This window comes from Polaribacter sp. HaHaR_3_91, assembly GCF_019278525.1.
In the GTDB taxonomy this organism is placed as follows: Bacteria; Bacteroidota; Bacteroidia; order Flavobacteriales; family Flavobacteriaceae; genus Polaribacter.
This window is the reverse complement of sequence record NZ_CP058986.1, coordinates 1,460,001-1,575,343: the sequence shown is the minus strand read 5'-3', so window position 1 is coordinate 1,575,343 and position 115,343 is coordinate 1,460,001. Positions and strand designations below refer to the sequence as shown.

The 115,343-nt window shown below is 30.5% G+C and carries 96 protein-coding genes, 2 rRNA genes and 1 other RNA gene (2 of these 99 cut by a window edge); 55 read left to right on the top strand and 44 right to left on the bottom strand.

Translation table 11 applies throughout. From position 1 onward, the window contains the following. From menD to ffs, 4 genes are all read right to left on the bottom strand, one after another. Nucleotides 1–168, bottom strand: partial view of a 2-succinyl-5-enolpyruvyl-6-hydroxy-3-cyclohexene-1-carboxylic-acid synthase gene (gene menD / locus H0I27_RS06525; RefSeq protein ID WP_218733034.1) — the 5' end (the start) only. It extends 1,491 nt beyond the left edge of the window; the window shows 168 of its 1,659 coding nt (coding positions 1–168); it begins with the start codon at nt 166–168; the stop codon falls past the left edge of the window. A gap of 119 nt (nt 169–287) precedes the next feature. Then, complete coding sequence (gene fsa, locus H0I27_RS06520) at nt 288–941, bottom strand: fructose-6-phosphate aldolase (RefSeq protein WP_158838605.1); 654 nt, start codon at nt 939–941, stop codon at nt 288–290. A 202-nt stretch (nt 942–1,143) separates the two neighbouring features. Beyond that, nucleotides 1,144–1,947, bottom strand: a complete 804-nt coding sequence (locus H0I27_RS06515; protein WP_218733033.1) for an SDR family oxidoreductase — start codon at nt 1,945–1,947, stop codon at nt 1,144–1,146. 157 nt (nt 1,948–2,104) lie between these two features. After that, an RNA gene (gene ffs / locus H0I27_RS06510) (signal recognition particle sRNA small type) lies at nt 2,105–2,203 on the bottom strand. 175 nt (nt 2,204–2,378) lie between these two features. Between ffs and H0I27_RS06505 the strand changes: the two genes are divergently transcribed. The 4 genes from H0I27_RS06505 (at nt 2,379) to H0I27_RS06490 (ending at nt 7,500) form a co-directional block, all read left to right on the top strand. After that, nucleotides 2,379–2,900, top strand: a complete 522-nt coding sequence (locus tag H0I27_RS06505; RefSeq protein ID WP_218733032.1) for a DUF4199 domain-containing protein — start codon at nt 2,379–2,381, stop codon at nt 2,898–2,900. 64 nt (nt 2,901–2,964) lie between these two features. Further along, the gene (locus H0I27_RS06500; protein WP_218733031.1) at nt 2,965–3,921 is read left to right on the top strand and encodes a glycosyltransferase family 2 protein; all 957 of its coding nucleotides are present in this window, start codon (nt 2,965–2,967) and stop codon (nt 3,919–3,921) included. A 34-nt stretch (nt 3,922–3,955) separates the two neighbouring features. Then, complete coding sequence (locus H0I27_RS06495) at nt 3,956–5,671, top strand: phospho-sugar mutase (protein WP_218733030.1); 1,716 nt, start codon at nt 3,956–3,958, stop codon at nt 5,669–5,671. Then, complete coding sequence (locus H0I27_RS06490) at nt 5,671–7,500, top strand: ABC transporter ATP-binding protein (protein WP_218733029.1); 1,830 nt, start codon at nt 5,671–5,673, stop codon at nt 7,498–7,500. Before H0I27_RS06495 ends, H0I27_RS06490 begins: the two co-directional genes overlap by 1 nt. 6 nt (nt 7,501–7,506) lie before the next feature. On the opposite strand, the gene H0I27_RS06485 is transcribed toward H0I27_RS06490, so the two are convergent. Both H0I27_RS06485 and H0I27_RS06480 read right to left on the bottom strand, forming a co-directional pair. Then, complete coding sequence (locus tag H0I27_RS06485; RefSeq protein WP_218733028.1) at nt 7,507–8,304, bottom strand: glycosyltransferase; 798 nt, start codon at nt 8,302–8,304, stop codon at nt 7,507–7,509. 7 nt (nt 8,305–8,311) lie between these two features. Then, on the bottom strand, nt 8,312–9,730 hold the full coding sequence (locus H0I27_RS06480) for a CCA tRNA nucleotidyltransferase (RefSeq protein WP_218733027.1): 1,419 nt from the start codon (nt 9,728–9,730) through the stop codon (nt 8,312–8,314). 494 nt (nt 9,731–10,224) lie between these two features. Between H0I27_RS06480 and H0I27_RS06475 the strand changes: the two genes are divergently transcribed. Beyond that, complete coding sequence (locus H0I27_RS06475; protein WP_254713151.1) at nt 10,225–12,111, top strand: LTA synthase family protein; 1,887 nt, start codon at nt 10,225–10,227, stop codon at nt 12,109–12,111. 32 nt (nt 12,112–12,143) lie between these two features. Here H0I27_RS06475 and H0I27_RS06470 read toward each other — a convergent pair whose 3' ends face one another. Genes H0I27_RS06470 through H0I27_RS06460 form a run of 3 tightly spaced genes read right to left on the bottom strand, consistent with a single transcriptional unit; the run spans nt 12,144 to nt 14,685 of the window. After that, nucleotides 12,144–13,106 carry a stealth family protein gene (locus tag H0I27_RS06470; protein WP_218733025.1) on the bottom strand — a complete coding sequence of 321 codons (963 nt, stop codon included), beginning with the start codon at nt 13,104–13,106 and terminating at the stop codon, nt 12,144–12,146. Beyond that, nucleotides 13,093–13,857, bottom strand: coding sequence for a glycosyltransferase family 2 protein (locus H0I27_RS06465; RefSeq protein WP_218733024.1), 765 nt, complete (start codon nt 13,855–13,857; stop codon nt 13,093–13,095). The genes H0I27_RS06470 and H0I27_RS06465 overlap by 14 nt, the downstream gene beginning before the upstream one ends. Nucleotides 13,858–13,869: 12 nt before the next feature. Beyond that, complete coding sequence (locus H0I27_RS06460) at nt 13,870–14,685, bottom strand: 2,3,4,5-tetrahydropyridine-2,6-dicarboxylate N-succinyltransferase (protein ID WP_218733023.1); 816 nt, start codon at nt 14,683–14,685, stop codon at nt 13,870–13,872. A 381-nt stretch (nt 14,686–15,066) separates the two neighbouring features. Between H0I27_RS06460 and ruvX the strand changes: the two genes are divergently transcribed. The 4 genes from ruvX to mazG all read left to right on the top strand — a co-directional run bounded on the left by ruvX (nt 15,067) and on the right by mazG (nt 17,666). Then, nucleotides 15,067–15,477 (top strand): Holliday junction resolvase RuvX, encoded by a 411-nt coding sequence (gene ruvX / locus H0I27_RS06455; protein ID WP_218733022.1) that lies wholly within the window; start codon nt 15,067–15,069, stop codon nt 15,475–15,477. Between the two features lie 251 nt (nt 15,478–15,728). Beyond that, nucleotides 15,729–16,319: a peptide deformylase gene (def, locus tag H0I27_RS06450; RefSeq protein ID WP_218733021.1), complete on the top strand. Its 591-nt coding sequence runs from the start codon at nt 15,729–15,731 to the stop codon at nt 16,317–16,319. 102 nt (nt 16,320–16,421) lie between these two features. Next, nucleotides 16,422–16,841, top strand: a complete 420-nt coding sequence (locus tag H0I27_RS06445; RefSeq protein WP_218733020.1) for a DUF5606 domain-containing protein — start codon at nt 16,422–16,424, stop codon at nt 16,839–16,841. A gap of 45 nt (nt 16,842–16,886) precedes the next feature. Then, nucleotides 16,887–17,666, top strand: coding sequence for a nucleoside triphosphate pyrophosphohydrolase (gene mazG, locus H0I27_RS06440; RefSeq protein ID WP_218733019.1), 780 nt, complete (start codon nt 16,887–16,889; stop codon nt 17,664–17,666). A 57-nt stretch (nt 17,667–17,723) separates the two neighbouring features. Here the strand turns inward: mazG and H0I27_RS06435 are convergent, their stop codons facing one another. Both H0I27_RS06435 and H0I27_RS06430 read right to left on the bottom strand, forming a co-directional pair. Beyond that, the gene (locus H0I27_RS06435; protein WP_218733018.1) at nt 17,724–18,686 is read right to left on the bottom strand and encodes a glycosyltransferase family 2 protein; all 963 of its coding nucleotides are present in this window, start codon (nt 18,684–18,686) and stop codon (nt 17,724–17,726) included. A gap of 110 nt (nt 18,687–18,796) precedes the next feature. Continuing rightward, a complete protein-coding gene (locus H0I27_RS06430; protein ID WP_254713150.1) occupies nt 18,797–19,039 on the bottom strand; it encodes a LysE family transporter in 243 nt (80 codons plus the stop codon). Nucleotides 19,040–19,370: 331 nt separating this feature from the next. On the opposite strand from H0I27_RS06430, the gene H0I27_RS06425 reads away from it, so the two are divergent. From H0I27_RS06425 to H0I27_RS06415, 3 genes are read left to right on the top strand one after another with little or no spacing between them, the layout of a single operon-like run. After that, nucleotides 19,371–19,907, top strand: a complete 537-nt coding sequence (locus H0I27_RS06425; RefSeq protein ID WP_218733017.1) for a YfiT family bacillithiol transferase — start codon at nt 19,371–19,373, stop codon at nt 19,905–19,907. 9 nt (nt 19,908–19,916) lie between these two features. Then, entirely contained in the window at nt 19,917–20,381 is a 465-nt protein-coding gene (locus tag H0I27_RS06420; RefSeq protein WP_218733016.1) for a DUF962 domain-containing protein, read from the top strand. A 3-nt stretch (nt 20,382–20,384) separates the two neighbouring features. After that, on the top strand, nt 20,385–20,723 hold the full coding sequence (locus H0I27_RS06415) for a tRNA-binding protein (RefSeq protein WP_218733015.1): 339 nt from the start codon (nt 20,385–20,387) through the stop codon (nt 20,721–20,723). 155 nt (nt 20,724–20,878) lie between these two features. On the opposite strand, the gene H0I27_RS06410 is transcribed toward H0I27_RS06415, so the two are convergent. Continuing rightward, complete coding sequence (locus H0I27_RS06410) at nt 20,879–21,037, bottom strand: YqaE/Pmp3 family membrane protein (protein ID WP_082864245.1); 159 nt, start codon at nt 21,035–21,037, stop codon at nt 20,879–20,881. Nucleotides 21,038–21,325: 288 nt separating this feature from the next. Between H0I27_RS06410 and H0I27_RS06405 the strand changes: the two genes are divergently transcribed. The 3 genes from H0I27_RS06405 to rlmD all read left to right on the top strand — a co-directional run bounded on the left by H0I27_RS06405 (nt 21,326) and on the right by rlmD (nt 24,069). After that, nucleotides 21,326–21,802, top strand: coding sequence for a lipocalin family protein (locus H0I27_RS06405; RefSeq protein WP_218733014.1), 477 nt, complete (start codon nt 21,326–21,328; stop codon nt 21,800–21,802). A gap of 16 nt (nt 21,803–21,818) precedes the next feature. Next, nucleotides 21,819–22,514, top strand: coding sequence for an OmpA family protein (locus H0I27_RS06400; RefSeq protein WP_218733013.1), 696 nt, complete (start codon nt 21,819–21,821; stop codon nt 22,512–22,514). 100 nt (nt 22,515–22,614) lie between these two features. After that, nucleotides 22,615–24,069, top strand: a complete 1,455-nt coding sequence (rlmD, locus tag H0I27_RS06395; RefSeq protein WP_218733800.1) for a 23S rRNA (uracil(1939)-C(5))-methyltransferase RlmD — start codon at nt 22,615–22,617, stop codon at nt 24,067–24,069. A gap of 87 nt (nt 24,070–24,156) precedes the next feature. Here rlmD and H0I27_RS06390 read toward each other — a convergent pair whose 3' ends face one another. Beyond that, nucleotides 24,157–24,618, bottom strand: coding sequence for a DUF6702 family protein (locus H0I27_RS06390; protein ID WP_218733012.1), 462 nt, complete (start codon nt 24,616–24,618; stop codon nt 24,157–24,159). Beyond that, nucleotides 24,615–27,197 (bottom strand): sulfatase-like hydrolase/transferase, encoded by a 2,583-nt coding sequence (locus H0I27_RS06385; protein ID WP_218733011.1) that lies wholly within the window; start codon nt 27,195–27,197, stop codon nt 24,615–24,617. Before H0I27_RS06385 ends, H0I27_RS06390 begins: the two co-directional genes overlap by 4 nt. Before the next feature lie 427 nt (nt 27,198–27,624). Here H0I27_RS06385 and H0I27_RS06380 point away from each other — a divergent pair, with 427 nt between their 5' ends. From H0I27_RS06380 to H0I27_RS06330, 11 genes are all read left to right on the top strand, one after another. Continuing rightward, nucleotides 27,625–27,915, top strand: coding sequence for a 4a-hydroxytetrahydrobiopterin dehydratase (locus H0I27_RS06380; RefSeq protein WP_068450203.1), 291 nt, complete (start codon nt 27,625–27,627; stop codon nt 27,913–27,915). Then, on the top strand, nt 27,905–28,378 hold the full coding sequence (locus H0I27_RS06375; RefSeq protein WP_254712623.1) for a DUF6452 family protein: 474 nt from the start codon (nt 27,905–27,907) through the stop codon (nt 28,376–28,378). Before H0I27_RS06380 ends, H0I27_RS06375 begins: the two co-directional genes overlap by 11 nt. Then, the gene (locus tag H0I27_RS06370; RefSeq protein ID WP_218733010.1) at nt 28,359–29,066 is read left to right on the top strand and encodes a DUF6048 family protein; all 708 of its coding nucleotides are present in this window, start codon (nt 28,359–28,361) and stop codon (nt 29,064–29,066) included. Before H0I27_RS06375 ends, H0I27_RS06370 begins: the two co-directional genes overlap by 20 nt. A 61-nt stretch (nt 29,067–29,127) precedes the next feature. Beyond that, a complete protein-coding gene (locus tag H0I27_RS06365) occupies nt 29,128–30,075 on the top strand; it encodes an isopenicillin N synthase family oxygenase (RefSeq protein ID WP_218733009.1) in 948 nt (315 codons plus the stop codon). Between the two features lie 76 nt (nt 30,076–30,151). Further along, nucleotides 30,152–30,475, top strand: coding sequence for a translation initiation factor (locus H0I27_RS06360; RefSeq protein ID WP_165730137.1), 324 nt, complete (start codon nt 30,152–30,154; stop codon nt 30,473–30,475). Nucleotides 30,476–30,525: 50 nt separating this feature from the next. Then, on the top strand, nt 30,526–31,470 hold the full coding sequence (locus tag H0I27_RS06355; protein ID WP_218733008.1) for a DUF1835 domain-containing protein: 945 nt from the start codon (nt 30,526–30,528) through the stop codon (nt 31,468–31,470). Continuing rightward, nucleotides 31,471–32,340: a nucleoside phosphorylase gene (locus tag H0I27_RS06350; protein WP_218733007.1), complete on the top strand. Its 870-nt coding sequence runs from the start codon at nt 31,471–31,473 to the stop codon at nt 32,338–32,340. It begins immediately after the preceding gene. Beyond that, nucleotides 32,341–33,201 (top strand): substrate-binding domain-containing protein, encoded by an 861-nt coding sequence (locus H0I27_RS06345; RefSeq protein WP_218733006.1) that lies wholly within the window; start codon nt 32,341–32,343, stop codon nt 33,199–33,201. It abuts the gene before it with no gap. 18 nt (nt 33,202–33,219) lie between these two features. Continuing rightward, a complete protein-coding gene (locus H0I27_RS06340; protein WP_218733005.1) occupies nt 33,220–33,360 on the top strand; it encodes a hypothetical protein in 141 nt (46 codons plus the stop codon). Nucleotides 33,361–33,643: 283 nt separating this feature from the next. After that, entirely contained in the window at nt 33,644–34,522 is an 879-nt protein-coding gene (locus H0I27_RS06335; RefSeq protein ID WP_218733004.1) for a UDP-2,3-diacylglucosamine diphosphatase, read from the top strand. A 6-nt stretch (nt 34,523–34,528) separates the two neighbouring features. Beyond that, a complete protein-coding gene (locus H0I27_RS06330; protein WP_218733003.1) occupies nt 34,529–35,542 on the top strand; it encodes a glycosyltransferase family protein in 1,014 nt (337 codons plus the stop codon). Here H0I27_RS06330 and H0I27_RS06325 read toward each other — a convergent pair. Beyond that, the gene (locus tag H0I27_RS06325) at nt 35,526–36,188 is read right to left on the bottom strand and encodes a uracil-DNA glycosylase (RefSeq protein WP_218733002.1); all 663 of its coding nucleotides are present in this window, start codon (nt 36,186–36,188) and stop codon (nt 35,526–35,528) included. The two genes, H0I27_RS06330 and H0I27_RS06325, sit on opposite strands and share 17 nt — an antisense overlap. A gap of 195 nt (nt 36,189–36,383) precedes the next feature. On the opposite strand from H0I27_RS06325, the gene H0I27_RS06320 reads away from it, so the two are divergent. The 7 genes from H0I27_RS06320 (at nt 36,384) to H0I27_RS06290 (ending at nt 48,322) form a co-directional block, all read left to right on the top strand. Further along, nucleotides 36,384–39,815: a T9SS type A sorting domain-containing protein gene (locus H0I27_RS06320; RefSeq protein ID WP_218733001.1), complete on the top strand. Its 3,432-nt coding sequence runs from the start codon at nt 36,384–36,386 to the stop codon at nt 39,813–39,815. A 249-nt stretch (nt 39,816–40,064) separates the two neighbouring features. Next, complete coding sequence (locus H0I27_RS06315) at nt 40,065–40,814, top strand: prolipoprotein diacylglyceryl transferase (RefSeq protein WP_218733000.1); 750 nt, start codon at nt 40,065–40,067, stop codon at nt 40,812–40,814. Nucleotides 40,815–40,824: 10 nt separating this feature from the next. Then, the gene (locus H0I27_RS06310) at nt 40,825–41,412 is read left to right on the top strand and encodes a hypothetical protein (protein WP_218732999.1); all 588 of its coding nucleotides are present in this window, start codon (nt 40,825–40,827) and stop codon (nt 41,410–41,412) included. Between the two features lie 59 nt (nt 41,413–41,471). Beyond that, complete coding sequence (locus H0I27_RS06305; RefSeq protein ID WP_218732998.1) at nt 41,472–42,401, top strand: CPBP family glutamic-type intramembrane protease; 930 nt, start codon at nt 41,472–41,474, stop codon at nt 42,399–42,401. A 103-nt stretch (nt 42,402–42,504) separates the two neighbouring features. Then, the gene (locus tag H0I27_RS06300) at nt 42,505–45,351 is read left to right on the top strand and encodes a histidine kinase (protein ID WP_218732997.1); all 2,847 of its coding nucleotides are present in this window, start codon (nt 42,505–42,507) and stop codon (nt 45,349–45,351) included. A 1-nt stretch (nt 45,352) separates the two neighbouring features. Beyond that, a complete protein-coding gene (locus tag H0I27_RS06295; protein ID WP_218732996.1) occupies nt 45,353–46,096 on the top strand; it encodes a LytTR family DNA-binding domain-containing protein in 744 nt (247 codons plus the stop codon). A 12-nt stretch (nt 46,097–46,108) separates the two neighbouring features. Then, the gene (locus tag H0I27_RS06290; protein WP_218732995.1) at nt 46,109–48,322 is read left to right on the top strand and encodes a DNA mismatch repair protein MutS; all 2,214 of its coding nucleotides are present in this window, start codon (nt 46,109–46,111) and stop codon (nt 48,320–48,322) included. A 152-nt stretch (nt 48,323–48,474) separates the two neighbouring features. Here H0I27_RS06290 and leuB read toward each other — a convergent pair whose 3' ends face one another. From leuB to leuC, 4 genes are all read right to left on the bottom strand, one after another. Then, the gene (gene leuB / locus H0I27_RS06285) at nt 48,475–49,530 is read right to left on the bottom strand and encodes a 3-isopropylmalate dehydrogenase (protein ID WP_218732994.1); all 1,056 of its coding nucleotides are present in this window, start codon (nt 49,528–49,530) and stop codon (nt 48,475–48,477) included. Between the two features lie 111 nt (nt 49,531–49,641). After that, nucleotides 49,642–51,162, bottom strand: coding sequence for an alpha-isopropylmalate synthase regulatory domain-containing protein (locus H0I27_RS06280; protein WP_218732993.1), 1,521 nt, complete (start codon nt 51,160–51,162; stop codon nt 49,642–49,644). Between the two features lie 20 nt (nt 51,163–51,182). Continuing rightward, nucleotides 51,183–51,782, bottom strand: a complete 600-nt coding sequence (gene leuD, locus H0I27_RS06275) for a 3-isopropylmalate dehydratase small subunit (RefSeq protein ID WP_218732992.1) — start codon at nt 51,780–51,782, stop codon at nt 51,183–51,185. A gap of 11 nt (nt 51,783–51,793) precedes the next feature. Further along, nucleotides 51,794–53,200, bottom strand: a complete 1,407-nt coding sequence (gene leuC, locus H0I27_RS06270) for a 3-isopropylmalate dehydratase large subunit (RefSeq protein WP_218732991.1) — start codon at nt 53,198–53,200, stop codon at nt 51,794–51,796. 549 nt (nt 53,201–53,749) lie between these two features. Here leuC and H0I27_RS06265 point away from each other — a divergent pair. Continuing rightward, nucleotides 53,750–56,068, top strand: coding sequence for a DUF1566 domain-containing protein (locus H0I27_RS06265; protein ID WP_218732990.1), 2,319 nt, complete (start codon nt 53,750–53,752; stop codon nt 56,066–56,068). A 244-nt stretch (nt 56,069–56,312) separates the two neighbouring features. On the opposite strand, the gene H0I27_RS06260 is transcribed toward H0I27_RS06265, so the two are convergent. The 12 genes from H0I27_RS06260 to H0I27_RS06205 form a co-directional block, all read right to left on the bottom strand. After that, nucleotides 56,313–57,119 (bottom strand): enoyl-ACP reductase, encoded by an 807-nt coding sequence (locus tag H0I27_RS06260; protein ID WP_218732989.1) that lies wholly within the window; start codon nt 57,117–57,119, stop codon nt 56,313–56,315. Nucleotides 57,120–57,205: 86 nt separating this feature from the next. Next, complete coding sequence (gene recN / locus H0I27_RS06255; RefSeq protein WP_218732988.1) at nt 57,206–58,858, bottom strand: DNA repair protein RecN; 1,653 nt, start codon at nt 58,856–58,858, stop codon at nt 57,206–57,208. Between the two features lie 71 nt (nt 58,859–58,929). Then, nucleotides 58,930–59,820, bottom strand: a complete 891-nt coding sequence (locus tag H0I27_RS06250; RefSeq protein ID WP_218732987.1) for a DUF4835 family protein — start codon at nt 59,818–59,820, stop codon at nt 58,930–58,932. A gap of 83 nt (nt 59,821–59,903) precedes the next feature. Beyond that, on the bottom strand, nt 59,904–61,115 hold the full coding sequence (gene coaBC / locus H0I27_RS06245) for a bifunctional phosphopantothenoylcysteine decarboxylase/phosphopantothenate--cysteine ligase CoaBC (RefSeq protein ID WP_218732986.1): 1,212 nt from the start codon (nt 61,113–61,115) through the stop codon (nt 59,904–59,906). Continuing rightward, the gene (locus tag H0I27_RS06240) at nt 61,115–61,435 is read right to left on the bottom strand and encodes a DNA-directed RNA polymerase subunit omega (RefSeq protein WP_218732985.1); all 321 of its coding nucleotides are present in this window, start codon (nt 61,433–61,435) and stop codon (nt 61,115–61,117) included. Before H0I27_RS06240 ends, coaBC begins: the two co-directional genes overlap by 1 nt. Nucleotides 61,436–61,444: 9 nt before the next feature. After that, entirely contained in the window at nt 61,445–62,305 is an 861-nt protein-coding gene (locus H0I27_RS06235; RefSeq protein ID WP_218732984.1) for an outer membrane protein assembly factor BamD, read from the bottom strand. A gap of 238 nt (nt 62,306–62,543) precedes the next feature. Then, on the bottom strand, nt 62,544–63,056 hold the full coding sequence (locus H0I27_RS06230) for a ferritin (RefSeq protein ID WP_165730085.1): 513 nt from the start codon (nt 63,054–63,056) through the stop codon (nt 62,544–62,546). A 5-nt stretch (nt 63,057–63,061) separates the two neighbouring features. After that, nucleotides 63,062–63,940, bottom strand: a complete 879-nt coding sequence (dapA, locus tag H0I27_RS06225) for a 4-hydroxy-tetrahydrodipicolinate synthase (RefSeq protein ID WP_218732983.1) — start codon at nt 63,938–63,940, stop codon at nt 63,062–63,064. Between the two features lie 99 nt (nt 63,941–64,039). Next, the gene (locus H0I27_RS06220) at nt 64,040–64,561 is read right to left on the bottom strand and encodes a hypothetical protein (RefSeq protein ID WP_218732982.1); all 522 of its coding nucleotides are present in this window, start codon (nt 64,559–64,561) and stop codon (nt 64,040–64,042) included. 37 nt (nt 64,562–64,598) lie between these two features. Beyond that, nucleotides 64,599–65,678, bottom strand: coding sequence for an esterase-like activity of phytase family protein (locus tag H0I27_RS06215; RefSeq protein ID WP_218732981.1), 1,080 nt, complete (start codon nt 65,676–65,678; stop codon nt 64,599–64,601). Between the two features lie 64 nt (nt 65,679–65,742). After that, nucleotides 65,743–69,399, bottom strand: a complete 3,657-nt coding sequence (locus H0I27_RS06210) for a M1 family aminopeptidase (protein ID WP_218732980.1) — start codon at nt 69,397–69,399, stop codon at nt 65,743–65,745. A 105-nt stretch (nt 69,400–69,504) separates the two neighbouring features. Beyond that, a complete protein-coding gene (locus H0I27_RS06205) occupies nt 69,505–70,395 on the bottom strand; it encodes an ABC transporter ATP-binding protein (protein WP_218732979.1) in 891 nt (296 codons plus the stop codon). Nucleotides 70,396–70,623: 228 nt separating this feature from the next. Here H0I27_RS06205 and H0I27_RS06200 point away from each other — a divergent pair, with 228 nt between their 5' ends. The 4 genes from H0I27_RS06200 (at nt 70,624) to H0I27_RS06185 (ending at nt 75,045) form a co-directional block, all read left to right on the top strand. After that, a complete protein-coding gene (locus H0I27_RS06200; protein WP_218732978.1) occupies nt 70,624–71,712 on the top strand; it encodes a M42 family metallopeptidase in 1,089 nt (362 codons plus the stop codon). Between the two features lie 197 nt (nt 71,713–71,909). Further along, on the top strand, nt 71,910–72,458 hold the full coding sequence (locus tag H0I27_RS06195) for an NUDIX domain-containing protein (RefSeq protein WP_218732977.1): 549 nt from the start codon (nt 71,910–71,912) through the stop codon (nt 72,456–72,458). After that, a complete protein-coding gene (locus H0I27_RS06190) occupies nt 72,455–74,371 on the top strand; it encodes a DUF294 nucleotidyltransferase-like domain-containing protein (protein WP_218732976.1) in 1,917 nt (638 codons plus the stop codon). The genes H0I27_RS06195 and H0I27_RS06190 overlap by 4 nt, the downstream gene beginning before the upstream one ends. Before the next feature lie 2 nt (nt 74,372–74,373). After that, nucleotides 74,374–75,045 (top strand): PolC-type DNA polymerase III, encoded by a 672-nt coding sequence (locus H0I27_RS06185; RefSeq protein ID WP_218732975.1) that lies wholly within the window; start codon nt 74,374–74,376, stop codon nt 75,043–75,045. 45 nt (nt 75,046–75,090) lie between these two features. On the opposite strand, the gene H0I27_RS06180 is transcribed toward H0I27_RS06185, so the two are convergent. The 3 genes from H0I27_RS06180 to H0I27_RS06170 form a co-directional block, all read right to left on the bottom strand. Beyond that, the gene (locus tag H0I27_RS06180; protein ID WP_218732974.1) at nt 75,091–76,062 is read right to left on the bottom strand and encodes a Gfo/Idh/MocA family protein; all 972 of its coding nucleotides are present in this window, start codon (nt 76,060–76,062) and stop codon (nt 75,091–75,093) included. 82 nt (nt 76,063–76,144) lie between these two features. After that, nucleotides 76,145–78,031 (bottom strand): sodium:solute symporter, encoded by a 1,887-nt coding sequence (locus H0I27_RS06175; RefSeq protein WP_218732973.1) that lies wholly within the window; start codon nt 78,029–78,031, stop codon nt 76,145–76,147. Between the two features lie 338 nt (nt 78,032–78,369). Beyond that, nucleotides 78,370–80,865 carry a PIG-L family deacetylase gene (locus H0I27_RS06170; protein ID WP_218732972.1) on the bottom strand — a complete coding sequence of 832 codons (2,496 nt, stop codon included), beginning with the start codon at nt 80,863–80,865 and terminating at the stop codon, nt 78,370–78,372. Between the two features lie 268 nt (nt 80,866–81,133). On the opposite strand from H0I27_RS06170, the gene dnaN reads away from it, so the two are divergent. The 10 genes from dnaN (at nt 81,134) to H0I27_RS06120 (ending at nt 92,374) form a co-directional block, all read left to right on the top strand. Then, a complete protein-coding gene (dnaN, locus tag H0I27_RS06165; protein ID WP_165730063.1) occupies nt 81,134–82,252 on the top strand; it encodes a DNA polymerase III subunit beta in 1,119 nt (372 codons plus the stop codon). 165 nt (nt 82,253–82,417) lie between these two features. Beyond that, nucleotides 82,418–82,987 (top strand): ACP phosphodiesterase, encoded by a 570-nt coding sequence (locus H0I27_RS06160; RefSeq protein WP_218733796.1) that lies wholly within the window; start codon nt 82,418–82,420, stop codon nt 82,985–82,987. Between the two features lie 95 nt (nt 82,988–83,082). Then, nucleotides 83,083–84,774 carry a gamma-glutamyltransferase gene (ggt, locus tag H0I27_RS06155; RefSeq protein WP_218732971.1) on the top strand — a complete coding sequence of 564 codons (1,692 nt, stop codon included), beginning with the start codon at nt 83,083–83,085 and terminating at the stop codon, nt 84,772–84,774. Nucleotides 84,775–84,805: 31 nt separating this feature from the next. Next, nucleotides 84,806–85,228, top strand: coding sequence for a VOC family protein (locus H0I27_RS06150; protein WP_218732970.1), 423 nt, complete (start codon nt 84,806–84,808; stop codon nt 85,226–85,228). Beyond that, complete coding sequence (locus tag H0I27_RS06145; protein WP_218732969.1) at nt 85,228–86,097, top strand: RluA family pseudouridine synthase; 870 nt, start codon at nt 85,228–85,230, stop codon at nt 86,095–86,097. The genes H0I27_RS06150 and H0I27_RS06145 overlap by 1 nt, the downstream gene beginning before the upstream one ends. A gap of 85 nt (nt 86,098–86,182) precedes the next feature. After that, nucleotides 86,183–87,466: a hypothetical protein gene (locus H0I27_RS06140; RefSeq protein ID WP_218732968.1), complete on the top strand. Its 1,284-nt coding sequence runs from the start codon at nt 86,183–86,185 to the stop codon at nt 87,464–87,466. After that, nucleotides 87,466–88,548 (top strand): AI-2E family transporter, encoded by a 1,083-nt coding sequence (locus H0I27_RS06135; RefSeq protein ID WP_218732967.1) that lies wholly within the window; start codon nt 87,466–87,468, stop codon nt 88,546–88,548. Before H0I27_RS06140 ends, H0I27_RS06135 begins: the two co-directional genes overlap by 1 nt. A gap of 6 nt (nt 88,549–88,554) precedes the next feature. Further along, complete coding sequence (locus H0I27_RS06130; protein ID WP_218732966.1) at nt 88,555–89,754, top strand: class I SAM-dependent methyltransferase; 1,200 nt, start codon at nt 88,555–88,557, stop codon at nt 89,752–89,754. Nucleotides 89,755–89,945: 191 nt separating this feature from the next. Further along, nucleotides 89,946–90,755: a formate dehydrogenase accessory sulfurtransferase FdhD gene (gene fdhD, locus H0I27_RS06125; protein WP_218732965.1), complete on the top strand. Its 810-nt coding sequence runs from the start codon at nt 89,946–89,948 to the stop codon at nt 90,753–90,755. Nucleotides 90,756–90,835: 80 nt separating this feature from the next. Next, on the top strand, nt 90,836–92,374 hold the full coding sequence (locus H0I27_RS06120) for a hypothetical protein (protein WP_218732964.1): 1,539 nt from the start codon (nt 90,836–90,838) through the stop codon (nt 92,372–92,374). A gap of 78 nt (nt 92,375–92,452) precedes the next feature. Here H0I27_RS06120 and H0I27_RS06115 read toward each other — a convergent pair whose 3' ends face one another. The 3 genes from H0I27_RS06115 to H0I27_RS06105 form a co-directional block, all read right to left on the bottom strand. Then, nucleotides 92,453–93,586 carry a cysteine desulfurase family protein gene (locus H0I27_RS06115; RefSeq protein ID WP_218732963.1) on the bottom strand — a complete coding sequence of 378 codons (1,134 nt, stop codon included), beginning with the start codon at nt 93,584–93,586 and terminating at the stop codon, nt 92,453–92,455. Nucleotides 93,587–93,595: 9 nt separating this feature from the next. Continuing rightward, nucleotides 93,596–94,141: a Smr/MutS family protein gene (locus H0I27_RS06110; RefSeq protein WP_218732962.1), complete on the bottom strand. Its 546-nt coding sequence runs from the start codon at nt 94,139–94,141 to the stop codon at nt 93,596–93,598. A gap of 179 nt (nt 94,142–94,320) precedes the next feature. Beyond that, nucleotides 94,321–94,977: a rhomboid family intramembrane serine protease gene (locus H0I27_RS06105; protein WP_218732961.1), complete on the bottom strand. Its 657-nt coding sequence runs from the start codon at nt 94,975–94,977 to the stop codon at nt 94,321–94,323. Between the two features lie 145 nt (nt 94,978–95,122). On the opposite strand from H0I27_RS06105, the gene H0I27_RS06100 reads away from it, so the two are divergent. Beyond that, a complete protein-coding gene (locus H0I27_RS06100; protein ID WP_254712622.1) occupies nt 95,123–95,956 on the top strand; it encodes a lysophospholipid acyltransferase family protein in 834 nt (277 codons plus the stop codon). Between the two features lie 11 nt (nt 95,957–95,967). After that, nucleotides 95,968–96,858: a lysophospholipid acyltransferase family protein gene (locus tag H0I27_RS06095; protein ID WP_218732959.1), complete on the top strand. Its 891-nt coding sequence runs from the start codon at nt 95,968–95,970 to the stop codon at nt 96,856–96,858. 50 nt (nt 96,859–96,908) lie between these two features. Here the strand turns inward: H0I27_RS06095 and H0I27_RS06090 are convergent, their stop codons facing one another. The 3 genes from H0I27_RS06090 to rpsA form a co-directional block, all read right to left on the bottom strand. Beyond that, nucleotides 96,909–97,769 (bottom strand): hypothetical protein, encoded by an 861-nt coding sequence (locus tag H0I27_RS06090; protein WP_254712621.1) that lies wholly within the window; start codon nt 97,767–97,769, stop codon nt 96,909–96,911. 4 nt (nt 97,770–97,773) lie between these two features. Continuing rightward, nucleotides 97,774–99,165 carry a phosphoglucosamine mutase gene (gene glmM / locus H0I27_RS06085; RefSeq protein ID WP_218732958.1) on the bottom strand — a complete coding sequence of 464 codons (1,392 nt, stop codon included), beginning with the start codon at nt 99,163–99,165 and terminating at the stop codon, nt 97,774–97,776. Nucleotides 99,166–99,474: 309 nt separating this feature from the next. Then, nucleotides 99,475–101,286: a 30S ribosomal protein S1 gene (gene rpsA / locus H0I27_RS06080; RefSeq protein ID WP_218732957.1), complete on the bottom strand. Its 1,812-nt coding sequence runs from the start codon at nt 101,284–101,286 to the stop codon at nt 99,475–99,477. A gap of 242 nt (nt 101,287–101,528) precedes the next feature. Here rpsA and H0I27_RS06075 point away from each other — a divergent pair, with 242 nt between their 5' ends. Continuing rightward, on the top strand, nt 101,529–102,158 hold the full coding sequence (locus tag H0I27_RS06075; RefSeq protein ID WP_208888786.1) for a 7-carboxy-7-deazaguanine synthase QueE: 630 nt from the start codon (nt 101,529–101,531) through the stop codon (nt 102,156–102,158). Nucleotides 102,159–102,359: 201 nt separating this feature from the next. Here the strand turns inward: H0I27_RS06075 and cmk are convergent, their stop codons facing one another. Together cmk and porQ are read right to left on the bottom strand one after the other, a co-directional pair. After that, a complete protein-coding gene (gene cmk / locus H0I27_RS06070) occupies nt 102,360–103,052 on the bottom strand; it encodes a (d)CMP kinase (RefSeq protein WP_218732956.1) in 693 nt (230 codons plus the stop codon). A 1-nt stretch (nt 103,053) separates the two neighbouring features. After that, nucleotides 103,054–104,076, bottom strand: a complete 1,023-nt coding sequence (porQ, locus tag H0I27_RS06065) for a type IX secretion system protein PorQ (protein ID WP_218732955.1) — start codon at nt 104,074–104,076, stop codon at nt 103,054–103,056. Between the two features lie 545 nt (nt 104,077–104,621). Here porQ and H0I27_RS06060 point away from each other — a divergent pair. From H0I27_RS06060 to H0I27_RS06045, 4 genes are all read left to right on the top strand, one after another. Then, nucleotides 104,622–106,625: a BCCT family transporter gene (locus H0I27_RS06060; RefSeq protein WP_218732954.1), complete on the top strand. Its 2,004-nt coding sequence runs from the start codon at nt 104,622–104,624 to the stop codon at nt 106,623–106,625. Nucleotides 106,626–107,514: 889 nt separating this feature from the next. Continuing rightward, complete coding sequence (locus H0I27_RS06055) at nt 107,515–110,517, top strand: SusC/RagA family TonB-linked outer membrane protein (protein WP_218732953.1); 3,003 nt, start codon at nt 107,515–107,517, stop codon at nt 110,515–110,517. Between the two features lie 6 nt (nt 110,518–110,523). Then, a complete protein-coding gene (locus H0I27_RS06050) occupies nt 110,524–112,395 on the top strand; it encodes a SusD/RagB family nutrient-binding outer membrane lipoprotein (protein WP_218732952.1) in 1,872 nt (623 codons plus the stop codon). A gap of 32 nt (nt 112,396–112,427) precedes the next feature. Further along, nucleotides 112,428–113,294, top strand: a complete 867-nt coding sequence (locus H0I27_RS06045) for a hypothetical protein (protein WP_218732951.1) — start codon at nt 112,428–112,430, stop codon at nt 113,292–113,294. A 941-nt stretch (nt 113,295–114,235) separates the two neighbouring features. On the opposite strand, the gene rrf is transcribed toward H0I27_RS06045, so the two are convergent. Both rrf and H0I27_RS06035 read right to left on the bottom strand, forming a co-directional pair. Beyond that, nucleotides 114,236–114,345 (bottom strand): 5S ribosomal RNA (rrf, locus tag H0I27_RS06040). A gap of 107 nt (nt 114,346–114,452) precedes the next feature. Further along, a 23S ribosomal RNA gene (locus tag H0I27_RS06035) occupies nt 114,453–115,343 on the bottom strand; it runs 1,994 nt beyond the window's last position.

Sequence of the window (115,343 nt, the reverse complement as noted above, 5' to 3'; positions counted from 1 at the left end):
AGCAGCACAACGCTCATCCACAATACTTAATGTTTCAATTTCTGGATGATTAGAAAAACCAACTGTTAAAGGAGCATTACGTGAGCCTGGAGAAATAACAACCGTATCAATATTAAATTGACTACATGCTGAAATTACAATTTGTGCGAGTTCTTTTTTTGGGTACATTACTATAAATTACAAGGTGGCAAAGTTACAAAGTCCAAAAGTTATTAAAGACAAAAAAGTCAGAAAGTAAAATATTTTTCTACTTTCTGACTTTATTATATAAAAACCAACTGTGTTGGCTAGTTTCCTTTTTTGTAATCTGCTAAAAATGTAGCCAAACCACTATCTGTTAAAGGGTGTTTTAACAAACCTTCAATTGCACTTAAAGGCCCAGTCATAACGTCAGATCCTAATTTTGCACAGTTAATAATGTGCATTGTATTACGTACAGATGCTGCTAAAATTTGAGTTTCGAAACCGTAATTGTCATAAATTAAACGAATTTCTTTAATCAAGTTCATTCCGTCTGTAGAAATATCATCTAAGCGACCAATAAATGGAGAAACATACGTTGCTCCTGCTTTAGCAGCCAATAAAGCCTGACCTGCAGAAAACACTAACGTTACGTTTGTTTTAATTCCTTTAGAAGAAAAATATTTACACGCTTTTACACCGTCTTTAATCATTGGTAATTTCACAACAATTTGAGGGTTTAAAGCAGCCAAAGCTTCACCTTCTTTTACCATTCCGTCAAAATCTGTAGAAATTACTTCTGCAGAAACATCACCTTCTACCAAATTACAAATTTCTTTGTAATGGTTAATAATGTTTACTTCGCCAGTAATACCTTCTTTAGCCATTAAAGATGGGTTTGTAGTAACTCCGTCTAAAATACCTAAAGCTTGCGCTTCTTTAATTTGCTCTAAATTTGCAGTGTCAATAAAAAATTTCATTTGTATATATTTAGTTGTAATTGTTCTATTTATTTTGGGCGTTCGAGCGGGCTTTACGCACTCGCTTTTTTTGTTAAAAAACAAAAAAGAGCTCAAACAATTGCTTCAATCCCTAACGCAAAGATAGTTACTTGTTTATAAAATTAAGAATTGAAATAAAACTATTTACTTACTACTTATAAACATTAAAAACTGCCTAAAACTATAATTTATAATGGTTCATTAATATTTTCTCGTAAGTTCTATCTGGCAAAATTCGCTTTAAAACAATGGAGAACTTTTCCATAAACCCACCAACTTTGTAATGAATCTTCGGGTTTTTAGTTTCTATAATCCTATGTACAGCCTTTGCCATTTCTATCGGATCCATTCCTCCACTTACATGCGCATCCATCAAATTTAAATTCATTTGATAATTCTCTATATAAGCAGAATCCTCAAAAACGGGTGTGTGATATCTTCCCGCAGCAATATTGGTTGCAAAATCTCCGGGTGCAACACAAGCAACTTTAATTCCGAATGGTTTTACCTCCATACTTGTTGCTTCCGTTATGGTTTCTAAAGCACCTTTTGTAGCAGAATACAATCCCCTGAAAGGTAAGCCCATATAACCAGCAATAGAAGTTACATTTATAATAGTACCCGATTTTTGTTTGCGCATTTGTGGCAATGCAGCTTTCATTACATCTACAGCACCAAAAAGATTGGTATTAAAAACAGCTCTCATTTCATCAGTCGGCGTATCTTCAATTGGACCCGTAATTCCCATTCCTGCATTATTAACCAAAACATCTAACCTTCCTTCTTTCTGAATGATTAAATCGACTGCTGCATTAATAGTATCAACCTTTAAGACATCCAAAGCAATTAATTCAAAAGAAAAATTGGCAGTGTTTTTAGGATTTCTACTTGTTCCATATACTTTATATCCTTTTTCAGATAAAAACGTAGCAATAGATTTCCCTATTCCGGATGAAGCTCCAGTAATTAATACAACTTTAGACATAAATAATAAATGCTTGAAAAATTAAAAATACTTAATAATTAAATGTTGCCACAAATATCTTAAAAGAAAACGAAGGAAACTAAAAAGGAGAAAGTTAATAATTGCTCTAAAAAAGAAAAATTCTGAAGAAATTCAGAATTAAATAGAGAGAAATAAAAAATGGCAAGCTACCTACATCACACCGCTACAACCTAATACCTTTGCTGCGTTCCCGCCCTGGAGGATTCAAAGGGAGCTAGTTGTGTAGGACTTGCCGCTGCAAATTTACACGCTTTTTTGATATTGACAATAAAAAAAGTGTAAATTTTATGTAACATTTTCAACACTCTGAATACTAATGAATTGTTGTGATAGTAAACAAACTTTTATAAATAATTAAAAACTATCAACAATGAAAACAATATATTTGTATAACTAACTAAATTAAAAAAATGGAAGATCAAGCAAACAGTAAAAGTCTAATTGTAAATTATGGTGTTATTTTAGCAGTAGCTGGAATATTATTGAGTGTTATTACCTACGCAATGGGTGAACACCTTAAACCTCACTGGTCAATTTCAGTTATATCTATTGGTTTAACCACAGCTTTAGTTGTTTTAGGTATAAAAAAATATAAAGAAATTAATAGTGGTTTTATCTCTTGGGGACAAGGTGTTAAAATTGGTGTTGGTATATGTATACTTTCTGCATTAATTACAGCCATTTATCAGTATATTTTTATGACTGTTATAGAGCCTGATTTTATGCAACAAGCTATGGAAATTCAAAATCAAGCATATTTAGATGGTGGAATGACAGAAGCGCAAATTGAAGGTGCTAATGAAATAGCACAGAAATTTCAATCTCCGGGCATTATAGCTGCTATTTCAATTATTGGTGCTGCAATATTAGGTTTTATTATTTCTGCAATTGCTTCTGCAATCATGAAAAAAACTGAAGAAGAAACATACTAAATTTTAATATTTGAGGTTTTTGTACAAATTAAACTTTGAATTATAAATATTGAATAAAACAAACATGGATATTTCGGTAGTAATACCACTTCTTAACGAAGATGAATCTTTACAAGAATTATACGATTGGATTGCAAAAGTTATGCAATCCAATCGTTATTTATATGAAATCATTTTTATAGATGATGGTAGTACAGATAATTCTTGGAGTGTAATTGAAAAACTCTCCGCTGCACATACCGAGGTAAAAGGAATTCAGTTTCAAAAAAATTACGGAAAATCGCAAGCTTTAGATGCTGGTTTTGACATGGCAAAAGGAGCTGTTGTAATTACCATGGATGCCGATTTACAAGACAATCCAGATGAAATTCCTGAATTATATGATCTAATCATTAAAGAAGATTTCGACCTAATTTCTGGTTGGAAAAAGAAGCGTTATGACAACGTTATCACTAAAAACATCCCTTCAAAATTATTTAATGCTGCCGCTAGAAAAACATCTGGTTTAAAACTAAACGATTTTAACTGCGGATTAAAAGCATACAAAAACGAGGTTATTAAAGCAGTAAAAGTAAGCGGAGAAATGCATCGATACATTCCTGTTTTAGCCAAAAACGAAGGCTATACTAAAATAGGAGAAAAAGTAGTACAACACCAAGCAAGAAAATACGGAGAAACTAAATTTGGAATGGACCGTTTTGTAAATGGTTTTTTAGATTTAATTACCATTTCTTTTTTATCAAAATTTGGTAAAAGACCCATGCACATTTTTGGTCTTTGGGGAACTTTAATGTTCTTATTTGGAACAACATCTGCATTTTATATTGGCGCCTATAAACTTTACAAACTTTTTAACGGTATTAAAACAATTTTAATAACAAACAATCCTTGGTTCTATATAGCATTAACTTCTATGATATTAGGAACACTATTATTTTTAGCAGGATTTATTGGAGAACTCATTATAAAAACAAAAAGTAACGAAAAACACTATACAATTAAAGAAAAACTCAATTTCTAAATAGTATATTTGTATTTCAACATAACTTTAAACGATGGATAATATTTTAGACAAAGCAAAACAATGGTTAACAGCTACTTTTGATGCTGAAACTCAAACTGAAATTCAAGAATTAATTAACAATAATCCTGATGCCTTAGCAGATAGATTCTACAAAGACATGGAATTTGGAACTGGAGGAATGCGTGGAGTTATGGGTGCTGGAACCAACAGAATTAACAAATATACATTAGGTAGAGCAACTCAAGGCTTGTCTAATTACTTAATAGAAAACGTAAAAAAAGAACAATTAAGCGTAGTAATTGCGTACGATTGTAGACATAACAGTAAAAAGTTTGCTAAAGTAGTCGCAGATGTTTTATCTGCAAATAATATAAAAGTATTTCTTTTTGAAGATTTACGTGCAACTCCAGAATTGTCTTTTGCCGTTCGTCACTTAGGTTGCGATGCTGGTATCGTTTTAACGGCTTCTCACAACCCGCCAGAATATAACGGTTACAAAGTATATTGGGCAGATGGAGGACAAATTGTTCCTCCACATGATGGTGGAATTATTGGAAAAGTAAATGCATTAGATTTTTCTGAAATTAAATTTGATGCAAACGAAAGTTTAATTGAAGTAATTGGTAAAGAAGTTGATGATGTTTTTATTGAAGCATCTGTAAAAAATGGTTCTTTATCTGATAAAGTAGATCGTAAAAATTTAAAAATTGTATTTACATCTTTACACGGAACTTCTATAGTTTCTGTGCCTGATGCATTAGCTAAAGCAGGATATACAGATGTACATATTGTTGAAGAACAAAGAGAACCAGATGGAGATTTCCCAACTGTAAAATCTCCAAACCCAGAAGAGCCAGAAGCTTTAAAAATGGCAACTGATTTAGCAAACAAAGTTGGTGCAGATATTGTTATTGGTACCGACCCAGACTGTGATAGGTTAGGTGTAGCTATTAGAGATACAAACGGAAACATGAAATTAATGAATGGGAACCAAACAATGGTTGTTATGACTGAATTCTTGTTGAAGAAGTGGAAAGAAGAAGGCAAAATGAACGGCAAACAATTTGTAGGATCAACTATTGTTTCTACAGAGTTGGTTAATGATGTTGCTGCAAGTTATGGTGTTGAAACCAAAGTTGGTTTAACTGGTTTTAAATGGATCGCTAAAATGGTTAGAGATTTTCCAGAGCTATACTTTATTGGTGGTGGTGAAGAAAGTTTTGGATACATGGTTGGTGGTTTTGTAAGAGATAAAGATGCAGTAACTGCAACACTTTTAGCTTGTGAAGTTGCCGCGTATGCTAAACAAAACGGAAGTTCTTTTTACGAAGAGTTATTAGCTATTTATGTTAAAAACAACTTCTATAAAGAGCATTTAATTTCAATTACTAAAAAAGGAATGGATGGTGCTGCAGAAATTCAGCAAATGTTAAGCGATATGCGTAACAATCCATTGACTGAAATTGATGGAGAAAAAGTAGAATCTCTTTCTGATTACGACGCATCAACTAGAAAAAACTTAATAACTGGTGAGGTAACAAACATCGATTTACCAAAATCTAATGTTTTAATTTATCAAACCGAATCTGGAACAAGAATTGCGGCGAGACCAAGTGGAACAGAACCAAAAATAAAGTTTTACTTTAGTGTGAATACATCTTTAGATACTAAAGAAAACGCTACTTCTATAGAAGCTGCTTTAGATGCAAAAATTCAAAGAATTATTAAAGAAATGAAATTGAATTAATGGGCTATTTTAAGGACATTCTAAAATATGAGAAAAAGTATCGAAAATTTACTATTTTAAATATTCTATTTAATATACTTTACGCAGTTTTTAATGTGCTTTCTGTATTGGCGTTTATTCCTGTTCTAAAAATTTTATTTGGAGAAGAAAGAGTAGCCGTTTCAAAGCCGATTTATGCGGGTATCGGAAATATTGGTAGTTATCTAGAAAATGAATTTAACTACTTTATTTCTCAAAAAATTATTAATGACGGCGAAATAAACGTGCTTTTATTTATTTGTTTATTATCACTGTCATTATTCTTTTTTAAAAATTTATTTAGATATCTAGCTTCTTATGCAATTGCTTTTTTAAGAACAGGAATTGTAAAAGATTTAAGAGATAATTTGTACAATAAAATTGTAGAACTCCCTATTGCCTATTTTTCAGAAAAAAGAAAAGGAGACATTATAGCTCGTATGACTGGAGATGTGCAAGAAGTAGAGAACTCAATAATAAGCTCTGTACAAACCATTGTTAGAGAACCTTTAACAGTTGTTATTTCTATAACAATTATGCTGTACATGAGTTTAAAACTAACATTGTTTGTTTTTGTTTTATTACCCGTTTCTGGTTTTATAATATCATCTATTAGTAAAAAGTTAAAATCTAAATCGGCAAAAGCACAAAAGGAAACTGGTAATTTCTTATCTTTTATTGAAGAAACATTAACTGGATTAAAAATTATTAAAGGCTTTAATGCAGAACATGTAATCGCAAAAAAATTCAATAACTCAACACTTCATTTTAAGCAATTAATGACAAGTGTATATCACAGGCAAACATTAGCTTCACCTATGAGTGAGTTTTTAGGATCGGCAACAATTATAGCGATTCTTTGGTATGGTGGTACAGAAGTTTTGTCTAATACAGGTAATTTAAAAGCGAGTCAGTTTTTAGGGTACATTGTACTTTTTTACACTGTTTTAAATCCTATAAAATTAATTACGACCACCTTTTATAACATTCAAAAAGGAGAGGCTTCTGCAGAAAGAATTATGACGGTTCTTAATACAGAAAACACCATTAAGGACAAGCCGAACGCAATTATAAAACAAGACTTTACAAATAAAATAGAATTTAAAAATATCTCTTTTAAGTATAAAGATGAATATGTTTTAAAAAACTTTTCTTTAACGATTAATAAAGGAGAAACCGTTGCTTTAGTGGGGCAATCTGGAAGTGGAAAATCTACCTTGGCAAATTTAATTACTCGTTTTTATGATGTTAATAAAGGGGATGTACTTATTGATGACAACAACATTAAAGACATCACTAAAAAGTCTTTAAGAAATTTAATGGGTATTGTTTCTCAAGATTCTATTCTATTTAATGATACGATTACCAATAATATTAAATTAGGAACACAGCAGGCAACTGATGATGCGGTTTTAGAAGCTGCAAAAATTGCTAATGCAGACGAGTTTATTCAGAATTTACCTGAAAAATACGATACAAATATTGGTGATAGTGGAAACACACTTTCTGGTGGACAAAAACAACGTTTGTCTATTGCAAGAGCAGTTTTAAAGAATCCTCCAATAATGGTTTTAGACGAGGCTACTTCTGCCCTAGACACAGAATCGGAACAATTGGTACAACTTGCTTTAGAAAAAATGATGAAAAACAGAACATCTTTAGTAATTGCACACAGACTATCTACCATACAAAAAGCAGATAAAATTGTAGTACTTAAAAAAGGTAAAATTGTAGAGCAAGGTAAACACGACGAATTACTTACTAAAAAAGGAGAGTACTTTAAGTTGGTTACTATGCAGAGTTTATCATAGTGCCAACTAAGTTACCTTATCTAATCCGTTTAAACAGTAATAGTTTTTTTTTAGTTTTTTATTCTTAAGAATCTGTTTATTAAATAATAAATCTTCTTTAGAATATTTTTCTTTATGAAATAAATGATAAACAATAGCTTTGTTTTTTACAGATTTACCTTTAACACCAATGGACTTAAGCCTCCATTCAATATCATTATCTTCACCTACTGCCGCTCTTTGATAATCTTCATCAAAACCATTTACTTTATAAATTGTCTTTTTAGAGATTCCCCAATTACATCCAAGTAGCCATTTTTTATCACTATTGTAAGACAAATTTAAAAATGGACTATAAACTCCAATTTTTTTCTTTTTGCTTTTTGAAAATAAAACATTAGGTAAATCTAACAGTTTTAAATTAAATGTTTTTTTAAGCTTTGATGTAAGTCTTTCTGAAAGCATTACCCTACGTCCTTTTAACATTACGTCTTCTTCAAAATTTTTTATGTAGGCTTTTATAAAATGTTTATGAGGAACACAATCTCCATCAATAAAAACCAATAAATAACCTTGAGCCAATTTAGTAGATTTATTTAGCATCATGTTTTTTCTAAACCCTACATCTTTATCTTGATTTGTGTGCTTTATTGGGAAATTATAGTCTTTTTTACAGTTTTCTAAAAAAGTAAATGTATCTTCATTATAATCATCTTCAGAAACAATGACCTCAAAATTAGTTTCACTTTGATTTTGTAAAGCTTTTAAAATTAAGTTTAGATTAATTTTATTTTTATAATAAGAAATAATTACAGATACTTTCATTTTTTATCTAAATTTTCAAACCCAATTCTTTTCCTTTTTCAATCATAAAATCATAAGATGCTTGCTTTTCATTTGGTATTTCTCCTTCTAAAATAGCCTCTTTAATAGCTTCTTTAATTTGACCTATTTCTCTACAAGGTCTTAAATTAAAAGCTTCCATAATTTCTTCACCAGTAACTGGTGGTTGAAAATTACGTACTTGATCTCTCTCCTCTACTTCTTTTATTTTAATTCTTACCAACTCAAAATTTTGGTGATAACGTTTAAATTTCTTGGGGTTTTTAGTTGTAATGTCTGCCTCACATAAAGTCATTAATGAATTAATATCATCTCCAGCATCAAAAACCAAACGTCTAACTGCAGAATCTGTAACTTCCGTTGCCAAAACAATAGGTCTAGAACTTAACATGACCATTTTCTGAACAAATTTCATTTTGTTATTCATAGGCATTTTTAAACGCTTGAATAACTTATACACCATTTTAGAACCTACAAATTCATGAGCATGAAAGGTCCAACCTACTTTTTTACTAAATTTTTTAGTTGGTGCTTTTCCGATATCATGCAATAATGCCGCCCATCTTAACCAAACATCTTCTGTATTTTCAGAAATATTATCAACCACTTCTAAAGTGTGGTAAAAATTATCTTTGTGCTTCTGCCCTTCTACTTCCTCCACTCCTTTTAGAGCCATTAACTCAGGTAATATTTGCTTTAACAAACCTGTTTGTTCTAACAATAAAAAACCAATTGATGGTTTTGGAGATGACAAAATTTTATTCAATTCGTCCACAATTCTTTCACGAGTGATAATTTTTAATCGATAAGCATTTCTAGAAATTGCATCTAAAGATTCTCTATCAATATTAAAATTTAATTGCGTTGTAAAACGAATGGCCCGCATCATTCTTAGAGGATCATCAGAATACGTAATATCTGGATTTAAAGGTGTTTTAATCACCTTACTTTTCAAGTCCTCTATTCCATTGAAAGGATCTAATAAAGCGCCAAAACTATCTTCATTTAAACTTAAAGCCAACGCATTAATCGTTAAATCTCTTCTATTTTGATCGTCTTGTAAATTACCTTCTGTAACATCAGGATTTCTACTATCTTCAGAATACGATTCTTTTCTAGCGCCAACAAATTCAATTTCTACATCATTATAACGTAACATTGCAGTTCCGTAGGTCTTAAAAACTTGTACCTTGGGTTTATTTGGCAACAGTTTAGATACTTTTTGAGCCAACTCAATACCACTACCAACCGCTACAACATCAATATCTTTAGAGTTTCCTCTTTTTAAAAAAAAATCACGTACATAACCGCCAATTACATAACTCTCTATTTGTAACTCTTTGGATGCTTTGGATATAACATTAAATATTTCTAGAGAAATGGCTTCTTTAAAGAATTGTTTTTGCATGAATTTATGCTCTTAAAGTTCGAATATAAGTCACCAATCTATAAGTAATTGGTCATTTTACATTCATGTTAATTTACCGCAAATTTACTATATAAAACATGCTACACAAAAAAATGAATTACTTTTTCTTAAAATGATTCTAAGGTAATAGTTAGCAATACAATTACCATAGTAATAATCTCTCGGATAAATAATAAGTAATAAAAACAACTTAGTGATTTGTATCTATAAGTACTTTGTTTTATTCAAGTCTTTAGCAATAAATATAAATTAAAACCGATGCTAGATTCTCTCAAATATTGAAATGAACTTTATAACTGTGTATTCTAAAAATACTATCTTTGCGCTCCTATATAATACCTATGTTTCAAAAAATTCCGAGTTACATAAAATACATTTTTACAAATGTATTTTTTCTATTTATTTTCGCAGTACTTTTTAGAGGAATCTTTTACCTTTTCTTTATACAAGTAGAAGATCTTGATCCGTTAAAATTGCAAAAAGCTATTTTCTTAGGGATACGTTTTGATTTAAAACTTGCCGTTATTGCTTTTTTCCCACTAGCGATATTACTTTTAATCACTAATTTTCGTTTTTTTGAAAGGAAAATTTATAAAAAGATAGCGAATACATATCTCGTTTTAACTTATTTGACCTTAACTTTATTTTACTTATTTGACCTTGGTTATTATGAGTATTTAGGAATTCGATTAGATGCTTCTTCACTTCGATTTTTAGGTAATTTAAAAATATCTAGTCAAGTTTTAGTTGAAAGTTACCCTATTTATAAAGGACTTATAGGGTTGATAATCTTATGTTTTATCATCTATAAATATGCTAATTTTGTATATAATATATTTTCAAAAGCACATCAAGAAATAACAAAAAAAGTAAAAGCAGTAATTATTATTCTAACCATACTCGTTTTATCTTTTGGTATCTATAACAGTATTACACACTATCCATTGCGCTGGAGTGAGGCTTTTTTCTCTAAAAACACTACCGTAAATCAATTTGCATTAAACCCTGTTTTATATTTCTTTGATAGTTTTTCATTTAGAAGTGAAGGTGCTAATATTGAAAAATTTAAAGTTTATTACCCTGTAATTGCAAAACACTTAAACTTACCAAAAGACACTATAAATTTTGCAAAGAAAGTAACTTTTAAAGAACCATATAAAGAGAAGCCAAATGTAATTTATGTAATGCTAGAATCTACAGGAACGGCAACATTGAGTCATTATGGTAATCCTTTAAACTCTAGCCCAAAAATGGATTCTATTATAAAGGAAAGTTTAAGCTTCTCTAAATTCTATGTTCATAAACCAGGTACAGCAGCAAGCGTTTTTGCTAGTGTTACGGGGTTACCAGATATAGAGGATGTAAAAACGGCTTCTAGAAACCCTATGATTATAGATCAACGTATTATTTTTGATCAGTATGAAGGGTATCAAAAACAATATTTTATAGGTGGCTCTGCAAATTGGGCGAATATAAGAGGCGTATTTCAATCGAATGTAAAAGATTTACAAATTTTTGAAGAAGGTAGTTTCGAAGAAGAAAACAGAGCTGATGTTTGGGGAATTGATGATTACGATTTATTTAAAGAGTCTGACAAAGAATTTAAAAAACTACATGAAAGCGGAAAACCTTTTGTTGCCTACATTCAAACAGCAACAAACCACATGCCTTTTACAGTACCTGACAAAAAAGAAAGTTTTAAACCTATTTTAGAGGACGAAATAGACGAAAAAACCTTGTCAAAAGGTGGTTTTAGATCTTTAGGACAATTAAACGCAATTAGATATTTAGATTTTAATGTTGCACGTTTTTTAGAAAGAGCTAAAGAAACTGGTTATTATAACAATACTATTTTTGTCTTTTTTGGCGATCATAGAGGAGGTATGAAAAAACTAAATTTCTTAAAAAATAATCAAGATGATTTAGGGATACAAGTGCATAATGTGCCGTTTTTTATTCATGCCCCAAAATATGTAAAACCTCAAGTAGTTGATAAATATGCTAAATTAATAGATGTGTTTCCTACGGCAACAAGCATCGCTAAAGTAGACTATACAAATTATACTTTAGGAAGAGACCTATTAGATAGTACCAACACAGATACTGCTGCTTTTGTCTACTTACAAAGTAAAGGAGAAAAAGGAGTTGGAATATTAAAAGATAATTTTTATTACGAGAAAACAAACATCTCTAAAAAAACGAGTTTGTACAGTTTAGATACAAATACAGTAAAAGATATTCAGTTAGAGAAGCCTGAGGTTGCGCAACAAATGGATAGCCTTTTATCCGCTTACTATTATACAACCAAATATTTATATTTTAACAACAAGAAAATACCTAAATCTACAACTGTAGACTAAATACTTAAAGCTATAATTGGACTTCAAAATAATTACTCGTATTTATTTTGAAGCCAATTTTTTATATAAATTAGTTTTTCTGAAGGACATTGGTCTAAACTCTGCATACATAAAAAGAGTTTATTTTGATTTTTCTCAGCTCTTTTAAGTTTATTCTTAATAAAAAAAAGAGGTTTTTTATAGCTCTGAAAATAAACCAAATTATAATTATTTTTTTTAATTGAGGTTTTATTCTTTATCTCTAAATGATTAGCTAAACTTTGAGCGATATACTGACTATCACTTCTAAATCTTGGTTTAATATTTAAAACCTCTAACGACTGATTACCTTTATAAAAATTCTCAAAAGTCGACTTTCTTAAAGGTTGAGGTGTATGATGAAATTTAAAGTATTTTTTTAAACCTAAGATTTGGGCTGCTTTTTGTTGTGCAATCTTATGCCCAACTCTTTTCTCTTTTTTTTGTTTCTTAAAAATATTTTTTATTTTTTTATATAAAACATCACTATCAAATCTTAACCAACTCCCCCTTAATACAGGTAAATCACCTATAAAAAAATCTTCTACTTTTGTTTTCTTAAGTAAAAAAAAATCATCATTAAAATAAATAAACCTTTCTGATAAACCGGGTATTTTATATAACCTTGTTTCTATTGACCTAGAATTGAACGTTGGTAAAAAGTTTTCATGATTTTTAAATATATCTTTATGATCTATAATCTTCACTTTGGAATAAAGTGATGAATTCTTTTTTAAAAATTGAGGTGTCTGATTATCTGTAACTATATAAATATGTCTTATAAATGTAGCATACTTTAAAATAGACTTTACACAAAATTCGATTTCACCGATTTGCCCATAACGCAGATTAATTCCCTTAGGAGATAGTATAATTTTATCATCTAAATATCTTCTCATTTTGGCTTTATGTAGGGGATCATTTCCATCTACCCAAGTAATAACAGCATCAATAACAATTCCTTTAGATTCTTCCATTTAAATGCTTCTTATTATTTAATAACCATAACTTAATATACCTCGTTAACACACCATAAGCTTGTGTTTTTGCAACTAAAAAACCAGTAAAACCATCTAAAAACCCAAGGCGGATAAAATAATGAATAAAAAACCTTGCAGAGGGTTTTATCATTACATGATAAATATTCACTTTAGCTCCTCTTTCATGTAATTCTTTGGCTCTAATTGCTGCATAATGATTCATTTTAGAAATATAATGATCATAATTTCTATATGAAAAATGGTCTATTTTATGTTTAAAAAAACCAATTTCTCCATTCGATGCAATTCTTTCATGAACAGCTCCTTTATAATTGCAATGTTCTTTTAAAAATAAACGAATTACTTTATCTCTCTGAAAACCAGAATAATTTACCTTTTTTTCGCAAAAATAGAAAGTCCTTCTTACATAAAAACCGACAAAACCATTCGGGTTTTTAACCGCTTCTAAAATTTCTTTTTTTACTTCTGGCGTAACTCTTTCATCTGCATCTAAAATATAAATCCAGTTATGTGCTGCTTGGTCAATTGCAAAGTTTTTTTGAGAAGAAAAATCATCAAACTTTCGCTTGATGATTTTTACATGTAGCTTTTCAGCTATTTCTAAAGTTTTATCTGTACTATAAGAATCTATAACAATAATTTCATCTGCAAAACTTACTGATTTAATAGCATCAGCAATATGAATTTCTTCATTTAATGTAGGTATAATTGCTGTGATTTTTGTCATAGTACCTAATTCTTAAACGGCTACATCATATTCACGTAGCGCATCGTTTAAAGAAGTCTTTTTATTGGTACTTTCTTTTCTCTTTCCTATAATTAAAGCACATGGCACATTGAAATCTCCTGCTGGAAATTTCTTTGTATAACTACCAGGAATCACTACAGAACGAGCAGGAACAACCCCTTTAGTTTCTACAGGTACATCACCAGTAACATCAATAATTTTAGTACTCATTGTTAATACAACATTTGCACCTAAAACTGCTTCTTTTTCTACCCTTACACCTTCTACAACAATACATCTAGAACCAACAAAAACTCCGTCTTCTATAATTACAGGTGCCGCTTGTAATGGTTCTAAAACACCACCAATACCTACTCCACCAGAAAGATGAACGTTTTTACCAATTTGTGCACAAGAACCAACCGTAGCCCAAGTATCTACCATAGTACCTTCATCTACATACGCACCAATATTTACATAACTTGGCATTAAAATAGTACCAGGTGAAAGATAAGATCCTTTACGAGCAGACGCTCCAGGAACTACACGAACTCCCTGTGCTGCGTAATCTGTTTTTAAAGGCATTTTATCGTGGTATTCGAAAATACCAGCTTCTAAAGTTTCCATTTTTTGAATAGGGAAATATAAAACTACCGCTTTTTTTACCCATTCATTTACTTGCCAACCATCCGTTGTTGGTTCAGCAACTCTTAATTCTCCTTTATCTAATAAATCAACAACTTTTCTAATTGTGTTAATTGTATTTTCTTCTTTTAACAACTCGCGGTTTTCCCAAGCTGACTCTATGATTTCTCTAATTTCTTTCATTCTAATATGTATATTTGCGCAAATATAAATCTATCCACAAAAACGTGGACGAATATACGTTTTTTAAACAGATTATTACATCTTGTTTAAAATACAATTATCATTTATCTTCGAGAAAACACATAAGACCACTTTGTATTTAGAATCAAGAACTAAGGCTTGATTGTAACTAGCTGACAAACAAATGTTTTTTTAAATGATTGACAATAAAATTGAATTGTTTCATGCCAATGTAAGTGTTAGGAGAATAAAATTGAATTTAACTAGACATTTTGGGTGTTTATACGGCATAAAACAAAAAAAACGTTAACTAATTGATAATATTTAAATTAAACAGTAGTTATTATATTATAACTTTTATTTTTGCAAAAAACATTTAATTTGGGTAAAATTCTCGCCATCGATTTTGGTAAAAAAAGAACAGGTATTGCAGTTACAGATGAACTACAAATTATTGCCTCTGGTTTAACAACCGTGAACACCGATGATTTAATTCCTTTTCTGAAAAAATATATTTCTGAAAATAAAGTAGATCTTTTTCTGGTAGGAAAACCGAAACAGATGAATAATACCGATAGTGAAAGTGAAGTTTTAATACTTGCGTTTCTAAAAAAACTAGAAAACCAAATACCTCAAATTCCATTGTTAAGAATTGATGAACGTTTTACTTCTAAAATGGCTTTTCAAACGATGATTGATGGAGGCTTAAATAAAAAGCAACGTAGAAATAAAGCTTTGGTTGATGAAATTAGTGCTACCATTATTTTACAGTCTTATTTATATAGTAAGTAATAAAACGCAAAATTGTTTGATTGTTTGCTAATGTTATTCTATTAGTTAAGCAACTTTTACAATTAAGTTTTTTCATGCGAAGAATGAGAAACTCACTTTAAACAATAGGTTCTTTTTAGATGTTTTAACCTTATTAGAGCAAAGACAAAACTGTTTAAAAAATAAAACTCAAAAAAAAATAAAATCCAATTTCAAAAAATTCGTAATTCGTAATTGTAAATTGTATTTTTGCCAATCTTAAAAATAAAGAAATGATATTACCAGTTGTAGCTTACGGAGATCCTGTTTTACGAAAAATGTCCGTAGAAATTGATGCAGATTATCCTAATTTAGAAAAATTGATTTCTAATATGAAAGAAACCATGTACAATGCTTCTGGTGTTGGTTTGGCAGCTCCTCAGATTGGTAAAGCAATCCGTTTATTTGTTATTGATGCTTCTCCTTTTGCTGAAGATGAGGATTTATCTGAAAAGGATAGAGCAGCTTTAAAGGATTTTAATAAAGTATTTATAAATGCTAAAATATTAAAGGAAGAAGGTGACGAATGGGCTTTTAACGAAGGATGTTTAAGCATTCCTGATGTTAGAGAAGATGTTTTTCGTCAGCCAGAAATTACTATTGAATATCAAGATGAAGATTTTAAAACTCATACAGAAACTTTAGACGGTTTAGCTGCAAGGGTTTTTCAACATGAATACGACCATATAGATGGAGTCTTGTTTACAGACAAACTCTCTTCCCTTAAAAAGAGGTTGATAAAAAAGAAATTAGAAAATATTTCTAAAGGGAAAGTTAATGCAGACTACAGAATGCGTTTCCCAAATGCAAAAAAAGGTAAATAACAAAAAACCATGTCTTTTTCTAGCTCAGTCACAAACTAATTGTTTTTGATTTAAGAAAACGTTTGTCTGTTCTGGAAATGACATTTAATAAAATATACAAAAATGGAATTTAACAAAATTATTGCCGTAACTGGTAAACCTGGATTATTTCAAGTAATCTCACAATCTAAAAATGCAGTAATCGCAGAATCTTTAGTAGAAAAAAAACGTGTAGCAATTAATGCTGCTCAAAACGTTAGCTTGTTAGAAAACATAGCAATTTACACGTATGAAGAAGATGTGCCTTTATTAAACATTTTTACTTCTACGTATGAAAAAACAGAAGGTAAAGAGGCTTTATCTCATAAAGAAAATAGCAAAAATTTAATTGCATTTTTCTCTGAGGTTTTACCTGGTTATGATGAAGAAAGAGTATATGCTTCTAACATAAAAAAAGTAATTCAGTGGTTTAATATTTTAGTAAAAGCTGGCATGGAATTTCCTAAAGTTGAAGAAGTATCTGCTGAAGAAACTGAAAAATAGTATTCAGTATTCAGTATTCAGTATTCAGTATTCAAAACTAAAAAAATGAATAGCAGAAAAGAACAATTAGCGGCTTTTAATAGATTGTTAGATATTATGGACGATCTTCGTGAGAAGTGTCCGTGGGATAAAAAACAAACTTTAGAAAGCTTACGTCATCTTACTATTGAAGAAACGTATGAATTGGCCGATGCTATTCTAGATAATGACTTACAAGAAATTAAAAAAGAATTAGGCGATGTGCTTCTGCACATCGTCTTTTATGCTAAAATTGGAAGCGAAAAAAAGGCTTTTGATATTGCTGATGTTGCCAATGCAATTTGCGACAAATTAGTACACAGACACCCACATATTTACGGAGATGTTGTTGCTGAAACAGAAGAAGAAGTAAAACGTAATTGGGAACAATTAAAATTAAAAGAAGGAAATAAATCTGTTCTAGAAGGTGTTCCTAAAAGTTTACCTGCGGTTGTAAAAGCAAGTAGAATTCAAGAAAAAGTAAAAGGTGTTGGTTTCGATTGGGAAAAACCCGAACAAGTTTGGGAAAAAGTACAAGAAGAACTTACAGAACTAAACGAAGAAGTAAAAGCAGGAAACCAAGAAAACACAGAAAAAGAGTTTGGTGATGTCTTATTTTCTATGATTAATTACGCTCGCTTTATTGGCGTAAATCCAGAAAATGCTTTAGAAAAAACGAATAAGAAGTTTATTAATCGTTTTCAATTTCTAGAACAAGAAGCTAAAAAAGAAGGCAAGGAACTTGCTGATATGTCTTTAACTGAAATGGATGTGTATTGGGAGAAATCTAAAGAATTTTTTAAGTAAAAAAATAAACTAGACTATTTTCTATATCAAGTTGATGATTACAGTCGAAACCTTAATTTACTTATTTTTCTTCGGATAAAATTGCGATTCTAAAAACCCTAATCCATATCCTAAAAACTGGGTTAAAGAAGTAAATACACTCAAAAAAGCGACCTTTAAATTCTTATTCTGCACTAAAGAATCTAAGAAAATTAACAAGAAATAAAATCCGTAGAAATACAACAATTGGTTATAGCCCAAAATGGCTAAAATAATACTCACATCAATTCCAATAATAAACAAAGAAGGAAACCAATAGGTCGGTTTTGCTGTTGTGGGATATTTTTTATTCAAAATAGGTCTAGCTGTTCCAAAACCAAAGGTCTGTTTAAAAAATTGCTGAATAGAGCTTCTTCTTTTATGATACACAAAAGCTTTTTCTATTAGCTGTGTTTCACAATCGTTTTCCCAAAGTCGGAATGTTAAATCGATATCTTCTCCGTTTTTCATTTTAGAAAAACCCTGTGTCTTTTTAAAAGCTATCTGAGACAACCCCAAGTTAAAACTTCTTGGTTGAAATTTACCGACAGCTTGTTTTTTACCTCTAATTCCACCTGTAGTTAACACAGAAGTCATCGAGTAATTAATTGCTTTCTGTAACGAAGTAAAACTTTTATGCGCTGCATCTGGCCCACCAAAAGCATCTGTAAAATTAGTTTCTAAGGCTTTTTGCACTTCGGATAAATACTGTACTGGAACAATAACATCAGAATCTAAAATAATAAAATAATTTCCTGAAGCATTTTGCATTCCGAAATTACGGCTCGCTCCTGCCCCACTGTTTTCTTTAAAAAAGTATTTTAAATCTAATTCAGTTTTATACTTCTCAACAATTAAATCACTTTTATCCGTAGAACCATCCTCTATAATTAAAACTTCAAAATCATCAGAAAAATCTTGTTTTGTAAGACTTTCTAACAACTCCTCTATTTCATTAGGACGATTGTAAACTGGAATTATTAAGGAAAAATTGAGACTCAAATTATAAATATTTTCAAAGTTTTAAATGTTAAACTAATTTAAAACAATCTTGTAAATGTAAAAAATTGAACGTTCATAAATCAGAAAAAAACAACAAAAAAAAGATAGCTTTAGCTTAGTATAATTGAAAACGCCATCAGAATAAAAATAAAACCACTAATTTTATTTAACCAAACATTAAAATTAGGATTACTCTGTAACTTTTGAGAAAAAAGACTCGCAAAAAAAGACAATCCTAAATACCAAACTGTACCAATAAGCGTAAATGTAAAACCTAATAAAAAAAAAGGCCCTGGATTTTCTATTTCTAAAGGATTAATAAACTGTGGTAAGAAGGTTAAAAAAAATATCAATTTTATATATCTAAAAACATACGATTTATTTAGTTAGGTGAGCAAATAGATCTGTTTATCAATTAGAGAAAAAACGATCAAAAAGATTATTGATATTTAGCAAATTGGTAAAATAAGAAGTAAAAGGATATTTTTTTATTTGAAAATCGTGCTTTTCAAAATAAACGCTATATTATACCCAAATAAATCAAACGTTTTTGATAGCATAGCAGAAGCTTATTTTTTGAAAAAAGATACTGTCAATGCAATTATCAACTTTAAAAAAGCGTTAGCTATTAACCCAGAAAACAAAAATTCTGAACGTTTTTTAAAGAAAATAACAAAGAAATAAATGACACTAGAAGAACTAAAATATCCGATAGGAAGAACAAATATTCCAAAAAACATCACAAATAAAAATATTGAAGATTGGGTTTCTATTTTGGAAAGATTTCCTCAAGAACTAGAATTCCTAACCAAAGACCTATCTGACAAACAATTAGACACACCGTACCGTGAGGGCGGCTGGACAATTAGACAGGTAATACATCATTGTTATGACAGTCATCATAATTCATATACGCGTTTTAAATGGGCTTTAACAGAAGACAAACCTGTTATAAAAGCCTATTATGAAGAACGTTGGGCAGAATTAGAAGATTCTAAATCTGACCCTGTATTTTTATCAATTGATGCTTTAAAAGCCTTACATTCTAAATGGGTGTATTTCTTACGTAAATTGACGGATGCACAGTTAAACAAAATATTTATTCATCCATCTGGAAATAAAGAAGTTAGTTTAAAAGAAAACATTTGTATCTATGCTTGGCACAGTAAGCACCATTTTGCACATATAGAAGAATTGATGATTCGTGAAGGTTGGAAATAAAAACAACTTATGAAAACAGCTAAAAAATATTTTGATGAATATGCAGTTAGTCATCAAAACGAAACAAACCAAGCGATACATTACATTTGTGTTCCTTTAATTTTTTTTAGTGTTATTGGTTTACTCATGAGTATACCAACCACATTTTTAGAAAACACATTAAACTTATCTAATCCTTTAATAGAAAATTGGGCTGTAATAGTTGGTCTTGTTATTTCTATTTTTTATTTGCGTTTAGGCTTTTGGTATTTTATAGAAATGTCTTTGATAATTTTAATAACAATTGCAGCCAATTTTTGGCTAAGTAATCAAGTAAACCTGCTTTTCGCTTCTTTAATTATTTTTATTTTAGCTTGGATTGGCCAGTTTTATGGACATAAAGTAGAAGGTGCAAAACCATCATTCTTAAAAGATTTAGAATTTTTATTGATTGGTCCTTTATGGGTAATACAAAAATTAGGAAAGAAAAAATAAGGAATGAAAGAAGAAATTACCTTTGAAGATTTTTTAAAAGTTGATATTAGAATAGGAACTATTATTGAAGTGAATGATTTTCCTAAGGCAAGAAAACCTGCCTATCAACTAAAAATTGATTTCGGCGCATTGGGTATTAAAAAGTCTAGTGCGCAAATAACTGATTTGTATACAAAAGATGATTTACTAAACAAACAAGTTTCTGTAATTGTAAATTTTAAACCTAGACAAATTGCCAACTTTATGAGTGAATGCTTAGTAATTGGTGTTTATAATACTGCAGGAGATGTGATTTTATTACAAGCCTCTAAAGAGATAAAAAACGGAGAGCAAGTTAATTAGTGGTTTAAGGTTTAAGGTTTAAGGTTTAAGGAATTTAAAGCACCTCCACATAGAAACATAGTAAACATAGGTTTATTTTACGCAAGAAGTACAATAGTTTCAGGTTTCAAGTTTCTTGAAATCTGTAAAACTAATTTATGTCAATGCCATAAAAATTAATTTTTCGGATTATTTAAAATGACTAAAGCTCCGATTACTCCAGGAATCCATCCGCAAAGCGTCAGTAAAAAAATAATAAAGAAAGAACCACAACCTTTATCTATCACAGAAAGTGGCGGAAAGAAAATAGCAAGTAATACCCTTATAAAACTCATTTTTATATTTAGTTGGTTACAGAAATAAGACGAACCAAAAATAAATTTGTTACAGAGAAATGCTAAAAAAATAAAGTTTAAATATGTTATTTTCTATTTATAACCTCAACAAAATCAACATTAAATAACAGAATAGACTTTATTTAAAATAAATTGTAAAAAAACTCAAAAAATATGTCAATAAAAGTGACTATCTTTATAAAAACGTGTCTTAAACTATAGCATATAAAAATAAAGAATATGCTAACTAGTATTCTTAACTTTGCAAAAAACTAATCTATATTACTTATGAAAAAAATTTTATGTATTGTTTTATTTATTTCAGTAGCTATTGCATGTAAATCTACCTCTGCAGTTAGTACCAAATTAGACAATAAAACCGAACGTATTTTAAAAGGAAATTTTACAATGACTGCTGTTGACTTTCCTGGATCAGACTTTTTAAATGTAACTTCTTTTTACATAGCAGACTCTAAATGTTTTGTTGGTAGTGACTGGAGTTTTGTTTCAAATAACAACAAAGGAGAAATGGCACTTACTAGTCTAAGCACCTCTTGTAAAGAATTTAGTTCTCCAATAACTTGGTACCTAAATAAAGATGGAAAATTTGTTTTAAAAATCATTAACGACTACAAAGCAAAAGAAGTAAATAATGGTTTTGTTTTAGATATTATAAATGTAACAGAATCAAGCTTCCAATTGGTAGACCAAATTAACGTTGCAGGACAAACAAAAGATATTACTTACTCTTTTCAAAGAAAATAATTAAAAAAGAAACACAATGAAAAAATCAATAATTTATAGTTTATCAGTATTATTTATAACAGCAAGCATGCTAACCTCTTGTGAAGCTGTTAAAAATGCAAACAACACACAAAAAGGTGCTGGTATTGGTACTGCAGCAGGTGCTATTTTAGGTGCCGTAATTGGAAACAATGTTGGAAATGGTAAAAATTCTGAATTAGGCGCTGTTTTAGGTGGTGTAATTGGAGGTGTTACCGGTGGTGTAATTGGTAATAAAATGGACAAACAAGCTCGTGAAATAGAAGAAGCAATACCTGGTGCAGAAGTAGAAAGAGTTGGTGAAGGTATTATGTTAACTTTAGGTGAAAATGCCGTTAGATTTGATACTAATAAAGCTACATTATCTGTAGGAGCAAAAGCAAATTTAGAAAAATTAGTTCCTATTTTTAATAGTTACGAAAATACTAATATTGTTATTTATGGTTACACAGACAGCACTGGTAGAGTTGAATACAACCAAACTTTATCTGCAAAAAGAGCGAATTCTGTAAAAGAGTATTTAACCACTAAAGGTCTTGAAAATGCAAGATTTGAAACCAAAGGTTTAGGTGTTAATGATCCTATTGCAACAAACGAAACTGCAGAAGGAAGAAGTAAAAACAGACGTGTAGAGTTTGCTATTGTTGCCAATGAACAAATGATTCAAGAAGCACAAAAAGAAGCAGGAAACTAAATATAATCTTACTTTAATAAAAAGGCTACTCAAATGAGTGGCCTTTTTTGTTTCATCAAACTATATTTTCCCTAATTTTGCACCACATAAACAATTAAGAATGCCACGTAGAGAACGAAATAAATTTGTAAAGAAGAAGCAAGTTTTAGAATTAAAAATTGAAGATTACGCTTTTGGCGGAAAAGGGATTGCAAGAATCCAGTCTGATGAAGGTAGTTTTGTTATTTTTGTTCCGAATACCTTGCCTGGTCAATTAGTAAAAGCACAAATAAGTAAGTCTAGTAAAAACTATGCAGAAGCAAAGTTGATAGATGTTTTAGAACCATCTGAAGATGAGGTAGAAGTTCCTTATCAAGACATTCCTGGTGCGCCTTATATTCAATTACCTATAGATTTACAACATCAATATAAAAAAGAAAGTACTTTAACCTTATTTAAAAAAATTGGAAAAGTAGCTAATATCGAAGATCTATTTGATGAATTTGTAACCTCGCCAAACGTATTTCATTATAGAAATAAAATGGAATATGGTTTTTCTGCTATTGGATATGATAGAGTTACAAAAAGAGATAAAGATGAGTTTACATTAGGTTTTAAAAGACGTGGTGTTTGGTGGATGGGAGATAATTTAGAAAAAGATTCTGGCTTATTTGACAAGCAATTAGAAGACAATTTAAAAAACATTCGTCAATATTGTATAGACACTGGTTTAGAGCCTTGGCATGGTCCAAAAAAGACCGGTTTCTTTAGATACTTTGTTGTAAGAAAATCTTTTAAAACAGACGAATTATTATGTAATTTGGTAACTACTTCTCCTGAATTAGAGAATTTTGATTTACAGAAATTTGCTTCTTTTCTAAAGGATATTTTTGGAGATCGTTTAGCAGGTTTATTACATACTATTAATGATGAGACGGGCGATAGAACTATTGCAACAGCGGGTAGTTTAGACTTAGTGTATGGTAAAGATAAAATTGTTGAAGAATTATTAGGTTTGAATTTTGAAATCAGCATGAAAAGCTTTTTTCAAACGAACCCTAAATGTGCCGAAAAGTTATACTCAAAAGTTGTTGAATATGTTTTAGAAGATAAAACGAAGGTAGACAATACTGTAGTAATGGATTTATTCTGTGGTACAGGAACCATCGGTCAGATTGTAGCTTCTAAAAGTGAAAACGCAAAAATTGTTGGTGTAGATATCGTGGCTTCCGCTATTGAAGATGCTGAAAAAAATGCCAAAAGAAATAATATTGATGGACTAAAATTTTATGCAGCAGATGTTGGTAAATTCTTAGTTGCACATCCAGAATATAAAGATAAAATAAAGACAATTATTTTAGATCCTGCAAGAGCAGGAATTGCGCCAAAAACATTACAAAAAATCATTAATCTAAATGCTGATAGAATGGTGTATGTTTCTTGTAACCCAGCAACTCAAGCTAGAGATACAGAACTGTTAGCAGAAGCTGGTTATTTTATTAAAAAGATTAGTTTGGTAGATCAATTCCCACATACTAGTCATATTGAAACAGTGGTTTTGTTTGAGAAGAAATAACTAAATTTCATAAACTATATATATTAAAAAATCTCAGGTTAATAATTAACCTGAGATTTTTTAGTCTACATCAACTTGAAGATAATTCTAATTATAATTCACCACAATTTCTTTTCTATCCTTATACATCCTAAAATCTTTGAAAGTTTCGTTTATATCTAACTCAACGATATTAGAATGCGTTTCAACATTTAATAAAAACTCATTTTTAATTTCAACTTTTTTTATGTTTTTTCTAGACTTTGCTAAAAAACAAATCACTTTTGTATGATGATTTTCCGATTTTATAGTTAAAACTTGAGGTGTTATTTTTTCTCCATCAAATTTCCAACTCGATGTTTTATTCAGGTATGCACTAAAATCATCTTTAGTTACTTTAATACTTTTTGAAGCATCCAACTTTAAAAAGTTGAAGGTATCAAAATCAATTTCAAGCATTAAAACATGTCCTCTTTCAACAACATTAAAAGTGGCTGAAACAGCATCATGAAAATCATTGGTATTGCCAAAGTTTAAAAAAAATAAAAATGTAATAATTAAAATTCTCATTTTACAATTATTTTAGAAGTCCCTACTAATTTTCCATCTATTGTAATTCTTAAAAGATAGATGCCTGAACTTATAATATTCTTAAATTCTATGACACCAATACCTGACTTTTGACTAATTAACTGCCCCTTCAAAGAAAACAATGCTGCCTTGTATTTTTCTACATGGGTGGATATAACAGAAAAACTGCCATTATTAGGATTTGAATTTACGTAGAAACCTAATTCATCTAACTCAGGTTTATCAATGCTTAAAGTAGACCCACAACTTTCATCTACACTCGTTGCTGGATCATCTATTGCAAAAGGGTTGATATTCGCATTGGTGTCATCACAATCATAAGCACTCACAAAGCCATCTGAATCTGCATCAACATCATTTAAAGCACCTGCACTGCTAATAAAACTATCATTAAAATTTCCTTTCATACATCTTGATATCTGCGGAAAATCTTGAGTTACTACATAATAATATTCAAAAGTTTCTTCACCTTGAGCGGTCGTTAACGTAACCGAAGCTTCAATTCCGTTACATTCATCTAAATCTCCTTTACCTGCTATATACCCAAAATCATTAGTGTATTTTCCTGAATAAGGCCCACAAGGAGCACTAATTCCATCTCCAGGTCTTAGACCACTTTTTAATTGAAAACTAGGAAACATTTCTTTGACATTTCCATCTTTATCAGGGCCAAATCGATATAAAATAGGAAAACCATCTGAAGCCCAACCTACTTGTAAAAGTTCTGTTGGAATTGTATTTGTTGAAGAAATACCTGGTTTTAGTACCTCTACATAGCCAAACATATTTCCATGATAATGATAACCTGAATTCGGGTTTACATGAGCAGAAGCACAATCTAAAGCAACAAAATCTCTTCCATCCCCAATATTGGTTGTAGGTTCAAATACCCAATCCCAATTATATTGCCCAGTATTTGTATTTTCAAAAATAAATGGTGTTGCAGGAGCTGGCATCATATAAACTCCATTTAAACTGATTCCAAAATAATTAACAGGTCTTCCGTTTGTTCTAGAGATACTAGTTGTTTCTCCAGATAACTTTGGTGCTAAATCAAAATTATACACTCTATAATAAGGTTCTGGAGTTCTAGGTGAAACATAAGAAAAATTATGATTTGGATAATTGTTAGAATACACAACTCTTTGGTCTCCTTCTACATATTCGTAATAAATACTAGGGCTTGTGGGGATATCAGTACAAGCAATATAGTCATAACTCAACACATCTGTAACACCACAAGTATCATTACAGTCGTCTAAAGTAGTTTCTGCTCCATTTTTAATTCCATCACTACAAGACCAATCAGTTCTTATTATTTGAGCCTCTTGTTGCAACATTGCTTTTATTGTTTCTTGCTCAGTTGTTAAGCTTCCTATTAAATTAGTTTCTTCTTTAAAATCATCAACAATATTATAAAACTCCTCACCTCCATTTTCATCTTCAATTAACTTATAAGTAGCATTTCTAGTAGCCCAAGATTCTGTACCATTACTTTCATAATCCGTATAATTTATCTGTCTTCCTATTTGGTTTTCAAATATCAATGCAGGTTTTAAACTTAAACTATTCTCAGTTCCTCCGTTTAATTGCACACCAGCTAACTCTAAAATTGTAGCATGTAAATCGGTTGCTTGCACAAGGCTTGCTTCTACTTCATTTACTCTTTCTACAGACTTCCCTGTAATAATCATAGGTACTCGAATTCCGCCTTCATATAAAGAAGACTTTACATGTCCATTGGGAAAATAATTATTTGCCTTCCCTGGAGTACCATTATCTCCAATAAAAATAATAACTGTATTTTCTAACGTCTCTTCATCCATACTTTTAAGAAGTCTATCAATTTCATAATCCAAAGACTCAACCATTGCTAAATAGGTAGTTCTATCATCTGTTGGCGAAGTTGTATACGTACCTTCCGGTGGTATTTGAAAAGGAATATGTGGAGCAATATGCGCTAACCATAAAAACCATGGTTTCGTTTGATTGTCTATCCAGGATATTGCACTATTGGTTAAATGCGTCGTAATATATTCGTCTACTTGCTCTTCTTGTCCGTCTGAATTTAATTTTGTCCAATTATAATAATCATCAACCTGACTCGTAAATACGCCTTCATAAAAAGGTACTCCAGAATCTTCTGGATGACTGTAATTAGCACTACTATTTCCACCAATATGCCATTTACCAATAAGCCCCATACTATAATCTGTACTACTTTGTTCTTTTATTTTGGTAAATAAAGAAGTATGGCTGGTATCTAAAATTAAAGGGGGACTCATCACTCCTGTTTTAATTCCAAATTTCCCACTCATAATTGCCGCACGAGTAGGCGAACATTGTGGTGCTGCCCAAACATTGGTAAAAGACACGCCTTTTTTTCTAAATGAGTCTAATGTTGGTGTAACAGGTAAGTCTTCACTAATTCCAAATCCAGAAACAGCATCTATTCCTAAATCATCTGCAATTATTAATAATATGTTTGGTGATTGTTGTTGACTATAAATTGTTGTTTTGAAAAAAAACACTAATAGAATGGTTTTTAATATTCTCATATATTAATTGTTGTAGTTGATTAGAAAGTTGTAGTTGATTAGAAATAGTAATTAAAACTTATAAAATCACATTTCTAAATTTTAGACCAATTATTTTGAAAATGGTTTAATTGATCTTTTTTTTAGAGTTTAATAATAATGTAACGTTTTTAAAAACATCAATCTCTAAATAAAAAAAAGAATCCAAAGTTCTTACAAGAGAAAAGGGACAAAAGAAAAAACTTGACTATCACAATTACCTCTAGTTTTACTACAAAAATGTTAAATCCGTTCATAATTTCTAAAGAATTAAAGCTTATTTATGAAAATCAAACTATTTTAGCACCTTATAAAATCACAAATAATTATCTTTTGTTTTAAAATTCATTTTTTATGTACAAAACGAAATTATAATGAACCTTTTTATTAACATAAATCCTTTTTCACTATGAAAAAACTAACAGATTTCGAAATCAATAGAAAATTAGAAAAATTACAAGATTGGGATTATTATGACGATGCTTTGCATACAGATTTTGAGTTCGATAACTTTAAAGATTGTATGTCTGCAATGAATAGAATTGCATTTGAGTGTGAAGCTTTAAACCATCATCCAGAATGGACAAACAACTATAATACTTTAGATATTAAGTTGACCACACATGATGTAGATGGTGTTACAAAACTAGACTTTAAATTGGCTAAAGCCATCAATAAAATTGTAGAAGTTGAAGAATAGTATCTATAAAATAACAGTTATTTTAGTAATTGGTTTGCTTATAAACACCTCTTGTACTAAAGATGATTTCTGTCTACAAAACCCTGTTACTCCTAATTTGGTATTGCGTTTTTATGATGACACGAATAAGGAGTCTACAAAAGATGTGAGTACTTTATATGTTTGGGCAGAAGGGAAAGATACCATCGCAGATTTTAATGGTACTAGTTTAGACTCTATTTATATTCCTTTAAATAGTTTAACAACAGAAACTGTTTATAAACTTTCTAACGGAACAGATGTAGATACTTTTACCATAACTTATACTCCAAAAGAAGAATATGTATCTCGTTCTTGTGGATATAAAATTACTTTTAATGATGTTACTTTTTTTTCTGATAATACTTGGATAAAAGAATTTACACCATCAACATTAACAACACTAGACAATCAAAACACAGCACATGTACAAATATTTCATTAGCATCTGTTTCCTTTTTGTTTTTGTTAATGGGCAATCTCAAGAACAGAAAAAGGACACACTTATAAATGCTGAAAAAGACTCTATTGTCTATAAATCTAAATACGGATTAAGAGTTGGTGTGGACATTAGCAAACCCATTTTGGCACAATTTAATAGTTCTTATTCTGGATTAGAAATTGTAGGAGACTATAGAATTAAAAAAAACTTATACCTTGCTGCAGAAGTTGGTTTTGAAGAAGAAACAACTACTGAAGACTACACAAACTCTACCGTAAAAGGGAGTTATATAAGACTTGGTGTTAACTATAATGTCTACCAAAATTGGTTAGACATGAACAATGAAATCTTTATAGGAGCTCGTTATGGTTTTAGTATTTTCGATCAAACTTTAAACACTTACACACCCAACGTTAATTCAGTATATTTCCCTGCAGACGAAATAACCTCATCTGTATCGGCTACAGATTTAAATGTACATTGGACAGAGTTTATAATAGGTTTAAAAGTAGAAACCTTTAAAAACTTCTTTGTTTCTTTTAGCGGTTCTTACAAGATTGCTCTGAGTGTAAAAGAACCAGATAATTTTGAAACTCTTTACGCACCCGGCTTTAATAGAGTCTTTGATAGTGGTACAGGTTTCGGTTTTAACTACACACTTACGTACTTAATTCCTTTTAAGAAAAAGTAATTTTATTACAACTTAGTATTTTTTAGTAACTTTATCATCCTTATTTTTTAAACAAAACATCATGAATAAAATTCCTAGTGTAAATTTAGCAGACTTTTTATCTTCGGATAAAAACAAAAAACAACAATTTATTGATGAAATTGGTCATGCTTACGAAAACATAGGTTTTGTAGCTTTAAAAGGTCATTTTTTAGATGACAAATTAGTAGAAAGCTTATATACAGAAATTAAAAACTTTTTTGATTTACCTATAGAAACCAAAGAAAAATATGAAATTCCAGGTATTGGAGGACAACGTGGTTATGTTTCTTTTGGAAAAGAATCTGCGAAAGGAAAAAAAGAAGGAGATTTAAAAGAATTTTGGCATTTTGGTCAGTATGTAGACGCAGCTTCTAAATACGCTAAAGAATATCCAGATAATGTAACTGTAAACGAATTGGCAAACTTTAACGCAGTTGGTAAAGAAACGTATCAAATGTTAGAAAAAACAGCTAAATATGTTTTACGTTCTTTAGCCTTGCATTTAGGTTTAGAAGAAACGTATTTTGACAATTATATTAAAGACGGAAACAGTATTCTACGCCCAATCCATTACCCACCAATACAAACAGAACCTAAAGGAGCAGAAAGAGCTGCAGCCCACGGAGATATTAATTTAATTACCTTATTAATGGGGGCACAAGGTAAAGGATTACAAGTGCAAAACCATAAAGGAGATTGGATTGATGCTATGGCCGAACCAGATGAAATAATGATTAATGTAGGAGACATGTTATCTCGTCATAGTAATAACAAACTAAAATCGACCATTCACAGAGTTGTAAATCCACCAAAAGAAATGTGGGGAACATCACGCTATTCAATTCCATTTTTTATGCATCCTGTTTCTGATATGAAATTAGATGTTTTAGAAAACTGTATCGATGAAAACAACCCTAAACAATTTGAAGATATCACTGCTGGTGAGTTTTTAGACGAAAGATTAAGAGAATTAGGATTAAAGAAATAATTTGCAGTTTTAGTCTTCAGTTAGCAGCAATAAGTTAACTGAAGACTGAAAACTAAAGACTGAAGACTGAGAAAACATGGATTTCAAAGATCAATTAAAAAATTTATTTCCAGAGCATAAGGAAACTGTAGAACCTGTAAAAGAAAAATCGGATATTTGGTTACAAGACGATCCGATTATTTGCAAATACGAAAAACGTAAAGGGAAGCCAATTACTATCTTAGAAGGCTATACTGGTGCAACATCAGACTTTAAAAAACTTGCAAAAGAGATTAAAACCAAACTATCTGTTGGCGGTAGTTTTAAAGATGATAAAATTATTATTCAAGGTGACTTTAGAGATCAAATAATGACCATGCTAAAAGATAAAGGCTTTAAAGTGAAGCGAGTTGGTGGATAAAATTTAGTACTCTTACAATAAATAATTCCTGTAAACGTTATTAATAAATTATGAACTCGTCTATACTACATATTACAAATGGAGATAGTACTACAAACTATCTAAAAAAACTTCATTTCTCTGGAAGTTTTATTACTTGGAGAGAAATGTTATGTGAAGGAAAAACAACTGTAGATGTTGGCAGTGAAACTTTTTGGAAAAACAGGTTCGACTTTTTAAAAACTTCCTACAATATTAGCAAAAGGAAATTTATAGACTTTACTTTAAAAGAGTATAGAACCCTTTGTAGTAAGAAGGAATCTAAAGAAATAGTCTTATGGTTTGATCACGACTTGTTCTGTCAAATTAATATGATTGCCGTTATTAGTTGGTTAAAAACCTATAGAAGTGGCTATCATATTTCTTTAGTAACTAATGGTAAAATAAAAGGAAATAAGAAACTAAAGAGTTTGTCTGAGCTTACTGAAAATCAAATTCAGCAACATTATAAAAACAGAATAGATTTATCTCAAGATGATATTGAGTACGCAGACTATATTTGGCAACTATACTGCTCAGACAGTCCACTTAGATTAGAAACGGTCTACAAATTCAATCCTATGTCTCCTTTTACTTATCTAGTAGAAGCTTTAGAAGCACACTTACAAAGATTTCCTTCCATTAAAAATGGATTAAATATAGTTGAAAATACTATTTTAGAAACTGCAAACACACAACAATTTTCTTCTAAAAATCAATTAGTACAGCAATTGCTAAAAACACAAACTGTTTATGGTTTGGGAGATTTACAGTACGAACATCATATAGAACAACTTCAAAAATTATTTACCTCTTTCGATCCGGTAAAATTATCTAGAAAAGGAAAAAAAGTATTAGAAAACCAGCTAAATTTTTATGGCGAACTTCGCAATGAAAATTCGTATCTTGGTGGAGCAAAAAAATATAGTTTTCTTTACAATCATCAATCAGAAAAACTATTACAAATTACATCTTAAATGTCTATAAAACAATCTGAACTTATCTTAAATCCGGATGGAAGTATTTATCATCTAAATTTAAGACCAGAACATATTGCCACAAATATAATTTTTGTTGGCGATCAAGATAGAGTCGATAAAATCTCAAAACATTTTGATTCTATCGAATTTACTACTCAAAAACGCGAATTTAAAACAACTACAGGTACTTACAAGAACAAACAATTTTCAGTTATCTCTACCGGAATCGGTCCAGATAATATAGATATTGTTTTAAATGAATTGGATGCACTTGTAAATATCGATCTTAAAACAAGAAAACCTAAAGAGAATTTAACTTCTTTAAATATTGTAAGAATAGGAACTTCAGGTTCTTTACAGGATGATATTCCAGTTGATTCTTTTGTAATTGGTTCTCACGGGTTAGATTTAAACGGGTTGCTTCACTCCTATCAAATTGATGCTATTTCTAATCCAGAAATTGAAGATGCTTTTGTAAAGCATACCAATTGGAGTGCTAAAAAGTCATATCCTATTGTTATTGAAAATAGTAAAGAATTAGAAGACAGGTTAAAATCTGATAAAACACATCAAGGTATTACAGCTACTGCTGGAGGTTTTTACGGGCCTCAGGGTAGAGTTTTACGTTTAGCGATACAAGACAATGAACTAAACCATAAAATTGATAGTTTTAGTTTTAACCAACATAGAATTACCAATTTAGAAATGGAAACCTCAGCTATTTATGGTTTATCTAAACTTTTAGGTCACAAAGCTTGTTCTATTAATGCAATTATAGCTAATAGAGCCAATGGATCTTTTAGTGAAAACCCAGGAAAAGTAGTTGCCGATTTAATAGAATATACACTTGAAAAATTAGTTAAGTAGATGACAAACCTTACAATTGGCGGAGTTCCAGAACATTTTAATTATCCTTGGTATTTAACTTTAAAAAACAAAGAATACAAAAAACACAACATCAATCTACGTTGGCAAGATTTCCCTGGCGGAACAGGTGCCATGTGTAAAGCTTTACGTGCTGGTGATGTAGATATTGCTATTGTTTTAACCGAAGGAATTATTAAAGATATTGCAGACGGAAACCCTTCTAAAATTGTACAGACATTTGTAAAATCTCCATTAATTTGGGGAATTCATGTAGGCGCAAAATCATCTTTTAAAAATATTGAAGACTTAGAGCATGCAACCATTGCCATTAGTAGATTTGGTTCTGGTTCTCATTTAATGGCTATCGTAAACGCATACAACCAAGGTTGGGATATTGCAAATTTAAAATTTAAAGTAATTGGTAATTTACAAGGTGGAATTGATGCTTTAACCAACGGAGAAGCAGACTATTTTATGTGGGAACATTTTACCACAAAACCCTTAGTAGACAATGGTACTTTTAGATTAATTGACGACTGCCCCACTCCTTGGCCATGTTTTGTAATTGCAGTTAGAGATGAAGTTTTAGAAAATAATTTTGAAGAAGTTAAAAAAGTTTTAGACATTATTAATGGCAAAACAAAAGACTTTAAAAAAATTGATGCTATTGATAAAATTCTGGCAGCTAGGTACGAGCAGCAATTAGAAGACATCCAGCAATGGTTAAAAATTACTGAATGGAATGACGGAAAACCTATTTCTAAAAATAAAATTACACGCATACAAAATAAAATGGTACAGTTTAACGTTATTGAAGAGAAGAAAAATTCGAGCAATTTCATAAAAAATATGTACATTTAGCACGAAAAACCATTATCTATGAAAAAAGTAATATTTATTGCAGTTTGTATTTTAGGAATCCTTTGTTTTTCTTCTTGTAGAAGTACCTCAAAATCTTGCGGTTTAGCAGATAACACCACAACTATTCAAACAACCTTAAAGCAAGTAGATTTAACTTAAAATCTAATTGTTTCTTAATTTCAAATTCAATGAATCCGCGTTTACTGCGGATTTTTTTTACTCTAAACCACTACGCCTCTTAATAGTTAGCTAACTATTCGTAAACTTTTTCATAAAGTTTATCTTACCTTTTTTTCATTTTTATTTTACGTTTACAACACATTCTCTTTTTATGTTTGAAAGAACTTAGAAATAAGATAATTGTTTACAATTATTTAGAAAATCATTTTCTTCATAAACTTGTTTACACAAGAAACAATTCTTTTTCTTTTTATGAAACAAAATGAAAAAACAAAAAAAACGAAAGTTAGATTATGTCGTAATTTCAGACGTACATTTAGGTACTTATGGTTGTAGAGCAAAAGAATTATTAAATTACTTAAAAACAATTCAGCCAAAAGTTCTTATTCTTAATGGTGACATTATAGACATATGGCAATTTAACAAACGTTATTTCCCAAAGTCTCATATGAATGTAATTAAACACATTACTTCTCTCCTTTCTAAAGGAACAACCATTTATTACATTACCGGAAACCATGATGAAATGCTTCGAAAATTTAAAGGTTTTCAATTAGGAAACTTTAAAATTTTAAACAAACTCGTTTTAAACATTGATGATAAAAAAGCATGGATTTTTCATGGAGATGTTTTTGATATCACCATGAAACATTCTAAATGGTTAGCAAAATTAGGCGGAAAAGGCTACGATTTTTTAATTCTAATAAACACCTTTATAAATTGGATTAGTAAACTCTTTGGTTACAGAAAGTTATCACTTTCTAAAAAGATAAAAAACAGTGTAAAAAGTGCCGTTAAGTTTATTGACAATTTTGAAAAAACAGCTTCAGACATTGCCATTGAAAATGAGTATAACTATGTAATATGCGGACATATTCATCAACCAGAAATTAGAGAAATTGAAAACCAAAAAGGAAAAACGACCTATCTAAACTCTGGAGATTGGATTGAAAATTTAACGGCTTTAGAATACAAAAATCGCAAATGGAGTTTATATGAATACACAAATGATGAAATAGCTCAAAACACTGACAAGAAACTTAGTAAAAATGAGCTAAAGAATGCAAATAAAGAAGAAAAGAACAATTTTCTTTTTGAAGAGTTACTGAAAGAATTTGATATTCAAAAACCCTTAAAATAATTAATCATGAAAATATTATATGCACTTCAGGGTACAGGAAACGGCCATATCACAAGAGCTAAAGAAATTATACCAATTCTTCAAGAAAAAGGAGATTTAGATATTTTAATTAGTGGAAATGAGAGTAATTTAGATATGGGTTTCGACATAAAATACAAACTTCATGGCTTAAATTTCACTTTCGGGAAAAAAGGAGGTATTGACTTTTGGGAAAGCTACAAAAAAATGAAATTAACTCGTTTTTATAATGAAATTAAAAACTTCCCCATAAAAAAGTACGACTTAATAGTTAACGATTTTGAGCCTGTTTCTGCTTGGGCCGCAAAGATAAATAATATAAACATTGTATCTTTAAGTCACCAAAACGCGGTTTTAGATATTGCTTCTCCAAAATATGGAAAACACAAAATAGAAAAACTAATTTTAAAACACTACGCACCTGCAAGTCTTCGGTTTGGTTTTCATTTTAAACCTTATAGTTCTGCTATTTTTACACCGATTATAAGAAAAAGTATTCGAGCTAAAAAAATAAGCAACAAAGGGCATATAACAGTTTATTTACCATCTTATAATGTGGCTAAAATTGTAGAGGTCTTATCTAAAATACCTATTATAAAATGGCATATTTTTTCTAAGGAAAATAAACGTTTAATCTTTAAAAAAAACATTACCATTTACCCAATTAACGAATTCGATTTTATAAAAAGTATGGCTTCTTCTGCAGGAGTTCTTTGTGGAGCAGGTTTTGAAACACCTTCTGAAGCTTTATTTTTAAAGAAAAAGTTAATGGTAATTCCTATGAAAAATCAATATGAACAACAATGTAATGCTTTAGCACTAAAAAAAATGGGGGTTTCTGTATTAAAAAAATTAAATAAAAAACAAGTTCTTAAAATAGCCAAATGGATTCAGAGTGATGTTTTTATCCCAGTAGATTACCCAGACACAACAGAAGACATTTTAGATGCTATTTTATTACCTTATGAAAACCAAACTGCTTTCCCTACCATTCTATCGTAGGTTTATCTAAGTTCTTTAAAATGGCATTAGTTTTAGAGAAATGTTTGCTACCAAACCAACCTCTCCAAGCACCTAAAGGAGACGGATGTGGAGCGGTAAAAATAGTATGTTTTTCTAAATTTATTAATTTCATTTTACTTTCTGAAAATTTACCCCAAAGTAAAAAAACAACGTTTTCTTTTTCTTCAGAAATGCTTTTAATAACAGCATCTGTAAAGTCTTCCCACCCTTTTTTCTGATGACTTCCGGCCTCATGTGCTCTTACCGTTAAAGTCGCATTTAATAATAAAACACCTTGTTTTGCCCATTTTTCTAGATTCCCACTTTGTGGAATTTCTTGGTCTAAATCTGTTGCAATTTCTTTAAAAATATTTTTTAATGAAGGTGGTTGTTTCATTCCGTCTTTTACAGAAAAACACAATCCGTTTGCCTGTCCTTCATCATGATAAGGATCTTGCCCAATAATAACTACTTTTAAATCATCTAAAGAACAAAAGTTAAACGCAGCAAAAATATCTTCTTGCTTCGGAAAACATTGGTAATTTTTATATTCTAATGTTACAAAATTTGTTAATTCTTTAAAGTAAGGTTTATCAAATTCTGATTCTAAAAGAGGTTGCCAACTTTTGGTAAGTATTGTATTCATAACAACAAAAATACTTCTTTTATTAGAATAAACTAAATAGACGCTTCCTTTAACCAAACCCTTATTTACTCTAATGCACTATCAGAAACAACTTAAAAACGCTTAGTTTTATACGTCTTTTAACTATTAAAAAACAATGTTTTACCTCTTTTACTCCGCTAAAAACAAGTCCTAACTTTAAAAAAATTCAACTTTATGAAACTAAAACTACTTTCTCTAACTTTTTTGTTTATTTCTAGTACAATTTTTAGCCAGATTGTAAATATCCCAGATACTGAATTTAAACAAGCTCTTCTAAACTACTCACCAAGTATAGATACTAATAATGATAATGAAATACAGGTATCCGAAGCCGCTGCTGTTACGGAATTAATTATTTCTGGCTATCAAGGTTTTGAAATTATGGGTTTTTTAGAAGGCGGTCTTTCAGATTTTACAGGAATAGAAGCTTTTGTTAATTTAACCTCTTTAACTTGTAGTAATAATGATTTAACTAGTTTAGACCTATCTGCATTATCTAATCTAACATATTTGGATTGTGCTTCAAATATTAATTATAATGATTTTAGTGGAATGTCCATAGGTATTTCAACACTTATACTTCCGAATACAGGAACATTAACAACATTAAATACTTCTTATAATAACTTATCTACCTTAGACCTTTCTAATCAAACGGCATTAACATCTGTAATCACAAATAATAATGTATTAACAAATTTAAACATAACAAATACACCTCTATTAGAAAGTTTAAAATGTGAATATAATCAACTTACATCATTAAACACCTCATCTTCTTTAGCCTTAACGAACCTAGAATGTTTTCAAAATCAGATTACAAGTTTAGATGCTACAAACAACACCTCCCTAATCACCTTAAAAAGTTATAACAATAACTTAACTAGTTTAACACTACCTTCTTCTAATACATTAACTCATTTACATTCTTGGAGTAATAGTATTACCAGTTTAAATGCTTCTATTTCCACAGGTTTAATAGAAATCTCTATATATTCTAATTCTTTAACTAATTTATCAGTACCTGCTAGTACTACTTTAACAAAACTGTCATGTAATCAAAATAACTTAACAACTTTAGATACATCCATGGCTACAGGCTTAGTTACTTTAAACACCTCTAACAACTCATTAACAAGTTTAACTTTACCAGTATCATCATCTTTAAAAACTTTAAACTGCAGCATTAATCAATTAGCAACTTTAGATACCTCCGTATCAACTGGACTAACCTCTATAAACGCTGCCAATAATTTATTAACAAGTTTAACCTTACCTTCTACAGCTACTTTAGTAACATTAATATGTAGCAATAACCAATTAACAACGTTAGACACAAGTTTAAACACAGGGTTAATTACTATAATTTGTAGTGATAACGCTATAAATTCTTTAGACGTAAGCTTAAATACAAGCTTGTCTAACCTTTCTTGTAGTAACAATAACTTAACAACCATAAATACATTATCTAACACTTCTTTATCTACCCTTGGTTGTAATGGAAATCAAATAACAAGTTTAGATACTACAACAAGTACAACATTAAATAATCTATATTGTACAGGTAACCTTTTAACAGATTTAGATTTATCAAGTTTTACAAATTTAAATGCTTTACACTGTAACTCTAATCCTAATTTAAGCAGTTTAAATCTTAAAAATGGAAATACATCTAGCATTTCTAGTAATAATTTAGTGGCAAATAACAATCCAAATTTATTTTCTATTTGTGTTGATGATGCTACCGTTTCTGCAGGAATCTATGCAAACATAGATTCGCAAACCAACTTTACGGAATATTGTTCTTTTGTGCCTGTAAATTCTAATACAATAACTGGTACAGTTTCTTTTGATTTTAATAATGATGGTTGCGATGCTGCAGATACAAAATCTGTAAATACTAGAATTAACAGTACAAGTACCAATGTTAGTGCGGCTGCTTTTAGTGCTGTAGATGGCACCTACACAATTTATATTAATGACACTTCTGTAACAACTGAATTAATACCAAACTTCCCTTCATATTTTACAGCAACTCCAACTACACAAACCACCAATTTTACGGGTTCTGGAAACACAGAAACTATCGATTTTTGTATTACAGCAAATACTCAAATAGACGACGTAGAAATATATTCTTTTACAACATCGGAATCTAGACCAGGTTTTGATACGCAGTTAAGAGTGTTTTACAGAAATAATGGTTCTACAATTATTCCGTCCGGAGCGGTTACTTTAAATTTTAATGAGAATCAAGAAACATTTAATAATGCAAGTACCACACCAGACATTCAAACAAGTAATTCTTTAACTTGGAATTATACAAACCTTCTACCTTTTCAAGAAAGTTATATTGACGTCTACTTTACAATAAATACACCTACAGACCCTATAAATCCGGTAAATGGAGGAGATACAATTACCTACACCACCTCTATTACACCTTTAACAGGTGATGCAACACCTACAGATAACACTCATATTTTTTCTGATATTATTGTAAATGCTTACGACCCCAATGATGTGGTTTGTTTTGAAGGTGATAAAATTAGTACCTCACAAGTACCAGATGATTTAACGTATAGAGTTCGTTTTCAAAATACAGGTACCGCATCTGCAATAAATATTGTAGTAAAAGACATTATTGATGCAGGTTTAGACATGGCTACTTTTCAACCAATTGCAGCTAGTCATTCTTACAGAACTGCAATTACCAACTCAAATAAAGTAGAATTTATTTTTGAAAACATACAATTGGCAGATAGTACCAGTAATGAACCTGCTAGTCATGGTTGGTTATTTTATAAAATAAAACCAAAAAGCACTGCAGTTATTGGTGATACTTTTAATACCACTGCAAATATTTATTTCGATTATAATGCGCCTGTAATAACAAATACATACAATACTACAGTTTCTCTAGAAACTACGATTCCTGATAACAATTTTGAAATGGCATTAATAAATGCTGGTTTAGATAAAGGAACTCCAGATAGCAAAGTGTTTACAGACAATATAAATATTATATCTAATTTAGATATTTCCAGTAAAAATATTTCAGACTTAACGGGTATAAACGATTTTACAGCCTTAACTACTTTAAATGTTAGCTATAATAACCTTACAAATTTAGATGTAAGTGCACATACTTTATTAACCTCTTTAGATATACAGTCTAATGCGCTAACTTCTTTAAATGTAAAAAACGGAAATAACGCTCTTTTTACACTCTTTAATGCAATTAACAATCCCAGTTTAACTTGTATAGAGGTTGATAATGCTACTTGGAGTGCAGACAATTGGACAAATATTGATACAACATCAAACTTTGTGAATAATCAGGCTGAATGTACTGCATTAAGTACTGATGTATATAATACTCTTGAGTTTTCTTTATATCCAAACCCAACTAACGGAAAAATGAATATTATCACTTTAGAGAAGTCTGAATTATTCATTTACTCGATTACTGGAAAAGAAATTAAAAAAAGAGACGTAAACATCGGTAAGAATATAATTTCTAATTTAAATTTATCAAAAGGGATTTACTTCTTTAAACTGATAAGCAAAGAAAAATCATCTACTAAAAAAGTGATTGTAAATTAATCACTCTCTAAAACATCCTTGAAAAAGAGAAATTAGATTTTCAATATTAAAACTCCATATTCTTTAAAAAATCATATGGAGTTTTTCTTTCCTTTAATGAAAACCAACTTATCTTAAATGAGCTCATCATTTATACAAATAACACCTTATAAAAGACTTAAAAATAAATACTTTGATGCATCTCTGGTCATGTTGTCGAATTATTAACTAAAGTAATTGGTAGAAATACTAGATTAAAAAAATGTAAAAATGTATCCAAAGCTATTAGAATATCAAAACATTACTATTTATACGTATGCAATTTGTATTGTTTTTGGTACACTATTAGCCATTTTATATACAAAATGGCAAACTAAAAAAAGACTAAATCTCGTTTTACCAAACATCTTTTTTTATTTAATTTTTATTGCTGGTTATGTTGGTGGAAAATTATTTTTATTCTTTGAAAGACCTATTTATTACATACAAAACCCAAAAAATATATTCAGTATTTTTTCTGGTGGATTTGTTTTTTATGGTTCTTTTATTTGCATAATATTATTTACTTTTTGGTATTTAAAAAAACATGAAATAACCATTTTACCTTTAATGGATATTCTAGCTATTACCACAACAATTGTACATGCAATTGGTAGAATGGGTTGCTTTTTTGCAGGTTGTTGTTATGGAAAACCAACAAATTCTATTCTCGGAATTAGTTTTCCAAGTACAAATTCGGTAACCGTCCATCCTACTCAATTATACGAAGTATTTTCTATTCTAATAATTATGAGCTTGCTTTTTATTATCAGAAAAAACAAGAAATTTGATGGACAAGTATTTCTTTCATACATCATATTATATGGAATTGCAAGAAGTCTGTTAGAGCTTTTTAGAGGAGATTCAAGAGGTTTTATTATACAAGATTACCTTTCACATTCTCAATTTATTGCATTTATTTTTATAAGCATAACAACTTATTTATATCTCAAATTAAAATCAAAAACAATAACACTTTAAAACTAAAATCATGAAAAAATTATTAAAAAACACATTACCTTTTGTATTATTAATTACTGCTGTACTTATCATTGGTGCTGGTTGTGGAGATGGACTTTCACCAACACCTTCAGGTGATATTTGTGATAATGCCGACACTACAATAGAAACTGCATTATCTGATTTAAGTAATAAATCTATGGATTTACAGGTACATGAATATGTATTTACAACTAGTGAGCCAGGTAGTATTTGTGCTATAGGTTATCAAAGTTTTGCACAAACTACACCATACGCCGTAGATAATAGTGCTGTGAGTTATGAAATAGAAATTGTAGGTGGACCAACCATTAGTAGTACCTTTTCTAATTCGAGTATAGAATATATTTCTCTTACAACTCCTTATGAAATTGTACCAGGTGTAAATTATACAATTAAAAGAACTGGTGGCGATGGTTTAAATACTTCTAATGGTCATACTGCAGCTGTTACATTTCCTTTTGCTAGTAGCAACTTTACTTTTGTGAGCTCTAATTTTGTAGATAGTGGAAGTAATGGAGGTGGTCCTGTTGCTAATAATGGTATACCTAAAATTTATTTCACCTTTACTACGGACTAATTTTTTTAATAAAATAAACGGGTGTTAATTCTAACACTCGTTTATTAGTACTATTATAAATGGCAACAATACTAACTTACCTAAAAAAACATTTTTCTGAAGATTATAAAATTACTACCTATTTACTATTTTTCTTATTTTTAGGAATTCTAATTTACCTAAATCATACCACAAATATTCCTACATTATTTTTTAGACAGCATCATGATTCAACTTATATATATGGGTATTACTTTTTATTTTTTGGTTTTGCATACTATTCAACAATTGTAATAATTGCAACCACAAAGACCGATTTTAGTTTTCTTAAAAAATCATCCTTTTGGATTACAAGTTTATTTGCAATTCTATTGGTTAGTATTCGGTTTGGATTTTTAGATCATTACAGTTGGATTCAAGAAAATATAGCGCCTAAAAAAGTAGGTTTTTATACAAAGGTAATTGCTAGAACTATTCGCTTTATAATGTTTTCAATCGGAATTATTGTTTTCTATAAATTGATTGAAAAACACAATGAAAATTTTTATGGTTTTTCATTTAAAAAAGTGAAATGGAAACCATATTTATTGTTACTATTAATTGCTTTTCCTTTTATTGTTTTTGCTTCTTATCAACCAAGTTTTTTAAGGCAATATCCTTCAATTGGAAATACAGGAACTTTTATAAATAAATGGTTTGCTTTAGTAATATACGAACCAATATATTTATTAGATTTTATTTCTATTGAATGGTTTTTTAGAGGTTTTTTAATATTAGGAATGGTAAAAAACTTAGGATCTAAAGCAATTCTACCAATGGTAGCCTTGTATGTTTTTTTTCATATAGGCAAACCTACCGGAGAAATTATAGGTTCTGCTTTTGGTGGTTATGTATTAGGCGTAATTTCTATGTATAGCAAATCTATAATAGGCGGAATCGTAATTCATATAGGTGTCGCAATTCTAATGGATGCAATGGCTATACTTCAAAACATTGATCGTTTTTTTTAATTATATTAAAAAGAATATTCTTTATAGAACATACTATAATGATAAGAAATCCCTTATAAATAACGAAAAGGATAATTGTATCTTTGATAAACAAAAATAAAACTTGAAATTCTTAAAACTACATATCACTTTATTTATAATTATGTTATGGAGTTTTTCCTATTCTCAACAGTACACAAATATTACTGTAAAGGATGGCTTACCTAGCAATCATATTTATAAAATTGTACAAGATGCTTATGGTTTTATTTGGTTTGCTACAGACAAAGGGTTAGTAAAATACAATGGTAACACCTTAAAAAATTTTACAACTAGAAATGGTTTGTCTACCAATGATATATGGGGAATTCATCCAACACCAGATGGTAATTTATGGTATTTATCTAAAACATCTAAATTAGGCTATATAAAAAATGATAGTGTTTATGCTTTTGAAAGTGAAGTCAAAAATGAAATATTCACTCCCAATTATACGAGTCAAATAGGCAACCAAATTATACTAACAAGTAATTCTAGAGCGCATGAATTAATCAATGATAAATGGAAATTAGTCTCAGAAAAGACTTCCTTAAAAAAGGGAACACCAGTTTATCTTAAACATCCGGCTATTACTTCTTATGTGACAAGTATTAATTTAGACACTATAAAATTAACCTACAAAAACGGAAATATAAAAAAGGTACCCAATCTTAAAAATATTCTAACCACTGTCCATTATAGAGGTCAAATAACAGATAGTTTATTTTATTGGACAGCAGATAAATATTATTCAATATTAAACTTAAATACGTTAAAACTATATAAACGCAATTTTGAAGATGAAGTAGGTATCAATAAATCTCAACACACCAGAATACATCTCATTAACAATCAAATTCAGATTACAGGAAGAGGATTTGTAGGTGTTTTAGATGCTAATTATCACATTACAAAAACAGTTTTAATTCCTAAAAAATTAGATGCACATTTTGCAATGATTGATAAAAAAGAAACGGTTTGGATTGCTACTTTTTTAAATGGTGTATACAAACTTAGTAAATCTAAAAGAAATATTAAATATGCTTTTCAACACGAAAAGATTCTTAAAACCAACAAAATAAACGATACCATAATTGCAAATATTTATAACAAAGGTTTTTTCAAATATCAAACTGACAAAAAAGATTTTATACCGTTTATTAAACAAAATAATTACATTTTTAGTTCTAATTATATAGACTCCTTACAAACAGCGTTCTATATTTCGGAAAACAAAATTATACGTAAAAAAAACACTAAAGACACCGAGGAGTTTAATTTTACAGAATTCCCTTATTATAAAAATCAAACTGCTAGAAACTTAATTTATTTTAACAAGTATTTATATGGCGATTTTACTGTAGGAATTAATAAAATTGATACAAACAACCTGAAAATTCTTAAAGTTTATCCCCAACTAGGAATTACCAATTTAATGGTTTTTAATGATCGATTATTGGTTGCAACCACAAATGGTTTAAAGCAAATTAAAAATGAAGAAATAAGTGAAGTTACTTTTAATAAACAAATATTTTCTAAATCTATTCTAAGTATTACAAAAGTATCTAAAACCCATATATTATTAAATACAGATGGCTTTGGATCCTTTATTACCGATTTGAATAACATATATCAATTACCAAAATCAGAATTTTTAATTGTGAATAATGCTTTTGTGGAGAATAAAAATATTTGGTTGGCAAGTAACTCCGGTATTTTTAAATATGTTTTAAATGATCATAACTATACTTTAGAAAAACAATTAACAATCGCCAACGGCATTCCTTCTCAACAAGTTAATGATATTTTTATTCATAAAAATGAGCTTATTGTAAGTACAAATAATGGAATTGCTATTTTGCCAAAAAAACAAGAAAACGTCAATCAGTTATTAGATATTTATATCGATAAATTAACGTACAACAACCAAACAATAACTGAAAATAATAATACTTTTAAATACTTAGAGAACAACAACATTAGTATTGCCGTTTCTAGGATAGATTTTTCTGAGAACAATACTCACTTTACTTATAATTACAAATTAGAACCACTGCAAAGCGATTGGAAAACAACAGAAACAACCAATATTAATTTTAATGATTTACAGCCCAATACCTATATTTTAAAAATTGAATCACAAGATTTTAAACAAAAAATTGAATTTACAATCACTCCTTTATGGCATCAAACATTTTGGTTTAAAGCCATCGTTCTTTTAACTTTAACAACTTTGTTTTTTAGAGCTGTTTGGTATTTAAGTAAACGAAACCAACAGCAAAAAAGTAAAAAGCTTTTTCAAGAAAAACAACTTTCTGAGATTCAATTAAAAGCACTTCGCTCGCAAATGAATCCGCATTTTGTTTTCAACTCTTTAGCAGCTATTCAATATTTTATTAATGAAAATAATTTTGAAGCCTCAGAAAAATATTTGGTTAAATTTTCGAAACTAATTAGACGTTTTTTCGAACTGTCTAAAGAAACGACTATCACATTAACAGAAGAAATAAAACTGCTCAGCAATTATTTAGAAATAGAAAAACTACGCTTTAGAGAAAAACTAGAATATCAAATTAATATTGATGATGCTATTGATCTCAGAAAAACCAAAATACCAACGATGTTGTTACAACCTATTGTAGAAAATGCTGTAAACCATGGAATTTTTAATAAATTTGATACAGGAACCGTTACCATCAACCTTAAAAAAGTAGATGCTTTTACTTATAAAGTTTTAATTATAGATGATGGTGTTGGATTTGTAAACACTAAATCGAAAAGTAAAAAAATAAAATCTTCTAGCGTTTTACAACAACGTTTAACGTATTTAAACAACTTAGAAGAATGGAAAATCTTGTATTTTACAGAAGAATTACACCCTAAAAACGACGAAAAAGGAAACATATCTACTTTTATAATTAAAAGCAAATAAGATGAATACAATCACTGCTATTATTGTTGATGATGAAATTTCTAACCTAAAAGGATTGGAGAAAAAGATGGCCAATTTGTTTCCAGATATAACCATCATTGGTACCTACCAAAAACCAGAAGAAGCAATTTCCAACATCAAAAAACAACAACCTGATATTTTATTTTTAGATGTAGAAATGCCCCGAATTGATGGTTTTGAATTGTTATCTAAATTAAGAGAAATCAATTTTCAAGTAATTTTTGTCACCGCTTTTAGCGAATATGCTATAGAAGCCTTTAAAAAATGTGCTATTGGTTATATCTTAAAACCAATAGATGATGATGATTTAATAAAAGCTGTTCATAAAGCAAAAGAAAGTATCACTTTAAAACACGAGAACGAAAAAAATGCAAACCTTTTACAGTTTATTGCAGAAACAAATTCTAACTCAAACAAGTTAATTATACCAACTATTAAAGGTGTTTCTTTTATTCCTCAAAAAGAAGTGATACATATAGAAGGATTTGACGGTTATACCAAGATTCATCTTATAGACAACACAGAAATCGTAAGCTCTTATAATATAGGGAAGTATGAAAAGATGATGAATAACTTCTTCTACAAATGCCATAAATCTCACATTATAAACCTAGAAAAAGTGCGTCATTTTGAGAATGAAGGATATATAATATTAGAGAACAAAAAAAGAGTGCCAGTTTCTAAAACCAAACGAAAAGAATTTATAGATTTGTGTTCGCAATAAAATCGACTTTTTTTGAACAATAATATATCATCCAAGACATTACAAGATTTAGAATTTTCTACAGTTTTACAACATGTTGCAGAACATTGTATTTCTGGTTTGGGTAAAGAACAGGTTACTGAAATTGAACCTATCATTAATAAAAGAGCACTTTTTAAAGAGTTGTATTTGGTAAACGAATACGTTTCTTCTTTTGAAAGTGAAAATAGAATTCCTAACCATAGTTTCGATAATATTACAGAAAATGTAAAACGTTTGGCTATAGAAAATAGCTTTGTAGAAACCGATGCATTTTTAAAAATTTCCACTACTTCTTTAACTGTAAACGAATTGATTAAGTTTTTCAAGAAATTTAATGTGCAATTCCCTACTTTTTTCGAACTTTCACAAGAAATTGAATTCACTACTTTTATAGATGATGAAATCAAAAAAATTATTGATATTTCTGGTGAAGTAAAAAATAATGCTTCAGACGCTTTAAGACAAATAAGAAAAGACATTAATAATGTACGTGGAAAAATTGGTGCGAGTTTTTCTAGTGCTTTATCTAGAGCTATTTCTGCGGGTCATTTAGATGATATAAAAGAAACCGTTGTAGACAATCAGCGAGTTTTAGCAGTTTCTGCTATGCACAGAAAAAAAGTTGCAGGTAGTTTATTAGGTTCTTCAAAATCTGGTAACATCGTTTATATTGCACCACAAGCAACACTTGCATACTCTAGAGAATATCAAAATTTAATTTATGATGAAAAGCAAGAAATTGTAAAGATTTTACGTGCATTATCTGCTACTGTTCGTCCTTATGTTTATTTATTAGAAGAATACCTTTCTTTTTTAATCCATATTGATGTAGTTGGAGCAAAAGCAAAATACGCCGTAGAAATGAATGCCGTTTTGCCTAAAATAACTAGAGAGAAAAAAATATTCTTCAAGAACGCATATCATCCCATATTATGGAGAAAAAATAAAAAACAAGATTTACCTACCATTTCTCAAAGTATAGAACTGAACGAAAAACAGCAAATTATTGTTATTTCGGGTCCTAATGCTGGTGGAAAAAGTATCACTTTAAAAACCATTGGTTTATTGCAAATAATGCTGCAAAGTGGTATTTTAATTCCTGTTGATGAGCGCAGTCAAACATATATTTTCGATACCGTTCTAACTGATATTGGAGATAATCAATCCATAGAAAATCAACTTAGTACGTATAGTTATCGTTTAAAAAACATGCGTAATTTTTTACGTAAATGTGGCGCAAACACCTTATTTTTAATTGATGAATTTGGTACGGGTTCAGATCCTGAATTAGGTGGTGCTTTGGCAGAGATTTTCTTAGAAGAATTTTATTATAAAAAAGCCTTCGGGATTATAACCACCCACTACTCCAACTTAAAGGTATTGGCAAACGAATTAGAGAATGTTACCAACGCAAACATGCAGTTTGATGAACGTACTTTAGAACCGCTTTATAGGTTATTTATAGGACAAGCAGGTAGTTCTTTTACGTTTGAAGTTGCTCAGAAAAACGGAATTCCGTTTAGTATTATCAATAAAGCTAAAAAACGTGTTGAGACAGAGAAAGTACGTTTAGATAAAACGATTTCTAAGCTTCAAAAAGAACGTAATAGATTGCAAAAACATTCTGATAATTTAGAACAACAAAAATTTAAAGGGCAAGAACATTTAGATAATTTACAGGAAAAAGAACAACGTGTTCAAGATAAATTATCTGGTTTTCAAGAACTGTATGATCAAAACCAAAGAATGCTTTCTTTAGGTAGAAAAACAAATGAACTGCTTAATAAATACTTTCAAACTAATAATAAAAAGGAATTAAATACTAATTTTAATAAATGGGTTGCAGATTTAAAGGTAAAACAAGTAATGAAAAAACCTTTGGCACCTAAAACCAAAGCGCAAAAACAAAAAGCTAAAGTTGCAGAAAAACAACAGCAAGAAATTATTAAAAAAGTAGAAAAAGAAGTATTACAAAAAGTTGTAGAAGTTAGAAAAGAAAAGAAAATAGAAGAAGCTAAAATAGCCAAAGAAAAATCTGAGTACATTTATCAAATTGATGATAGTGTAAAAGTTATTGGCTCGAACTCTGTAGGTACAATCGATAAAATTGATAAGAAAAAAGTAACTATTAATTATGGTTTCTTTACCACAAAAACAACTACAGACAAACTGGAGTTAGTAAAACGAGCTAAAAAAACAAAATAATAACATACATTTTAAAACTAAAAAAGGTTCGCAAATTGCGAACCTTTTTTTATATATGTACTTTTTGTCTCGTTGCGTAAAGAAGAATAACTTGTTTAAAGTTTTAAAACCTCAATAAGTTTTAAACTGAGCTCTAACGGATATAAATAATCCTAGATATTTTTAGCTAACCAGTCTCCTACTTCTTGTGTTCCGTAAGATTTTCCTCCGTCTGCTAAATCTTCTGTTACAAAACCTGCTTCTAAAGCTTTATTAACAGCCGCTCTAATTGCTTTTCCTTCTTCTTGTAAACCAAAATTTTCAAACATCATTGCTGCAGATAAAACAGTAGCCATTGGGTTTGCTATATTTAAACCTGTTGCTTGCGGATAAGAACCGTGTATTGGCTCAAATAAAGCATTCTCAGTTCCTACAGAAGCAGAAGGCATTAATCCCATAGAACCAGAAATTACAGAAGCTTCATCCGTTAAAATATCTCCAAATAAGTTTTCAGTAATTAGTACGTCATAACTATTTGGCCATTGTACCAAACGCATTGCAACTGCATCTACAAATTCATAAGAAACTTCAACTTCTGGATAATCTTTTTCCATAGCCTGTACCGTTTCTCTCCATAAACGAGATGTTTCTAAAACGTTTGCTTTATCTACACAACATAATTTCTTAGAACGAGTCATTGCCAATTCAAAACCTTTTACAGCCAATCTTTGAACCTCAGCTCTTGTGTATACACAATTGTCAAATGCAGTTTCTCCCTCGTCTCTTCTACCTTTTTCACCAAAGTAAATCCCTCCAGTTAATTCACGTAAAAAAACCAAATCAGTTCCTTCTATTCTTTCTCTTTTTAAAGGAGATTTATCTAACAAAGAAGGAAACGTAAACGTTGGTCTTACATTTGCAAACAAACCTAATTTTTTACGCATTTTTAACAAACCTTGTTCTGGACGAACCGTTGCAGAAGGATCATTATCATACTTAGGATGCCCAATTGCACCAAACAAAACAGCATCTGAAGCGACACAAATATCATGTGTTGCATCTGGATAAGGTTCTCCAACTGCATCAATAGCAGCAGCACCGGTTAAAGCTGGATTCCAAGTAATTTCGTGGTTAAATTTCTTAGCAATTGCATCAGATACTTTTACTGCTTGATCAATTACTTCAGGTCCTATTCCGTCTCCTGCTAATAATGCGATATTTAATTTCATGTGTTTAAGCTTTTAGCTGTTCGCTATTGGCCGTTGGCTCAATAAACAGCAGATAATTTAATTAATTTATTTTTTAGCTAATAGCAAACTGCTAATAGCAAATGACATTTTTTAAATAATATTCAACATTTTCTCAGTGGATTTAATTGCAGATACTGTTTGATCTGAATCTAATCCACGAGTAATAAATTCTTTTTCTTCTAATTTCCAAGTGATAATTGTTTCACACAAAGCATCAGAATTACTTCCCGGAGGAATTCTTACCGCATAATCAATTAAAGCCGGTAAATCCCTTTTACTATGTTTTTTATACAATTTACGCAAAGCATTCATAAAGGCATCAAACTGCCCGTCTCCTTGTGCATGTGCTTCATATTGTACGCCTTCTACTCTTAATTGTAAAGTGGTAGATGGTTTCATTCCTTTTGCATGTCCTAAAACATAATTTTCTACAACAACGCGCTTTTCTATAGCATTACTGTCTAAAACATCAGAAATAATATAAGGTAAATCTTCTTGAGAAACGACTTCTTTTTTGTCGCCTAATTCAATAATTCTTTGGGTAACTTTCCTTAGCTCTTCATCATTTAAACTCAGACCTAAATCTTGTAAATTCTTCTGAATATTTGCCTTTCCAGATGTTTTTCCTAATGCATATTTTCGTTTTCTACCAAAACGTTCTGGCATTAAATCATTAAAATACAGGTTGTTTTTATTGTCTCCATCTGCATGAATTCCGGCAGTTTGCGTAAAAACATTTGCACCTACAACAGGTTTGTTTACAGGAATACGAAAACCAGAAAAGGTTTCTACAAGCTTACTAACTTTATTTAATGCTTTTTCATTAACAGTGATTTTTACATCCTTTAAAAAATCATTAATTACAGCAATAACACTTGCCATTGGTGCATTTCCTGCACGTTCTCCCATCCCATTTATGGTTAAATGCAAACCATTTGCACCTGCTTTTATAGCTTCCATAACATTGGCAACTCCTAAATCATAATCATTATGACCATGAAAATCGAAATGAGTTGTTGGGTATTTTTCTCTAACTTCAGAAATGAATTTAAAAGTTTCATCGTGTGTTAAAACTCCTAAAGTATCTGGTAATAAAACACGTTCTATATTTTGAACTGTTAAGAAATCTAAATATTCAAAAACGTATTCTTTAGAAGTACGCATTCCGTTAGACCAATCTTCTAAATAGACATTGGTTTTAATGTTATGCGTAGCAGCCGCCTCAATATTTGCTTTAATATCTGCAAAATGTTGTGCTGGCGTTTTTTTAAGTTGATGTGTTAAGTGGTTTAAAGATCCTTTGGTTAATAAATTCTGAACTTTAGCTCCAGCATCTAGCATCCAATCGATAGATTTTCCTCCATCAACAAAAGTTAATACTTCTATTTTATCTAAACAATTTTGTTCAGAAGCCCAAGAAGTTATTTTTTTAACAGCTTCTAATTCTCCTTCAGAAACTCTTGCAGATGCTATTTCTAAACGATCTACTTTTAATTCTTCTAAAAGTAATTTTGCGATTGTTAATTTTTCGGAAACTGAAAACGACACTCCTGATGTTTGTTCTCCATCACGTAGTGTCGTATCCATTATTTCAATCTTTCTTTTAGCCATATTCAACCTAAAAAGTATTCTTAAAATGGTCTTGTTTCAGCAAAAGCAGAAATTTCGTTTTCGATGTTTTTTAAGTAATCAATATCATCAAAACCGTTTAACATATTGTCTTTTTTGTAGGTATTAATTACAAAAGATTCAGATTCACCTGTAGCAATTAAAGTTACTGTTTGGTTAGGTAAATCTACTTTAATTTCTGTTTTAGGATCTGCCATAATTGCAGCAAATAATGTATCTGCAAATGCTGCAGAAACTTGCACAGGTAAAACCCCTACATTTAAACAGTTGTTTTTAAAGATATCTGCAAATGCAGATGAAATTACACAACGTAAACCAAAATCGTACACAGACCAAGCTGCATGCTCTCTAGAAGAACCAGAACCAAAGTTTCTACCTCCTACTAATATTTTAGAACCGGCATAAATTTCTTTGTTTAAAGGAAAATCTGCTTTAGGTGTTCCGTCTTGTTCAAATCTCCAATCACGGAAAAAATTGACATCAAAATCTACACGCTCAGTTGCTTTTAAGAAACGAGCAGGAATTATTTGATCTGTATCTACATTTTCTGTAGGTAAAGGATATGCTGTACTTGTTAGTACGTCAAATTTATCGTAAGCCATGTTTTTCTTTATTAAGCGTTAGCGTTTAAAATTGTTCTTGGATCCGTTACAACTCCATTTACTGCAGATGCTGCAGCAACTAAAGGAGAGGCTAATAAAGTTCTAGATCCTGGTCCTTGTCTTCCTTCGAAGTTTCTGTTTGATGTTGAAACAGATAATTTTCCTGAAGGAACTTTATCATCATTCATTGCCAAACAAGCCGAACAACCTGGTTCTCTTAAAACAAAACCTGCGTCTGTAATAATTTTATCTAAACCTTCTGCTTTAATTTGATCTACTACTTTATGTGATCCTGGTACTAACCAAGCCGTAACATTAGGTGCTTTTTGTCTTCCTTTTACAATAGAACAGAATCCTCTAAAGTCTTCTATACGTCCGTTTGTACAAGAACCTAAAAATACAAAGTCAATTTCTTTACCAATCATAGAATCACCTTCGTTAAAAGACATATATCCTAATGATTTTTTATAAGTTTCTACACCACCTTCTAAACTTTCTGCAGTAGGAATTGATTTAGTAACGCCCATTCCCATTCCTGGGTTTGTACCATACGTAATCATTGGCTCAATATCAGCTGCATCGTAATTAAACTCAACATCAAATTCTGCTCCTTCTTCTGTATATAAAGTTTCCCAATATTTCATAGCCTTGTCCCAATCTGCTCCCTTAGGAGTTTGAGCACGCCCTTTTAAATACTCGTATGTTTTAGCATCCGGAGCAATCATACCTCCACGTGCTCCCATCTCAATAGATAAGTTACACACAGTCATACGACCTTCCATAGACATATCTTCAAAAACATCTCCTGCATATTCAACAAAATAACCTGTTGCACCAGAAGTAGTTTGTTTTGCAATAATGTATAAAGCAACATCTTTTGCAGTAACTCCTAAACCTAATTTACCGTTTACGTTAATACGCATCGCTTTAGGTTTTGGCTGCATAATACATTGTGTAGACAATACCATTTCTACTTCCGAAGTACCAATACCAAAGGCAATAGCACCAAAAGCACCATGTGTAGATGTATGAGAGTCTCCACAAACAATAGTTGCTCCAGGTAACGTAATTCCGTTTTCAGGACCTACAACGTGTACAATTCCGTTATTAAGATCTCCTAATCCCCAGTGAGAAATACCATGCTTTTTTGCATTTCTTTCTAAAGCATCTAACTGATTTGCAGATAAAGGATCTTCTACAGGTAAATGTTGATTTATGGTTGGGGTGTTGTGATCTGCCGTTGCGAATGTACGCTCAGGATATACAACACTGTTTCCTCTACTTTCTAATCCTAAGAAAGCTACAGGACTAGTAACTTCGTGAATAAAATGACGATCTATAAAAAACACATCTGGTCCGTCTTTAACTTGACGAACAACGTGTGAATCCCATACTTTGTCAAATAATGTATTTGCCATTTGTTTGTTCTTTAATTATTTAAATGATAATCAGCTACCAAAAATAAGAATATATTCTGCTTTAAGCTCTTGTTAATATTTTCAAACATTATACCCAACTGTTAAACCTTTTCTCACATCACTGATAAACAATCAATTAACCTATTTAAAAATACGATGTCTATTTATTTTATAGGGTATTCATTTTTTATAAAAACTCTTTAATTTTAATTCTATAAAAGTGCTAAAATGTTTATTAAAATCTTAAAATAAACCTCTACTCATGACTCTTTCAGCATAACAAACTACGCGTAAAATAAGACCTATTGTCATTTCGATAGAACAACGTATGAATGACGAGAAATCTTCTCTTTTACTATTTTCTTTATTCCATTGATGAAAAAATAAACAAAAAAATCTAGGCTTATTTTATTCTTCTATAAAGCTACTTTTTATTCCATTATCATGTTCAGACCGTAAAACCTCCGAATCATTTTAAATATCCCTATTTTTATTACTTTCAATTAAACCATTAAGAAAAGTACGTGTCAAAGAAACAAAAGGTATACAATGAAAAGACACTTCGCTTTCCTGCTATTTTTTATAGGAATACAACTATTCGCTCAAGAAAACAATGACCATTTAACGGCAACAATTATTGGCTCTGGATCGCCAAAATTTAATACAGAACGCTCTGGTCCTTCAGTATTAATCAGCTACAAAAACACACAGATCTTGGTAGATATGGGAAATGGAACCCAAGCCAATCTAAACAAGATAAATACAAAAATTAAGGACTTAGATGGCTTACTTTTCACACATCATCATTTAGACCATAATGAGGAATTTACCCCTATTTTTATACAATCGCTTCTTGGACGAAATAAAACCATTATTGCTGGTCCAAAACAAACCACTTTAACTATTGATAATATCTTAGAAAGTTATGAAGAAGATATTGCGTATCGATTATCAAAATCTGGAAGAATTCTAAGTGATGCCACTGCGAATTACACCGCTAAAAACTTAACAGGAAACAACACTTTTACTATTGGAGATATTAAAATTTCTTACACACCAGTAAAACATGCCATTGCTACACTCGCCTATCGTTTTGATGTTGGCAACGAATCCATTGTAATTTCTGGAGATTTAACCTATTCTAAAACCTTACCTATTTTGGCTAAAAATGCCGATTATTTAATAATGGATTCTGGTGGAGCCATTGCCTTAGGTTCAAAAAGAAAAACGGGTAAAAGTAACAACAACAGAAACCGTAAAACCAATAATACAAAAGAACACGCACACGTTAACTTGTCTGAAAGCTCACAAATGGCAAAAGAAGCGAACGTAAAAAATTTAGTCTTGACCCATTTTAACTTTACAGATGTAGATGAAGAAGCTACAACGGCAGCCATACGTGAAAACTATTCGGGCAACGTGCTCTACGGAAAAGACTTGATGGTTTTACCTTACACAGAAAACAGTACTGTAAACCAGCCTTCTAATTTAAAAGTAAGCTACCCAATTGTAGACACCGGTATAAAGGATTCTTATTCTGACAGTGCCGAAATTACTACACCTACAAAAGGAGTTTCTTTCTACGGACAAGATGCCAACTATAACGGCAATCAGCCTTCATATATTAATAACGGAGATGGTACGATAACAGATACTGTTACAGGATTAGTTTGGGAACAAGATATGGGAACTAAAATGACGCTTAACGAAGCTGTTTTAAAAGCGAAGAACTCTAAATTGGGTGGTTATAATGATTGGAGAGTTCCTACTCTTAAAGAGTTGTATTCGTTGATATTATTTACAGGAAAAGTAAAAGGAGCTACTGCTATAGAACTATTTATAGACACCAATTATTTTAAACAGCCTTTAGGAAACACTCAAAATAACGAGCGAGAAATTGATGCACAAACTTGGTCATCTACTGAATATGTTGGACGCACCATGAAAAATAATGAAACTATATTTGGTGTTAATTTTGTTGATGGTAGAATAAAAGGCTATCCGAAAGACCAACCTAGAACGGGTACTGATAACAAAATGTATTTTCGTTTGGTACGTGGAAATACCGATTATGGAAAAAATAATTTTATAGACAATAAAGATGGTACTGTAAGTGATTATGCTACGGGTTTAATGTGGCAAAAAGCCGATGATGGTATTGATAGAAATTGGGAAGATGCTTTAAGTTATGCGGAAAATTTAAACCTCACTAATTATGCTGATTGGCGTTTGCCCAATGCTAAAGAATTACAAAGTATTGTAGATTATAATCGTTCACCACAAACTACCAATTCTGCGGCTATTAACCCTCTTTTTGAAACTACCGAAATTAAAGACCCAAATGGTAAAAAACAATATCCTTATTTTTGGACAAGCACCACACATTTAGATGGTAAAAACCCCAATGCAGGAGCTGTGTATATTGCTTTTGGAGAATCTCAAGGAAAAATGAGAAATGAAATAATGGATGTACACGGTGCAGGTGCACAAAGAAGTGATCCTAAGAGCGGTTTTAAAGAAAATTACCCTGAATATTTTGGTCCTCAAGGTGATGTAAGATACGTTTATAATTACGTAAGAGCCGTTAGAGATATAACACCTACCACTAAAATAAATACCAAAATTACAACGCCACAAACAAAAAAAACTACCACACAAAATAGACAAAAACCTACTCAAAGAAACAATAACAGCAACAATACACCTCCATCTTTTTCTGAACTGTTAACAAAAATGGATTCGAATAAAGATCATAAACTAAGTAGGTCTGAAGTTAAAGGGAAATTGAAAGAAAATTTTGATCAAAGGGATAAAAACAACGATGGTTATCTTACTGAAGATGAAATGAGCAAAAGAGGAAATAGATAAAAACGATTCGCTCAAAAAAAAGACTATTTAACACTACGTTTTCTATGTATTGTCAAACAAGTTTAGCCCTGATTGTAGCAATTGTTTGAGCTCTTTTTTAGTTTGGAATCGAGTGAATTTTGAAGAATGAAAAATTTGCATCGAGAACAAACTAAAAAAAGCGAGTGCGGAAAGCAGGAAATAGCTTCAAATAAAAACACTTTATATACTGTCAATCTAGAGTACATTTAGATTGACAATATGTTTACTCAAATTTGTCCATAACAGCATCACTTACCCCCATGTTAGAAAATCCACCATCGTGAAATAAATTTTGCAACGTTACTTTCTTTGTTAAATCTGAAAATAGCGAAATGGTATAATCTGCACAATCGGCTGCAGAAGCATTTCCTAACGGACTCATTTTTTCTGAAAAATTGATAAATCCGTCGAAACCTTTTACGCCATTTCCGGCAGTTGTTGGTGTTGGAGATTGAGAAATGGTGTTTACTCGAACTTTAAAATCACGACCGAAATAGTAGCCAAAACTACGTGCAATAGACTCTAAATAAGCTTTATTATCTGCCATATCATTATAATCTGGAAAGACTCTTTGCGCTGCCATATAGGTTAAGGCAACGATAGAACCCCATTCTTTCATGGCTTTTTTATGATACAAAACATTTAAAACTTTGTGAAACGAAACCGCAGAAACATCCCACCCTTTTTGAGTGAAATCGTAATTTGGATCTGTGTACGCTTTCTTTTTTCTAACATTTACAGACATACCAATAGAGTGCAAAACAAAGTCTATTTTACCGCCTAGAATCTCCATAGATTTTTCTATCAAGTTTTCTAAATCTTCAATTGAAGTTGCATCTGCAGGAATAATTTGAGAATTTGTGTTCTTTGCTAAAACATCTAATTCACCCATTCTAATAGAAGCAGGTGCGTTCGTTAACACAAATTCTGCTCCTTCTTCATGTGCTCTTTGTGCTGTTTTCCAAGCGATAGAATTTTCGTTTAAAGCACCAAAAATGATTCCTTTTTTTCCTTTTAGTAAATTGTACATGCTATTATATTTTTGTTTTATGAAATTTCTGAATGGTTAAAAAACTCATTCTAAAATGACACTCTAACTTTTAAGTTTTAAATAAACTAATTCAATAATTCTTTTGCGTGGGTAAGAGCCGAGTCGGAAATATCTTTACCACTTAGCATTTCTGCAATTTCTTTAACTCTTTCATCAGTAGATAAAAGTTTTAAATTAGTTGTGGTTACTCCTTTTACTTCCTGTTTATACACTTTGTAATGATTCGCTCCTTTTGCAGCAATTTGTGGTAAATGCGTAATGGCAATTACTTGCATATTAGCACTCATTTTTTGCATAATTGCGGCTATTTTATTTGAAACTTCACCAGAAACTCCAGTATCAATTTCATCAAAAATTATGGTTGGTAATTGTGTGTTTTCTGATAAAATTGTTTTTACAGACAACATAATTCTAGATAATTCTCCACCAGAAGCTACTTTTTTTAATTCACCAAAACTACCTCCTTTGTTTGCTGAAAAAAGAAATTCTAATTCATCTTTTCCGTTTGCAAAATAATTTTTAGTTTGCTTTATTTTAATTGAAAAACGAGCGTTTTCCATACCTAAATCGGTTAATAAAGCTTGTAATTCTTTATTTAATTTAGGAATTGACTTTGTTCTTGCATTCGAAATTAAATCGGCTACTTTATCTAGTTTTATCGAAATTTCATCGATCTCCTTTTGCTTCTCAATAATTACTTCGTCTGCAGATTCTACTTGCGCCACTTTTTCTGAAAGTTCTTCGAAAACTTTAAGTAACTCCACATTATTACTTACTGTATGTTTCTTCTGTAAATTATATAGTAATTGTAATCTGTCATTAATTTCTTCGGCTTCATTCGGATTAAAATCTACATTTTCATTCGCATCTTCTAACTCAGAAACAATATCATCGATTTCAATCTTTACAGAAGTAACTCTTTCTGATAATACTTGATATTCTTTAGAGAATATTGCTATTTTAGACAACCGATTCTCTAAAGTATTTAGCAAATTCTGAATTCCAATTTCTTCATTCACCGTAATTTCTAACGATTCCGATAAATTACCTTTAATATCTTCAATATTATTCAGCTTTTCTAAACGTTCCTCTAAATCATCTTGTTCTTCTGCCTTAATTTTAGCTTCTTCTAATTCTTTAAAAAGATGTAGGTTATATTCGTATTGCTGATTCGCTTCTTTCTGTTCTTCTTTTAATTTAGAAAATTCTCTTTTTAATTTACTTAACTGAGAAAAACCGCGTTTGTAAGAGGCTATTTTTGCTGTATTCTGAGCTAAGGCATCTAAAATTGAAAACTGAAAAAGGTTATCAGACAATTCTATAGTTTGATGCTGAGAATGCACATCGATCAATTTTGTTCTTAACTTATTCAAAACAGACAACGTCACTGGTGTATCATTTACAAAAGCTCTCGACTTACCAGATGGTAAAATCTCTCTTCTAATAATAGTTTCTGCTTCGTAATCTAAGTCTACTTCGTTAAAAAAATCTTCTAAATTGTAATTCGCAATAGCAACCTTAGCTTCTACAACACATTTTGTGCTTGTATCTTTTAATGATGATAAATCTGCGCGGTTACCTAAAACTAAACCTAATGCACCTAAAAGTATGGATTTACCGGCTCCTGTTTCACCTGTAATAATAGATAAACCTGAAGAAAAATCAATAGATAAGTGATTGATTAATGCGTAGTTATTAATGGAAAGTTGTGTTAACAAATGCTCGAAATTTTAGAAGCTAAAATTAAGGAAAATTGTATCAAGAATAAACAATAATTATAAGGAATGTTTTACTTAATATTTTTCCACTTAGCATTGTTATTCGGAGATATTTTTTTCACTATTTCAACAAGTCTATTTTTATTTCTAGAAGTAGCATCATCTGTATACATATTTACAATTTCATCTGATTTTGCATCAAAAAATACACGAATTAAATAATTACCAACTGTTTTATTATAGATACTTTCTAAAGAGATTACCGCCTCTTCCATATTTTGTTTGGCAATACCTTTGTTTAAAGAAAACTCATCTAATCCTCTTCTATGATACGTATAAGTAGCTGTTCTGTATGCAGAAAGTTTTGGAGATAAAAAACTATCAATCAATAAAAACCTATTTTGTTTTCCTACTACATTTTGCCAAGAAGCAATTCCACTTTGCTGCGCTTGTAACATTACATTCTCTGCAACTCTAAAAGACGATTCTCCACCATTTCTTTTAAAAGTATCTGAATCTGCTCCTAAAACAATGTTTGCATAAAAAACAATGGTAGAAATTAAATTACTATCATAAGAGTTTTTATTGTAAACTAATGGGTCGAACTCATTGTATTTAAAATTGAAATCGTTGTCCTTTAAATTTAATACAGGTGAAGCGTAGGTAGATCCAAAAACGGGTCTTGTAGACTGAACTTGTATCGTTGCATTAAAATTATTTTCATCTCTAGAAGTAATTATTATTGTAAAAGCACAATCTATTCTCTCTTCTGGTTTTACCTCGTTATTTGTCCATTTAGTTTGATTTACAAACTCTGACAAAGATTTTTCTAGTGTTTTAAAAACCTGCGTATTTGAACCTTGAACCTGGTTGTAGTTTACAGTAACCAAGCAATTTAATTCTTGTGCTTTTAACACAGAAACTGAAAATATTAACAGAAAAAAAAATATAAGTTTACGCATTTATTTTGTTTTTTACTGTCTGGTCGAGCGCAGTCGGGACCTAAACCAAAACCTCTCGACTGCGCTCGAGGAGACAAAAAATATTAAGAAATATTTTTTACAATTTCATTCATAATATCTTTAGCTACTTCTACTTTAGATTTTAATTCGAATGATTTTTCAGTCAAATCTTTATCAATAATAGTAATTTTATTTGTGTCTGTAGCAAAACCGGCACCTTTATCTTGCAAAGAATTTAAAACGATAGCATCTAAATTCTTACGTTTTAGTTTCCCTTTTGCATTTTCTAGCTCATTATTGGTTTCTAATGCAAAACCAACTAAATATTGATTTTCTTTAATTTCACCTAAAGAAGCTAAAATATCTTTTGTTGGTTCTAACTCAATCTCTAACGCAGAAGTTGTCTTTTTTATTTTTTGAGTTGCTACATTTTTTGGCCTATAATCTGCAACTGCAGCAGAAAGAATAGCAACATCTACTTCTTTAAAATATTTGTGAGCTGCGTTGTACATTTCATCAGCAGAAATAACATTTACTCTATGTACTAGAGAATGTTGTATTTTTTGATGACTTGGACCAGAAACTAAAAAAACCTCAGCACCTAAATTAGCTGCCGCCTCTGCAATTGCAAACCCCATTTTACCAGAAGAGTGATTGCCTATAAAACGAACAGGATCTATAGCTTCATACGTTGGACCTGCAGTAAGTAATACTTTTTTACCTTTTAAAGGTAATTTAGATAAAATATCTTTTTCTATAAATGATACAATATCTTCAGGCTCAGCCATTCTTCCTTCACCAACTAAACCACTTGCCAACTCACCAGAGGTTGCAGGGATAATTGTATTTCCAAAAGATTTTAATTTTTGTAAACTTTCTTTGGTTGATGGATGGATGTACATATCTAAATCCATTGCAGGTGCAAAGTAGATTGGACATTTTGCAGATAAATAGACAGCCAATAATAAATTATCGCAAGTGCCATTTGTCATTTTAGACATGGTATTTGCTGTTGCCGGAGCAACTAACATATAATCTGCCCAAAGACCTAAATCTACATGATTATTCCAAAGCTCATTTTCTTCATCCTCCTTATTATAAAAAGTAGAATAAACAGGGTTCTTAGAAAGTGTGGAAAGTGTAAGAGGTGTTATAAAATCTTTAGACGCAGGAGTCATAATAACTTTGACCTCTGCGCCTAATTTTATAAATAAACGGACTAAACCAGCCGTTTTGTATGCAGCAATTCCAGCAGTAATTCCTAATAAAATTTTTTTACCACTTAAAACAGACATTATTCTGCTTCTGGAGTTCTAAAATAAACTTTACCGTTTAACCATTCTTCCATAGCCATAGCTGTTGGTTTTGGTAATCTTTCGTAAAATTTAGAAACTTCTATTTGCTCTTTATTTTCAAAAACTTCTTCTAAACTATCGTTATAAGTAGCAAACTCTTCTAATTTATCAACCAATTCTTTCTTTAAATCACCGTTGATTTGATTTGCTCTTTTGGCAATAATAGAAATAGCTTCATAAATATTTTCTGTAGGAGCTTCTACTTCATTCTTATTATAAGTAATAGTACTTAAAGGTGCCTTTGTATCTTTATAATCCATAATTAATTATTATTTCTTTTTTGAATTTTGAACTTCAACCTGTTTTGCTATCAATGCATCAATTCTTACTTGTTCTTTTTGTAAGGTCGCTAACATTATATTTGAATCTTCCATAAACTGAGATTCTGGGTAATTTCTTTTTAACTTATCGTATGCATCTATTGCATCTTTTATACGTTCTAGTTTTCTCCTGTCATAACTTTTTAACACAAAGTCATGTGCAGCTTTTAACCTGTAATATAATGCCTCTTCTTTAAACTCAGAACCTAAATAATCTGCTAATAAATTATCAAAAGCCTGTATTGCCGCTTTATAATTTCTTAAATCGTATTCAGCTGTTCTATAATACGTTTTAGCAATTTCGAAATATTTTTTCTGAAGCTTATACCTTAATTCTTTATAATGTTGGTTCGCTTCTTCTATTTTATCTGAATCTGGATACGTATTTATAAAACTTTGAAAAGCATCCAATGCTTTATTTGTATCCGTTGGGTCTAAACTAAAACTAGGAGAAGCCAATTTATAGCTATAAGCTGATAAAAAAGCTGCTTCCTCAAGCTTAGAACTTTTCGGATAATTCTTTGCAAAACGATCAAAATAATAACCAGACATACTATAATTCTTCTCGTTAAAATTAGATTGTGCTACCATAAATTGGATACGCTCCATTTGTGGTTTCCCTCTATAAGTTGGTGTTATTTTCTCAAACAAACGCAAAGCTTTACTAAACTTATTGCTTTCGTACAATTTTACAGCCATTTTATACTGCTCTTCCGTAGTACCTTTGTTTAAAACTTTTTGATATTCTCCACATGAAAATAATACAAGTGAGAACATCAATAAACACGCTAAATTTTTAATTTTTTGCATCGTGCAAAATTAGTGATTAAATATGGATAATAAAAGAATTTATTTTTTCTGAAATAATTCTTCCCTTTTAGCTCCCAAAACAACTTTAGGATAACTGTTTCAATGAAATTTCTAAATACACAGTATCAAGAATAACATATGAAACTAAAACGCTTTTTTTGACAATAAATTATGTCATATAATAACGACACAAAAGACGCAAAAAAAGCGATTAGTTGTTACTAAAAGTTTGTTAATATTATTGTTGCACAGGTGGTACTGCAGTAATTAATTGTTTAATATCATTATCAAACAGATAAAAACCACCTTTATCATCACCAATTAACTTTATTTTATCTAAGATATTTCTAGCCAATGCTTCTTCTTCTATTTGTTCAGAAACATACCATTGTAAGAAATTATGAGTAGCATAATCTTTTTCTTGTAGGCAAATATCTACTAAATCATTTATACATGCAGAAACATGAACTTCATGATTAAATAATTCTTGAAACATTTCTTTAAATTCACCAAATTCCACCGGAGGTGCATCTAATGCTGATACTATTGCATGCCCACCACGTTCATTTATAAATTTCACCAACTTTAACATGTGCATTCTTTCTTCGTCTGAATGTGCGTACATAAACTGTGCAACGCCTTCAAAACCTAAAACTTCTGCCCAAGAAGCCATTGACAAATATATTTGAGAAGACTGTGCTTCTACTCTAATTTGTTCGTTTAATGCTTTTTCAATAACTGGTGATAACATATTTTCTATTTAAAGTTCGCTACAAATTTAGCAATTTTAGATTGAAGTTCTGCACTTGCTTGCACTAAAGGCAAACGAACATCGTTTTTACAAAGACCTAACTCCTGTAAAACTGTTTTTATACCTGCAGGATTATTCTCTTCAAAAATATAATCTACAACATCCATCATTTTATAATGAATAGCATATCCTTCTTTATTATTACCTTGTAAACCATGATTTATCATTGTAGAAAATTCTTTAGGAAAGGCTTGTCCAATTACAGAAATCACACCAGAACCACCTGCCAAGGCAACTCCTAAAGCCATATCATCATCTCCAGAAATGATTAAAAAATCTGCTGGTTTATCTTTTAACAACGTATAATACTGTTGTTGGTTATTTCCTGCTTCTTTAATACCCACTATATTTTCAAATTCATTAGCCAAGCGTATTGTAGTTGCAGGCTCCATATTTTTTGCAGTTCTACCAGGAACATTATACAAAATAATTGGTAAATCTGTAGCTTGAGCAATTGCTTTAAAGTGCTGATAAAAACCCTCTTGTGTTGGCTTACTATAATAAGGCGCAACAGATAGTATACCGTCTAAACCTGTAAAATCTCTTGTTTGTAATTCTTCTATAACTAAAGCGGTATTATTACCTCCAACCCCTAAAACTAAAGGCAAACGCTTATTGTTTGTCTTAATAATAACGTTAATTATTTCTTGTTTTTCTTCTTTAGTAATAGTTGCACTTTCTGCTGTTGTACCATTAATTACTAAATAATCTGTTCCGTTCTCGATGTTAAAATTCACCAATTTTACAAGTGCATCAAAATCTACACTTAAATCTTCTTTAAAAGGTGTTATCAACGCAACTCCAGTTCCAATAAATCTCTGCATTATTATGTATTTTATAAGGCGTAAAATTACAATTTAATGCTGAACTTCATCACTAAAAAAACAATTCTTACCAAGAATAAACAACTTTATTATTAAAGTTTAATTTTTTAGTTTTTTAAGAATTTGAAGGTATTTCTTTAGTTCTGATGAAAATGCTTCTACATGCGCTGTATCCTCGGAAACTTCTAATTCGTACAATTTAGAATTTACTCCAGAAAAACCAGCTTTAAAGGTAGCATTAGATTGTAAAACAGCTGTTTCTAAATACAAATTAGCCTCACTAAAATAACCTATTAACAAATCGAAGGGTTCTTCTAAAAAACTTTTAAAACTAGGTTCAATATACACCCCTTTCCAATTAATATCTTTTTGTGTAAAGTATTTAAAGGAAGTGTCTTTTGTAGCATCACTTTTCTTAAAACTATATATTTTAACATTTTTAAGACCTAGAACAGTTTCTATTTTTGCTTGCAAATCTACCTCTAAAGAAATACTTGCCGTAGTTAAAATACCCACAGATTTAATTTCCTTTTGAGAAACAATTCTACTTTCCGATACTTGCTTGATGTTTTTATCAAACTTTTTTTTGATTCTGGTTTCTTTTAACTTTAAAAAATTCATTACTTAAAATACGTTAACTTGATAAAAACAGAAATTATTAATCAGTAATTTCTAATAAAATAAATTGATTTAATTGTTTTCCATAGACTTGAAAATTATCATCAGCAACTAGAAGCAAAGATTGGTTTCCATTGGCTAATTTTGGCCCCAATGTAATACCTTCTATGTTATCTATAATTCCTTCTGTTAATTGACCTTTAACCTCTTCAAAATTTAATAATAAACGCTTTTCAAGCGGAATAAAATCAGACTCTTTTAAAGCATCTATATTTAAAACATTAGTAGTTTTTTTATCGATAACTGCATCAAAAATTCTGACAATATTCCCATAAGAACCATAACCGCTTTGATACGTCCTTTCAATAATAAAAAAGTGATTTTCTTTATACTCTAAGATCGATGTTAATCCGTTTAAATTAATATTCCCTTTGGATGGTTTTGAAATATGTTCTAATTGATACGCAAACTGCTTTGTTACTTTTTTAGATGTTTTATCAAAATACGTGATTCTAATTGGTGATGATGCTTTTGTAAAAGAAGGATCTTCCCCATCCGTTTTTAAAGGACCTTCCATTGCTACCCAAAAACCTTTTCCATCAATACTTTTAGAAGAACCTTCAAAAACAGCATTGTGTTTTATATTTTTAATATCACTTAAGTTTTTAGGAAGCTCATAAGCTTCTATAAAATTTCCGTTTAAACCTGTTTTAAAAACAGTAGGACTTTTACCTTTATTAATAGATCCTTCACCAACAAAATAAACCTCTTCGGTTTCTGCTTCTACAAAAATGGATTCTAAATCTAAAGCGTTTTCTTTATAATAAGAAGTTGTCGTATCATTTAATAAAACAACCTTTTTAAAATCTACAGCCTTAATTTTATTTTGTTCGATGTTTATTGCTGCTTTTAAAAAACGAGGGTTTTTCGCATCATCCACCACAAAATAATAAGCATCGTTTGCATAATCTATACCAGACAATCCTCCAATAATTGAGTTTTGAAATGCTATGGAATCTGCTAAAACAAATTCATCAAGAAAATTTAATTCTATTGCTTTTTCTTGTTTACAAGAACAAAAAACAAGACAACCTAAAATACCTAAAACAATACTTTTCATAATTTTTATTTTGAAAAAAAGATCTTTCAAATTAAAAAAATGAAAGATCAATTATCATAAAACACTACAACTTTCTTCTATTATCTTCAGACTTCGTGTCTATTAATTTATTGTAAGGATCTACTCCTACTTCAACCGGTTTTTCATCAACAATAATTGTAATTTTATTATTGATCTCTGTAATCTTATGCTTCTTTAAATACAGCTCTTTTTCTTTCTTTTCCCCATCAACTTCTTCCTGCGCAAAAATACCAATATCAATATAATCTGCCAATGGAACTGATAAAATAGGTTTTTTCATTTCATCCGTTTGATACGTTAAAGTATCTCCCACTTTTTCACCATAATACCGTTTTCCCTTTTCATCATTTCTATATTTAGAAACTTCAAATTCTATTTCTACTTCGTATTTCCCGTTGTCTAATTCTGTAGATTTTACTTCTAAAATTTGGTTTCTGTACAACGTAATGGTTTCAAACATATCTTTAATTACATATTGTAAGGAATCTGGTGTTACTTCTCTAATATAATTCACCATTTCTACGGAAGTTGTATATGGAGCTTCTTGAAACTTTACTTTTTCTACATACTTTTTTAAAGCGCCATTTAATCTCTCTTCACCAATATAATCACTTAAAGCATAAAAAACTAAAGACCCTTTCTGATAACGGATATACCCTTGTCCGTCGTTATACATCAATGCATTTTCACGCTTTCTTTCCATGGTTCTTTGCATTAAATAATCATCTAAAGCTTTCTTTAAAAAGGTACGCATCTTCGGTTTTCCATTTTGATGCTCTAATACTTTTAAAGAAACATATTCCGACAAACTTTCTGACAACATGGTAGCACCCAAAACGTCTGCACCAATAACTTGATGTGCCCACCATTGATGTGCAACCTCGTGTACAGTAACTGCAAAAGGATAATCTACTCCATCATCATTTGTATCATCTACAGCAGCAATAAAACCAAAGCCTTCAGAAAACGGAATTGTATTTGCAAAAGATTGCGCAAAAGTACCTTGTGTTCTCGGAAACTCTACAATTCTTAACTGTTTATGTTGATAAGGGCTAAAGTTTTTCTCGTTATACGTAACAGATGCTTTCATCCCTTTTAGCATTCTATCTAAATTATAATTGTGTGGTTTGTGATAGTAAATTTCTAAACTAATACCATTCCACATTTCTTTTTTAACTTGATATCTTGCGGAATTAAACGCATAGAAATTCAACATTTTACTATCCATTTTATAATGGAAATATTTACGTCCAGCTTCTGTCCATTCTTTCTGTAAATAACCCGGTGCAATTGCAATTTGGTCTTCGGATGTAGAAACGGTTGCTTCAAAATCTATCCAATCAGAATCTTTAGAAATATATGTATTTCCTAAAGCGGTAGAATCTGTAGGTTCAGATTGTAAATTATTTGGAGGTAAACTGTACTTTTCTCTAATTTTATTGTCAGTCAATTCTCCTGCAGAAGAATATCCTAAACTAGGAAACATAGAGAAATTATTTAAAAATGTTCCGTTTGCTAAAACAGGTGATTTTCTTTGAAACATGGTATTTTCTTTACTTTTTACATGCATTGTAAGTTGTAAAGAATCGCCAGGTAGTATTTTTTTATCGAACTTATAAATATCAAAATTAAAAACCGTGTCCTCTAAGACCAAATTATTTGGTTTATTAAATTCGAAGGTGTTTTCTAATGAGTTATGATTTAAGAAAATACTATCAATTGCTTTATCCGTTTTATTTATCATTGTAAAAACAGCACTTGCTTTGTACGTTCTTTTCTTCGGATAAATAGCTACATCTGCATTTACAGCTACAATTCTTGGTTGCTTATAATCTTCGTATTTTTTATAACTTTTTTCCCATTTAACGGCATTTAATTCAGCTTGTTTAGAAGCTGAGTTTTCTTCTTCTGATTTTGTTTCTTGATAGATCGTAAACCCTAAAGTTAAAAAAGCAACCAAAACAACCGCTAAACCAATTTTTTGAGGTGTTTTAAATCTTGAGACAGCAATATCCATTCTTTCAGAAAAAGAATTTGGTAATCCTCTAACCCAAAATAAAACACTTACAAGAAGTAATACTGTTCCTCCTAAAATCCAATAGATTTTATACCATAAATAACGAGACAACGCAGAGCCATACCCATTCATATCCGAATAACTAAAACCTGGGCCTTCGTTATATTTAAAAATGGCTAACTCAATTCCTATTAAGTCTAAAAACGGAATCCCCATAGCAACGATTAACAAAACTAATAAACCTAAATATTGATTTTTAAACAACGTTTGTACAAATATTGCTAAGAAAGCCCAAATTGCATAGTTTAAAAATTTTAACCCAAACAACTCTTTTATATAATGACCAATTTCGAAATTATAATATCCTTGATACGCTTGAAAAAACATACCAGAAACCATAATTACTGCCAGTAAAACCAATTGCATTTTTAAAATAGCAATCAATTTAGAGAATAATAATGTCCAGTTTGGTATTGGTGTACTATCAACTAAATGACTAATTTTTGCAGTTCTTGCTCTTTGCACTAACATACCAGCGTATAAAAAAGTACAAATATTAATAACAAACAAACTAAAAATATTTCCACCACCTAACATTTGCCAAGTTACTGGTAATGTATCTGTTCCAAAAATTTCACTAGAAATAAATAAAGTTCCAAACAACATTAAAAGTCCAACGATAAGAATGCAGATAAAAGGTAAACTTTTAAAAATGTATTTAAAATCGATGTTAGACAAGTGCCACATAACTTTTAAATTCTGAATAAAAGAATAATCGTGAGACACTTTTGGTAACGTTATTCTTGTAACTCCGCTAAAATTAGATTTTGTAATTCTTTCTGCTTTTACTTTTCTAAAAGAAAGTGTAATTGCATTTTGTGTAAATTTAAAATATTTATAAACCAACCCAAAAATTAAAGAGGAAACTACCAACCACAATAAACGGTTATAAATTACCAATTCACCTATTGGAATTTGCATTTCATTTTGTTCAGAAACGGTCCAATATTTTGTATAATAAGAAGACGCGGAAGAACCATAAGGATCTAAAATAGCTAACAAAGTTGCTTGTTCTGGTTCTGATAAAATACTAGAAATAGCTCCCTGAACAAACATTAAAATAATTACCGTAATAAAACCAGCTGCAACACTTCTAGAAAATGTAACAATAGCAAAAACAACAGCTCCAAAAAACAATACATTTGGTAAAATATAAACCAAATACGTTGTTAAATAAGTCATAACATTAAAATCGCCAACAATATCTGAATTGGTTCCTGGAAAACGAAACCCAATAACCATTCCTAAAGCAACAACCAAAACAATAGCAGAAACCACTACAATTCCGCTAAAGAACTTTGCAAATAAATAATTGGCTTTTGTAAACGGATACGAAAATAAAATGGAGTGCATTTCACTTTTAAAATCTCTGTAAATAGAAACTCCAATAATTGATGGAAATAAAAAGAAGATTAAAATAGTAAATGCATTAAAGATACCTGTAACACCAATTGGCGAATTTACAATTCTGGAAGAACCAGTGGTACCAGAAACGCCATCCCAAATACCCGCAGATGTTGCAGATAAGAAGAAAGAGATTAATAAAAATATTGAAATATAAATATAAAAAACAGGTTTGTTAAACCAGTATTTTAATTCGTGTTTAAAAATAGTTGAAAACATAATTACAAAGTTATGAGTGATGAGTTTTGAGTGGTGAGTTAGATTCTCTTTATAAAATTTTTTGGCTAGAGCATGTTAGTACTCTTAACTTTTAACTAATAACTCTTAACTTGTTAAAACTGGTTCATCTTGTTTTAATGCAATAAAATACACATCGTCTAATTGCGGAGTTGCCGCCACAAAATCATCCGAAGGTTTTTCTTCTGCATGTACTCTTATATTTAACGTATTGTCTGTATTAAAATTTCTAGACAACACATTGTACAATTTCATATTTTCCTCTAAATCGTCTTTTTCTACAATTTTTGTCCAAATGGTGTTTTCTAATTCTTCTGTTGCTTTTTGTGGTGTAGAATGTTTTAAAATTCTACCTCCGTTTAAAATAGCCATTTCATTACACAATTCTTTAACATCTTCTACAATATGTGTAGAAAAAATAACCGTACAATTACTTCCAACTTCTCTTAAAACATTTAAAAAACGATGTCTCTCTGCAGGATCTAAACCAGCAGTAGGTTCATCAACAATAATTAGTTTTGGATTGTTTAAAAGCAATTGCGCAATACCAAAACGTTGTTTCATTCCGCCAGAATAACCCGCAACATATTTATGTCTTACTTCATATAAATTAGTAATATTTAAAACCTCTTTTACAATGGCTTTTCTTTCAGATTTTTCTGATATTCCTTTTAAAGTAGCAAAATAATCTAACAAATCTTCGGCAGACATTTTAGGATACACACCAAAAGATTGTGGCAAATACCCTAACACTTTACGTAAAGACATATTGTCTTCTAAAACATTAATATCACCAAAAGTAATTGAACCAGAATCTGGACTCTGTAATGTTGCAATGGTTCTCATTAAAGAAGATTTCCCTGCACCATTTGGTCCTAACAAACCAAACATTCCTGTACCTATTTCAATACTTAAATTATCAATAGGTTTTACGCCGTTTTTGTATGTTTTGGTTAAATTTTCAATTACTAACTTCATATTGTTGGTTTTAGTGATATTACTTTGGTGATTAGTGTAAAAGTAAGCACTTTTGTTACACTTTTTTGTGATTTTTTTAATGGAGTTCCTAAAAAATCGTATTATTTTTACCATTGGAAGTATAAAATGTACTCGATATTTTTTCTGATTACTTTTACAATAGAAAAAACAACCGAACTAACATTTAACTTTAGAACTTTTCATATTAAAACTTTATAAACTTTTATAATGGCAAAAAAATCAATTTTAAATAAAGCGTCACTTACATTTTTAGAAAAATACTTAAATAATGCTGCACCAACCGGATACGAATGGGAAGGTCAGAAAATTTGGATGGACTACCTAAAACCGTATGTAGACACATTTATTACAGATACCTATGGTTCTGCAGTAGGAGTTATAAACCCAGATGCAAAATACAAAGTAGTTATTGAAGGGCATGCAGATGAAATTTCTTGGTATGTAAATTATATTTCTGATAACGGATTGATTTACGTGATTAGAAACGGAGGATCAGATCATCAAATTGCACCAAGTAAAATTGTAAACATTCACACTAAAAACGGAATTGTAAAAGGTGTTTTTGGATGGCCTGCAATTCATACAAGAGACAAATCAAATGAGCAAGCTCCAAAACCAGACAACATTTTTATAGATACAGGTTGTGCTACCAAGAAAGAAGTAGAAGATTTAGGTGTTCATGTTGGTTGTGTAATTACATATCCAGATGAATTTCATATCTTAAACGGAGATAAATTTGTTTGTAGAGCTTTAGACAACAGAATGGGTGGTTTTATGATTGCCGAAGTAGCTCGTTTATTAAAAGAAAACAAAAAAGAATTGCCTTTCGGATTGTACATTACAAACTCAGTACAAGAAGAAATTGGTTTGCGTGGTGCAGAAATGATTACACAAACCATTAAACCAAATGTGGCAATTGTTACTGATGTAACACACGATACAACTACACCAATGATCGAGCAAAAAACTGCTGGTCTTTTAGAATTAGGTAAAGGTCCGGTTATTGCTTATGCACCAGCTGTTCAACAAAAATTACGTGATTTAATTACAGAAACTGCCGAAGCAAAAGAAATTCCTTTTCAGCGTTCTGCACTTTCTAGAGCAACAGGAACTGATACAGATGCTTTTGCTTATAGTAATGGTGGCGTTGCTTCTGCTCTAATTTCTTTACCGTTAAGATACATGCACACCACTGTAGAAATGGTACACAGAGATGATGTAGAAAATGTGATTAAAATGATTTATGAAACATTATTGAATATTAAAGGAGGAGAAACTTTTTCTTATTTTGAATAAATAAAATACAGACACGAATTTCACGGATTATGCTAATTATTTTGACTTTTATATCATTTTGAAATGAGCTTTTTTAAGCGATTGAGAAATCTCATGATTTTGTAATCTATATTATGAGATTTCTCCTATCGTCGAAATGACAAACTAACTAAAAAATATTATTTAGTGGTAATTAGTGAAATTCGTGTCTTTTAATTATGGACGAACTCATAGACATTTTAACTCCTGATGGAAAACTTACAGGAAAAACTGCTTTAAAATCTGAAGCTCATAAAAATGGTTGGTTTCATGCAACTGTTCATATTTGGCTTTTTACTTCGGATGAAAAAATATTACTTCAAAAAAGAGCATTAACCAAAAAAGTATTTCCTGGTTTGTGGGATATTTCTGTTGCAGGACATATTGCAGCCGGAGAAACTATTATTACCTCAGCAAAAAGAGAAGTCTTTGAAGAAATCGGACTTAAAATAGAAGAAAAAGACCTCATCAAAATAGGCACAAGGATTCATCAAGTTTCTCATGCAAACGGAATTCAAGATAACGAGCATCATCATGTTTTTATCGCTGAATTAAAAGTTCCGTTGTCAACATTAACCATTCAAGAAGAAGAAGTTGATGCCATCGAATTATTTGATTTATCAACTTTAAAAAGCACAGAAAACCTGAAGAATGTTTTACTTCCTAGATTTCATGAGTATTACTGTTCGGTTTATAACAAGATTCATCAACAAATACATAAAAGATGAAAAATTCAATTGCAGAACGCGTTTACGATTTTTTAAAAAACTATCCGCCTTTCAACTTATTAGCTACTAAAAAAATATTAGAAATAGCCTCTCAAGTTTCCATTATCTATTTAGAAAAAGGAAAAGTTATTTTTAACGAGAATGATGAAATTCACAAACAATTTTACATTGTAAGAAATGGAGGAATTAGTTTGTATAAAAATTCTAATGACAAAAAAGCGCTGATAGACATTTGTGATGGTGGTGATATTTTTGGTTTAAGACCGTTAATTAGTAAAGAAAACTATTTATTAGACGCCATCGCCAATGAAGAATCTATTGTCTATGCGATTCCTATTGAAATTTTTGAAGCAGTATCAGAAAGAAGTTTAAAAATTAATAAATATCTATTAACTTCTTTTGCTTCTAACTCTTTTGATCCTTATACAAACGAGCAAAACAGCAATGTTTTTACAGATTATATAGAAAATGATAATTTAGCTTATTCTAATTTACACTCTGTAAATTACACTAAAAAGCCATTAACCTGTACAGCTAATTCTACAGCTAAAGAAGCCGCTATAAAAATGAGCAATCAAAAAGTTGGCTGTATTATAGTGGTAGATGATGCCTGCGTTCCTTTAGGAATTATTACAAATAGCGATCTTAAAAACAAAATAGCTACAGGTCTATTTTCTATAGACATCTCTGTAACAGAAATCATGTCTTCCCCAGTAATTACACAATCTAAAAACCTTACTGTTTTAGACGCACAGTTACAAATGATAAAGCAAAAAGTAGGTCATTTGTGTATTACTGTAGATGGAACTAGTAATTCTAAGTTGATAGGAATTTTAACTAATCATGATGTTTTAGCTTCACTAGGAAACAACCCAACAGTAATTTTAAAAGAGATTAAACGAGCTAAAAAAACAAGAGAGATAAGAGAAATTAGAATCAAGGCCAATCAACTTTTAAAATCTTATTTAGAACAAAACATTCCATTATCGCATATTTCTAAAATTATATCCGAAATAAATGATAGTGTAACCATAAGAGTTATTGAGATTTCTTTAAAAAAAATGGCTACGCCACCGCCTGCTAAATTTACTTGGTTAGCATTAGGAAGTCAGGGTAGAAAAGAACAACTTTTATATACAGACCAAGACAATGCTATCATTTTCGAGGATGTTAGCAAAGAACAATATACAGAAACGAAAGAATATTTTTTACAATTAGCAGGTCATATTACAAAATCGCTACATAAAATTGGTTATGAATATTGCCCTGCAGAAATGATGGCAAGCAATCCTAAATGGTGTTTATCTTTATCTGAATGGAAAGATCAATTTAACGAGTGGATTTTTAATGTTGATGGAGAAGCCATTTTATTATCGTCTATTTTCTTTGATTTTAACGCAATTTATGGTGAAGTTTCCATGGCAAGAGAGCTAACCAAAAGCATTTTTAAAACACTTAATGAAAGGACTCTTTTATTTACTTTTTTAGCAAAAGAAGCCATTGCAAGTCCATCTCCTCTAGGATTTTTTAAACAATTTCTAGTAGAGAATAATGGTGACCATAAAGATTCTTTTAACATAAAACAAAGAGCTTTAATGCCCTTAATTAATGCAGCAAGACTTTTAACACTCTCTAATAATATCTTTGAAATTAACAATACTGCACACCGTTTTGAAAGATTAGCAGAAATAGAACCTCAAAATAAAGAACTGTACCAATCTTGCTCTTATGCTTTTAAAGCATTGTTAAAGTTTAAAACCAAACAAGGCATATTACACAACGATTCTGGTAAATTTATTAAATTAGAATCTTTAACAAAAGAAGAAAAGTTAAAACTTAAAAGGTGTTTTAAACCTATTAGAGAAATTCAAGAAGTGCTTACTATTAAATTTAACTTATCAAACATGAGATAATTATGAAGTTTAACTGGTTTAATAAGAAGGAAAATAAGGTACTTCCGGATTACTTTTTAGAGTATGAAGATAGTTTTTTAAACGCACCAAAACTCGCTATAAATGAAACTCGATTTGTTGTTTTTGACACAGAAACTACGGGATTTAATAGAATGAGAGATCGTGTATTGTCTATTGGTGCTGTTTCTTTAATCGACAACACTTTAAATGTAAATGATAGTTTTGAAGTCTATTTAAAACAAGAAATATTTAATCCAGAAACGGTACACATTCACGGAATTTTAAAAGAAGGTAGCATAACAAAAATCTCTGAATTAGAAGCGCTAAAAAGTTTTTTAAAATACATCGGTAATTCAATTTTAGTTGGGCATCATATAAACTTTGACATTATGATGATGAACCAAATTTTAGTAAGAAACCAACTACCAGAAATTAAAAATAAGACCTTAGATACAGAACATTTATATAGAACCTCTAAACATACTGTATATCAAAACACATTGCCAAAAGAACGTTATACTTTAGATCAATTATGTGATGAACTAAATGTATCTAAAAGTGATAGACATACCGCAAGTGGAGATGCTCTTATTACAGCTATATTGTTTTTAAAAATAATAGCTCGTTTAGATAAAAACAACGATTTAACCGTGAAAGACTTGCTAAATTCATAATAGCATTTTTCTTATTTAAAATTCCATATACTCAAAAAAGCATCTTTAATACGTTAGATTGATACTTTCTCTAACGGTGTCTAAAACACGAATTAGACTTCGAGAAAAATCATAGGTCATAATAGTACTTTCTTTTTTATTTTCTCTTAAAAGACTATTAAAATGTTCTGTTTCGAAACTATAACCAATGGTTTTATAATCGAAACTAATGGTTTCTTCTGTATCATTTTTTAAAATTGTTACAGAAGAAGGCGCATGAAATTGTGTGTTTATTTTTACAATTGCAGTGTCAAACGTAAAAACAGCTTCCGTAGGAGTATTCTCTAACAAGGTACTTTTTAAATTAGCAGTCGCATTTTTATAATTAAAAAGCATATTGCATTCTGCATCTGCACCATTTTTAAAGAAAGTAGCATCGGCTTCAATAGTAACTGGAGTTCCCAAAGTAGATAAAGCTGCAAAAATTGGATAAATACCAATATCTAATAAACTTCCTCCTCCCACTTCTTTTTTAAATAATCTTCGATCTGTATCATACTTATTATAAAAACCAAAATCTGCTTCTAGTTTTTTTAGTTCTCCATACTCCCTGTTCTTAACAAGATCTAAAACATACGTAAAATGTGGTAAAAAATACGTCCATAATGCTTCCATCAACAAAACATTATTTTCTTTTGCTACCGCAATCATTTCTTCTACTTCTTGCAAATTCATTGCAAAAGGCTTTTCACATAAAACTGCTTTTTTATTTTCTAAACAAAGTATAGCGTGTTCTTTATGAAAACTATGCGGAGTAGCCACATATACTGCATCTACCTCAGCATCTTTAGCCAAATCTTCGTATGATTTATATGCCTTTTTAGCACCAAATTTCTTTCCAAAATCAGTTGCTCTCCCCTCACTTCTAGAAGCAACAGCAACTAATTCTGCATTTTCTACAGTTGCTAAATCAGTAGCAAATTTTGTAGCTATTTTTCCAAGGCCAATAATTCCCCATTTTATTATTTTATTTTCCATAGTAACTTTTTTAATTATTTAAAGATAGAATCTAAAAAGGTATCAAATACTGTCTACACTTATTTATCTAAAGTATTCTCAATTAATTTTCTTTTTCATTTAAAATTGTTTTATCAATATTAAAGAACCCTAAAAAAGAAAATAGCACAATTAGAGAAACAACATGAGTTATGTTTAATGAAACATCGTTCAACACATCGTATGTAATTTTTAAAATAGCCAATAAACTAATTACTAACGCTATTTTACTTTGCCTATTTATCGCTTTAAAAACGAATAATAGTGAGAAAAATATCACTAAAACACATCCAATAAAATTCAGCCATAAATAACTAATTATCGGTTCTAAACCTTGTGATTCTAAGTTGTAAATTCCGAAATAATAAATAGAACAAATTAATATTTGCGTAATTAAAGCTGCTCTAAACACTGCATTTCCATTTACCTTTTTAAAGAAAAATGCCAACAAGAAAATACCCAAGACGTTTCCGTAGAAAATAGACCCAATAATATTTACAAGCTGAATTAAATTATCAAATAAATTGGCCACACACGCGACGGAAATGGCTATGATTCCCCAAAGCAATGTAAACCATTTAGAAGCCTTTACATAGTGCTCTTCATCTTTATCTTCTCTTACATTTCGCTTGTACAAATCTATAGCAGTTGTACTTGCCAATGCGTTTAATTCCGATGCAGTAGAAGACATTGCTGCAGATAAAATAACAGCTAATAAAAGTCCGATTAATCCTCTTGGTAAATTGTTTAAAATAAAATGAATAAACACATAATCCTTGTCGTTTGATTCTATTTTTTTAATGGATTTTTCATTTACTTTTTTAATAATTTCTTTAGCTGATTCCTTTAAGGCTAAATCTCTTTCATTTAATTCTTGAATTCGAGTAGCTTCTTCCTTCTGAAAACCATCAGAAAACAACAATCTTTTATCATTTTCTATAATGGTATGTTCTGCTTCTAATTTCTGATATTCACCAACAAATTCAGAGTTCTGAACCGCGTCATTTGCTGTAGGATTAAAGTTTAAAGGCGATGCATTAAATTGATAAAAAACAAAAACCATAACACCAATTAGCAGAATAAAAAACTGCATTGGCACTTTTAACAATCCGTTAAAAATTAAACCTAACTGACTTTCTCTAACCGATTTTCCTGACAAATAACGTTGCACCTGACTTTGGTCTGTTCCAAAATATGATAACATTAAAAATGTTCCCCCTAAAATCCCAGTCCAAACTGTGTACCTATTACTTAAATCGAAAGAAAAATCTAACACTTCCATTTTATTACTTGCCCCTGCAATTTCTAATGCATTGCTGAATGTAATGTTCTCAGGAAGCTGACTCATAATCATAAAAAATGCAATTAGCATTCCAATAAAAATGATAATCATCTGTTGTTTTTGCGTTACATTTACTGCTTTTGTACCTCCAGAAACCGTGTAAATAATCACTAAAAAACCGATGATAATATTCAATGTTAATAAATCCCAATCTAATACGGCACTTAAAATAATGGCAGGTGCAAAAATGGTAATTCCGGCAGCCAATCCACGTTGAATTAAAAACAAAATTGCCGCTAAACTCCTCGTTTTTAAATCGAATCTTCCTTCTAAAAATTCGTAAGCTGTGTAGACTTTTAATTTATGATAAATCGGTATAAAAACTACACAAATTATAATCATTGCAATAGGCAATCCGAAGTAAAACTGTACAAAGCCCATACCGCTATGAAACGCTTGTCCTGGTGTAGATAAAAACGTAATTGCACTCGCTTGTGTCGCCATTACAGACAGACCGATTGTCCACCATTTAGAGTCGCTCCCACCCTTAATATAATCGGTTACATTCTTATTTTTTCTAGTTACATATGTACCATACGCTACTATAAAAATTAAGGTTACAGAAAGAATAATCCAATCTATTGCATGTAATTTACTTTCAATTTCCATAAACTAAACTGTAAAATAATTTGTAATTAAATAAAACGCAATAATATAAATTACATTCGCTATTAAAACCAATGAATATTCTTTTTTCCAAGTATATTTTTCTTCTTTCATTCTATTTTTATTAGAAGCTATTTCCTGCTTTCGTTACTCGCTTTTTTTACTTCTGTTCTCGATACAAATTTGCTCATTCTTCTCAAATTCACTCGAACTGACAGTAAAAAAGAGCTCAAACAACTAACTCAATCAGGGCTAAACTTGTTTGCCACTTTTGTCCTTTTTAAACTTCACTTTAATATTCCAACTTGAAACCTCAAACTTGAAACCTTAAACCCTGAACCTTACTTTGAAACTTCTTTCCCTACAGACAACATATTTGCAAATAATCTATACGCACCAGAAACACCTGCAGGCAATTCTCTAAAGAAACTTAAACCTGTATAGATATAATTTCCTTTACCATATTTAGCTATTAACAAACTACCCAATTTCATGTGTTCTCCTTTGTCATTCATAGATAAAACAGGTGTGTAAGATTCATGCCAAATATTAGGAAAATACAAACCACGTTCTTGCACCCAACCATTAAAATCTTCGTTGGTAATTTTATTAGGAAAATTCATTAACGGATTGTCTTCTGCTAATATTAAAACATCTGCAGACTCATCTGTTACTCTATCTCTAGATAACTTTAAAGGAAAAGGTGCTGCAACATCTACATTTCTATTCGTGTTATATTGCACAATCATGTTTCCTCCTTTTGCTACATATTCTAACAAGAATTTTTGTTTGAATTTTAGCTCATCAACAACATTATAAGCTCTAATACCTAAAACGATTGCATCATACTTTAACAAGTTTTCTCCATTAATATTTATAGGTTCTATAATTTCTACGCGATAACCAATCTGACGTAAACTTTCTGGAACAGCATCGCCTGCTCCTTTTATATAACCAATTGTATTTCCTACTTTTTGAATATCTAAACGAACAACTTTTGCTTCAGAATTTAACAAAACACTTTGTTTAGGAATATGATTGTAATTAATCTCAACCAATTCTTTTGTATAACTTTCTCCTTTAGAAACGGCAATAACTTCTAATTTTCCTTCAGACGGATCTTTAGGTGGTGTTACTAAAAACGAAACATTTTGTACGTCTTCCTTTTGTTCAATATTAAAATTAATTTCTGCAGGAGTTACTCGCCAACCTTCAGGAACTTTTAAACTTACCTTTCCTTGCACAAAAGGAATACCGGCTCTAATTGCTACATTGATATTCTTAGAAATGCTATCAGAAAAAATAAGTACTTTGTTTTTAATTTTTGTGGTTACTTCTGGTAAAACCTCATAAGGTTCATAAATTTCTCCTTTATCTCTTTCAGCATATCGTCTAACAATATTCTTTGTTATGGTAATCGGAATAAAATCTATGATTAATTTATACGTTATTTTAGAAATACTAGGTGTTTCTGGCAACCCAATTAATGCTTGATCATCTACAGTATACATTCCTAAACTAGCCTCTTTACGCAACCAATAAGGATCTGTATAAGAATTTGTTTTTAAAGCAAATGTTTCTTTAAATGTAAATTTCTCATTCTTTGTTAAATTAAATCCTTTAAAAATTTCAATGCTATCTAATTCAGAAACAATAGAAGTTAGCTGCATATTTACATCACTTCTATTTAATACTTCAAAATTTATATCAATTTTAGAATTAGGTGTTCCAGAAGAACTGTTTGCAGAAGCCTCTATATACAAACCTGCACAAGCTTCAATAATTTCTTTAATCTGCTTTTCTTTAATTGTTTTCCAGTGGTTGTCTTCTAAATCGCTCATCATGCTATACGCTAACATTAATTTAGATAAGTGTTTAGACGGATTTACAAAATCAAAATTATCTTCAACATCCTTTAAAATTTTTCCTATTGAAGCTCCATTTTTTAAACGACTCCAAGTAGTATTAATTCCAGAAAAAACATCGTTTTCTACTATTAAAGAATCTCCTTTTAAAAACTCTACATATTCTTTTTGAGATCCTCTTGTACTCAAACGACCAAAACCTTGACTCAAATGTTGGCTACTTGCTATAGACGCAATCTCATTATTAGACAAACCTTTTAAAGCATAATACGCTCCAATATCAAAAGAAATTAAATCTTTTGCAGCTTCGTTAAATGCTTCTTGACTTTTAAAGGAACGAGAAGAAATATTATGAAACAAACGTTTTGGTTGCCAAGTTTTGGTATATTTAAGTTGATCAGAATATTTTGTAGAATCATTGGCAATATCAAAAGCTGCCACACTTAAAATAGCAGAAGCTGTATGATGACCATGCGTTGTGCCAGGAGTTCTATGATCGAACCTATTGATAATAACATCTGGCTTAAAATTTCTTATTGCCCAAACAACATCACTTAAAACAGCTTCTTCATTCCAAATGTCTAACGTTTCATCTGGATGTTTAGAATATCCAAAATCATTCGCTCTTGTAAACATTTGTTCACCACCATCAACACTTCTTGCGGCTAATAATTCTTGAGTTCTAATAACACCTAATAACTCTCTAAGTTCCGAACCTATTAAATTCTGACCTCCATCTCCTCTTGTTAAAGACAAATAAGCAGTTCTTGCTTTCACATTGTTAGATAAATAAGATATTAAGCGCGTATTTTCATCATCTGGATGCGCAGCAATATAAAGCGCAGTTCCTAAGAAATTCAGTTTTTGAATTTTCTCGTAAATCTGATTCGAGGTTAATTTTTGAGGTTTTTGAGCGAATACTGAAACAGAAATCAGTAAAAATGCTAGTGTAGAAAGTAAAAATTTCTTCATATGTATAAAATTGGTCTATTCTTTTAAGTCTTAGTGAGGTTAAAAAAAATTATAGAAACCTCATTGCAATGCTTAGTCTAACAATCTTTAAAAAATTACAGATTGTTATAAAAACAAATGTAGTTTTTTATGAGGGGTCTTGAAATTTGTTAACATAATTATAACGTTTCAAATTTCATTAACAAAATGCTCATAACCTGTTAATAAATTAATTTTCAGAATCACTTATTAAGGTTATATTTGTAAGACTAATAAAGATAAAAAATCAATGAAATTTATTGTATCGAGTTCGCAATTATTAAAACAATTACAAGTTTTAGGCGGCGTTATAAATAGCAACAATACCTTACCAATTTTAGATAACTTTTTGTTTGAATTATCTGAAAACCAATTAAAAGTTTCTGCATCAGATTTAGAAACAACAATGAGTTCTGTAATAGATGTAGAAAGTGATAGTTCTGGTTCTATAGCTGTTTCTGCACGTTTATTATTAGATACCTTAAAGACGTTTCCGGACCAACCTTTAACGTTTAAAACGGAAGGTGACAATGCAATTGAAATTAGTTCTGATCAAGGTAAATATGACATGGCTTATTTTGGTGGAGATGAATTCCCTAAAGCGGTTTCTTTACCATCACCAAGTAAAACAGTAGTACCTGCAAGTATTTTGGGAACTGCAATTTCTAAAACAATATTTGCTGCAGGAAATGATGATTTACGCCCAGTAATGAGTGGTGTATTTTTTCAGTTTAGCTCGCAAAGTTTGACTTTTGTTGCAACAGATGCTCACAAATTAGTGAAATATACAAGAACGGATGTTACTGCAGATCAAACTGCAGAATTTATTATGCCAAAAAAACCTTTAAACTTATTAAAAGGTATTTTAGGTGGTTCTGATAGTGATGTTACTATTGAATATAACGATGCAAATGCAAAATTTACGTTTGATAACGTAGTTTTAGTATGTCGTTTAATTGATGGTAAATATCCAAATTACGAAGCAGTAATTCCAAAAGAGAATCCAAATAAATTAACGGTAGACAGAGCTTCTTTCTTAAACTCTGTAAGACGTGTTTCTATTTTCTCTAGTAAAACAACACACCAAATCCGTTTAAAAATGGCGGGGACGGAATTAAATATTTCTGCCGAAGATTTAGATTTCTCAAACAAAGCAGACGAACGTTTAAGTTGTGATTACCAAGGTGATGATATGCAAATTGGATTTAACTCTCGTTTTTTAAGCGAAATGTTAAACAATTTAAGCTCTAACGATGTTTTAATTGAAATGTCTTTACCAAACAGAGCAGGAATTTTAACTCCTATTGATGGTACTGACGAAGGTGAACAAGTTACCATGTTAGTAATGCCAGTAATGTTAAATAGCTAATACACTTTATTTATTGCATTAAAATGATGTATCATTCCTGTAAAAACAGGAAATTATAATATTAAAAACCACAATTGATTAAAAATTAATTGTGGTTTTTTCTTTACATTTACCTTCATGAATTTCCTAGCCCATTTATATTTATCACAAAACAATACCAATATTATGATTGGTAATTTTATTGCCGACCATATTAGAGGTAATAATTATTTGAGCTTTTCTAAAGAAATTCAGCAAGGAATTTTCTTACACAGAGAAATTGACACGTTTACAGATGCTCACGAAGTTGTACGAAAAAGTAAAAGACGTTTGCACGAACGTTACAGACATTACGATGGCGTAATTATTGATATTTTTTATGATTATTTCTTAGCTAAGAATTGGGCAGATTATTCAGACGTTCCGCTAGAAACCTATACCAAAGATGTTTATGATTTATTTAGTAGCATATCTTCCGATTTACCTGTAAAATCTCAAAACTTCATTAAATATATGATTGAATATAATATTTTGTTCAATTATCAATATAAAGACGGAATTGCAAAGGTTTTAAACGGAATGAATACTAGAACAAAAGGAAAATCTCAAATGAATTTAGCTATTGAGGATTTACGTCTTTTAGAAGATGAGCTTCAAGAAGATTTTACCTTATTTTTTAAAGATTTAATAGCACATACAAATCAAAAGTTTAAAGAACTAACTAGCGCTTCTAACACAAATGAAATTCAAGAGTAATTTTTGTTGAATATATTTTGCATAACTAATAGGAAGAAGTTTTAAATTGAAGTATTACTCCTTCTAAACAAATTAAAGAACTTAACACCAACCTTATGAAAAAAATAATTTTACTTTTTAGTCTTTCACTTTTAATGATAAACTGTAAGACTGCAGAACAAAAAGAAAATACTACAGGTCTAATCACTCAAAAGGCTATGGTTGTTTCTGCAAGAATTGAAGCATCTAAAATTGGCTCTGACATTCTTAAAAAAGGTGGAAATGCTTTTGATGCAATGGCTGCTACAGATTTAGCTTTGGCAGTTGCATACCCATTTGCAGGAAACCTTGGTGGTGGTGGTTTTATGGTCTACCGAAAAGCAGATGGAGAAATTGGCGCGTTAGATTATAGAGAAAAAGCACCATTAGCCGCTAGCAGAGACATGTATTTAGACAATGAAGGCAATGTTGTAAAAGAAAAAAGTACTTTAGGAGCAATGGCAGTTGGAGTTCCAGGAACATTAGCAGGTATTTTTACTACTCATAAAAAATTTGGAACAATGCCGATGTCAGAAATTTTAAAGCCTGTTATCGCTTTAGCTAAACGAGGAGTTGTAGTAACTAAAAAGCAAGAAAATAGAATTAAAAATTATCAATCTTTATTTTTAAAAGCAAATAAAGATTCCATTCCTTTTAATAAAAACTGGAAAGAAAATGACACCATTAAATATCCTGCGTTAGCAGAAACATTAATCCGTATTCAACAAAATGGATTAGATGAATTTTACAAAGGAGAAACAGCTAAAAAAATAGTCAATTTTATTCAAGCAAATGGAGGAATCATCACTTTAGAAGATTTAGCAAAATACGAAGCTAAATGGAGAACTCCTGTTACTTTTACCTATGATGACTTAAAAGTAATTTCGATGTCTCCCCCATCTAGTGGAGGTGTTGCTTTGGCACAAATAATGAAAGCGATTGAGCCTTTTGATGTAGATAAATTTGGGCATAATACAACAAAATCTATTCAAGTTATTACAGAAGCAGAAAGACGTGCGTATGCAGATAGAAGTTTCTTTTTAGGAGATCCAGATTTTGTTACCGTACCACAACAAAAACTAATTTCTAAAGCATATGCTAAAGAAAGAATGGCAGATTTTTCTTTTGAAAGAGCAACAAAATCAGCCGATGTTTCTCATGGAAATATAGAAGTTATAGAAAGTAATGAAACTACCCATTATTCAATTGTAGATCAATTTGGAAATGCCGTTTCTGTAACCACAACTTTAAACGGTGCTTATGGTTCTAAATTATATTCACCTGAATTAGGTTTCTTTTTCAATAATGAAATGGACGATTTTAGCAGCAAACCTGGTGTGCCAAACATGTTTGGTTTAATTGGTGCAAAAGCCAATGAAATTCATCCAGAAAAAAGAATGTTGAGTTCTATGACACCAACTATTGTTGAAAAAAACGGCAAACTTTTTATGGTAGTCGGAACTCCTGGTGGATCTACCATAATAACATCTGTTTTACAAACTATCCTAAATGTTCATGAATATAAAATGGGAATGCAAGAAGCGGTAAATGCTGCGAGATTTCATCACCAATGGCTGCCAGATGTAGTTAAAATGGAGCCGAATAGTTTTGACAAACAAGTAATCTCAGAATTAAAAGACCTTGGATATACCATTGATGAAACTACTTCTAGAATTATTGGTAAAGTTTCTGCAATTTTAGTTTTACCCGACACAAGTTTAGAAGGTGGAGCAGATAAACGTGGAGATGATACAGCCGTAGGGTTTTAATGAATTTTAATAAAAATAAACTATAAAACGTATGCAAGTACAACCATTTCACTTAGCCATTCCAGTACAAGACTTAGAAAAATGCAGAACCTTTTACAGAGATATTTTAAACTGCGAAGAAGGCAGAAGTACAGAACAATGGGTAGATTTTAATTTCTTCGGACATCAATTGGTAATTCACCAAAAAGAAGAATATGTACCAACAAAAGCTGTTACAAATCCTGTTGATGGTCATGATGTTCCGGTTCCGCATTTTGGAGTTGTTTTAACTTGGGAAGATTGGCATTCTTTAGCAGAGCGTTTAATGTCTGTTAACACAAAATTTGAAATTGAACCTTGTATTCGTTTTAAAGGAAAAGTAGGTGAACAAGCAACCATGTTTTTTAAAGATCCAGAAAATAATGCTTTAGAGTTTAAAGCTTTTCAAGATATGAATCAATTATTTGCTAAATAATGCAATTAATAGAAACTCATATTGTTGAAAAGTTAGAAAAACCAATTCGTTTTCAAGAATATAGCGTTGGTATTTTTAACACAATCCCCACAAAATCTGGTATTAAAAAAGCTATTAAAAAAGGACTTATTTTTATTGAAGGAAGTTTAGCAACCACATCTAAATACATTTGTGGAGGAGAAAAAATAGAACTTTTTGAATCTGAAAACTCATCAACATTTGAAAGACTAAAACTAAATATTGAGGTTTTATTTGAAGACGAAACTTTAGCCGTTGTTTACAAACCTGCAGGTATATTAGTGAGTGGTAATAAGTTTGTAACCATTGCCAACGGATTGGCACAAAACCTTAAAAAAAGTACTTTAGCTGATGCAGTAAAACCACAACCAATTCATCGGTTAGATTATCCTACAAGCGGACTTTTATTAATAGGTAAAACAAGCACAGCAATTACAGCATTAGGGAAATTATTTAAAGAGAAAGAAATTCAGAAAACCTATTTTGCTGTTACTATTGGCAAAATGAACTCAGAAGGAACGATAAAACTTCCTATTGATAAAAAAGAATCTAAAACAAATTTTAAAGTTTTACATACTGTAATTTCAGAACGTTTTGAGTTTTTAAACTTGGTGAAATTATCACCAAAAACAGGAAGAAAACACCAACTTAGAAAACATTTATTTTCTTTAGGAAATCCTATTTTAGGTGACAAAGAGTACTTTTTAGAAGGTAAAGTTTTAAATGGAAAAGGCTTGTATTTACATGCAGCAACTTTAGATTTTGTACATCCTTTTACAAAAAAAACTATTTCTATATCAAAAGAACTTCCAAAGAAATTTAATAAAATATTTAATGAACTATCTTTTTAAAAACCTTATTAACTTTTAATAAAGCCAACACATAGTTTCTTCATTCTAAAAAGATTAATTTAGCCACTTATTATAAAATCACAAAATGAAGAAGCTTTTTAAAATTATTGGAATTATTTTATTACTAATAATTGTTTCTGCAGGAATCTATTATTTTGCTACAAACGAACCTTTACCAGAAGGAAAACAAGGTAAAGAAGCCGATGCTTTAGCAGAAAAAATGTTAAATGCATTAAATATTGATGCCTACAAAAACACAGAAATACTAGAATGGAGTTTTAGAAATGAACATCATTATAGATGGATTAAAAGAACAAATGTTGTTATTGTAAAATGGAACGAAAATACCGTTCATTTATTTTTAAATGAACCGCAAAAAAGCCTTGTAGACTTTAAAGGAATTGCTGTTGAAAATCCAGATCCAAAAATTATAAAACAAGCACAAGACTATTTTAATAACGATTCTTTTTGGTTAGTAGCTCCTTATAAAGTTTTTGATGCTGGAACAGAAAGGCGCCTTGTAAAATACAATGATAAAGATGCCTTATTAATTACCTACACTTCTGGAGGTTCTACTCCTGGAGATTCTTATCTATGGTTTTTAGATGAAAACTATTTACCAACTTCTTTCAAAATGTGGACTTCAATAATACCTATTGGTGGCGTTTCTGCAACTTGGTCTGATTTAAAAGACACCAAAACGGGTATCAAATTACCAACTAAACATGAACTATCTATATTTGGTTTAGAAATAAGTATGGGAGAAGTAACGTCGGAAAATAGTAAAGCAGATATTCTTGCTAATAATATTTTAAAAGCGATAAAACATGAAGCATACAAAAACACTCGTTTTATAGAATGGAGCTTTGGAGAAAAAAGACATTTTAAATGGGACAAAGAAAAACATATTGTAGACGTTTCTTGGGATAGCATTCGTGTACATTTATATCCTAGAAATAGAGAAAATAGCAGTGTGTTTATCAACAACAAAAAACAAGAAAAAGCAGATACAACTATTGTAAAAAAAGCTTGGGATATTTTTAATAATGATTCTTTTTGGTTAGTTGCACCGCATAAATTATTTGAAAACGGAATTATAAGAAGCATACAGCAAGTAGATCATAAAGACGCGCTGTTAGTAAAATATACAACAGGAGGTTCTACTCCTGGTGATTCTTATTTGTGGATTTTAGATTCTAATTTTGTACCTAAAAGCTATAAAATGTTTGTACCAAGCATGAAAATGGATGGTGTTTCTGCTACTTGGCAAGATTGGATCACTACAGAAAGTGGTACTTTGTTACCAACTAATCATACTTTTGGTAATGGTAATATTTTAAGTATGGGTACAGTAAAAGGATATAATTAATGAAATCTAAAACAATTGCCAGCGGAATTTTAAGGGCTATAGGAATACTTTTAGGAATTTTTCTTCTTGGTTATTTCTTATACACCATTCAATCTGTAATTATCTATATTATAATTGCAAGTATTTTATCGTTGGTTGCCAGACCTATCATTATTTTTCTAAGAGCAAAATTAAAGTTTCCAAACACGCTTGCTGTTGTATTTACCATGATTTTTATGTTAAGCCTATTAACAGGTTTAATTTTAATGTTTATCCCTTTAATTACTGAGCAAGGCCAAAATTTATCTTTGCTTGAGGTGGATAAACTAGAAGCAAATATTCAAGAAATTTTTAACCAAATTACAGGCTATTTTTCTTCTAGAGGAATAGATGTTTTGGGTGAATTAAAAAATGTAGATTTTATTTCTCAATTTAAAGAAATTCCTGATTTCTTAAATGCTGTTTTAGGTGCTGTAGGTACTATAAGTGTTGGTTTATTTTCAGTATTATTTATATCTTTCTTTTTTATGAAAGATAGTCACTTGCTTAAAAATGGCGTGATGGCAATAGTACCAGAAGGCAATGAAAGCAGGTTTTCTAAATCTTTAGATACCATTAATAATTTACTGTCTAGATATTTTATTGGACTAATTTCTCAAATTACAATCCTATTTATCATATACACTATTATCTTACTAATTTTTGGAATTAATAACGCCGTCGTCATTGCTTTTTTATGTGCTTTGTTAAACCTAATTCCGTATGTTGGTCCCTTAATTGGCGCTGTAATTATGTTTATTTTATCAATGACAAGTAATATTGGATTAGATTTTCAATCAGAAATTTTACCAACAACCATGTATGTAATGACTGGTTATCTAATTGCACAATTAATTGATAATTTTGCGAGTCAGCCAATTATATTTTCTAAGACAACAAAATCTCATCCGTTAGAAATTTTCTTAATAATCATTATTGGAGGCCTACTTTTTGGTGTTGTAGGTATGATTACTGCTGTACCTTTATACACTGCGTTAAAAGTAATTTTAAAAGAGTTTTTGGCTGATAATAAAATAGTAAAATCATTAACTAAAGACCTCTAATTTCTTTTGAACAAAACCATTTTAAGTCCAGAAATTCAGCAATTTATTACTGATAATTTAAAATCAAACATTACAAAACTGATTTTAAAAGGAAGTCCATTTAAAGATGTTTCTGTACAAGAATTAGCCAACCAAATTGTGGCTAAACAAAAATCTGAACACAAACTTGCTAGCTGGTTTTCTTCAGAAAACATATATTATCCTCCTAAAATAAGCATAGAGCAAACCTCTTCAGAAATTACGGCTGCTTATAAAAGTAACTTGGTTTCAGGAAGTTCAATTATAGATATTACAGGAGGTTTTGGAGTAGATTGTTTTTATTTTTCAAAACAATTTAAAGAAGTTATTCATTGTGAAATTAATGAAGATTTATCTAAAATTGTAAAACATAACTACCTGCAATTAAAGGTAAAAAACATCACTACTTTTTCTGGTGATGGTCTTGAATATCTAAAAAATTACAAAGCAAATCTTGATTGTATTTACATAGATCCCTCAAGAAGAAATGATCTAAAAGGAAAGGTGTTCTTACTAAATGATTGTTTACCGAATGTTCCAGAAAACATCGATTTCCTTTTTACTAAAACCAATCAAATACTCATTAAAAATTCACCTATTTTAGACATTACAAGTACAATAAATGAATTAAAATTTGTAAAAGAAATTCATATTATTGCCTTTAATAATGAGGTGAAAGAATTGTTATTTTTATTAGAAAAAGAGTATAGTGATCCAATAAAAATCAAAACCGTAAATATTGGTAAAAAAGAGATACAAACTTTTAACTTTAATTATAAAGAAGCAGTAAATTCTGAATATTCTAAACCACGCTCCTATTTATATGAACCCAATGCTGCTATTTTAAAATCTGGAGGTTTTCATGAAGTTTCACAACAATTGAAAGTTTTTAAATTACAACAACATTCTCATTTATATACCTCTGATGAAATCATTGATTTTCCTGGAAGGGTCTTTAAAATAGAAAACGTTTTAAGTTACGATAAAAAGAAACTTAAAAAATTAGTTGTAGAAAACAAAGCAAATATTACCACAAGAAATTTCCCAAAAACGGTCGCTCAAATTAGAAAAGAAACCAAAATTAAAGACGGTGGAAATACATATTTATTCTTTACAACACTTAATACTACTGAGTATATTGTTATTCTTTGTAAGAAAGAACAACACAAACAGATCCTAAACAACTAAATGTTAATAAATTAAATTCATTTTTCAACATTTTATTAAGTTTTATTACTAAGTTTACAAACACTTTAAGTGTTTTTTGATTAGGGGCTTAAAACACTTAAATAAAAAGTCTCGAATTCACTTTCGAGACTTTTGTTTTTTTACACTACTTTTTTCAGTAATTTTGTATGGAAGGCTTAACCTTTCTAAACATGCAAACAAGCACCTATAAAGCACTAAAAATTAATCAAAACGCACAGACTTCAATTCAGGATGTTTTGGTTGTAGAAGCTGCTTTACAAATTAACATTAATGATGAGCCTTATACTGTAGTTATGAGAACACCAGATAATGACAAAGCATTAATAAGAGGATTGCTTTTTGCTGAAGATATTTATAAAAGTGACAAAACTTTAATTTTTAACATAGTTAAGGAAGAAAATGAAATTCCGACGATTATAAATGTTACTATTTCTAAAGAAGTATTAGGTAAAGGATATTTAAATAAAAGAACATTGCTCTCTGTTTCTTCTTGCGGAATTTGTGAAAAAAATGAGCTAAAAGACAATAATGTTGAAGGAGAAAAACGAACTAAAACAACTACTTTTTCTAGTACTGTTTTACATGAAATGTTTTTAAAAATGAATAGTTTTCAGCATACTTTTAAAAACTCTGGTGGTAGTCATGCAGCAGCAATTTTTAATAGAAACCATGAGTTTTTAACCGTTAAAGAAGATATTGGAAGACATAATGCTGTAGATAAAGTAATTGGAGATTTATTGATAAAAGACTATTTAAAGCATGCTAAATATTTATTGGTAAGCGGACGCGTTTCTTACGAAATTGTTTCGAAAGCATTTATTGCAAAAATTCCAATTATTGTAGCAGTCTCTGCCTGCTCTTCTTTAGCTGTAGATTTTGCAAAAGAATTTGGTATTTGCTTAATCGGTTTTACAAGAGAACAAAAAATGACCATTTATTCAAATCCTTCATTTGTTGAAAAAACGAAAAGCTATGTCTAAAAACAGAAAAGCAGATATTAGCAATACTCCAGCTTCCAAAACAGTAATTATCACCATTAAAAAAAGATAAAAATCACCTTATGAAAAAGATTATTTTTTTACTTGTAGTTCTAATTTCTAACCAACTATTATTTTCTCAAACAGAAAATACTCCGAAGAAACTTACTCAAAAAGGGTTTGCTAAAATAGATTTCCTTTCTATTGATATGCCTATTATAGAAACTTCCAAAGAACCCAATATGGGACTAACAGGGATCAATTATAATCTATTTTTAGGTGATGAATTCTATACAGGTGTTGGGCTCTATGGTTCATTTGCAGGAATACGAGGTGGTTTTTTTACTTTGGGAGTAAACGCAGGTCTTAAAAAATATTTTTCTAATAAATTATATGTGGATACCGGTTTTCACTTTGGTGGCGGTGGTGGCGCAGGTGCTCTTGATGGCGGTGGCGCTTTTATATTACCTCATTTTAATTTAGGTTATGACTTTAAAAACTTTTCAATAAACGGAGGTTGGAGTTATGTTAACTTTTTTGATGGTGGAAAAATTAAAGGGCATCAACTAAATGTAGCTTTAGAAATTCCTTTAGATTTTGAATATTCAGATTATAAATCAGCAGAAAAAGAAATAGATTTAGATCATTTTAATAATACTAGTTGGAATCAAAATCCAAAAAGAAATTCTTTAATGGTTCACTTTAACAATTTAAAGGTTTTAAGCAAGGCTAAATCTACAGATGATCAAGTTTTAGAAGGTAAAACCATAAAATTAGCCGGATTTGAATATACTTCTTACTTAAACAAAAATTGGTTTACATTTTTAAAAGTAGATGGTGCTTACGATGGTATTAGAGCAGGTTATATGGATGTTTTACTTGGTGGAGGTTATCATTTATCAATGAACAGAAATAGAACCAATATTTTAGCAAAATTTGGTATTGGTGCTGGTGGTGGTGGTGGTGTAGATAGTAAAGGTGGTTTCTTATTTTATCCTGATTTATCTATAGAACAACAATTATTTAAAGACATTTATGTCTCTGTTAATAAGGGCTATCTCTTAACTCCGAATAAAGATTTTTACACTTCTTCTTTTGGTGTCGGAATTAAATATTATATAGAGAGAAATGGAATAAATACCGACAACGCAACCTTTACAAAAGGGAAATTTAAAGGCTTTGAAGTCATTGTAAAGCAAGACATGTACTTTAATGCAAAAAGAATGGATGCCCCTACAGAACACATGCATCAAATTTCTTTACAAGTAAATTTAGATTTAAATAAAAATGTATATGTTGCTGGTCAAACTTCTTTTGCCAATTTTGGTAATGCAGGTGCTTATGGTGAAGGTTTGGTTGGTGCAGGTTTAAAAACGAATCCTTTATTTAATGATTCTACTTCTTTATTTGCACAACTATTAGGTGGTGCTGCAGGTGGTGGTGGTATTGCCACAGGACAAGGTTTAATTATAAAACCAAGTTTAGGATTCGATTATGAGCTTTCTAAAACCTTAAATTTAAGAGCAGCTGCAGGTTATGTAAAAGCAAGAGGAGGCGAACTAAGCAGCCCATTTATCAACCTTGGTTTAAAGTATAACATCTCTTTTTTAAAATTGAAATAATGAAAAAAAAATAGCGCTACTTAAACTATGTATTTAAGTAGTGCTATTGATATCTTTAATAGATTTAATGTATTTTACTTATATCGCAGTTTCTAAATATTTAACAACAAAATCAATTTCTTCTTTGGTTGTATATTTAGAAAAAGAAAAACGAACTGAGGTTTTATTTGCATCAGTATCATTTAATATTTCTTGTAATACGTGAGAACCTTTATTACTTCCACTTTGGCAGGCACTTCCTCCAGAAATAGCTATTCCAGCCATGTCTAAACTAAATAAAAGCATATCATTGGTAAAAGGAAAACGCACATTTAAAATGGTATAACTGCTATTTTCAATATCTGAAGAAAGTCCGTTAAATTGAATGTCTTTTGAAATACTCTTTAATTCAAAAATAAAATACTTTTTTAAATTCTCAATGTAATTTTTATCTTCCTCTAAACTAGAAACAGCAATTTCCAATGCTTTTTCCATCCCTAAAATAGCATGTACATTTTCTGTACTAGACCTTGCACCCATCTCTTGTTCGCCACCATGAAGCATTGGTAAAATTCCAAATCCTTTTCTAAAAAAGGCAAAACCTACTCCTTTTGGGCCATGAAACTTATGTGCACTCGATACCATAAAATCTAACGATATTTTCTGTAAATCAATATTATAGTGACCTATCGCTTGTACGGTATCCGAATGAAATAAGGCATTATTCTTTATACAAATCTCGGTAACTTCATCAATATCTAAAATATTACCTATTTCATTGTTAATCAACATTAAACTTACCAACGTTTTATCTTCTGATGCTGATAAAAGCTGTTCTAGATGAACAGTATCCACAGTTCCAAATTCATCAAGATTTACATAATCTACAAGTATGTTATGATTTTTTTCTAAATGAAAACACGTATGTAAAACGGCATGATGCTCTATTTTAGTCGTAATAATTCTTTTAACTCCAAGGTTAAAAACAGCATTGTGCAATATTAAATTATCTGCTTCTGTGCCACCAGCAGTAAAAATAATTTCGCTGGCCGTTACATTAAAATGCTTTGCAATATTCTTTCTAGCAGTTTCTACCGCAGATTTTGCTTTTCTACCAAATTGATGAATAGATGATGGATTTCCATAATTACTCTTCATAGACGTATGCATTACCTCTATAACTTGGTCATCTATTTGAGTGGTTGCTGCGTTATCTAAATAAACGGTTTTCATAACTTAAAATTAAATAGGGTTTTGAAAAATATAAACTTCTGTAGCTCCTAAGCCATATTTCTTATAAGAAGCATCATAAAATTTTACTGGATATTTATTTAATAATCTTAAAAGTTCAGATCTTAAAACACCTTCTCCAACTCCATGTATAAAAACTACTTTAGCGATTCTTTTAGCTATGGCAAACTCAATTTTACTTTTTGCAGTGTCTAATTGTAGGTTTAACATATCGTAATTATCCATGTTTCTTGTAGACTTCGTCAGTTTACTTATATGCAAATCGACTTCTAAAATCACTTCTTTCTTTTCTTTTTTAAATAAACTTTTCTTTGGTTTATTCTGTGCAATTTTATCTTTTAATAGTGAATTATTAATATCACTAAACTTAGACAACTCATGTTGCTCTACATCAATTCGAACTAATTCTGATGCATTGAATTTAAAAATCATACCATCGGTAGTTTCTACAGAAATTTCAGTACCATTAATACCGATGACATTTCCTTTTAGAACATCATCTAAAACAGCTACTTTATTTCCAATTTTTAAACTCATTCTTTATCTTGACTTAATTTTATTATCAGTTATTTTTAGAAAGTAAATTTATTACAAAAGTAACAAGCTAAAAAGGTTTCTCTCTAAAATAAGTATAAATTCTGATTACTTAACACGTTAAGATACTGAAAGAAGTACAGTATATAAGGAGTTAATCCTATTAAACAATCGGTTCTTTTTTATAAACTTTTTAATTTATCACCAAAAAGGAGTAACAATATAATAGGAATCCCTAATGAGATTACTAAAATCTTATTTGTCTCAAATAAAGACGGATTTAATAAAAGTGTAATAGCAAAACCACCAATTGCTCCACCTAAATGTGCAGAATGCCCAACGTTACCCAATTGCTTTTTCATTCCGTAAATTGAATATAATAAATACCCAACCCCAAAAATATAACCAGGAATTGGTATTGGAATAAAAAACAAATACAATTCCATTGCAGGGTATAAAAGTATGGAAGCATACACAATACCAGAAACCGCTCCAGAAGCTCCTACAGCACTATAATAAGGTTCATTTTTGTGATATTTAAGTGAGTACAAACTACCTGATAATAAACTTCCAAAATAGATTACTAAAAAACCAGGAATCCCTAAAATCTGAGCAACAATATCTCCAAAAAGATATAGAGCATACATATTAAAACCTAAATGCAGCCAGTCTACATGTAAAAAACCCGAAGTTAAGGTTCTTATTTTTTCACCAGATAAAACTTTACCTACTTGAAACTTATATTTATCTAAAAAAGAGTAATCATTAAACCCTTTCATAGAAACCAAAACATTGGCAATAATCAGTATTAATACTGCTTGATTTATATTGTTCATCATAAAGCAAAATTACTGAAATCTGATTTACTAATGCTACTCCATTTTAAATTTATATCCGATATTTGCATACTTAAAATAATACTCCATGCATTTAATTGTTTTTAGTCTTATATACCCGTTTATTTGGTTAATATCTAAACTTCCTATGAAGATATTGTACATAATTTCGGATGGACTATATCTCTTAAACTATTACATTATTGGCTATAGAAAAAAAGTAGTTTTAGAGAATTTACATTTAGCTTTTCCTGAAAAAAGTGAGGAAGAAATTATAAAAATTAGTAAAGGTTTTCTTAAACATTTAACTGATTTTATTGTAGAAAGTATAAAGACTTTTACAATTTCTGAAAAAGAAATTTCTAAAAGAATTAAATATAAAAACATTGATTTACTAAAAGAGGTTGCTAAAAACGGAAAAAGTATTTCTTTAGTAGGAATACATCAAGCAAATTGGGAATGGTTGACAGGCTTACCTTTACAAATTAAAAAACCAGATTTTTATGCTGCGTATACCAAAGTACAAAACAAGCACTTCGAAAAAGTAATTAAAATGTCTCGTTCTAAGTTTGGCGGAACCTTATATAGAACCTCAGACACAATTAGAAACCTTCATCGAAATTTTGTAAATAAAAAACAAGGTATTTATATTTTGTTAAGCGATCAATCTCCACAACTAAAGAACACTCATTATTGGGCTGAATTTATGGGAATAAAAGTACCAATTCATATAGGTGCAGAAACTCTAGCTAAAAGATACGATATGTCTTTTGTATACTGGACGACCAGAAAAATTAAAAGAGGTTATTATGAAGTTGAATTTGAATTGATTACAGAAAATCCAAAAGAGTATAAAAATTACCAACTTACAGATAAATTTATCGAAATAACTGAAAGAAATATTAGAAATCAACCTGAAGTTTATTTATGGTCTCACAAACGTTTTAAACATAGAGATAAAGTTCCGATATTACCATCATAAATAACAACTATATGCAATTATTAAGTTTTGTACTTACATATCCATTAATTTTACTGCTCTCTATATTACCAATGAGAGTTTTATATATTATTTCGGACTTTTTTTTCTTTCTAGTATATTATGTTTTCCGCTACAGAAAAGAAGTCGTTTTAGCAAACTTACATCTTGCTTTCCCTGAAAAATCTGAAGATGAAATTGCATTAATTTCTAAAAAATTCTTTAAACATTTTACAGACTTGGTTGTAGAAAGTGTCAAATACTTTTCTATTAGTGAGAAAGAGATAAATAAACGTTACAAATTTCTAAATCCAGAATTAGTAGATAACTATAGTAAAAAGAAGAAAGGTATTATAATTGTTGGAGCGCATCAAGCAAACTGGGAATGGTCTACAAGTATGCCACTTGCTTTAGAAACAACAATTTTAGGCGCATATACTAAAATACAAAATAAATATTACGAAAAAGCTATCAAAAAGAGTAGAAAACGGTTTGGTATTGATGGGTATAAAACATCTGAAACCATTGTAAACATTCAAAAAAATATTGATAACAAGCTTCAAGCTGCCTATATTTTACTAAGCGACCAGTCTCCACAACCTAATAAAACGTATTATTGGAGTGAGTTTTTTGGTGTAAAAGTACCGATACATACTGGTGCAGAAATGCTTGCAAAAAAGTTCGACTTTGTTGTAATTAACTATGTGGCAAGAAAAGTAAAAAGAGGGTATTATGAAGTTGAATTTCAACTAATAACAGAAACTCCTAGAGATTTTAATGATTATCAAATTACGGATAAATACACAAAAGTAACCGAAGAAAATATAAGGCTACAACCAGAATTATATTTATGGTCTCACAAACGTTTTAAACATAAAGACAAAGTGCCAAAAGAATTTTTATAATCCTTTTGGCACTTTTAGTAGATTTTTATTTCTTTTACAAATTATTTATTTTACAAATTAAACCTTCCTCCAATAAGTATATTTCTTTGGAAAAAAGTAAAACTTTGAGAAGCTCCATCATTTGGATTATAAGTCGTTTTAACATCTGGCATATAGATATAACCAAACTTTAAATCTGATTGGATATAGAAATATTTAAAGAATGTAAAATCTAGTCCAATAACAGCTGAAGTACCGTAACCTGCAATATGAAACTCATCATGTCTTTCTTGATCAAATAACTTAACATCTGTTCTTGGATACAAAATTCCAGCTCCTAAACCTTCCGTAAGGTTTATTTGAAAATTCTTATGATTTAAACCTATTAAATGACCAATTTCATCAAATCTTCTAAACTCAACATTTACATAATTTAAACCATCGGTATGTTCTAGCTGTAAAAAATCTTCAGATAATATTTGATTATCATTATTATAAACACCATCAAATGGAGTTCCTGCATTTATCTCTCCGTCAATTTTTACCGTTTGGTCTGCAACCATTACATATTTCATGTGGTCTACACCTATAGAAATCGTATAATTTTCTTTTAAAAAATATCCTATTCTATAATTGTTTTGAGGAATGGTAATTCTACCCGGATTTAAATAATCGTTGAAACTAAATGGAGTTTGTCTGTCTTTTGCTTTTACATTACGTAAAGTAAAATCATAACTACCATTATCTCCAGTAAAGTGAATATCTGAATCAGAGTAATTAGCCCTGTTCCACCCCCAATAAAAAAAGAATTTTCCTTTATTGGTTATTTTCTCTACATTTTTAAAATTGTCAGTATTTTCTGTACTATTTTCTTGTGAAAAAGAACAGATGCTCATTAATAAAAATGAACCTATTATTACTTTTGTTTTCAAAATACTATGCTATTATTGCTTTAATTTCATTGATAAATCTTACGGCTAAATCATCTGCAGCTTGCTGTGATTTTGCTTCTGTATAGATTCTAATAATTGGCTCTGTATTCGATTTTCTTAAGTGAATCCACTCGTCTGCAAAATCAATTTTTACACCATCTATAGTATTTACATCTTCGTTAGAATAGGTAGACGCCATGGTTTCTAAAATTTTGTCAACATCTATTTCTGGTGTTAACTGAATTTTATTTTTACTCATAAAATAACTTGGATACGAATCTCTTAATTCTTTACAAGATATTTTTTTATTTGCTAAATGAGATAAAAACAAAGCGACACCAACTAGAGAATCTCTACCATAATGAGAAGCAGGGTAAATAATTCCTCCGTTTCCTTCTCCACCAATTACTGTATTGGTTTCTTTCATTTTGATAACCACATTTACTTCTCCAACTGCTGAAGCTGTATACGTTCCACCATGCTTTTCTGTTACATCTCTTAATGCTCTAGAAGAAGATAAGTTAGAAACGGTGTTTCCGCCACCTAATTTTCCTAAAACGTAATCTGCACAAGCAACTAATGTATACTCTTCGCCAAACATAGAACCGTCTTCAGAAATTAAAGCCAAACGATCTACATCTGGATCTACTACAATTCCGAAATCTGCTTTTTCTTTAACCACCAATTCAGAAATATCTGTTAAGTGTTCTTTTAAAGGTTCTGGATTGTGAGGAAACTCACCATTTGGTGTACAATATAACTCTACACATTTAACACCTAATTTTTTTAATAAAGCAGGAATAAAAATTCCTCCTGTAGAATTTACTCCATCTACAACTACTTTAAATTTTGCTTTTTTAATGGCTTTTACATCTACTAAGTCAAGATTTAAAACTTCTTTAATATGCTTTTTTAAGTATTTTTTATTCTTTTTATAAGAACCTAAATCATCTACTTCTGCAAATGAAAAGTCTTCACTTTCTGCTAAAGCTAAAATCTGCTCTCCTTCTTCTCCATTTAAAAATTCTCCTTTTTCATTTAAAAGTTTTAAAGCATTCCATTGCTTTGGGTTGTGAGAAGCGGTTAAGATGATTCCTCCATCTGCTTTCTCTAAAGGTACAGCAACTTCTACAGTTGGTGTTGTAGATAAACCTAAATCGATTACATCTATTCCTAAACCAACTAGAGTATTAGCAACTAAACTAGAAATCATTTTACCAGAAATACGAGCATCTCTACCAACTACTACTTTAATTTTTTTCTTATCTGCATTTCTTGCTTTAATAAAAGCTCCGTATGCAGAGGCAAACTTTACAGCGTCTATTGGGGTTAAATTATCAGCCGTTTTTCCGCCAATGGTTCCTCTAATTCCTGAAATTGATTTTATTAATGTCATAATATATACTTGTCTTTTTAAGCGGAACAAATATAATTCTATTAAATGATTAAATAAATTAGTGAGCTGTAAATTTTATGTAAGCTATTTGTTAGCAAAAATGTGCGTTAGGGATTGAAGTATTTGTTTGAGCTCTTTTTTATTTTTCTTAAAAAAAGCGAGTGTGGAAAGCCCGACCTTTTTAGGAACGCCCCTAAAAAAAGTTTTCAGTATTCAAAAATTAAAATTTTTAAATACTAAAAATCTAAAGCACAAAAAAAGCCGATACAAATTGTATCGACTTTTAAAATATATTAGAAATGTAAATGATTATTTACCTTCTTCCATTTTTTTCTTTAATGCTGCAAGACCACCAATATCTCCTAAGGTAGTTTTTTCTGCTTCTGCTGCTTTCTTAACGGCAACTTTCACATTTCTTTTCTCTTGCTCTTTAAATAAAGATGTATGAGAAACAACAACTCTTCTGTATTCTTTAGAGAATTCTAAAACTACAAATTCGATTTTGTCTCCTTTTTCTAATTTAGAACCATCTTCTTTTTCTAAGAATCTTGTAGGTGCAAATCCTTCTACGCCATCAGCGAAAATTACAACTGCTCCTTTATCATTCTTTTCTTTGATTGTTCCTTCATGTTTAGAACCGATTGCATACGTAGCTTCATGTGCATCCCAAGGGTTATCTTGTGTTTGCTTATGACCTAAGTTTAACTTTCTGTTCTCTACATCTAATTCTAATACTTGTACTTCTAGTTTATCACCAACAGTTACAAAATCTGAAGGATGCTTCACTTTCTTAGTCCAAGATAAGTCTGAGATATAAACTAAACCATCAATACCTTCTTCTAGTTCAACGAATACACCAAAGTTAGTATAGTTACGAACTGTACCAGTGTGTGTAGAACCTACAGGATATTTAGTAGTAATATCTGTCCAAGGATCTGGATGTAATTGTTTGATACCTAAAGACATTTTACGGTCTTCACGGTCTAAAGTTAAAATTTGAGCTTCAACTTTATCTCCAACTTTTACGAAATCTTGTGCAGAACGTAAGTGAGTTGACCAAGACATTTCAGAAACGTGAATTAACCCTTCTACTCCTTGTTCTACTTCTACAAACGCACCATAATCAGCTAAAACAACAACTTCACCATTTACTTTATCACCAACTTTTAATTCGTTGTTTAAAGCTTCCCAAGGATGAGCAGATAATTGTTTTAATCCTAATTGAATTCTAGATTTGTTATCATCAAAGTCTAAAATTACAACGTTTAATTTTTGATCTAATTCAACAACCTCATTTGGATGATTGATTCTAGACCAAGATAAATCAGTAATATGTACTAATCCGTCTACACCACCTAAATCAACAAAGACACCATAAGAAGTAATATTTTTAACAATACCTTCTAATACTTGTCCTTTTTCTAATTGACCAATAATTTCTTTTTTCTGTAATTCAATATCAGCTTCAATAAGAGCTTTATGAGATACAACAACGTTTTTAAATTCGTGGTTGATTTTAACAACTTTAAATTCCATTGTTTTCTCAACATACTGATCGTAATCTCTAATTGGCTTAACGTCAATTTGAGATCCTGGTAAGAATGCTTCGATTCCGAAAACATCTACAATCATACCACCTCTAGTTCTACATTTAACGAAACCGTTAACTACTTCACCAGTTTCATGAGCATTGTTAACACGTTCCCATGCTTTAATTACTCTTGCTTTTTTGTGAGATAATACTAATTGACCAGAAGAATCTTCTCTTTTGTCAACTAATACTTCTACAGTATCTCCTTCTTTTAAACCTTGGTTGTAACGAAATTCGTTTAAAGAAATAACTCCTTCAGATTTAGAGTTGATATCGATGATTGCATCTCTATCAGTAATTCTGATTACAGTTCCTTCAATTACGTCACGCTCGTTTACAAAACCTACAGTTCCTTCTAACGCTTTTTCAAATGCTTGTAATTTTTCTTCATCAACAGCTTCAATACCTTGTTCGTATTTGTGCCAGTTAAAATCAGCTAAAAATTGTGTTGGATCTACAGCTGGAGTTGCTGTTGCTTGTACTTCAGTAGCAGCTACCTGCTCTTCAGTGTTTTTTGTTTCTTCAGACATTTCTGAATAATAATTTTGTATCTTATTGTTTATCAGATTTTAACGATATAAACGCAAAGAGTTGTTTTTATAAATTGTTTTAAATATTCCTTTTATAAATCTGTTCTCGTAAAAAGGAGTGCAAATTTACAAAAATGTTTTGATTTATAACACTTTACAATTAATTTATTATTCCTTTTATTGTTGATATACAAAAAACTACCTTTGCACCCTTAAAACCTTTTAGGTAGATTTTAATGAAGATGGATAAAAATACAAAAGATTTAGTAGATAAAGGAATAATGCTTCCGTTAATGGAAGAGTTCTATACCATACAAGGAGAAGGTGCTCATACAGGTACTGCCGCTTATTTTATTAGAGTTGGTGGTTGCGATGTGGGTTGCCATTGGTGTGATGTTAAAGAAAGTTGGAACGCAGAATTGCACCCACCTACTTTAGCAGATACTATTGTAGACAACGTTAAAAAATATGCGAATACCGTTGTTATAACTGGTGGTGAGCCTTTAATGTGGTCTATGGATTATATTACAGAAAACCTTCAGAAAAACAATATTAGAACGCATATAGAAACTTCTGGAGCGTATTCTTTTTCGGGAAAATGGAATTGGTTTTGCCTTTCGCCTAAGAAAACAAAAATGCCTTTAGCCGAATGTTATCCTGAAGCAGATGAATTAAAAATGATTATTCATAACAAATCTGATTTTGATTTTGCTGAGCAAGAAGCCGCTAAGGTTGGTGCTAAATGTCAACTTTATTTACAGCCAGAATGGAGTAAAAAAGAAAAGATGACTGCAGAAATTGTAGATTATGTTATGAAAAATCCAAAGTGGAAAATTTCTTTACAAACACATAAATACCTGAATATTCCATAATATTCAGGTATTTTATACTTTTATTAGGAACTGCTTCCTGCGAGGAGTTTATCTTAAGCGTAGTCGAAAGACACTCGCTTTTTTTGTTGCTAGTTCTCTACACAATTTGTTCATTCTTTAGAAATTCAATCTAACTGACAGTTAAAAAGAATTCAAACATATGCTTCAATCAGGGGGCCTAGACTATTTGTAAGCTTTAAACTAATCCTCGATTCTTCTATCTACTATAGAACAAATACGATCAAACTGTTCGTTAATTCCCATATCAGAATTATCAAACTCAATAGCGTCTTTTGCTTTCATTAAAGGAGAATCTTTTCTGGTAGAATCTATTCTATCTCTTTCTTCTACATTAAAAAGTATGTCTTTAAAATCTACTTTATCACCTCTATCAATCAATTCTTTATAGCGTCTATTAGCTCTCTTATCTGCAGAAGCGGTCATAAATAACTTTAATTCGGCATCCGGAAAAACAACTGTACCAATATCTCTACCGTCCATAACAATACCGCTGTTTTTTCCCATTAGTTGCTGTTCTGCTACTAACTTTTTTCTTACTTCAGAAATCGCTGCAACTTTACTAACTAATTGAGAGACTGCTAAAGTTCTAATCTCTTTTTCTACATTATTAGCGTTTAAAAACATTTCAGCAAAACCTAAATCTTCATTGAATTTAAATGTAAGAGAAATATGTTTTAAATTTAAAATAAGTCCTTTCTCATCTAAATGAGTTTTACTCACAAAATTATTGTTCATAGCAAATAAGGTAACTGCTCTATACATTGCACCTGTATCTACATAAATATAATTGTACTTTTTTGCTACTAATTTAGCAATGGTACTTTTTCCTGTTGATGAAAAACCATCAATAGCTATTATAATTTTTTTATTCATATTACCTTCTACTATCTAAATCTATTAATAAACTAAAAGTACTTGCATTTGCTGCAGAATGAAATTTAGAATACGCATAATTGAACTTTAATCTGTTCATTTGAATTCCAAATCCATAAGAGAAACCACTAAAAGTTCTAGCGTTTTGTAATTTTAATTCAGCTGCTCTTCTAAAATTATAACCCAATCTTAGATTAATCAAACTCTCTGGAAACAATTCACCACCTATAACAAAATGTCTAAAAGTATTTCCTAAAAAACCTACGTCTTCATTAGTAATATTACCTTCTAAATCGGTTGTTTGATCAGACGGATTAGCTACAGAGATATCCCATTTTTGTAAATTATCTATAGTCGCATACCATTTTAAAGGTACGTGTTCTAATTTATAAGAACCTCCTAAAGCTACTTTAAAGGGCATTTTTTCTTTTACACCATTATATGTTTGTATTTGAGTACCAATATTTCTGGCAACTAAAGTAAATGTATATGGTTTATAAGGGCTATTATATAAAATTGCTAAATCTGCAGAAACACCAACAGAGCTATAACTATCAATATTAGAGTTGATAAACCTTATGTTGGCTCCAATAAAAAAATTTGATCTTGGTATATTTAGAGCATACCCAGCTGAAACGGCAATATCACTTGCATTAAAATTACCTGTTTCATTTCCTTCCTCATCAGCTCCTATTAAAGAACCATAATCTATATATTTAATACTTCCATGTATCGTTCCAAACCTTCTAGAAATCGTTTTTGCAAATGCTAAAGAACCAATGTTTATACCGGCTAAGTAACTCGTGTAATTTGCAGATAATTTATTATCAATTTCAACACTTATCACAGAAGGATTCCAAATTGGCTGGTTTACATCATCTAAAAGCGTTAAAACCTCACCACCTAAAGCTACTTGTCTCGCAGAAGTAGAAATATTTAAAAACTGATACACTTCTCCTCCTCCAACTTGAGCAGTTAAGGAGATAGAAAAAAATAAAATAGAAATAAAAAATAATTTTATCATTAACTAATTTAGTTTCAATTTACAAATATACTTTATAACGTAGTAGCATCATAAAAATTACTATTTAAAACTATAAAATATTTTCATTTAAATGTCATTATAAGATAACCCTGAATATTATTCATGAAATATATTTATATTTTCTGAATAATTAATATTGATACTCAACAGACATATAAAATCTATTAAGTTCCTACCCTCTATTTACTAAGAATACAATTATACATGGTTTTTTCTTAAAAAGGTACTTCAAAAAGTATAAAATTGAATCTTCTACTTGTTCTGAATACATATTAAATTAAAGGTTTAAGGCTAAGAAAATTAACTACACTTTATTAGCTACAAAGGCCATTGGCTATCGAAATCCTTTCTATTGATTATTTTTATTGTAATTTTGTCGATGCAACTGTTTTTCTGCTTTTATTTTTTCTTATAAGCTTGGTCTTTAAGCTTTATCTTCACTGCACATTAAATTTTACCTTTTGAAAACAGTATTAAATAGAACACTAAATTAATCAACCTAAATATTTTACGAAAACTACAATATGAGTAATTCTTTTAGAACCAAAACCACTTTAGATAAAGGCGTAACTATACCTAGTCTAATTTTTATAATCTCCATTTGTCTAATTTCTGCTATTTTTCCTGAATTTACAGAAACCCTCCTGAATAAGGTTAAAAACTTCATATTTGTTAACTTTAATTGGGTATACGTTTGGTGTGTTACAATATTTGTTATTTTCTTGGTTTATTTAATGTTTAGTAAGTACGGAAATATTAAGCTAGGAAGTAACGATAGCAAGCCAGACTATTCTTTCTTTTCATGGGTTTCAATGCTATTTTCCGCTGGTATGGGAATTGGGTTGATGTATTTTAGTGTAGCAGAACCTATGCAACATTACTCCAATGAAGTATTAATGGGCAACAGTACCATTAGTCCTGCAAAAAATGCTCAATTATATACTTTTTTCCATTGGGGAATTCATGCTTGGGCTATTTATGGTACTGTAGGACTATCATTATCCTACTTTGCATACCGATACAAACTTCCACTTTCATTACGAAGCTGTTTATACCCAATACTAAAAGATAAGGTTAAAGGAAAATGGGGAAACGCAATTGATGTATTCGCTCTTTGCAGTACCTTTTTTGGAATAACAACCACACTTGGTTTTGGTGTTGTTCAAATCAATTCTGGATTAGAAACCCTAAATATAGTACCCGAGAGTAGTTTTATCTATCAAATTATAATAGTAGGTGTATTGGTTTCTATTTCCATTTTTTCTGCTGTAACCGGCGTAGATAAAGGTGTTAAAATACTAAGTAATATTAATATTATTAGTGTTGTTATTTTATTATTATTTGTTTTATTTCTTGGACCAACTGTTTATATAATAAGCAGTTTTACCGAAGGAATGGGAAGTTACATTCATAACTTTTTTAAACTAACATTTAATACACATATTTATGAAGAAGAAACACTGCCTTGGTTTTACGATTGGACCATACTTTACTGGGCGTGGTGGATTTCTTGGTCTCCTTATGTTGGACTTTTTATTGCTAAAATATCAAAAGGAAGAACTATACGAGAATTTATTTCGGCAGTATTAATCATACCAACATTATTCAATTTTATTTGGATGTCTGTATTCGGAAATAGCGCTATTTGGTTTGATATTAATGTCGCAAATGGACTACTTAGTGAATTATCTAGTAATCCTGATGCCTTGATGTTTAATTTTTTAGAATACCTACCATTCACTAAAGTAATTAGTTTATTAGCTATTTCTATCATTCTTATTTTCTTTGTAACATCTGCAGACTCAGGTATGTTTGTAATGAATAGTATCTCTAGTAAGAACTCACAAAATTCTCCTAAATGGCAAACTGCAGGATGGGGAATTCTACTTGCTATTCTAGCCCTATTTTTATTAAACGCTGGAGGGCTTGAAGCCTTACAAAGCATGACACTTATTACAGCACTACCGTTTTCTATAATTATTCTTTTATTTGTTGTGAGTCTTGTAAAAGCACTCGCTATAGATAATGATTATTACAAACGTGATTTTCAAGTAACCCCTTGGTCTGGTTTATTTTGGAAAGAACGTTTAAAACAAATTATTTCATACGATGACCAAAAATCTGTTGATGAATTTATTGAAAACACGGTTAAACCTGCCTTTAAAGAACTACACCAAGAATTTGTAAATAATGGAATTGAAGCAACTGTTCATTTTTCCGAAAAACCCAAAAGCGTAGAAATTGAAATTAAGTATGATGTCGTTAATAATTTTGTATATGGCGTAAAAAATCAATCAAAATTAGTTTCTCAATACTTAATTGATGAAGACAACCTTGGAGGATTTGAAGAAGATTGTTCGTACCTTCCTATAACTTATTTTGGTGATTACAGAAAAGGATATGACGTACGTCTTTTTACTAAAGATGAACTAATTTCTGATGTCCTCAAACATTACGAAAGGCTTTTAGCTATTATTTCCGAAGAAAAAAACGAAATGTTTATTAGTAGTAATGCAAATAAAAAATAAATCAGTAAGATGTTCATCCTTTAAAACAAATACATCTCTCTAAAAAACGAAGTCAAAACAATAATATCAACATAACAATGACTACTACTTACGAAACCATTCAAAGGTTTTGTAAATAATAGTCATATAAACCTCATTAAGAGTTATTTGATAAATATTTAAATTTGATATTTTTCCAGAAAATTCTCTATATGTGTTCGATTACTGTAAATTTAAGTCAGTAAGGTAACCTAGCTTTAGAAATACTTTTTTTTATTCTAAGACCTCGGTATAATAGCTGAGTATTTAAAATATAATCTTATTTAACAGTAATTTTATCTAAGTAATAACAATGTTAAGTAACATATTTGCTGTTATAAGTAAAAAAGGAATATTCTGTTTACTAGAAAATAATAAAAAACTCCATTTTTAAAATGTTTATTAACGACATCAATTTTCCGCTTTAACAATCACCACCTTCTAAAAGAAATATTTACTATATGATATTCTACTTATTTCGAAAAACTTGAAATAGTAAAAAAATAATATACTTCTTCCCCATCAAATTGAATATTTAAGAAAAGAGAAAAAAAATATTTTTTTATCTAAATGCAATTATAAACAATCATGAATATTATTCACAAAAACAAGTATGTAAAATTAACAATACTTTATATTTAGATATAATAAAAATAAAATACTGCAATAAAGCAACACTTACTAACTATAAAAATGCAGTAAAAACGCAAAAATGACGCAAAAAAAATAAATAAAATGCAAGATTATTGTAATAAATTGTTAAGTTTGTCTTAACTAATCAATAATAATAACTATGACTAAAAAAATTAAAGTAACACTTCTGGTTTTTTTTACAACTTCATTTTCCGTACTATTTTCACAAAACATAATTGTGAAAGGTACTGTTGTTGATAAAATTGATACGCCTTTACCAGGTGTAACTATTGTAATTAAAGGAAGTAATAAAGGAACGTCTACTGATTTTAATGGAAATTATAACATATCAGTTGCAAAAGGTAAAACACTAGTTTTCTCTTCTATTGGTTTTCAAAAAAAAGAAGTTATTGTAAATAGCACAACTGCCAAGATCGTTTTAGAAGAAGACACTTCTGTTCTTGGTGAAGTTGTTATCACTGCAGAATTCGGTTTAAAACGTGTAAAGCGTAGTATCGGTTCTTCAGTACAGCATATTGAAGGAAAAACTATTGAAGATTCTGGTAGAGAAAATTTTATTACCGCATTAGCAGGTCGAGTTGCTGGTCTTAATGTAGGGTCTACAAGTGGAAATCCTGGTGCCTCTACCAATGTGGTTCTTAGAAACATTACCTCTATATCGGGTAATAATCAACCGCTTTATGTTGTGGATGGTATTCCTATGAACAATTCTACTTTTGATCCGAGCGGAATGGCTGGTGGAGAATTTTCTGTACGTGACATGGACTTTTCTTCTAGAGGTAACGATTTTAACCCTGATGATGTTGAATCTATAACAATTTTAAAAGGAGCTGGTGCTGCGGCATTATACGGTTCAGATGCATCTAACGGAGCAATTATTATTACCACTAAAAAAGGTACTTCTGGTAAAGGAACTGTTCGATTTAGTAATTTTCTAAAATTTAGTAATGCTTATGGTTATCCAGAAATGCAAGACAAATATTCTAACGGAGCTAAAGGGACAACAAACTACTATTACACAAGTAAATTTGGAGGGTTGTATCCAGAAGATACAAAAATCTATGATAATCTTGATGCAATACTTCAAACAGGCGTTCAACAACGATACAATGTTTCTGTAGATGGAGGATCTGATAAAGCAACTATTCGTGGTAGTTTTTCTCAATTAAACGAAACTGGTGTTGTAAAAACTACTAAATACAAAAGAACTAATTTAAGTTTATCTGGTAAAGCAGAAGTTACAGATTGGTTAACTTTTGAAGGAGCTTTGCAATATACTAATACTGAAAACAACAAGGTTAGAACAGGTACTTCAGGTCCGTTATATCGTGCTATGTTATGGCCTAGAGTAGATGATATGAGCAATTATCTTGCTGAAGACGGTAGCCATATGAGAACACCTGATTATTACCTTGATGTAGATTTATTAAATCCTCTTTTTGGAATGAATAATAATAAGTATTATGATGAATCAGATAGATTTATCAGTAATATTTCTTTGAATATGACGCCAATGAAAAACACTTTTGTTAGGGCACAAGTTGGATGGGATGTAGGTATGCAAACCTATGTAACATCTACACATCCTTATTATGCGTATGATAATGCTGGTGAAGGTAGTTATAACATAACTCAGTCAAATTTTTCTGATCCAACCATTAATATACTTGGTGGTTATAGTAATACATATTTTGACGACAAATTTTCATTTTCAGGTCAATTAGGATATCACCAAGTAGAGAATGGAGTAACAAGAACTAGTAGTTATGGTAGTAATTTTATTGCAACAGATTTTCAATCTATCAACAACACAGACCCTTTAACACAAACATCTAGCCAAAGAAATACCAAAAGACGAGTACAAGGAATTTCTGGTTCGTTTGAATTTGGATATAATAATTTAGCTTTTATAACATTAAGAGCTAGAAATGACTGGTCATCTACATTGCCTGTAGAAAACAACAGTTATTTCTATCCTGCTGTAGAAGGAGCTTTAATTGTATCTGATTTAGATTTCTTAAAGGATAATGAAACTATAAATCATTTTAAGCTACGTGGTTCATGGGCTCAAGTTGGTAAAGATGCAAGTCCTTTACAAATAGACCCACAATTAGAAAAAACTAATTTAACAGGTGGGGGGTTCAAATATGGTTATACAGGTCCTAACCCAGAACTTAAACCAGAAATTACAACTGCAAATGAAATTGGTATAGACTTAGGTTTGTTTAAAAATAGAGTAAAAACAAGTTTTACCTATTTTACAACGGAAAATTCAGATCAGATAGTAAGAGGTTTTAGATTAAGTTATGCAACAGGATTTGTATTAAACACATTAAATGTAGGTACATTTAAAACAAAAGGATGGGAAGCAAATATTGATGTTGATATTATAAGAAATAATGACTTTACTTGGAATTTTGGTATCAATGGATCTCAAGGAACTTCAGAAGTTGTTTCTCTGCCAGAAAATGTAACGGAATACTATAATGCCTATACTTGGACTTCTGGAAACATACGAAATGGTATTATGCAAGGTGAATCAATTTCAACTATAACAGGTAGAGCATACGAACGTAATGATAATGGTGATATCTTAATTAGTCCAACTACAGGATTACCTATCACCGCTAGTGAATGGTCTATTATTGGAGACAGAGAACCAAAATTACGTTTTGGAATGAGTACTAGTTTTAAATATAAAAACTTTAGATTATCTAGTTTATTTGCTGGACGCCTAGGAGCTACTGTTGTAAATGGAACAAAACGAGATATGATGTATAGAGGGAATAGTTGGGAATCAGTAGATTTAAGAGAAAGTGGTCCACAAATATTTAATGGTGTTATTCAAGATGGTAATGAGAATTCAGCTAACCCAACTCAAAATACAATAGCAGTAGATTATAGTATGTATGGTTCTTCTATATTTACAGGAGGAGACGAAGATTGGCTAGAAAAAGATGTAAACTATTTACGTATGCAAGAATTACGTTTTTCTTACCGTCTAGATGAAGATTTACTTAATAAATCTAAACTTTTTTCTCAAGTAAACCTATATTTTGTAGCAAACGACTTATTTACTTGGACAAATTATTCTGGTATTGATGCTGTGGGGAACTCAGTTTCAGCAGCTGCAGGAGGTACGGGTGGTGAAGGTATTGATATTTGGTCTATTCCAAATCCACGCAGCTATTCAGTAGGAATCAGTTTAACCTTAAATTAAAAAATCATGAAAAATAAATTAATATACATACTAATAGCTTTTTTCAGTTTTACTAGCTGTGAAGAATATCTTGATGTAAATAATAATATAGATGCACCTGCTGAAGTAGAAGGGTATTTATACCTAGCAGGAATTACCCAACAATATCAAGGTATTTATTATGATCTAAGAGCAATTGCTCCTATGACACAAATGATGGGTACAAGTAGTTACACTAGTTTTGCTAGCAATTACTATAATTTAGGGAGCGATGCTGGAGGAGAAATTTGGAGAATGACTTATTGGAGTCAAGGTCAAAATCTAGAAAACTTAATCAATCAATCTATAGAAGCAGAAGATTGGACTTTAGCTGGAATTGGTTTAGCAATGAAAGCTTACAGTTGGGATTTATTGACAAAAGTTCATGGAGAAGTACCAATGAATGATGCATTTGTACCTAGTTTACTACAGCATGATTATGATTATCAAAAAGATGTCTACACCCAAGTTCGTGAATGGGCTTATGAAGCAATTGAAATGTTAGAAAAAACTGACGATCAATCGTATGGTGATAAATTAACTAATAATGATTTTATTTATGGTGGTGATAAAGAAATGTGGAAGAAATTTTCATACGCCATTATTGTCCGTAACTTAGCTTCTTTAAGTAATAAATCAGACTTTTCAGGAACATACGCTCAAGAATTAATTGATGCAGCTGGTAAATCTTTCCAAAGTCCTAGTGATGACGCTACTGTTTCTGTAGGTGGTGGATCACAATCTGCACCATACAGTAGCTATAATAATTTTTGGGGAACGGCAAGAGGTAATTTAAGTTACAGCTATTTTCAACATGATTATGCAGTACAAGTATTTACAGGTACAGTTCCTAAATATGAGGATGCAACAGGAGATAAAATTCATATTATAAATACGACAAACTATTATCATCCGGTTGAACTTGCGGATAAACAAATTATAACTGATACGTTAACAAATGAATTAGGCCATTATGATCCTAGAGTTGCAGTTAAATTGGCTACAGAAAGTAACCCAACATATTTAAATTTAAATAATACAGACAGTATAAAAGCGTATCAATATTATGGAGGTTCTTTTACGGGTAGTACAGGACCTATAGGACAAGCTCCATCATTTTACGGTAGAACCTTATCTTCTCAATACCAAGGTACAGTTCATGATGGTACTGGTAGATGGATTTATAGAGATGATGCACCATATATATTAACCACGTACTCTGAAATTCAATTTTGTTTAGCAGAAACCTATTGGAAGTTGGGTCAAAAAACAGATGCTTTTGAAGCCTTCAAAAGAGGGGTAAGTGCAGATATGCAAACAACAGCTCGTTATATAAGTACAGGAAGTGAAGGAAGTGCTAGTGGAGGTGACAAAATTACAACAAGTGTTTTTAATTCACTTGCATCAGAATACTTAAACGGACCTTATGCAGGAGCACTACCATTAAACGAATTTACATTGTCACATATTATGATGCAAAAATGGGTTTCTTTATATCCATGGGGAGCTTCAGAAGCTTGGGTTGATATGCGTAAATATAATTATGATATTGACTATACAGGAGATGTTCCTAGCACAGGTAATGGTTTTATACACGGACTAGTAGATCAGAAAAAAGACACAGACGATACTAAAGTATACAAAGGTTTTTATTTAGCACCTGCGCAAGTGGAAGGTAGAAAAGGATCTTATTATACACAAAATGAAGGTTCACCAAGTTACCGAATAAGACCTCGATTTAATTCAGAATATATGTGGAATATACCTTCTTTAGAGATACTTAAACCTATATCGGGAACAGCAGAGAATTATCACACGTCTATTCCGTGGTTTGTCTATCCAGGAGATTTACCTCAATAAAGTATATGTTCAACTTAAGAAATCTAAAAAACATGAAAAATATAGCTAAAATAGGACTCTTTCTAGTTTGTGCATTTTTAATTACAGCTTGTGAAGAACACGTTGTAGAATATGACACAACAGAAATTGATACAGAAACAACAGCACAATTCCAAATACATTATGTAGTTCCCCTTGCAAGTGGAACCGCTAGCACCATAAATAGGATAGAATTAAATGATGAGTTATTAAGCAATGAAACTTATTCATTACCTATTAATAGCTTTATACCTAGATCTGCTACGGGTGGTAAATTTTATACTACAGAATCTGGATTAATAAATCTAAAACTATATATAGGAGCTGTAGATGATTTAACATTAGTTTATGACAAGAATATTGAAATGCCTGCAGGAAAAACGACTCTAATTGTGCATGATTTTGATAAAGATCCAACTATAGTAGATTATGGAGAATATCCAAAAATAACAACAGAAAACACAGGTGAAACAACATGGATTAAATTTCATAATTCCCTTTATGAAACACCAGGAGTACCTACTACTCTAAGACTTCAATACCAGTATCAATATATAATAGATAATGATACCGGAGAAAGAAGTGAATGGTTTAATGTTGGAGAACCAGTTTTATTTGGAGAAGCAACGGGATGGGAACCAGTAACAGTAAATAAACGAATAGAAATATCTTCTGGTTATGGATATAATTATTACCGTATTAGAGTAATTGGAGATGATGGATCTGATCAAGGTAGCCTACAAGTTTTTAGATGGAGTTTGAATGATTACAGTGATTATTGGACAGGTTATGTTGGTAGTTATAGACAACATATTCTTTCTAGATACCGCGTAGGTAACTCATCTTATTACGGTAGAGTATATCAATATACTGCATTGTAAATAATTTCAAATTTGTATAAATTAAAGCCAGTTCTAATTTACTTTAGAACTGGCTTTATTCTTTTTATGCCTATATAAATTATTTAAGACAATATAAGCAAAAGTGAATCTAATTAAGGGCGTGCCCATGAAAAAAGCATGGTCAGGCTATACACTACAAGTCCTCGCTCGTACCTCACTGTGGGCTTTTTGTTACTATCCTTCACGCAAAAACATTCAGTTATATAAAAAAAATAGATAGTAATTAATGAACATTTCTGACTAACGTCTTATAAATATCAAAAGACTTATTATTATTTAGAAATTACACGTTTGTTTAAAATAATTTGTCAGTTGTACCTTTTTAAAAAAATCCGAAAATCATAAAAGGATAATCTAATTTGAATTAACTTCAATAAGAGACTTTAAACGAAGATAGATATCAATACTAAATCAAAGCAAAGGGGAACTAAAAAACGATACCTTGTAAAACTCAACTTATATGAGCATCTGTACTTGCTTAATGCCTACACTCATAAAACTCTGAAAAAAATTCCGGTTGATAAAATAACAATTACTAATTAAAGGCTCCCATTGTTTGTAACAGTATCGACACAGATTAGCAGAATAAACCACAGAAAGTCATAAAAAATTATCAAGAAAGAATAAAACATTGTCATGCTGAACTTGATTGAGCATCTCAAATTGCATAGACTTAACGCAACAAAGAAATTGAAGTAAATTCAGATTGATAAGATAACAATAAGTATTTCCAGGATCACCTAACAATATAAAGTAGTGTATGATCAAGAGTATGAGATTTTTCCTACCATCAAATGATAAGTTAGATGATTTTATCTAATACATTGATTACAAAAAAATGACTATGTTTTCAGTTGAGGACAAAAAAAACCTCAATTCATAAGAATTGAGGTTTAGTATCTTGAATATTCAAGATTAAAGAAAGGCGGCGACCTACTCTCCCACATAAATGCAGTACCATCGGCGCGATTGGGCTTAACTTCTCTGTTCGAGATGGGAAGAGGTGAGCCCCAATGCTATAACCACCCTAAAATTTTCAGCTAAATAATTTTAACTGTATAAGTTAACATATGGTAAAATAATATCTAAATCGTCTAATAAATAAAGAGGTTCTGCTCCCGCCTTTCGGCGGGAAGCGTACATAAGTCTATGGGTTATTAGTATCACTTGGCTATGACATTACTGCCTTTACACCTATGACCTATCAACGTTGTAATCTCCAACGACCCTTTAAAGAAATCTCATCTTGTGGTGGGTTTCGCGCTTATATGCTTTCAGCGCTTATCCCTTCCCGACGTAGCTACCCTGCTATGCTTCTGGCGAAACAACAGGTACACTAGAGGTCAGTCCAACTCGGTCCTCTCGTACTAGAGTCAGATCCACGCAAATTTCTAACGCCCACAGCAGATAGAGACCGAACTGTCTCACGACGTTCTGAACCCAGCTCGCGTGCCACTTTAATGGGCGAACAGCCCAACCCTTGGGACCTTCTCCAGCCCCAGGATGTGACGAGCCGACATCGAGGTGCCAAACCCCCCCGTCGATATGAGCTCTTGGGGGAGATCAGCCTGTTATCCCCGGAGTACCTTTTATCCTTTGAGCGATGGCCCTTCCATGCGGAACCACCGGATCACTATGCTCTTGTTTCCAACCTGATCGACCTGTATGTCTCTCAGTCAAGCACCCTTATGCCATTGCACTCTACGTACGGTTACCAAGCGTACTGAGGGTACCTTTAGAAGCCTCCGTTACTCTTTTGGAGGCGACCACCCCAGTCAAACTACCCACCAAGCACTGTCCTCATCTCTGAGTTAGACTCTAGATAAGCAAAGGGTGGTATTTCAAGGACGACTCCACAACGCCTAGCGACGCCGCTTCAATGTCTCCCACCTATCCTACACATTACTTATCCAAAGCCAATACTAAGCTATAGTAAAGGTTCACGGGGTCTTTTCGTCCCGCTGCGGGTAATCGGCATCTTCACCGATACTACAATTTCACCGAGCTCATGGCTGAGACAGTGTCCAG

Bases quoted from the DNA above. Each gene is read 5' to 3' on its own strand.
- fsa (WP_158838605.1), bottom strand. From the start codon at position 941: ATGAAATTTTTTATTGACACTGCAAATTTAGAGCAAATTAAAGAAGCG.
- H0I27_RS06515 (WP_218733033.1), bottom strand. From the start codon at position 1,947: ATGTCTAAAGTTGTATTAATTACTGGAGCTTCATCCGGAATAGGGAAA.
- H0I27_RS06505 (WP_218733032.1), top strand. From the start codon at position 2,379: ATGGAAGATCAAGCAAACAGTAAAAGTCTAATTGTAAATTATGGTGTT.
- H0I27_RS06500 (WP_218733031.1), top strand. From the start codon at position 2,965: ATGGATATTTCGGTAGTAATACCACTTCTTAACGAAGATGAATCTTTA.
- H0I27_RS06495 (WP_218733030.1), top strand. From the start codon at position 3,956: ATGGATAATATTTTAGACAAAGCAAAACAATGGTTAACAGCTACTTTT.
- H0I27_RS06490 (WP_218733029.1), top strand. From the start codon at position 5,671: ATGGGCTATTTTAAGGACATTCTAAAATATGAGAAAAAGTATCGAAAA.
- H0I27_RS06485 (WP_218733028.1), bottom strand. From the start codon at position 8,304: ATGAAAGTATCTGTAATTATTTCTTATTATAAAAATAAAATTAATCTA.
- H0I27_RS06480 (WP_218733027.1), bottom strand. From the start codon at position 9,730: ATGCAAAAACAATTCTTTAAAGAAGCCATTTCTCTAGAAATATTTAAT.
- H0I27_RS06470 (WP_218733025.1), bottom strand. From the start codon at position 13,106: ATGGAAGAATCTAAAGGAATTGTTATTGATGCTGTTATTACTTGGGTA.
- H0I27_RS06465 (WP_218733024.1), bottom strand. From the start codon at position 13,857: ATGACAAAAATCACAGCAATTATACCTACATTAAATGAAGAAATTCAT.
- H0I27_RS06460 (WP_218733023.1), bottom strand. From the start codon at position 14,685: ATGAAAGAAATTAGAGAAATCATAGAGTCAGCTTGGGAAAACCGCGAG.
- def (WP_218733021.1), top strand. From the start codon at position 15,729: ATGATATTACCAGTTGTAGCTTACGGAGATCCTGTTTTACGAAAAATG.
- H0I27_RS06445 (WP_218733020.1), top strand. From the start codon at position 16,422: ATGGAATTTAACAAAATTATTGCCGTAACTGGTAAACCTGGATTATTT.
- mazG (WP_218733019.1), top strand. From the start codon at position 16,887: ATGAATAGCAGAAAAGAACAATTAGCGGCTTTTAATAGATTGTTAGAT.
- H0I27_RS06425 (WP_218733017.1), top strand. From the start codon at position 19,371: ATGACACTAGAAGAACTAAAATATCCGATAGGAAGAACAAATATTCCA.
- H0I27_RS06420 (WP_218733016.1), top strand. From the start codon at position 19,917: ATGAAAACAGCTAAAAAATATTTTGATGAATATGCAGTTAGTCATCAA.
- H0I27_RS06415 (WP_218733015.1), top strand. From the start codon at position 20,385: ATGAAAGAAGAAATTACCTTTGAAGATTTTTTAAAAGTTGATATTAGA.
- H0I27_RS06410 (WP_082864245.1), bottom strand. From the start codon at position 21,037: ATGAGTTTTATAAGGGTATTACTTGCTATTTTCTTTCCGCCACTTTCT.
- H0I27_RS06405 (WP_218733014.1), top strand. From the start codon at position 21,326: ATGAAAAAAATTTTATGTATTGTTTTATTTATTTCAGTAGCTATTGCA.
- H0I27_RS06400 (WP_218733013.1), top strand. From the start codon at position 21,819: ATGAAAAAATCAATAATTTATAGTTTATCAGTATTATTTATAACAGCA.
- rlmD (WP_218733800.1), top strand. From the start codon at position 22,615: ATGCCACGTAGAGAACGAAATAAATTTGTAAAGAAGAAGCAAGTTTTA.
- H0I27_RS06390 (WP_218733012.1), bottom strand. From the start codon at position 24,618: ATGAGAATTTTAATTATTACATTTTTATTTTTTTTAAACTTTGGCAAT.
- H0I27_RS06385 (WP_218733011.1), bottom strand. From the start codon at position 27,197: ATGAGAATATTAAAAACCATTCTATTAGTGTTTTTTTTCAAAACAACA.
- H0I27_RS06380 (WP_068450203.1), top strand. From the start codon at position 27,625: ATGAAAAAACTAACAGATTTCGAAATCAATAGAAAATTAGAAAAATTA.
- H0I27_RS06370 (WP_218733010.1), top strand. From the start codon at position 28,359: ATGTACAAATATTTCATTAGCATCTGTTTCCTTTTTGTTTTTGTTAAT.
- H0I27_RS06365 (WP_218733009.1), top strand. From the start codon at position 29,128: ATGAATAAAATTCCTAGTGTAAATTTAGCAGACTTTTTATCTTCGGAT.
- H0I27_RS06360 (WP_165730137.1), top strand. From the start codon at position 30,152: ATGGATTTCAAAGATCAATTAAAAAATTTATTTCCAGAGCATAAGGAA.
- H0I27_RS06355 (WP_218733008.1), top strand. From the start codon at position 30,526: ATGAACTCGTCTATACTACATATTACAAATGGAGATAGTACTACAAAC.
- H0I27_RS06350 (WP_218733007.1), top strand. From the start codon at position 31,471: ATGTCTATAAAACAATCTGAACTTATCTTAAATCCGGATGGAAGTATT.
- H0I27_RS06345 (WP_218733006.1), top strand. From the start codon at position 32,341: ATGACAAACCTTACAATTGGCGGAGTTCCAGAACATTTTAATTATCCT.
- H0I27_RS06340 (WP_218733005.1), top strand. From the start codon at position 33,220: ATGAAAAAAGTAATATTTATTGCAGTTTGTATTTTAGGAATCCTTTGT.
- H0I27_RS06335 (WP_218733004.1), top strand. From the start codon at position 33,644: ATGAAAAAACAAAAAAAACGAAAGTTAGATTATGTCGTAATTTCAGAC.
- H0I27_RS06330 (WP_218733003.1), top strand. From the start codon at position 34,529: ATGAAAATATTATATGCACTTCAGGGTACAGGAAACGGCCATATCACA.
- H0I27_RS06325 (WP_218733002.1), bottom strand. From the start codon at position 36,188: ATGAATACAATACTTACCAAAAGTTGGCAACCTCTTTTAGAATCAGAA.
- H0I27_RS06320 (WP_218733001.1), top strand. From the start codon at position 36,384: ATGAAACTAAAACTACTTTCTCTAACTTTTTTGTTTATTTCTAGTACA.
- H0I27_RS06315 (WP_218733000.1), top strand. From the start codon at position 40,065: ATGTATCCAAAGCTATTAGAATATCAAAACATTACTATTTATACGTAT.
- H0I27_RS06310 (WP_218732999.1), top strand. From the start codon at position 40,825: ATGAAAAAATTATTAAAAAACACATTACCTTTTGTATTATTAATTACT.
- H0I27_RS06305 (WP_218732998.1), top strand. From the start codon at position 41,472: ATGGCAACAATACTAACTTACCTAAAAAAACATTTTTCTGAAGATTAT.
- H0I27_RS06295 (WP_218732996.1), top strand. From the start codon at position 45,353: ATGAATACAATCACTGCTATTATTGTTGATGATGAAATTTCTAACCTA.
- leuB (WP_218732994.1), bottom strand. From the start codon at position 49,530: ATGAAATTAAATATCGCATTATTAGCAGGAGACGGAATAGGACCTGAA.
- H0I27_RS06280 (WP_218732993.1), bottom strand. From the start codon at position 51,162: ATGGCTAAAAGAAAGATTGAAATAATGGATACGACACTACGTGATGGA.
- leuD (WP_218732992.1), bottom strand. From the start codon at position 51,782: ATGGCTTACGATAAATTTGACGTACTAACAAGTACAGCATATCCTTTA.
- leuC (WP_218732991.1), bottom strand. From the start codon at position 53,200: ATGGCAAATACATTATTTGACAAAGTATGGGATTCACACGTTGTTCGT.
- H0I27_RS06265 (WP_218732990.1), top strand. From the start codon at position 53,750: ATGAAAAGACACTTCGCTTTCCTGCTATTTTTTATAGGAATACAACTA.
- H0I27_RS06260 (WP_218732989.1), bottom strand. From the start codon at position 57,119: ATGTACAATTTACTAAAAGGAAAAAAAGGAATCATTTTTGGTGCTTTA.
- H0I27_RS06250 (WP_218732987.1), bottom strand. From the start codon at position 59,820: ATGCGTAAACTTATATTTTTTTTTCTGTTAATATTTTCAGTTTCTGTG.
- coaBC (WP_218732986.1), bottom strand. From the start codon at position 61,115: ATGTCTGTTTTAAGTGGTAAAAAAATTTTATTAGGAATTACTGCTGGA.
- H0I27_RS06240 (WP_218732985.1), bottom strand. From the start codon at position 61,435: ATGGATTATAAAGATACAAAGGCACCTTTAAGTACTATTACTTATAAT.
- H0I27_RS06235 (WP_218732984.1), bottom strand. From the start codon at position 62,305: ATGCAAAAAATTAAAAATTTAGCGTGTTTATTGATGTTCTCACTTGTA.
- H0I27_RS06230 (WP_165730085.1), bottom strand. From the start codon at position 63,056: ATGTTATCACCAGTTATTGAAAAAGCATTAAACGAACAAATTAGAGTA.
- dapA (WP_218732983.1), bottom strand. From the start codon at position 63,940: ATGCAGAGATTTATTGGAACTGGAGTTGCGTTGATAACACCTTTTAAA.
- H0I27_RS06220 (WP_218732982.1), bottom strand. From the start codon at position 64,561: ATGAATTTTTTAAAGTTAAAAGAAACCAGAATCAAAAAAAAGTTTGAT.
- H0I27_RS06215 (WP_218732981.1), bottom strand. From the start codon at position 65,678: ATGAAAAGTATTGTTTTAGGTATTTTAGGTTGTCTTGTTTTTTGTTCT.
- H0I27_RS06210 (WP_218732980.1), bottom strand. From the start codon at position 69,399: ATGTTTTCAACTATTTTTAAACACGAATTAAAATACTGGTTTAACAAA.
- H0I27_RS06205 (WP_218732979.1), bottom strand. From the start codon at position 70,395: ATGAAGTTAGTAATTGAAAATTTAACCAAAACATACAAAAACGGCGTA.
- H0I27_RS06200 (WP_218732978.1), top strand. From the start codon at position 70,624: ATGGCAAAAAAATCAATTTTAAATAAAGCGTCACTTACATTTTTAGAA.
- H0I27_RS06195 (WP_218732977.1), top strand. From the start codon at position 71,910: ATGGACGAACTCATAGACATTTTAACTCCTGATGGAAAACTTACAGGA.
- H0I27_RS06190 (WP_218732976.1), top strand. From the start codon at position 72,455: ATGAAAAATTCAATTGCAGAACGCGTTTACGATTTTTTAAAAAACTAT.
- H0I27_RS06185 (WP_218732975.1), top strand. From the start codon at position 74,374: ATGAAGTTTAACTGGTTTAATAAGAAGGAAAATAAGGTACTTCCGGAT.
- H0I27_RS06180 (WP_218732974.1), bottom strand. From the start codon at position 76,062: ATGGAAAATAAAATAATAAAATGGGGAATTATTGGCCTTGGAAAAATA.
- H0I27_RS06175 (WP_218732973.1), bottom strand. From the start codon at position 78,031: ATGGAAATTGAAAGTAAATTACATGCAATAGATTGGATTATTCTTTCT.
- H0I27_RS06170 (WP_218732972.1), bottom strand. From the start codon at position 80,865: ATGAAGAAATTTTTACTTTCTACACTAGCATTTTTACTGATTTCTGTT.
- dnaN (WP_165730063.1), top strand. From the start codon at position 81,134: ATGAAATTTATTGTATCGAGTTCGCAATTATTAAAACAATTACAAGTT.
- H0I27_RS06160 (WP_218733796.1), top strand. From the start codon at position 82,418: ATGATTGGTAATTTTATTGCCGACCATATTAGAGGTAATAATTATTTG.
- ggt (WP_218732971.1), top strand. From the start codon at position 83,083: ATGAAAAAAATAATTTTACTTTTTAGTCTTTCACTTTTAATGATAAAC.
- H0I27_RS06150 (WP_218732970.1), top strand. From the start codon at position 84,806: ATGCAAGTACAACCATTTCACTTAGCCATTCCAGTACAAGACTTAGAA.
- H0I27_RS06145 (WP_218732969.1), top strand. From the start codon at position 85,228: ATGCAATTAATAGAAACTCATATTGTTGAAAAGTTAGAAAAACCAATT.
- H0I27_RS06140 (WP_218732968.1), top strand. From the start codon at position 86,183: ATGAAGAAGCTTTTTAAAATTATTGGAATTATTTTATTACTAATAATT.
- H0I27_RS06135 (WP_218732967.1), top strand. From the start codon at position 87,466: ATGAAATCTAAAACAATTGCCAGCGGAATTTTAAGGGCTATAGGAATA.
- fdhD (WP_218732965.1), top strand. From the start codon at position 89,946: ATGCAAACAAGCACCTATAAAGCACTAAAAATTAATCAAAACGCACAG.
- H0I27_RS06120 (WP_218732964.1), top strand. From the start codon at position 90,836: ATGAAAAAGATTATTTTTTTACTTGTAGTTCTAATTTCTAACCAACTA.
- H0I27_RS06115 (WP_218732963.1), bottom strand. From the start codon at position 93,586: ATGAAAACCGTTTATTTAGATAACGCAGCAACCACTCAAATAGATGAC.
- H0I27_RS06110 (WP_218732962.1), bottom strand. From the start codon at position 94,141: ATGAGTTTAAAAATTGGAAATAAAGTAGCTGTTTTAGATGATGTTCTA.
- H0I27_RS06105 (WP_218732961.1), bottom strand. From the start codon at position 94,977: ATGATGAACAATATAAATCAAGCAGTATTAATACTGATTATTGCCAAT.
- H0I27_RS06100 (WP_254712622.1), top strand. From the start codon at position 95,123: ATGAAGATATTGTACATAATTTCGGATGGACTATATCTCTTAAACTAT.
- H0I27_RS06095 (WP_218732959.1), top strand. From the start codon at position 95,968: ATGCAATTATTAAGTTTTGTACTTACATATCCATTAATTTTACTGCTC.
- glmM (WP_218732958.1), bottom strand. From the start codon at position 99,165: ATGACATTAATAAAATCAATTTCAGGAATTAGAGGAACCATTGGCGGA.
- rpsA (WP_218732957.1), bottom strand. From the start codon at position 101,286: ATGTCTGAAGAAACAAAAAACACTGAAGAGCAGGTAGCTGCTACTGAA.
- H0I27_RS06075 (WP_208888786.1), top strand. From the start codon at position 101,529: ATGGATAAAAATACAAAAGATTTAGTAGATAAAGGAATAATGCTTCCG.
- cmk (WP_218732956.1), bottom strand. From the start codon at position 103,052: ATGAATAAAAAAATTATAATAGCTATTGATGGTTTTTCATCAACAGGA.
- porQ (WP_218732955.1), bottom strand. From the start codon at position 104,076: ATGATAAAATTATTTTTTATTTCTATTTTATTTTTTTCTATCTCCTTA.
- H0I27_RS06060 (WP_218732954.1), top strand. From the start codon at position 104,622: ATGAGTAATTCTTTTAGAACCAAAACCACTTTAGATAAAGGCGTAACT.
- H0I27_RS06050 (WP_218732952.1), top strand. From the start codon at position 110,524: ATGAAAAATAAATTAATATACATACTAATAGCTTTTTTCAGTTTTACT.
- H0I27_RS06045 (WP_218732951.1), top strand. From the start codon at position 112,428: ATGAAAAATATAGCTAAAATAGGACTCTTTCTAGTTTGTGCATTTTTA.